The organism is uncultured Sulfitobacter sp. (genome assembly GCF_947502895.1).
In the GTDB taxonomy this organism is placed as follows: Bacteria; Pseudomonadota; Alphaproteobacteria; order Rhodobacterales; family Rhodobacteraceae; genus Sulfitobacter.
The window spans coordinates 1-115,343 of record NZ_CANNBM010000001.1 but is presented as its reverse complement, the minus strand read 5'-3'; the positions used below and the strand labels follow the sequence as shown (position 1 = coordinate 115,343).

104 protein-coding genes and 2 tRNA genes (1 of these 106 running past the window's edge) are annotated in these 115,343 nt (G+C 58.9%); 65 read left to right on the top strand and 41 right to left on the bottom strand.

Annotation, left to right across the window (positions count from 1 at the left end; all coding sequences use genetic code 11):
• Positions 1-774: the 3' portion of a fatty acid desaturase gene (locus tag Q0903_RS00530; RefSeq protein WP_299414438.1), read on the top strand. Its footprint begins 45 nt before the window's first position; only the last 774 of its 819 coding nucleotides appear in the window; its start codon lies off the left edge, out of view; the stop codon is at positions 772-774.
• A gap of 20 nt (positions 775-794) precedes the next feature.
• Complete coding sequence (locus tag Q0903_RS00525; RefSeq protein ID WP_299027618.1) at positions 795-1,700, top strand: EamA family transporter; 906 nt, start codon at positions 795-797, stop codon at positions 1,698-1,700.
• Between the two features lie 2 nt (positions 1,701-1,702).
• Here the strand turns inward: Q0903_RS00525 and Q0903_RS00520 are convergent, their stop codons facing one another.
• Together Q0903_RS00520 and Q0903_RS00515 are read right to left on the bottom strand one after the other, a co-directional pair.
• Positions 1,703-2,410 carry an NUDIX hydrolase gene (locus Q0903_RS00520; RefSeq protein WP_299024040.1) on the bottom strand — a complete coding sequence of 236 codons (708 nt, stop codon included), beginning with the start codon at positions 2,408-2,410 and terminating at the stop codon, positions 1,703-1,705.
• Between the two features lie 29 nt (positions 2,411-2,439).
• Entirely contained in the window at positions 2,440-2,790 is a 351-nt protein-coding gene (locus Q0903_RS00515) for a DUF983 domain-containing protein (protein WP_299027614.1), read from the bottom strand.
• Positions 2,791-3,048: 258 nt separating this feature from the next.
• Between Q0903_RS00515 and Q0903_RS00510 the strand changes: the two genes are divergently transcribed.
• The 4 genes from Q0903_RS00510 (at position 3,049) to Q0903_RS00495 (ending at position 5,022) form a co-directional block, all read left to right on the top strand.
• On the top strand, positions 3,049-3,579 hold the full coding sequence (locus Q0903_RS00510; RefSeq protein WP_299411855.1) for a calcium sensor EFh: 531 nt from the start codon (positions 3,049-3,051) through the stop codon (positions 3,577-3,579).
• 82 nt (positions 3,580-3,661) lie between these two features.
• Entirely contained in the window at positions 3,662-4,234 is a 573-nt protein-coding gene (locus tag Q0903_RS00505) for an RNA polymerase sigma factor (protein WP_299027611.1), read from the top strand.
• Entirely contained in the window at positions 4,221-4,553 is a 333-nt protein-coding gene (locus Q0903_RS00500; protein ID WP_299411853.1) for a hypothetical protein, read from the top strand. The genes Q0903_RS00505 and Q0903_RS00500 overlap by 14 nt, the downstream gene beginning before the upstream one ends.
• 4 nt (positions 4,554-4,557) lie before the next feature.
• The gene (locus tag Q0903_RS00495) at positions 4,558-5,022 is read left to right on the top strand and encodes a periplasmic heavy metal sensor (protein WP_299411850.1); all 465 of its coding nucleotides are present in this window, start codon (positions 4,558-4,560) and stop codon (positions 5,020-5,022) included.
• A gap of 60 nt (positions 5,023-5,082) precedes the next feature.
• Here Q0903_RS00495 and Q0903_RS00490 read toward each other — a convergent pair whose 3' ends face one another.
• Positions 5,083-6,498, bottom strand: coding sequence for a diguanylate cyclase (locus Q0903_RS00490; protein WP_299411848.1), 1,416 nt, complete (start codon positions 6,496-6,498; stop codon positions 5,083-5,085).
• 97 nt (positions 6,499-6,595) lie between these two features.
• Between Q0903_RS00490 and Q0903_RS00485 the strand changes: the two genes are divergently transcribed.
• The 8 genes from Q0903_RS00485 to Q0903_RS00450 all read left to right on the top strand — a co-directional run bounded on the left by Q0903_RS00485 (position 6,596) and on the right by Q0903_RS00450 (position 13,862).
• Positions 6,596-6,880, top strand: coding sequence for a DUF3572 domain-containing protein (locus tag Q0903_RS00485; RefSeq protein WP_299411846.1), 285 nt, complete (start codon positions 6,596-6,598; stop codon positions 6,878-6,880).
• Positions 6,877-7,584, top strand: coding sequence for an HAD family hydrolase (locus tag Q0903_RS00480; RefSeq protein ID WP_299411843.1), 708 nt, complete (start codon positions 6,877-6,879; stop codon positions 7,582-7,584). Before Q0903_RS00485 ends, Q0903_RS00480 begins: the two co-directional genes overlap by 4 nt.
• 102 nt (positions 7,585-7,686) lie before the next feature.
• Positions 7,687-9,246 carry a trimethylamine methyltransferase family protein gene (locus tag Q0903_RS00475; protein WP_299024027.1) on the top strand — a complete coding sequence of 520 codons (1,560 nt, stop codon included), beginning with the start codon at positions 7,687-7,689 and terminating at the stop codon, positions 9,244-9,246.
• Between the two features lie 87 nt (positions 9,247-9,333).
• Positions 9,334-9,918, top strand: a complete 585-nt coding sequence (locus tag Q0903_RS00470) for a heme NO-binding domain-containing protein (protein WP_299027608.1) — start codon at positions 9,334-9,336, stop codon at positions 9,916-9,918.
• Positions 9,915-10,943, top strand: coding sequence for a GGDEF domain-containing protein (locus tag Q0903_RS00465; RefSeq protein ID WP_299024025.1), 1,029 nt, complete (start codon positions 9,915-9,917; stop codon positions 10,941-10,943). Before Q0903_RS00470 ends, Q0903_RS00465 begins: the two co-directional genes overlap by 4 nt.
• Before the next feature lie 83 nt (positions 10,944-11,026).
• Positions 11,027-11,779 carry an NAD(P)-binding domain-containing protein gene (locus tag Q0903_RS00460; protein ID WP_299411839.1) on the top strand — a complete coding sequence of 251 codons (753 nt, stop codon included), beginning with the start codon at positions 11,027-11,029 and terminating at the stop codon, positions 11,777-11,779.
• Positions 11,780-11,883: 104 nt separating this feature from the next.
• Positions 11,884-12,924, top strand: a complete 1,041-nt coding sequence (locus Q0903_RS00455) for a glycosyltransferase family 2 protein (protein ID WP_299411838.1) — start codon at positions 11,884-11,886, stop codon at positions 12,922-12,924.
• Positions 12,921-13,862 carry a glycosyltransferase family 2 protein gene (locus Q0903_RS00450; protein WP_299411836.1) on the top strand — a complete coding sequence of 314 codons (942 nt, stop codon included), beginning with the start codon at positions 12,921-12,923 and terminating at the stop codon, positions 13,860-13,862. Before Q0903_RS00455 ends, Q0903_RS00450 begins: the two co-directional genes overlap by 4 nt.
• Before the next feature lies 1 nt (position 13,863).
• Here Q0903_RS00450 and Q0903_RS00445 read toward each other — a convergent pair whose 3' ends face one another.
• Complete coding sequence (locus Q0903_RS00445; protein WP_299411834.1) at positions 13,864-14,610, bottom strand: WecB/TagA/CpsF family glycosyltransferase; 747 nt, start codon at positions 14,608-14,610, stop codon at positions 13,864-13,866.
• A gap of 201 nt (positions 14,611-14,811) precedes the next feature.
• Between Q0903_RS00445 and Q0903_RS00440 the strand changes: the two genes are divergently transcribed.
• The 8 genes from Q0903_RS00440 (at position 14,812) to Q0903_RS00405 (ending at position 33,481) form a co-directional block, all read left to right on the top strand.
• Positions 14,812-16,269, top strand: coding sequence for a hypothetical protein (locus Q0903_RS00440; protein WP_299411833.1), 1,458 nt, complete (start codon positions 14,812-14,814; stop codon positions 16,267-16,269).
• A 277-nt stretch (positions 16,270-16,546) separates the two neighbouring features.
• Entirely contained in the window at positions 16,547-22,960 is a 6,414-nt protein-coding gene (locus Q0903_RS00435; protein WP_299411830.1) for a type I polyketide synthase, read from the top strand.
• Positions 22,961-22,964: 4 nt separating this feature from the next.
• Complete coding sequence (locus Q0903_RS00430) at positions 22,965-23,939, top strand: glycosyltransferase family 2 protein (RefSeq protein ID WP_299411827.1); 975 nt, start codon at positions 22,965-22,967, stop codon at positions 23,937-23,939.
• Entirely contained in the window at positions 23,936-28,426 is a 4,491-nt protein-coding gene (locus Q0903_RS00425; RefSeq protein WP_299411825.1) for a MupA/Atu3671 family FMN-dependent luciferase-like monooxygenase, read from the top strand. The genes Q0903_RS00430 and Q0903_RS00425 overlap by 4 nt, the downstream gene beginning before the upstream one ends.
• Positions 28,423-29,109 (top strand): 4'-phosphopantetheinyl transferase superfamily protein, encoded by a 687-nt coding sequence (locus tag Q0903_RS00420; RefSeq protein ID WP_299024007.1) that lies wholly within the window; start codon positions 28,423-28,425, stop codon positions 29,107-29,109. The genes Q0903_RS00425 and Q0903_RS00420 overlap by 4 nt, the downstream gene beginning before the upstream one ends.
• A gap of 30 nt (positions 29,110-29,139) precedes the next feature.
• Positions 29,140-30,090 carry a hypothetical protein gene (locus tag Q0903_RS00415; RefSeq protein WP_299411823.1) on the top strand — a complete coding sequence of 317 codons (951 nt, stop codon included), beginning with the start codon at positions 29,140-29,142 and terminating at the stop codon, positions 30,088-30,090.
• A complete protein-coding gene (locus Q0903_RS00410) occupies positions 30,087-32,648 on the top strand; it encodes a hypothetical protein (RefSeq protein ID WP_299411822.1) in 2,562 nt (853 codons plus the stop codon). The genes Q0903_RS00415 and Q0903_RS00410 overlap by 4 nt, the downstream gene beginning before the upstream one ends.
• Positions 32,645-33,481 carry a glycosyltransferase gene (locus tag Q0903_RS00405; RefSeq protein ID WP_299411820.1) on the top strand — a complete coding sequence of 279 codons (837 nt, stop codon included), beginning with the start codon at positions 32,645-32,647 and terminating at the stop codon, positions 33,479-33,481. The genes Q0903_RS00410 and Q0903_RS00405 overlap by 4 nt, the downstream gene beginning before the upstream one ends.
• On the opposite strand, the gene Q0903_RS00400 is transcribed toward Q0903_RS00405, so the two are convergent.
• The gene (locus Q0903_RS00400) at positions 33,478-34,674 is read right to left on the bottom strand and encodes a glycosyltransferase (protein ID WP_299411819.1); all 1,197 of its coding nucleotides are present in this window, start codon (positions 34,672-34,674) and stop codon (positions 33,478-33,480) included. The two genes, Q0903_RS00405 and Q0903_RS00400, sit on opposite strands and share 4 nt — an antisense overlap.
• A gap of 113 nt (positions 34,675-34,787) precedes the next feature.
• On the opposite strand from Q0903_RS00400, the gene Q0903_RS00395 reads away from it, so the two are divergent.
• Positions 34,788-36,134 carry an oligosaccharide flippase family protein gene (locus Q0903_RS00395; RefSeq protein ID WP_299411816.1) on the top strand — a complete coding sequence of 449 codons (1,347 nt, stop codon included), beginning with the start codon at positions 34,788-34,790 and terminating at the stop codon, positions 36,132-36,134.
• On the opposite strand, the gene Q0903_RS00390 is transcribed toward Q0903_RS00395, so the two are convergent.
• The 7 genes from Q0903_RS00390 to Q0903_RS00360 all read right to left on the bottom strand — a co-directional run bounded on the left by Q0903_RS00390 (position 36,135) and on the right by Q0903_RS00360 (position 43,285).
• A complete protein-coding gene (locus Q0903_RS00390; protein ID WP_299411814.1) occupies positions 36,135-37,430 on the bottom strand; it encodes a DUF874 domain-containing protein in 1,296 nt (431 codons plus the stop codon).
• Positions 37,431-37,614: 184 nt separating this feature from the next.
• The gene (locus Q0903_RS00385) at positions 37,615-38,508 is read right to left on the bottom strand and encodes a CpsD/CapB family tyrosine-protein kinase (protein WP_299023990.1); all 894 of its coding nucleotides are present in this window, start codon (positions 38,506-38,508) and stop codon (positions 37,615-37,617) included.
• Positions 38,509-38,586: 78 nt separating this feature from the next.
• On the bottom strand, positions 38,587-39,231 hold the full coding sequence (locus tag Q0903_RS00380) for a sugar transferase (RefSeq protein WP_299414434.1): 645 nt from the start codon (positions 39,229-39,231) through the stop codon (positions 38,587-38,589).
• Positions 39,232-39,700: 469 nt separating this feature from the next.
• Positions 39,701-39,775 (bottom strand) — tRNA-Glu (locus Q0903_RS00375).
• A gap of 80 nt (positions 39,776-39,855) precedes the next feature.
• Positions 39,856-41,616 carry a single-stranded-DNA-specific exonuclease RecJ gene (recJ, locus tag Q0903_RS00370; RefSeq protein WP_299411811.1) on the bottom strand — a complete coding sequence of 587 codons (1,761 nt, stop codon included), beginning with the start codon at positions 41,614-41,616 and terminating at the stop codon, positions 39,856-39,858.
• Entirely contained in the window at positions 41,613-42,899 is a 1,287-nt protein-coding gene (locus Q0903_RS00365; RefSeq protein ID WP_299411808.1) for a homoserine dehydrogenase, read from the bottom strand. Before Q0903_RS00365 ends, recJ begins: the two co-directional genes overlap by 4 nt.
• Positions 42,900-42,988: 89 nt before the next feature.
• The gene (locus tag Q0903_RS00360; protein WP_299411805.1) at positions 42,989-43,285 is read right to left on the bottom strand and encodes a hypothetical protein; all 297 of its coding nucleotides are present in this window, start codon (positions 43,283-43,285) and stop codon (positions 42,989-42,991) included.
• A 102-nt stretch (positions 43,286-43,387) separates the two neighbouring features.
• On the opposite strand from Q0903_RS00360, the gene Q0903_RS00355 reads away from it, so the two are divergent.
• Entirely contained in the window at positions 43,388-43,969 is a 582-nt protein-coding gene (locus Q0903_RS00355) for a TetR/AcrR family transcriptional regulator (protein ID WP_299023984.1), read from the top strand.
• 3 nt (positions 43,970-43,972) lie between these two features.
• On the opposite strand, the gene Q0903_RS00350 is transcribed toward Q0903_RS00355, so the two are convergent.
• Positions 43,973-44,884 carry a pirin family protein gene (locus tag Q0903_RS00350; protein ID WP_299023983.1) on the bottom strand — a complete coding sequence of 304 codons (912 nt, stop codon included), beginning with the start codon at positions 44,882-44,884 and terminating at the stop codon, positions 43,973-43,975.
• Positions 44,885-45,089: 205 nt separating this feature from the next.
• Between Q0903_RS00350 and Q0903_RS00345 the strand changes: the two genes are divergently transcribed.
• Both Q0903_RS00345 and Q0903_RS00340 read left to right on the top strand, forming a co-directional pair.
• Positions 45,090-46,040 carry an NAD(P)-dependent oxidoreductase gene (locus Q0903_RS00345; RefSeq protein ID WP_299023982.1) on the top strand — a complete coding sequence of 317 codons (951 nt, stop codon included), beginning with the start codon at positions 45,090-45,092 and terminating at the stop codon, positions 46,038-46,040.
• A 209-nt stretch (positions 46,041-46,249) separates the two neighbouring features.
• Positions 46,250-46,777: a hypothetical protein gene (locus Q0903_RS00340; RefSeq protein WP_299411801.1), complete on the top strand. Its 528-nt coding sequence runs from the start codon at positions 46,250-46,252 to the stop codon at positions 46,775-46,777.
• An 86-nt stretch (positions 46,778-46,863) separates the two neighbouring features.
• Here the strand turns inward: Q0903_RS00340 and Q0903_RS00335 are convergent, their stop codons facing one another.
• The 4 genes from Q0903_RS00335 to Q0903_RS00320 form a co-directional block, all read right to left on the bottom strand.
• Entirely contained in the window at positions 46,864-47,418 is a 555-nt protein-coding gene (locus Q0903_RS00335; protein WP_299023980.1) for a hypothetical protein, read from the bottom strand.
• Between the two features lie 26 nt (positions 47,419-47,444).
• Complete coding sequence (locus tag Q0903_RS00330; protein WP_299023979.1) at positions 47,445-47,984, bottom strand: pilus assembly protein; 540 nt, start codon at positions 47,982-47,984, stop codon at positions 47,445-47,447.
• Positions 47,981-49,717, bottom strand: a complete 1,737-nt coding sequence (locus tag Q0903_RS00325; RefSeq protein ID WP_299411799.1) for a Tad domain-containing protein — start codon at positions 49,715-49,717, stop codon at positions 47,981-47,983. The genes Q0903_RS00330 and Q0903_RS00325 overlap by 4 nt, the downstream gene beginning before the upstream one ends.
• A 281-nt stretch (positions 49,718-49,998) precedes the next feature.
• Positions 49,999-50,466: a YbaK/EbsC family protein gene (locus tag Q0903_RS00320; protein ID WP_299411796.1), complete on the bottom strand. Its 468-nt coding sequence runs from the start codon at positions 50,464-50,466 to the stop codon at positions 49,999-50,001.
• Between the two features lie 225 nt (positions 50,467-50,691).
• On the opposite strand from Q0903_RS00320, the gene Q0903_RS00315 reads away from it, so the two are divergent.
• The 17 genes from Q0903_RS00315 to ribD all read left to right on the top strand — a co-directional run bounded on the left by Q0903_RS00315 (position 50,692) and on the right by ribD (position 67,456).
• The gene (locus Q0903_RS00315; protein ID WP_299411793.1) at positions 50,692-52,125 is read left to right on the top strand and encodes a Glu/Leu/Phe/Val dehydrogenase; all 1,434 of its coding nucleotides are present in this window, start codon (positions 50,692-50,694) and stop codon (positions 52,123-52,125) included.
• A 1-nt stretch (position 52,126) separates the two neighbouring features.
• A complete protein-coding gene (locus Q0903_RS00310) occupies positions 52,127-52,510 on the top strand; it encodes a hypothetical protein (protein WP_299411792.1) in 384 nt (127 codons plus the stop codon).
• A 30-nt stretch (positions 52,511-52,540) separates the two neighbouring features.
• Entirely contained in the window at positions 52,541-52,942 is a 402-nt protein-coding gene (locus Q0903_RS00305; RefSeq protein ID WP_299411790.1) for an SH3 domain-containing protein, read from the top strand.
• 92 nt (positions 52,943-53,034) lie between these two features.
• Positions 53,035-54,117, top strand: a complete 1,083-nt coding sequence (locus Q0903_RS00300; RefSeq protein WP_299411789.1) for a trifunctional transcriptional activator/DNA repair protein Ada/methylated-DNA--[protein]-cysteine S-methyltransferase — start codon at positions 53,035-53,037, stop codon at positions 54,115-54,117.
• A gap of 158 nt (positions 54,118-54,275) precedes the next feature.
• Positions 54,276-55,529: a sarcosine oxidase subunit beta family protein gene (locus Q0903_RS00295; RefSeq protein ID WP_299411787.1), complete on the top strand. Its 1,254-nt coding sequence runs from the start codon at positions 54,276-54,278 to the stop codon at positions 55,527-55,529.
• A 37-nt stretch (positions 55,530-55,566) separates the two neighbouring features.
• Positions 55,567-56,013, top strand: coding sequence for a hypothetical protein (locus Q0903_RS00290; RefSeq protein WP_299411785.1), 447 nt, complete (start codon positions 55,567-55,569; stop codon positions 56,011-56,013).
• Positions 56,010-56,267, top strand: coding sequence for a sarcosine oxidase subunit delta (locus tag Q0903_RS00285; protein WP_299411783.1), 258 nt, complete (start codon positions 56,010-56,012; stop codon positions 56,265-56,267). Before Q0903_RS00290 ends, Q0903_RS00285 begins: the two co-directional genes overlap by 4 nt.
• A complete protein-coding gene (locus tag Q0903_RS00280) occupies positions 56,264-59,188 on the top strand; it encodes a sarcosine oxidase subunit alpha family protein (RefSeq protein ID WP_299411782.1) in 2,925 nt (974 codons plus the stop codon). The genes Q0903_RS00285 and Q0903_RS00280 overlap by 4 nt, the downstream gene beginning before the upstream one ends.
• Positions 59,181-59,717, top strand: coding sequence for a sarcosine oxidase subunit gamma family protein (locus Q0903_RS00275; RefSeq protein WP_299411780.1), 537 nt, complete (start codon positions 59,181-59,183; stop codon positions 59,715-59,717). The genes Q0903_RS00280 and Q0903_RS00275 overlap by 8 nt, the downstream gene beginning before the upstream one ends.
• Positions 59,718-59,751: 34 nt before the next feature.
• Positions 59,752-60,063 (top strand): hypothetical protein, encoded by a 312-nt coding sequence (locus tag Q0903_RS00270; RefSeq protein WP_299023967.1) that lies wholly within the window; start codon positions 59,752-59,754, stop codon positions 60,061-60,063.
• An 88-nt stretch (positions 60,064-60,151) separates the two neighbouring features.
• Complete coding sequence (gene dnaG, locus Q0903_RS00265) at positions 60,152-62,143, top strand: DNA primase (RefSeq protein ID WP_299411778.1); 1,992 nt, start codon at positions 60,152-60,154, stop codon at positions 62,141-62,143.
• Positions 62,144-62,310: 167 nt separating this feature from the next.
• Entirely contained in the window at positions 62,311-64,302 is a 1,992-nt protein-coding gene (rpoD, locus tag Q0903_RS00260) for an RNA polymerase sigma factor RpoD (RefSeq protein WP_299023965.1), read from the top strand.
• Between the two features lie 235 nt (positions 64,303-64,537).
• Positions 64,538-64,960, top strand: a complete 423-nt coding sequence (locus Q0903_RS00255; protein ID WP_299411776.1) for a hypothetical protein — start codon at positions 64,538-64,540, stop codon at positions 64,958-64,960.
• Between the two features lie 2 nt (positions 64,961-64,962).
• Positions 64,963-65,370, top strand: coding sequence for a hypothetical protein (locus tag Q0903_RS00250; protein ID WP_299411774.1), 408 nt, complete (start codon positions 64,963-64,965; stop codon positions 65,368-65,370).
• Positions 65,367-65,765: a hypothetical protein gene (locus Q0903_RS00245; RefSeq protein ID WP_299411772.1), complete on the top strand. Its 399-nt coding sequence runs from the start codon at positions 65,367-65,369 to the stop codon at positions 65,763-65,765. The genes Q0903_RS00250 and Q0903_RS00245 overlap by 4 nt, the downstream gene beginning before the upstream one ends.
• A gap of 132 nt (positions 65,766-65,897) precedes the next feature.
• Positions 65,898-66,365, top strand: a complete 468-nt coding sequence (gene nrdR / locus Q0903_RS00240; protein WP_260000099.1) for a transcriptional regulator NrdR — start codon at positions 65,898-65,900, stop codon at positions 66,363-66,365.
• A 14-nt stretch (positions 66,366-66,379) separates the two neighbouring features.
• Complete coding sequence (ribD, locus tag Q0903_RS00235; RefSeq protein ID WP_299414432.1) at positions 66,380-67,456, top strand: bifunctional diaminohydroxyphosphoribosylaminopyrimidine deaminase/5-amino-6-(5-phosphoribosylamino)uracil reductase RibD; 1,077 nt, start codon at positions 66,380-66,382, stop codon at positions 67,454-67,456.
• On the opposite strand, the gene Q0903_RS00230 is transcribed toward ribD, so the two are convergent.
• From Q0903_RS00230 to Q0903_RS00220, 3 genes are all read right to left on the bottom strand, one after another.
• Positions 67,453-69,474, bottom strand: coding sequence for a capsular polysaccharide biosynthesis protein (locus tag Q0903_RS00230; RefSeq protein ID WP_299411771.1), 2,022 nt, complete (start codon positions 69,472-69,474; stop codon positions 67,453-67,455). The genes ribD and Q0903_RS00230 overlap by 4 nt on opposite strands.
• A gap of 4 nt (positions 69,475-69,478) precedes the next feature.
• A complete protein-coding gene (locus Q0903_RS00225) occupies positions 69,479-70,609 on the bottom strand; it encodes a polysaccharide biosynthesis/export family protein (RefSeq protein WP_299023960.1) in 1,131 nt (376 codons plus the stop codon).
• A gap of 192 nt (positions 70,610-70,801) precedes the next feature.
• Positions 70,802-72,094, bottom strand: coding sequence for a capsular biosynthesis protein (locus Q0903_RS00220; protein WP_299411769.1), 1,293 nt, complete (start codon positions 72,092-72,094; stop codon positions 70,802-70,804).
• A gap of 119 nt (positions 72,095-72,213) precedes the next feature.
• Here Q0903_RS00220 and Q0903_RS00215 point away from each other — a divergent pair, with 119 nt between their 5' ends.
• From Q0903_RS00215 to Q0903_RS00190, 6 genes are all read left to right on the top strand, one after another.
• A complete protein-coding gene (locus Q0903_RS00215) occupies positions 72,214-72,804 on the top strand; it encodes a riboflavin synthase (protein ID WP_299414429.1) in 591 nt (196 codons plus the stop codon).
• A 153-nt stretch (positions 72,805-72,957) separates the two neighbouring features.
• Positions 72,958-74,082 carry a 3,4-dihydroxy-2-butanone-4-phosphate synthase gene (ribB, locus tag Q0903_RS00210; RefSeq protein WP_299023958.1) on the top strand — a complete coding sequence of 375 codons (1,125 nt, stop codon included), beginning with the start codon at positions 72,958-72,960 and terminating at the stop codon, positions 74,080-74,082.
• Positions 74,083-74,088: 6 nt separating this feature from the next.
• The gene (locus tag Q0903_RS00205; protein ID WP_299023957.1) at positions 74,089-74,613 is read left to right on the top strand and encodes a 6,7-dimethyl-8-ribityllumazine synthase; all 525 of its coding nucleotides are present in this window, start codon (positions 74,089-74,091) and stop codon (positions 74,611-74,613) included.
• A 40-nt stretch (positions 74,614-74,653) separates the two neighbouring features.
• A complete protein-coding gene (gene nusB / locus Q0903_RS00200; RefSeq protein ID WP_299411766.1) occupies positions 74,654-75,139 on the top strand; it encodes a transcription antitermination factor NusB in 486 nt (161 codons plus the stop codon).
• A gap of 674 nt (positions 75,140-75,813) precedes the next feature.
• Positions 75,814-76,041 (top strand): hypothetical protein, encoded by a 228-nt coding sequence (locus Q0903_RS00195; RefSeq protein WP_299023955.1) that lies wholly within the window; start codon positions 75,814-75,816, stop codon positions 76,039-76,041.
• A 333-nt stretch (positions 76,042-76,374) separates the two neighbouring features.
• A complete protein-coding gene (locus tag Q0903_RS00190) occupies positions 76,375-76,827 on the top strand; it encodes an MmcB family DNA repair protein (RefSeq protein WP_299023954.1) in 453 nt (150 codons plus the stop codon).
• A gap of 99 nt (positions 76,828-76,926) precedes the next feature.
• Here the strand turns inward: Q0903_RS00190 and Q0903_RS00185 are convergent, their stop codons facing one another.
• Positions 76,927-77,127, bottom strand: a complete 201-nt coding sequence (locus tag Q0903_RS00185; RefSeq protein ID WP_299023953.1) for a DUF6324 family protein — start codon at positions 77,125-77,127, stop codon at positions 76,927-76,929.
• Between the two features lie 87 nt (positions 77,128-77,214).
• On the opposite strand from Q0903_RS00185, the gene Q0903_RS00180 reads away from it, so the two are divergent.
• Positions 77,215-77,736: a GNAT family N-acetyltransferase gene (locus Q0903_RS00180; RefSeq protein WP_299411764.1), complete on the top strand. Its 522-nt coding sequence runs from the start codon at positions 77,215-77,217 to the stop codon at positions 77,734-77,736.
• 57 nt (positions 77,737-77,793) lie between these two features.
• Positions 77,794-77,870, top strand: a tRNA-His gene (locus tag Q0903_RS00175).
• Between the two features lie 98 nt (positions 77,871-77,968).
• On the opposite strand, the gene Q0903_RS00170 is transcribed toward Q0903_RS00175, so the two are convergent.
• A complete protein-coding gene (locus Q0903_RS00170; protein ID WP_299411763.1) occupies positions 77,969-78,253 on the bottom strand; it encodes a DUF6476 family protein in 285 nt (94 codons plus the stop codon).
• Between Q0903_RS00170 and Q0903_RS00165 the strand changes: the two genes are divergently transcribed.
• The 3 genes from Q0903_RS00165 to Q0903_RS00155 all read left to right on the top strand — a co-directional run bounded on the left by Q0903_RS00165 (position 78,252) and on the right by Q0903_RS00155 (position 80,857).
• Positions 78,252-79,286 carry an RluA family pseudouridine synthase gene (locus tag Q0903_RS00165; protein WP_299411761.1) on the top strand — a complete coding sequence of 345 codons (1,035 nt, stop codon included), beginning with the start codon at positions 78,252-78,254 and terminating at the stop codon, positions 79,284-79,286. The two genes, Q0903_RS00170 and Q0903_RS00165, sit on opposite strands and share 2 nt — an antisense overlap.
• A 187-nt stretch (positions 79,287-79,473) precedes the next feature.
• On the top strand, positions 79,474-80,370 hold the full coding sequence (rpoH, locus tag Q0903_RS00160) for an RNA polymerase sigma factor RpoH (RefSeq protein WP_299023949.1): 897 nt from the start codon (positions 79,474-79,476) through the stop codon (positions 80,368-80,370).
• A gap of 217 nt (positions 80,371-80,587) precedes the next feature.
• On the top strand, positions 80,588-80,857 hold the full coding sequence (locus Q0903_RS00155) for a DksA/TraR family C4-type zinc finger protein (protein ID WP_299023948.1): 270 nt from the start codon (positions 80,588-80,590) through the stop codon (positions 80,855-80,857).
• Positions 80,858-80,861: 4 nt separating this feature from the next.
• Here Q0903_RS00155 and Q0903_RS00150 read toward each other — a convergent pair whose 3' ends face one another.
• From Q0903_RS00150 to Q0903_RS00115, 8 genes are all read right to left on the bottom strand, one after another.
• Positions 80,862-81,320 (bottom strand): hypothetical protein, encoded by a 459-nt coding sequence (locus tag Q0903_RS00150; protein ID WP_299411759.1) that lies wholly within the window; start codon positions 81,318-81,320, stop codon positions 80,862-80,864.
• Between the two features lie 70 nt (positions 81,321-81,390).
• Complete coding sequence (locus tag Q0903_RS00145; RefSeq protein ID WP_299411757.1) at positions 81,391-81,900, bottom strand: GNAT family protein; 510 nt, start codon at positions 81,898-81,900, stop codon at positions 81,391-81,393.
• Complete coding sequence (locus Q0903_RS00140) at positions 81,897-83,738, bottom strand: M3 family oligoendopeptidase (protein WP_299411754.1); 1,842 nt, start codon at positions 83,736-83,738, stop codon at positions 81,897-81,899. Before Q0903_RS00140 ends, Q0903_RS00145 begins: the two co-directional genes overlap by 4 nt.
• 87 nt (positions 83,739-83,825) lie before the next feature.
• Entirely contained in the window at positions 83,826-84,701 is an 876-nt protein-coding gene (locus Q0903_RS00135) for an amidohydrolase family protein (RefSeq protein WP_299411752.1), read from the bottom strand.
• Positions 84,694-86,292, bottom strand: a complete 1,599-nt coding sequence (locus tag Q0903_RS00130) for an ATP-dependent DNA ligase (protein ID WP_299411751.1) — start codon at positions 86,290-86,292, stop codon at positions 84,694-84,696. Before Q0903_RS00130 ends, Q0903_RS00135 begins: the two co-directional genes overlap by 8 nt.
• Positions 86,289-87,314, bottom strand: coding sequence for a ligase-associated DNA damage response exonuclease (locus Q0903_RS00125; protein ID WP_299411748.1), 1,026 nt, complete (start codon positions 87,312-87,314; stop codon positions 86,289-86,291). Before Q0903_RS00125 ends, Q0903_RS00130 begins: the two co-directional genes overlap by 4 nt.
• Positions 87,315-87,368: 54 nt before the next feature.
• Complete coding sequence (locus Q0903_RS00120; RefSeq protein WP_299411745.1) at positions 87,369-88,316, bottom strand: alpha/beta hydrolase; 948 nt, start codon at positions 88,314-88,316, stop codon at positions 87,369-87,371.
• A 12-nt stretch (positions 88,317-88,328) separates the two neighbouring features.
• The gene (locus tag Q0903_RS00115) at positions 88,329-88,619 is read right to left on the bottom strand and encodes an SCP2 sterol-binding domain-containing protein (RefSeq protein ID WP_299023940.1); all 291 of its coding nucleotides are present in this window, start codon (positions 88,617-88,619) and stop codon (positions 88,329-88,331) included.
• 75 nt (positions 88,620-88,694) lie between these two features.
• Here Q0903_RS00115 and Q0903_RS00110 point away from each other — a divergent pair, with 75 nt between their 5' ends.
• The 5 genes from Q0903_RS00110 to Q0903_RS00090 all read left to right on the top strand — a co-directional run bounded on the left by Q0903_RS00110 (position 88,695) and on the right by Q0903_RS00090 (position 93,732).
• Positions 88,695-89,258 carry a tetratricopeptide repeat protein gene (locus Q0903_RS00110; RefSeq protein ID WP_299411743.1) on the top strand — a complete coding sequence of 188 codons (564 nt, stop codon included), beginning with the start codon at positions 88,695-88,697 and terminating at the stop codon, positions 89,256-89,258.
• 19 nt (positions 89,259-89,277) lie between these two features.
• Positions 89,278-92,106 (top strand): helicase-related protein, encoded by a 2,829-nt coding sequence (locus tag Q0903_RS00105; RefSeq protein WP_299411740.1) that lies wholly within the window; start codon positions 89,278-89,280, stop codon positions 92,104-92,106.
• Positions 92,107-92,179: 73 nt separating this feature from the next.
• A complete protein-coding gene (locus tag Q0903_RS00100; RefSeq protein WP_299023937.1) occupies positions 92,180-92,566 on the top strand; it encodes an RNA-binding S4 domain-containing protein in 387 nt (128 codons plus the stop codon).
• A gap of 54 nt (positions 92,567-92,620) precedes the next feature.
• Positions 92,621-92,956 carry a ferredoxin FdxA gene (gene fdxA, locus Q0903_RS00095; protein WP_299023936.1) on the top strand — a complete coding sequence of 112 codons (336 nt, stop codon included), beginning with the start codon at positions 92,621-92,623 and terminating at the stop codon, positions 92,954-92,956.
• Positions 92,957-93,219: 263 nt separating this feature from the next.
• Positions 93,220-93,732: a CarD family transcriptional regulator gene (locus Q0903_RS00090; RefSeq protein WP_299023935.1), complete on the top strand. Its 513-nt coding sequence runs from the start codon at positions 93,220-93,222 to the stop codon at positions 93,730-93,732.
• Positions 93,733-93,786: 54 nt separating this feature from the next.
• Here the strand turns inward: Q0903_RS00090 and cobS are convergent, their stop codons facing one another.
• Positions 93,787-94,539: an adenosylcobinamide-GDP ribazoletransferase gene (gene cobS / locus Q0903_RS00085; protein WP_299411736.1), complete on the bottom strand. Its 753-nt coding sequence runs from the start codon at positions 94,537-94,539 to the stop codon at positions 93,787-93,789.
• A gap of 81 nt (positions 94,540-94,620) precedes the next feature.
• On the opposite strand from cobS, the gene cobT reads away from it, so the two are divergent.
• Positions 94,621-95,631, top strand: coding sequence for a nicotinate-nucleotide--dimethylbenzimidazole phosphoribosyltransferase (gene cobT, locus Q0903_RS00080; RefSeq protein ID WP_299411734.1), 1,011 nt, complete (start codon positions 94,621-94,623; stop codon positions 95,629-95,631).
• Between the two features lie 95 nt (positions 95,632-95,726).
• On the opposite strand, the gene Q0903_RS00075 is transcribed toward cobT, so the two are convergent.
• A complete protein-coding gene (locus Q0903_RS00075; protein ID WP_299411731.1) occupies positions 95,727-97,646 on the bottom strand; it encodes a cation:proton antiporter in 1,920 nt (639 codons plus the stop codon).
• Between the two features lie 30 nt (positions 97,647-97,676).
• Entirely contained in the window at positions 97,677-98,129 is a 453-nt protein-coding gene (locus Q0903_RS00070; RefSeq protein WP_299023931.1) for an Lrp/AsnC family transcriptional regulator, read from the bottom strand.
• Positions 98,130-98,270: 141 nt separating this feature from the next.
• On the opposite strand from Q0903_RS00070, the gene hppD reads away from it, so the two are divergent.
• The gene (gene hppD / locus Q0903_RS00065; protein ID WP_299411728.1) at positions 98,271-99,380 is read left to right on the top strand and encodes a 4-hydroxyphenylpyruvate dioxygenase; all 1,110 of its coding nucleotides are present in this window, start codon (positions 98,271-98,273) and stop codon (positions 99,378-99,380) included.
• 111 nt (positions 99,381-99,491) lie between these two features.
• On the opposite strand, the gene Q0903_RS00060 is transcribed toward hppD, so the two are convergent.
• Together Q0903_RS00060 and Q0903_RS00055 are read right to left on the bottom strand one after the other, a co-directional pair.
• Positions 99,492-102,428 (bottom strand): hypothetical protein, encoded by a 2,937-nt coding sequence (locus Q0903_RS00060; protein WP_299411726.1) that lies wholly within the window; start codon positions 102,426-102,428, stop codon positions 99,492-99,494.
• Positions 102,429-102,576: 148 nt separating this feature from the next.
• On the bottom strand, positions 102,577-103,857 hold the full coding sequence (locus tag Q0903_RS00055; protein WP_299411724.1) for an O-acetylhomoserine aminocarboxypropyltransferase/cysteine synthase family protein: 1,281 nt from the start codon (positions 103,855-103,857) through the stop codon (positions 102,577-102,579).
• 249 nt (positions 103,858-104,106) lie between these two features.
• Between Q0903_RS00055 and Q0903_RS00050 the strand changes: the two genes are divergently transcribed.
• Positions 104,107-104,730: a hypothetical protein gene (locus Q0903_RS00050; protein WP_299411721.1), complete on the top strand. Its 624-nt coding sequence runs from the start codon at positions 104,107-104,109 to the stop codon at positions 104,728-104,730.
• A gap of 3 nt (positions 104,731-104,733) precedes the next feature.
• Here Q0903_RS00050 and Q0903_RS00045 read toward each other — a convergent pair whose 3' ends face one another.
• Entirely contained in the window at positions 104,734-105,741 is a 1,008-nt protein-coding gene (locus Q0903_RS00045) for an HD domain-containing protein (RefSeq protein ID WP_299411718.1), read from the bottom strand.
• 2 nt (positions 105,742-105,743) lie between these two features.
• Positions 105,744-106,748, bottom strand: a complete 1,005-nt coding sequence (locus Q0903_RS00040; RefSeq protein ID WP_299411717.1) for a hypothetical protein — start codon at positions 106,746-106,748, stop codon at positions 105,744-105,746.
• Between the two features lie 111 nt (positions 106,749-106,859).
• Here Q0903_RS00040 and Q0903_RS00035 point away from each other — a divergent pair, with 111 nt between their 5' ends.
• Positions 106,860-107,426: a hypothetical protein gene (locus Q0903_RS00035; protein ID WP_299411714.1), complete on the top strand. Its 567-nt coding sequence runs from the start codon at positions 106,860-106,862 to the stop codon at positions 107,424-107,426.
• A gap of 237 nt (positions 107,427-107,663) precedes the next feature.
• The gene (locus Q0903_RS00030) at positions 107,664-109,805 is read left to right on the top strand and encodes a hypothetical protein (protein WP_299411711.1); all 2,142 of its coding nucleotides are present in this window, start codon (positions 107,664-107,666) and stop codon (positions 109,803-109,805) included.
• Between the two features lie 228 nt (positions 109,806-110,033).
• Here Q0903_RS00030 and Q0903_RS00025 read toward each other — a convergent pair whose 3' ends face one another.
• Positions 110,034-111,104: a pyridoxal phosphate-dependent aminotransferase gene (locus Q0903_RS00025; RefSeq protein ID WP_299411710.1), complete on the bottom strand. Its 1,071-nt coding sequence runs from the start codon at positions 111,102-111,104 to the stop codon at positions 110,034-110,036.
• A gap of 101 nt (positions 111,105-111,205) precedes the next feature.
• Here Q0903_RS00025 and Q0903_RS00020 point away from each other — a divergent pair, with 101 nt between their 5' ends.
• Complete coding sequence (locus Q0903_RS00020) at positions 111,206-111,802, top strand: hypothetical protein (RefSeq protein ID WP_299411708.1); 597 nt, start codon at positions 111,206-111,208, stop codon at positions 111,800-111,802.
• 364 nt (positions 111,803-112,166) lie between these two features.
• Here Q0903_RS00020 and Q0903_RS00015 read toward each other — a convergent pair whose 3' ends face one another.
• The 3 genes from Q0903_RS00015 to Q0903_RS00005 form a co-directional block, all read right to left on the bottom strand.
• Positions 112,167-113,117 (bottom strand): hypothetical protein, encoded by a 951-nt coding sequence (locus tag Q0903_RS00015; protein ID WP_299411706.1) that lies wholly within the window; start codon positions 113,115-113,117, stop codon positions 112,167-112,169.
• Between the two features lie 412 nt (positions 113,118-113,529).
• Complete coding sequence (locus Q0903_RS00010) at positions 113,530-113,877, bottom strand: hypothetical protein (RefSeq protein WP_299411703.1); 348 nt, start codon at positions 113,875-113,877, stop codon at positions 113,530-113,532.
• 94 nt (positions 113,878-113,971) lie between these two features.
• Positions 113,972-115,174 (bottom strand): Fic family protein, encoded by a 1,203-nt coding sequence (locus Q0903_RS00005; RefSeq protein WP_299411701.1) that lies wholly within the window; start codon positions 115,172-115,174, stop codon positions 113,972-113,974.
• Positions 115,175-115,343: the final 169 nt, after the last annotated feature.

Here is a 115,343-nt window from a genome sequence, read left to right as displayed (position 1 = left end):
CTGGCGCTGACGCTGCATAGCTCGCTTGCCCATGAAATCCTGCACGGCCATCCGTTTGGTCATACGCAGGCCGAGACGCTGCTGGGCCTGTGGCAACCGGGACTGTTTGTGCCGTATCTGCGGTTCAAGCGGACCCATTTGGCCCATCACAGGGACGCCAATCTGACCGATCCTTATGATGATCCCGAAAGTAACTATCTGGACCCTGCTGTCTGGAACGGTCTGGCGGGCTGGCAGCGGCAGGTTTTGCAGATCAACAATACGTTGGCGGGGCGGATCGTGATCGGGCCGTTGATCGGGATGTTTATGTTCTGGCGCGGTGATCTGGCTGCGATCCGTCGCGGTGCGCCGCATGTCGCGCGCGACTGGCTGGCGCATCTGCCCGGGGTTGTCTTGACGCTTTGGCTGGTTGGGCTGTCTGACATGTCCGTCTGGCTGTATCTGCTGGCGTGTTATTGCGCATTATCGGTACTGCGCATCCGCACCTTTCTGGAGCATCAGGCCCACGCTCGTGTCTCGGGCCGGACGGTTATCATCGAAGACCGTGGCCTGTTGGCGTTTTTGTTTCTCAACAACAGCTTGCATGTCGTCCATCACATGCATCCCGACGTGCCTTGGTATCGGCTTTGGCCGCTCTACCGTGCGCAGCGCGAACGCTATGTGACGCGCAACGGCGGCTATGTCTATGCGTCTTACGGCGAGGTTTTTCGCCGCTATCTGTGGCGGTGCAAGGATGATGTGCCACATCCGCTCTGGCGGGGCGGCGCGGATTGAGGCACTAGGGGCAAATGGATATGCCCGAACTCTGGATCATTGTTACCTTGCTGGCGGCGGCGTTCCAGACGGTGCGGTTTATGCTGCAAAAGGTGCTTGCCACCGCGACACTGAGCCCGGCGGGAGCGACGTTTTCGCGGTTCATCTATTCCGCCCCCTTCATTGCACTTCTGTTGGTGGCTTATATGCAGGCAACAGGCGCATCGCTACCTGCGCTTGACGCGCGGTTCTGGGGCTTTGGCCTGTTGGGGGGGACTACACAAATCCTTGCCACGGTCTGCGTGGTGGCCCTGTTCAAAGAGCGTAACTTTGCCGTTGGGATTACCTTCAAAAAGACCGAAGTGATCCAGACCGTGCTTGTGGGCGTGCTGCTACTGGGAGAATTGGTGAGCTGGGGCGGTTTTGCCGCTATCACTTTGGGGCTGGTCGGGCTTTTGCTGTTGTCGGGGGGCAAAGAGGCGACTGGTTTTCACCTGTCCGACCTGCGCAACCGCGCGGCACGGCTGGGGATTGCGTCGGGCATATTGTTTGCTTTTTCAGCTGTAAGCTATCGCGGGGCGTCGCTGACGCTGGCCACGGATGATCCGCTGCTGCGCGCAGGCGTGACGCTGATGGCTGTGGTGGCGATGCAGACGGTGATTATGGCAATATGGCTGGCGCTGCGGGAAAGCGGCGAGATGCGTCGCGTCTGGCGTGCGCGCCGTGTAGCGGTATGGATCGGGCTGACCTCTATGGGGGGATCGCTGTGCTGGTTCATCGCATTCACCTTGCAAAACGCGGCCTATGTCAAGGCGCTGGGGCAGGTGGAGCTGATCCTGAGTGTGATCGCCTCGACGCTGTTTTTCCGCGAAAAGATCACCACACGCGAGGCGCTGGGTATGGCCGTACTGGTCGCGTCGATCCTGCTGCTGATCCTTGCGATCTAGGGTCAGGGCTGTTCCTCATACGGGGTCTTATGGCCGCGCAGACGTAAAAACAGGCTCTCTTCGTCGTTATTTTTGAAATAGGGAACAGAAGAGGGGGGCGACAGATCTTTTGCACGGGCCTCGACTTCGGCCAGAACGACCTCGGTGATAAAGGGCATATCGAAACTCCGCGCGCGGGTCAGTGGCACCCATTGCAGATGCGAAAGCTCGTCACTGGCGGCGCCGAAATCATCAGGATCACTGGCTATGGCATCGACATCAACCAAGAAGAAGCGCGCATCGAAACGGCGGGGCCGTCCGGGCGGGGTGAGGGCGCGGAATACGAATTGCAGCGCGCGGGCATCGGGCAAGTGGCCCGTATCTGCAAAGCTCTGCCAATCGGGGTGAACTTCTCCGTTCCACGTGCCCTTGGAGCCCAGAACAAGGCCCGTTTCCTCCCAAAGTTCGCGTATGGCGGCGACAGGAATGGCATGGGCCAGATCGGATGTTACATCATCGCTGATGCGGGCTGCGCATTGGTCGGGCAGTCCGGCAGCCAATGGCACCTGCGCGTCCGCAGGATCAACCGCGCCGCCTGGAAAGACAAATTTGTTGGGCATAAAAGCCGCTTTTGCACCACGCTGGCCCATCAGGATAGAGGGCGCAGTCATACGGTCGCGGATCACGATCACGGTGGCTGCATTTCGGATCGCGGTTTTATCTATGCTCATCTGTTCCTCGTTGGTTGTGGGAGGAACAATCAGCGTTTGCGTGCAAAACCGCCCATTTCCTTGGCCCATTGAAAGCCTACGATCGCCCCTTTGAATCTGGGAAGAAGGTAGAGAGACAATCCGATGCTGCCAACCGAAAAGATGGTAAACAGCACGATCGGTTCGGGTCGGAAATGTACAAAGACAAAATGGAGCATGACGCCCATAAGATGCCCGACGAGCAGAATTGTCAGATAGGCAGGCCCGTCATCGGCGCGATGGTGGTGTAATTCCTGCTCGCAGACGGCGCATTGGTCGTTCACCTTGAGATAGCTGTGCAGCAGGGGGCCTGCGCCACAGTTAGGGCATTTGCCGCGCCAGCCGCGCATCATGGCGGGCATGCGCAAACGCTCGCCCTCGCCGTCTTGGGTGGAGGAAGCTTCGCGGGGTTGGCTTGTGGTATCTGTCATGATTGGTCCTGCTGCGGATAAGACATGGGTTTGCCTAACATATCGGTCGAATAAAAGGTGGCGATTTGTCTCAACATGCCTAAGGCCAAATTATTTGCAGATTTCTGCGACGGAACTCTAGCCGGATTGCGTAAGACATCCAACTGCACGGCGAAACAGACCGATGCAGAGAGCAAAACGGAGAACACCATGTTTAAAGAAACACTAACAGTTGTCGCAATCGTTGCAGGTTTGGTTGCCACCAGCGCGCAGGCCCGTGATGGCGGCGCGAATATGGAAGAGCGGTTTTCGCAGATCGATTCCAACGGAGACGGTCAGGTGACGGCAGATGAATTGCGCGCACAGGCAGCGGCACGGTTTGCAGCGGCTGATGCGAATGGCGATGGGGCATTGACCCAAGAAGAAATGGCAGCCATGGCCCAAGGCAAGCGTAAGGCGCATCTGCTCAAAAAGTATGATGCCGACGGTGACGGCTCTTTGAGCAGTGCAGAGTTGGAAAAAGCTGCGTCGGGCAAGATGGGCAAACGGGCCGCCAAACGGTTTGAGAAGTTGGACGCGGACAACAGCGGCACCCTCACGCTGGCCGAGATGCAAGAGCGCCGCGACCCTGCGCGGATGATCGAAAAGCTGGACAAAGACAGCAGTGGCGGGCTTAGCATGGAAGAGTTTGCTAAGCTGCGCGGCCATGGCAAACATGGCAAAAAGCGCAACGCCGACTAAGCCTTTAATCGCGGTGCACCCGCCCTTTTTGCGAAGGGCGGGTGCAGATGGGAATGACCTGTTGAGAGACACAACCGAGCAGATGGCGGCACGTGAGGCCGATGCAGCTTTGCTGGCGCGTTATGCTGCTGGCGACGAGGCTGCTGCGCGCCTGTTGTCTGCGCGCTTGTCCCCGCGTGCGTTCGCCCATGCCGCCCGTGTACTGGGCGACAGGGCCGAGGCGGAGGATGTGACACAAGAGGCGATGCTGCGTCTTTGGAAACAGGCACCGAACTGGGATGCAGGGCGTGCGCAGGCGGCAACATGGGTCTACCGTGTGGTTGCAAACCTGTGCTCTGACAGGTTGCGGATGCGGCAAACGGACGTGCTGGATGATGTGAATACACCCGCCGATCCGTCACCCAGCGCAGAAGACCGCTTGCAGAACAGTGCGCGCCATGATGCCCTGCAAGCCGCGTTGATGCGCCTGCCCGACAGGCAGCGGCAGGCGGTTGTGCTGCGGCATATCGAAGGGATGGCGAACCCCGAAATCGCCGAAATTCTGGACGTGGGGGTTGAGGCTGTCGAGAGCCTGACTGCCCGCGGAAAACGGGCGCTGAGTGCGGATTTGGCCGCGCAGCGCGATGCATTGGGATATGTAGATGACACAGCGTGATCCTTTCGACCTAGAGGCGGCATTCGACGCAGCCCGCGCGGCCCCTGCGCCGCTGCCGGATGATCTGGCGGCGCGCATTCTGGCAGACGCGCAGGCCCATCAACCGCGCAAGCCCATCTGGCAGCGTATCATCGCGGCGGTGGGCGGCCCTGCGGGTGTAGGCGGCTTGGTCACTGCGACTGCCGCTGGCTTTTGGTTTGGAATAGCGCCGCCCGCAGAAGGGTTTGATCCGCTTGTGCTGGTCGGCGCCGTTGAGCAGGACATTGATGCAGATCTGACGCTGATGTCTGATTTCGGGTGGGGTAATGATGAAGGATAACGAGATGACAGGCCGTAGACGGATCATGCCCATTGTGCTGGCAGTATCATTGGCGGTGAACCTTGCCGTGGTTGCGGCCATGGCGGGGGCTGCGTGGCGCCACAAAGAAGGCGGCAAGGGCGGGCCGCGTGCAGACAGGGGTGCGGCTATCTACATGAAGGCACTGCCGCGTGAGGCACGCACATCGATCCGCGAACAAACCCGTGACCCGCTCAGCACCGCGCGTGTGGACCCGATGCAGATGCTGGCGGTATTGCGTGCTGATCCTTTCGATGCGCAAGCGGCGGCCGATCTGCTGGCTGCACAGCGCAAGGCGGGGTTTGCGCGGATCGAGGCAGTGAATACGGCGTGGCTGAAGGAAGTGTCGCAGATGTCGGTAGCCGAACGCGGTGCCTATGCTGACCGGCTCGAAGAGCTGAGCGAGCGTCGGTCCACGAAATGGAAAGAGCGCAAGAAAAACCGCGACTAATGTGATCGGGAGGGTGTAAGGCGCGGCGGGCTGCATGTCGTTGTGCCCTCAGCCTTTGCCTCAGGCTGCGGGGCGACTGTGGGGTCTGTGGAGTGCAACGCGGTTGCGGCCCTGCATCTTTGCGCCGTACAGCGCCTTGTCCGCGCGGTCTATCAGGCTTTCTACCGTTTCCGGCGCGTGACGGTTCATCTCGTGGCGTGCTGTGCTGGAGGTCAGGCCGATGCTGATGGTGATGGCCACAGGTTCAGCCGCGCCAGGAATGATGAAAGGCACGGCGCTGATTGCATGGCACAAACGGTCAGCGATGCGACGTGCGGTCGTCAGATCTGTTGCTGGCATGGCGATCAGGAACTCCTCTCCGCCGATCCGCGCGATCATATCCGACGGACGCAAAGCGGCATTCAGCCTGCGCGCCGTCTCGATCAGAACAGCATCGCCAGAGGCATGGCCATAGACATCATTGATGCGTTTGAAGTGGTCCATATCTGCAAGGATCACCGCCAACGGGCCATTGGTACTCGCGCTTTGGCGAATGAGTCTGTCCATATAGGGCGTGGCATAGCGTCGGTTATACAGTCCGGTCAGGGGGTCGTGCACGACCTCGCGCAGACCTGTACGCACGCTTTGCAGCATTTGCGCAACCTGACGTTTACGGTGCAGCAAGGCGTTCAGGCGCAGTCCCGCTTCTGCGGCATCAAAACCCGTGATCATCACATCATCGGCCCCCATATCGAGAGCCGAGGTCGCGCGGACGGGATCGGATGTTTTCTGGATCACCAGAAGAGCCGTGTTGCGGGTTTGTGCGCTGGCCCGCAAGGCAGGGATCAGTTGTAGGCAGGCATCGGCCTGTGCAGGCGTGTCAGGCAAGGCGATCACAACCGCATCGGCGGGCGCCCCTGCATGCAAGCCAGCCATCGCATCGCGCAGCAATGCAACGCTATAGCTGGCGCGTAATTGTGGCTGCATCTGGCGGACCCAGGTTTGCAATGGTCCTGCTTCGGTTCCCACCAAAGTGATCGCCCCAGGGCGCAAAAACTCGGCCGGAGCTTCGGCAAGACCCAGCGCACAGGTGGTATCGTCACGGATTTGCCACTCGGCCAGCTTGTGATGGGCGCGCAGCATGTTGCGCACCCGCCCCATCAACAACATCTCGTTTACGGGGCGCTGCATCACGTCAAATGCGCCAGCGCGCAGGGCATCCAGCCGCGTGGTGGTATCTATCGCGCTTCCGATGGCCAATACGGAGGGTTTGGCGGTCTGGCCCGAGGTGCGCAGCGCCTTGCAAAGATGTGCAGCAGTGCCGTCTGGCAGGGTCATCGCAGACAAGATCAAATCAGGTTCTTCCACGGCGACCACATCAAGGGCTTCTTCAATCGTGCCAGCCTGTAAAACTTGATAGAATGCTGCAGATAGCTTGACCTTCAACACAATCCGGTTGGTCGAAATACCGTCAACGATGAGGATTTTACCCTGCACTTTCGATCCTTTCCCGCACGTGTTGTTTGTTGAGCGTTAGTTGTCTAAGCAATTGGTTAACAAAGCGTTGAGATTTTGAGGCAATTGGAGTGTGTCCATGAGTATGACCCAAAGTAATGCAGAGACCGTAGCCCTTCAGGCTTTGGGTTGGTTGGTTGGCAACGAAGACCTTTTGCCAGTGTTTTTAGGGTCTACAGGCGCTTCAGAGGCCGATATGCGCGGCGCGGTGAATGATCCTGCGTTCTTGGGTTCGGTGCTGGATTTCATCATGATGGATGATGCTTGGGTGGTCGGGTGCAGCGACGCAAACCAGCTTCCTTACGAGCGTTTGTCAGAGGCGCGTATGGCGCTGCCCGGTGGTGGTCAGGTGCATTGGACATGAGCAGGAAATCTATTCCAATCAACGGCCTATGCTTTGACAAGGACGGTACATTGTTTGACTTCGCCACCACATGGGAGGCATGGGCCGCGGCGTTCTTGCTCCGTGCTGCCGAGGGTGACACGGCCCATGCTGCACAGGTGGGGCAGGCCATCGGCTTTGACCTCGATAAGCGGAAGTTCGCCACCGAAAGCATTGTAATCGCTGGAACGCCCCAGGAAGTGACGGCTACCATCGCGCCCTTTTTCACACATATGTCCGAGGCAGGCCTTTTGGAGATGCTGAACGAAGAAGCAGCCCTTGCGCCACAAATGCCCGCTGTTCCTTTGGTTCCGTTGCTTACCGGGTTCCGCGCAGCGGGGCTGAAGTTGGGCGTTGCTACCAACGACAGCGAAGCGCCTGCGCGCGCGCATCTGGACGGCGCTGGGGTAACGGGATTGTTCGATTTCATTGCGGGGTATGACAGTGGCCATGGCGGTAAACCTGCGGCGGGACAATTGTTGGCCTTTGCCGCAGCCGTAGATCTGCCGCCCGAGCAAATTGTTATGGTTGGTGACAGCACCCATGATTTGCATGCAGGGCGCACGGCGGGGATGCGCACGGTTGCTGTTTTGACAGGCGGGGCAGTGGCGGACCAATTGGCGCCGTTGGCTGATGTTGTTTTGCGCGATATCGGGGAAATCCCAGCATGGTTGGAAACCCAGTAACGCCGAATGACATGTCGAAAACGACAGAATTTGTCGGTAATAGATAGGCTGCTGTGTGAGGGCTGAGGCCTGTTAAGGGGTACAAGCCCAAGGAGCATGCACATGTCTGATCAGCCCAAACGCAGAACCCGTGGCGGTGGCCGCGCTGGTGCACAAACCCGCCGTGGTACGGCTGTTATTGAACAGATGCCGTGGAGCCCGCCGATCAACATCGATCGCCCGACAGAGCCGCTGAGCCCTGAAGGGGTGGCTGCGGTGCATGACGGTGCAATGCGAATTCTCGAAGAAATAGGTATCGAAATCCTGAACCCCGAAGCGTTGGAAGTTTTGCGCAAGGCGGGCTGCACCATTGATGGTGAAAATGTGCGTATGGGCCGCGATATGGTGATGGAATACGTCGCCATGGCACCCTCCGAGTTTGTAATCACGCCGCGCAATCCTGATCGCAAGATCACGATTGGCGGCAAAAATCTGGTGTTCGGGAACGTGTCGTCGCCGCCCAACTATTGGGACATGGCGCTGAACCGCAAAGTGCCTGGCACACGGGAAATGTGCCGCGATCTGTTGAAATTGACCCAGTATTTCAACTGCATCCACTTTGCCGGTGGCTATCCGGTAGAGCCTGTAGATATCCACGCCTCTGTGCGCCACCTCGATGTTCTGTATGACAAACTGACGCTGACGGATAAGGCGATGCACGCTTATTCGCTTGGCCGCGAACGTGTGGAAGACGTGATGGAAATGGTGCGCATCTCGGGGGGCTGGACGGATGAGGAGTTCGAAGCCAGCCCCAAGATGTACACCAACATCAACTCAACCTCGCCACTGAAACACGACATCCCGATGCTGGATGGCTGGATGCGTATTGCGCGGCGCAATCAGGGCTTGGTGGTGACGCCATTCACGCTGGCAGGGGCAATGGCCCCTGTGACCATGTCAGGGGCCGTGGCGCAGTCACTGGCCGAGGCGCTGATCGCTGTGGTGTTGGCACAGATCATCCGTCCGGGGGCAAGCGTGGCGGTTGGGACGTTCACCTCCAACGTTGATATGAAAACGGGTGCACCTGCCTTTGGCACGCCTGAATACATGCGCGCGACGCAGATGACGGGACAGCTGTGCCGTTTTTACGGGTTGCCGATGCGTTCTTCTGGTGTGTGCGCCGCGAACGTGCCGGACGGGCAGGCCATGTGGGAGACCTCCAACAGCCTGTGGGCTGCGGTGCAGTCAGGCACCAATATGGTCTATCACGCGGCCGGCTGGCTGGAGGGTGGGCTGATCGCCAGCCCAGAAAAGTTCATCATGGATTGCGAGATCCTGCAGCAGATCCAGCGCTATATGCAGCCCGAAATTTGCGCCACCGGCCCTGACGAAATCGCGCTGGACGCGATAAAATCTGTAGGTAATCAAGGCCACTTCTTTGGCATCCAGCATACTCAGGACCGCTATACCACCGCCTTTTACCAGCCGTTTCTGAGCGATTGGACGAACTACGAAGGATGGGAGGTGGCGGGCGGCATCTGGACACAAGAGCGTGCGCATCACATGTTCAAGGAAATTGTCGGCAGCTTTGAAGAGCCACCAATGGATATCGCGATCCGCGACGAGTTGGCGGCCTTTGTGGAACGCCGCAAAGCCGAGGGCGGCGCGCCAACGGATTTTTAACCAAAGTCTGTGAAACCCGGTTACATTTAGCCTCTTGTTAATGAGTGCCAGCGAAAACTGCCAGTGCACTTGGAATATGAGACTTTTATGCACGGGCTTATCAATCGCAGTTTTCAGAATTTTGTCACCGACAGTTACGGCAGTGATGTCTGGCTGGAAGTGGCCGCGCGGGCAGGTGTCTCGCCGCCGGATTTCGAGGCGATGTTGCCCTATGACGACGCGGTAACACCTGCGGTTCTGGATGCCATCGGGCTGGTGTTGCGACGTCCGCGTGGCGAGGTGATGGAGGATATCGGCAGCTACCTTGTCTCGCACCCCAAGACCGAGGCGGTGCGCCGTCTGTTGCGGTTTGGCGGGGTAAATTTTGAGGATTTCCTACATTCGCTGGATGATCTGCCGGACCGTGCCCGTATGGCGGTGGCCGAGCTGCAGTTGCCCGCGATTGAATTGCACGGCCATCCCGACGCGCGCTACAGCCTGATTTGTGACAGCCCGATTGACGGGTTCGGCCATCTGATGATGGGTGTGCTGCGGGTTATGGCGGATGATTACGGCGCATTGGCTTTGCTGGAGCTGGAGAGCAGCGGCACAGGCCGTGAAACGGTGCGTATTCAGTTGGTGCAAAGCGACTATGCCGACGGGCGCGACTTTCAATTGGGGATGAGCGCATGAGCGCGCCTGTTCTGGATCCTGACGTTCTGGATGTTTTATGCCCGCTGCACCTTATGCTGGATGCGCAGGGTGTCATCATACATGCAGGGCCAACCACGCAAAAACTGCGCCCTGATCTGGCATTTTCGGGGATGCCGTTTCTGGATGCCGTGAATGTGGTACGCCCGAGGGGGATTACCACACTGGCGCAGTTGCACGCGGCAAAGCATCTCAAACTGCATCTTGAGATGGCGGGGACGCCACCAGCAAGGCTCAAAGGTGTATTGGTGCCTGTGGGCGGTGGGGCGTCGATTGTGAACATGTCCTTCGGCATCTCTATTCTGGACGGTGTGCGTGATTATGCGCTGACCAATGCCGATTTCGCGGCCACCGATCTCGCTATCGAAATGCTCTATCTGGTCGAGGCCAAGACGGCAGCGATGGAGGCCTCGCGCAAGCTGAACTTGCGCTTGCAGGGTGCAAAGGTCGCCGCAGAGGAGCAAGCCTATACCGATACGCTGACAGGTCTGAAAAACCGCCGTGCACTGGACCAGATGCTGGAGCGGTTGTTGGCCGCGCAAGCGGCTTTTGCGGTGATGCATATTGATCTGGATTACTTCAAGGCTGTTAATGATACGTTGGGCCATGCAGCGGGGGATCATGTTCTTCAGATTGTCGCAGCCGCCATGCTGGAAGAGACCCGTGCATCCGATACTGTTGCGCGGGTGGGGGGAGACGAATTTACCGTTATTTTACCAGAGGTGCGCGATCTGGATGTATTGGAACGTATCGGCCGCCGTATCATCAGCCGGATTGAGGTGCCGATCCCGTTCAACGGTGCACTGTGTGAAATATCGGCCAGTATCGGTACGGTCTGGATACAGGGCGGCAGATCCGCCACCCGCGAGACGGTGCTGGAGGATGCGGACATCGCCCTTTATGCGTCCAAAAAGCAGGGCCGTGCACAGCAGACGTTCTACACGCCCGAGTTGCGCGAAACTGCAAATAGCACCGAACCGCCGAAAGGACGCAGCAGCAAGCCTTAGCGCGGCATACCCGCCCTTGACCCTGATGCGCCGCGTGCGGTCTTATAACAGGATGGACCGTATCAACTAAGGGGCCGGGGCACATGCGGGTTGGATTTGTCGGAACAGGTGTTATCGCAGCCGCAATGGTCGAGGCCTTGTCGGGACGGGGGCATGATTTGCTGGTGTCTTCGCGCAATGCGGCCACGGCTGCGGATTTGGCGCAGCGGTTTGACGATGTGAGGGTTCTCGACAATCCCGATGTCGTGAGCGGGGCCGACGTCGTGTTCCTGTGTTTGATGGCGGATGTTGCCCGTGACGTATTGACGGCTTTGCCGTGGCGGGGGGATCAGTCGGTTATCTCGGTCATGGCTGATCTGCCATTGGTTCAGCTAACGGCGCTGTGCGCACCTGCCAGCGATATTGCACTGACGATCCCGCTCAGCTCCATCACTGCGGGCCGTTCGGTTTTGCCCTGCCATCCTGACAGCGATGCCTTGCGCGCACTGTTTGGCGAAAGTGATACAATCATACCTGTCGCCACCGAGGCTGGGCTGAATGCCCATTTTGTTGCCTCTGCATTGTCCGCACCAATTTTGGCGATGATGCAAACGGGTGCCGGGTGGTTGGCCGAACAAACGGGTGATTCAAAGGCGGCGGAGGCTTATGTCGCGGGAGTTTTTGCTGGCTTCATGCGGCAGATGTCCGTGCAGGGCGCTGATTTTGAAACGCTTTTAGAGGGGCTGGCGACCGAGGGCGGATTGAATGCCACGCTGCTTGCGCAGATCGCTGAAATAGGTGCGCCTGATGCTTTGGTTCAGGGCATGGTGGGGCTACAAGCGCGCCTCGGGATATGAGCGGTAAACGGGGGCGGGGCAAAACCACACACACCGCACAGAATTTCTGTGCTGCCCGCGTCTGGTGGTAGACCGACCCCTGACACTGGCGTAAACAGCACGGTATGAGCGAACGCCCCTCCCTTGTGACCCGCATCCGCAACAGGCTGGCCCAAGCGGCGCGCCGCCGCCGTTTTTCGCGTGCAGTTGCCCACGTGCATGGTGAAAATTTCGTGGTGCCAGAAGGTGCGGTTCTGGCCATCGTACTGGTGCGCGACGGGGCCTATTATCTTGATGATTTTCTGCGCTACTACCGCGCTATGGGCATCTCGCATTTTGCCTTTATCGACAATGGATCAACCGATGACACGATTGCGCGGTTGCGCGGTGAGGCGGGGTGCGTTGTGGACCGCGCCGTTCTTCCGTTGGCGCAATACGAGGATTTGATGCGCGCCTATCCTGCGCAGAAATACGGGCAGAACCGCTGGTGTCTCTATGTCGATATGGATGAACAGTTTGATTTCATCGGGCATGGTGCGCAGGGTCTGCCTGCTCTCGTCCGTTATCTGGAAGCGCGCGGCGACACGGCGCTGATGGCGCAGATGCTGGAGATGTTCCCAAAGGCGCCGTTGGCGCAGGTGAGTGATCTGGACTACACCGCAGCACTCGAAGCGTTTACATATTACGACATTTCTACCGTGGACAGCTATGATTACCGCAGCGATCAGATTGCCTTTGGCGCCTTGCTGCGCGAAAACCGTGTGCCGTCTGATGCGCTGAAGTTCAAATTCGGTGGTGTGCGCGGTAAAGTGTTTGGCGAAGCCTGTTGTCTGACCAAACATCCGCTGATCTTTAACGGGGCAGGGGTCATCCCTGCGCCACACCCGCATCTTTCACAAAATGTGCAGGTGTCTGATTTTTCCGCTCTGATCCGTCACTACAAGTTTGCAGGCAATGTCGCCGCGCGCGATGCGGCCACCGCGGCCAGCGGTGATCTGGCCCATGGGGAAGATGCTGCTCGCCTTGAGGTGTTGCGTGCGCAAGAGGCACTGACGCTTTATTCACAAGATGCGCAGAGCTGGCGGGGGATCGAGCCGCTGTACGAAGCGGGGTTCTTGACAGATTCTGCCGCCTACCGCCGCTTTCTGCGGGAGCAGTCCGCGTGAGTGTTGCGGCCATTGTGATCGGGCGAAACGAGGGCGCGCGGTTGATTGCCTGCCTTGACGCGCTGCAAGGTGTCTCGCCGTTGATCTATGTGGATAGCGGGTCAACCGACGGCTCAGTTGCGGCGGCGCAGGCGCGGGGGGCACAGGTGGTCGCACTGGATATGAGCCAGCCCTTCACCGCGGCCCGTGCCCGCAACGCCGGGCTGGCAGTGTTGCCTGTTAAGACGCAGCTGGTGCAGTTTCTGGACGGGGATTGCGTGGTGCAGGAAGGATGGCTTGTGCAGGCGCAGGCGTTTTTAGGCGCACATCCGGATGTGGCTGTCGTCTGTGGACGCAGGCGTGAAGTCAATCCGGAGGCGTCGGTTTATAACAGTTTGATTGATGATGAATGGAACACACCGGTAGGTGAAGCGCGGGCTTGCGGTGGTGACGCGCTGATGCGGGTGGATGCGCTGCGCGCTGTCGGGGGCTACCGCGATGATTTGATCGCGGGGGAAGAACCGGAGATGTGCGTGCGCTTACGGCAGGCGGGCTGGCGCATCTGGCGGCTGGATGCCGAGATGACAGCCCACGATGCGCAGATCACACGCTTTGGTCAGTGGTGGCAGCGTACAAAACGTGCGGGCCACGCCTATGCAGAAGGGGCAGCATTGCATGGCGCCCCGCCCGAGCGTCATTGGGTGGCCGAGAAACGCCGCGCAGTTTTATGGGGTGCTTTGGGCCCACTGGCGATTATTGTGCTGGTGTTGATGTTTGGCGTTTTCGGATTGCTCGCAGCATTTGTCTATCTGCTACAGGTCGCGCGCCTTGCGCGGCGGGGCGGGCTAACATGGGCCTTCTTTAGTGTGATCGGCAAATTTGCCGAGGCGCGTGGCGTGCTTGGTTATTATTGGCGGCGCATCAGTGGCGGGCAAAAGCGGCTGATTGAATACAAGTAAATTAACGTTGTCGCCACGCGCCCGTTGTCAGCGCGGGTAGAATGGCAAAGCACTTGGCATAGCGTGGCACCATCCGCCGCGGGCTTTGCAATGCGCGCCAGAGCCATTCCAGTGCCAGCATACGCATGATTTTGGGTGCGCGTACCTGATTTCCCGACAGAAAATCCAATCCAGCCCCGATAGAGGCAAACCCCACCGCTGGACAGCGGGTGTGGGCAAACGCAGCAAATACCTCCTGTTTCGGCGCGCCGAGCGCGATGAAGCACAGCCGCGCCCCGGATTTATTCAGTTTCTCGCAAATTTCTGCCGCTTCCGCGCCCTGAGGATCAAACCCGTAGGGTGGTGCGTAATTCATCACGATATCCAGTTCTTGAATACACGCTTCCAGCACCTCTTTTGCGCCATTCAGCGATGCGTCCGAGCTGCCTACGAGCGCCACAGGCATACCCATTTCTGCGGCAGTCCTGCTCAGCGGGATCACCAGATCAGAGCCCGGCATCAGCTCCAGCGGCTTACCTGCAAGCTGTGCCAGCCAGACGACAGGACGCCCGTCTGCAACCACCAGATCATGCGCGTGATAGGCCTGTGCAAAGACGGTATCGGTTGGCAGTTTTGTCAGGTGATCAAGGTTGAGCGTGGCCAGCGCGAATCCGTCACCTGCCGCAAATTTATTTTTTACGGCCTGAAACAATGCGCTTTTGGTGGCGATATTGACCTCGATCGCCGCATCCCCTGTGCCATATTTCATATGTCACCTGTGCAACGGTGCCACAGAAATAAGGTGGGGAAGGGTGTGTATAACATGAAATTATATAACCAATTCATAGGGGTGGGCAGGTCTTTTGTTGTGAGTAACACTTGGGCGCACAAACTACCGTGATGACATGCGCCTGCCTAGAGTGTATTTGGGTGGACCAGATAGACCGCTGCACAACCGCACAGGAGCAAGATGCCGAACCCGATTGCATATCTCATGCTTTTGAGCTGGCCATTTGTTTGCCTTGTGTTGTTTCGCACCCAATCGGTGGAGCGGGCAATCGTGTGGTCGATCCTTGGAGGCTATCTGCTGTTGCCCCCGCTGGCAGAGTTCAACTTGCCGCTGGTCCCGTCAATGGACAAGGTATCGATACCCAACGTTAGCGTGCTGGCCATTCTGATCTTTGCGACGGCGCACAAAGTCCGCCTGTGGCCTGAGGGGCGTATCGCGCGGGTTCTGGTGGTGTTGCTGGTCTTTAGTGCGATCCCGACTGTGCTGACCAACCGCGAGCCCATCCTGTTCGAGGTGCTGCGCGATGCCGATCCGATCCTTTTCTTGGTGGACGCGCTGCCGGGGCAATCCATTCGGGACATCGGCTCGGTTCTGATCGGGCAGATGTTGACGGTGGTTCCTTTCCTGATAGCGCGCCAGTTTCTCAGCAGCGAGACTGGGCTGCGCGAAATGCTGCTGGCATTGATGGCAGGGGCAATCGCCTATTCCATCCCGTCACTGATCGAGATCAGGTTTTCGCCGCAGATGAACGTGTGGGTCTACGGATTTTTCCAACATAGTTTTGAGCAAACCATGCGCGCGGGGGGCTATCGCCCGATCGTGTTCTTGCCGCATGGCCTGTGGTTGGCGCTGTTTGTCTGCACTGCTGCTATGGCGGCTGCGGCGCTGGCGCGGGTCACCTCAAGGCTTGATCGATGGAAGGCAGTGCTCTGGACGCTGTATCTCGTGGCCTTCTTGCTGGCGTGCAAAAGCGCTGCATCTATCGCGTATGGCCTGCTGCTGGTGCCGATTGTGTATTTTGCGCCGCGCCGCTGGATGGTGCTGTTGGCGACACTGTTTGCTTTGGTGGCCGTGACCTATCCGATGCTGCGCAATCTTGATCTGGTCCCAACAGATGCGATTGTGGCCAAGGTGGCCGAGGTGAACCCCCACCGTGCGCAATCGCTTGGATACCGTTTTAACAACGAAGCACAGCTGCTGGACCGCGCCGCCGAGAAGCCAGCCTTTGGCTGGAGCGGATGGGGCCGCAGCCTTGTACGAGATGCCGAGGACGGAGAGATTTTGACCATCCCTGACGGCCGCTGGATCATTGTATTCGGTAGCTTTGGATGGCTGGGGTATATTGCCGAATTTGGTCTGCTGGCCCTGCCGTTGCTGCTGCTGGGGGCATATGTAATCCGCAACCGCAAGGCAGAGCTGTCGCCCTATATCGGTGCCGTTGCCCTGATCCTCGGAATCACGCTGATGGATATGCTGCTTAACGCGACGCTGACGCCCTTCACGTGGCTGACCGCAGGTGCTGTTCTGGGCTACGTTGAGCGATTGAACCCCCGAGCTGCGCCTGCACCGCGCCATGCATTGCGTAAACCGCCTATAATGGGTCGGGGCGTGCCCGCATCGCGGCGCAGCATTTTATAATCGCTATGCTTTGATGTCCCTGCGGTGAGGCGGGCATTTTCCGCTCAAGCACTCTGATTGTTTCCAAATCCGATATAATCAGCATTTTTACGCGGGGATTTACTGTGATACTGTCCCCCTGTGGTGGGCTTGAAAAAACAGCATAACGCCATGAAATAGACACTATCGGCAGGTACTTCTGTGTTTGGGCGATTGGGTTCGTCTGCGTAAATGGTCCGCTTTTTATTCAATTTTGGTGGGGTAACTCCTGACACGGCGGGCTGAAGGGTGAGACTATATGACTGAGCAGAACGCAAAGGCCGTGGCCCGAGGCGAAGACATTGCTATTGTTGGTATGGCTGTGAATGTACCGGGTGCGCAGACTGTTTCTGCGTTCTGGGATAATCTGCGCGGGGGCGTGTCCTCCATCCGCAAATTGACAGAAGAAGAGCTGTTGGCCGCTGGCGAGACCCCACAAAATATCGCACGCAAAAACTATGTGCGTGCGGCGGCTGATTTGCAGGGGTATGAGACATTTGACGCCGATTTCTTCGGCTTTTCACCCAAAGACGCCGCCATTCTGGACCCCCAGCACCGCAAGTTTCTCGAGGTTGCCTGGGAGGCGATGGAGCAGGCAGGCCATGTGCCCGAAAATGTAGACGGCCCCATTGGCGTTTATGCGGGCTGCGGCATGGGCAGCTATTTCTATTTCAACATCTGTTCGAACGCCGATCTGGTGGACGATGTGGGTATGTTTCTGTTGCGCCATACGGGCAACGACAAAGACTTCCTCTCGACCCGGGTAAGCCATGTGTTTGACCTCAAAGGCCCTTCAATCAATTTGCAAACGGCCTGCTCTACCTCGCTGGTGGCGATCCATTATGCCGCTGCCGCGTTGCGCGCGGGTGAGGTGGATATGGCGCTGGCGGGTGGTGTCACAATAGAGCTGCCGCAGGGGCGGGGATACATCTTTAAGGAAAATGAAATTCTGTCCCCTGACGGCGAGTGTCATGCGTTTGACCACCGCGCACAGGGGACCGTTTTTGGCTCTGGCGCGGGGTGTGTGGCGCTCAAGCGTCTGTCAGATGCGCAAGCGGACGGAGACCACATCTGGGCCGTGATCAAAGGCTCGGCCATCAACAATGACGGTGCTGCCAAAGCAGGGTATCTCGCCCCCTCGGTTGACGGGCAGGCGGATGCGATCGGCAAGGCTTTGGCCGCGTCGGGCGTAACGGCAGACCAGATTGAGCTGGTTGAATGTCACGGCACAGGCACCTATTTGGGCGATCCGATCGAGGTCGCCGCCCTGACCGACGCTTACCGCGCCCAGACAGACAAGGTGGATTATGCGCGCATCGGATCGGTGAAAACAAACATCGGACATCTTGATACGGCTGCGGGCGTGGCGGGGCTGGTCAAAGCATCGCTTGCGCTACACCACGGGGCGATGCCGCCCTCGTTGGGGTACGAGGCGCCGAACCCCGCGATCGGGTTTGAGGGCAGTCCGTTTGCCGTCAATGCCGCGCTGACGCCGTGGCCACGCACAGACATGCCCCGCCATGCGGCGATAAATGCGCTGGGTGTGGGGGGGACGAATGCCCATGCGGTGCTGTCTGAGGCGCCTGTCAGGCCTGCATCAGAAGAAAGCGATTTTCCGTTTCATATCTTGTGCTTGTCAGGTCGATCTAAAGCGGCACTTGAAGCGAATACGTCGGCCTTGGCATCCCATCTGCGCGCCCGTGCCGATCAGGAGCTTGCTGATGTCTCCTATACGCTGAAAAACGGGCGGCGCGGGTTTGAACGCCGCCGCGTTGTTGTGTCTGAAACCCACGCCGAGGCGGCCGACCTGCTGGAGGCGGGTGACACGCACCGCGTCTTTACCCACGAAGTTCTGGGGCCAGACGCGCAGGTTGCGTTCATGTTCCCCGGTGGTGGCGCGCAATACCCTGCCATGGCCCGCGATCTTTATGAGACAGAGCCAGCCTTTGCCGAAGCGATGGACCGTGGTCTTGATCATTTGGCACCGCAGCTGGCGTATGACATCCGCGCGCTTTGGCTGCCCGAAGCGGGGGCCGAGGCCGCCGCCGCCGAGACGCTCAAGAAGCCGTCAGTCCAGTTGCCGTTGATCGCCATCACCGAATATGCGCTGGCGCAGCTGTGGATCAGCTGGGGCGTCAAGCCTGCCGCGATGGTGGGCCATTCGATGGGCGAAAACGTGGCCGCCTGTCTGGCAGGCGTGATGAGCTTTGAGAGTTTGATTGATCTGGTGCTGCTGCGCGGCCGCCTGTTTGATACTGTACCAGCGGGCGGGATGCTGAGCGTGCCGCTATCGCGCACGGCGATTACGCCCTACATGACAGATGATCTGGATATCGCGTCGTTGAACGGGCCAGACCTGACTGCAATATCCGGTCCTGATGCTGCACTGAAAGAGCTTGCTGCGCGACTGTTCAAGGACGAGATAGAGAGCCAGCGCATTGCCATCGACATCGCCGCGCACAGCCGCATGCTGGAGCCGATTTTGGCTGATTACCGCGCGTTTCTGTCCCGGCTTGATCTGCAAGCGCCAAAGATGCCCTTTATGTCAAACCGGACGGGCAATGCGATCACGGCGGCGCAGGCGACTGACCCCGATTATTGGGTGGATCAGCTGCGCAACACCGTGCATTTCGCCGATTGTATCGAGACACTGAGCGCGGAGCGTGACTACGTTTATCTAGAGGTCGGACCGGGCAAGGCGTTGTCCTCGCTGGCGCAAATGTGCGCATCGGTAAAGCCTGCCCAAGTGCTCAGCTCTCTGCGCCATCCCGATCAGCAGATCGCGGATGATATCTATTTCTTTGGCATCATCGGCCGCTTGTGGGCGTGCGGCATCGAGGCCGACTGGGACCAGATTTGGGGCGAGGCGCGGCGCAATCGGGTGCTCTTGCCTACCTATCAATTCCAGCGCAGCGCGTACTTCATTGCGCCCGCCACGCAGACAGCCGCGCAGGCCGAGCCCGAGATTGCGCGGCTTGACGATATTGCTGATTGGGGCGCGGTGCCAAGCTGGCGTGCGCAATATGCGGATGTGGATGAAGACCTTGATGCGGCCCTTGCGCAGGGCGCGCAGCAGGATTGGCTGATTTTTGCAGATGCTGGCGGGGTGGGAGATGCCGTTGCCGCACGCTTGAAGGACGCTGGCGCTGATGTGGTTGTTGTACATGTAAGCGATAGCTTTGCCGATCTGGGGGATGGGCAGTTTGCGCTGGCCCCCGAGCAAGGGCGCGTTGGATATGACGCATTGTTTGCCGCGTTGGCCGCGCGTGATTTCGCCCCAAGCCGCATCGCGCATTTCTGGGGTCTGACCCAAGACGAAAGCCACCGCGCAGGCAGCAGTTTTTATGACCGTATGCTGGAGCAGGGATTCTACAGCCTGCTGTGGTTGGGCCAGACACTGGCCGAGCGCGAAGATGCCGCACCGACCCACCTGACCGTCTTTACCAATGGTGCGGCGCAAGTCGCGTCCGAGGCGCTGCCATACCCCGAAAAGGCGATGATCAGCGGCCCTGCGGGTGTGATGCCGCACGAGATTGCGGATTTGACTGTCTCAACAGTGGACATCGAGCTGTCAAAGCCTGAAGCGCCCAAGGGTCTCTTTGCCAAGCGGGCCGAGGTAACAAGGGCGGTTGATCCGGTCGGTTTGCGCCGTGTGTTGGACGATATGCTGGCCACGCCCGCAAATGCGATTTGCGCGCGTCGCGGCGAGCGGCGCTATGTACAGGGCTACCGCCCCCAGCGCCTCGCGCAGGCCGCAACGCCGGCTATCAAGAAGGGTGGAACCTATTTGATAACGGGTGGCTTTGGCGGCATTGGTCAAACAATCGCGGCTGATTTGCTGGCATCGCACAGCGCGCATGTTGTCCTGCTCAGCCGGACGGCATTGCCAGAACGGACGGCGTGGAAGCGTGTTTTACAAACCACCCATGCGGGTGATGCCGTTGCGCGGCGTATCCGTGCGGTACAGCGGTTGGAGGCCTTGGGCGGTACCGTTGAAGTGGCGGTTGCCGATGTAATGAACGTAGCGCAGATGCGCAAAGTGATCGAAGGACTGCGCGCGCGCGGGCCGATCGACGGTGTGATCCATGCCGCAGGTACGCTGGATGATGCGCCGCTGCTGGGCAAAACCCAAGCGCAGGTTGATGCCGTGCTGGCGCCCAAGGTGCATGGCTTGCGGGTGCTGGACCAGCTTTTGCCGGATGGTAGTATTGATTTGATGGTGCTCTTCGCCTCAACCTCGACTGCCACGCGGGCAGCGGGGCAGGTCGATTATGTGGCTGCAAACGACTATCTCAACGCTTTCGCGAAATCTCGCCGTGGCGGGCAGACCCGTGTTTTGGCGCTGAATTGGGGCGTCTGGGCAGATGTCGGGATGGCCGCCGAGGCTGTTGGCCAGACAGAGGTTGCAGCCTTGCCCCCCCGCGCGATGGATGTGCCATTGTTAGACAGTGCGCATGTGCTGGCAGGCGAGACGCGGTTCGAGGCTGCGTTTGCGGCAAAGGATGACTGGGTGCTGGACCAGCACCGCATGGCCGATGGCAGCGCGGTCATGCCCGGCACAGGTATGGTCGAGGCTATGGCGCAATCGGCTAATGCCGCTGGCCGGAACCTGCCCTTTGCCTTGCGCGATTTGTATTTCCTGCGCGCGTTTGACGCCCCCGACGGGGCCGCGCGCCAGATGCGGGTGACGGTAGAAACGGGTGGCGGTCATTCGGCCACGCTGCAGAGCGATTTCACGTTGGACGGACGCACAGGTTGGCAAACCCACGCGGAAGCGCTGATCTCTGATGAGATATCAACCCCGCAACCAGTCGACTTGCAAGAAATCTCAAACCGTCTGAGTGCGGTTGAGGACGCGGGTGGCGCCCATATGCCGACGCCACAGGAGGCGCATCTGCGCTTTGGTCCTCAGTGGCATGTTCTGCGCGCGCGACAGTTGGGCGAGGGCGAAGGACTTGCGCGTCTGATGCTGGACGAGGCACTGGACCCCGCACAAATCCTGCATCCGGGTTTAATGGATCTGGCAACGGGTTGGGCTGTGGAACTGGCGGCAGGGTACGATAACGCCGATCTTTGGGTTCCCATGTCCTACGGTGAAATTGCCATTCACGCGCCGTTGCCGCGCGAGATTTATAGTTGGATGCGCCTGACCGCATCGGGTGCGGATGATGCACGGTTTGATGTCACTTTGTGCGATTCTTCAGGCGCGGTGCTGGTCGAGGTGCGTGATTTCGCGATGTCCCGCCTCAAAGGCGGATTTGCGGCGCAGACATCCCCCTTATCGCCTGCCGAGCTTGCCTATGACGAGGATGACGCGACCGATGTGCGGCCGCAATCTGCCGCAGAGGAGCGGCTGGCCTATATGGTATCGCAGGGGATCACCGCTGCCGAAGGGCCGCAGGCCTTTGCCCGTGCGCTCGCGCTGGATGTCCCGCAGGTCTATGTCTCTTCGCTGCCTTTGCAGGCGCTCATCGCTGCTGCCGATCAGCCACCGCGCGAGATGCCCAAGGGGCAGAGTTTTGAGCGGACCGATCTGGAGGGGTTTGTTGCCCCCGAAGGTGTGGTGCAGGAAACGCTGGCCGATATGTGGTCCACGCTGCTGGGTGTTTCGCCCGTGGGGGCGGATGACAGCTTTTTTGATCTGGGGGGGCATTCGCTGATCGCTGTGCGCTTGTTCGCTTCGGTCAAGCGTGAGTTTGGTGTGGAATTTCCGATCTCGGTCCTCTTTGAGGCGCCGACAATCGCCCAGATTGCGGCGCGCATCACAGCCCAGACAGGTGATGTGGCGCGCGAGGATACCAAAAGCGAGACCGCGACAAGCACAGGCTTCGCGCATCTTGTACCGCTCAACGGGGTTGCACCAGCCCGTGCAGCGCCATTGTTCGTTGTGGCGGGCATGTTTGGCAATGTGTTGAACCTACGCCACCTTGCGCTGCAGTTCAGCGACACGCGTGCTGTCTATGGCCTGCAAGCGCGCGGGCTGATCGGGGATAGCGCACCCCATGAAACGATTGAGGAAGCAGCCGCCGACTATATTGCGGAAATCCGTCAGGTACAGGCGCATGGCCCCTACCTGTTGTCGGGCTTTTCCGGTGGCGGGATCACGGCCTACGAGATGGCGCGGCAGTTGACTGCCGCAGGTGAAGAAGTGGCTGTGCTTGCCCTGCTGGATACGCCGCTGCCTGTCCGTCCGAGCCTGAGCAGGCCAGACAAGGCGCTGATCAAGCTCGCAGAGCTGCGCGAGAAGGGGCCAAGCTATCTGGTGGAATGGGCGCAAAACCGCATCGCATGGGAAAAGACCAAACGCCAAGGAAAATCCGAGCAGACGGGTGCTGCGCAATTTAACAACACCAAAATCGAAGCGGCTTTTTTGCGCTCTGTCGGGCGGTATCGCACCCCTGATTGGGACGGCCCGCTGACCCTGCTGCGTCCTGCGCTAGACTGCCGCTATAAAGTCAGCGGCGGAAACTGGGTGAGCTCAGAGCGTGAATACGTCTTCGCGGATAATGATTGGACGCGCTATGCCCCGCATGTGCAGGTGATCGAAGTGCCAGGGGATCATGACAGCATGGTGCTGTCGCCCAATGTTGTCGTCATGGCCTCCGAGCTGGGTGAGGTGATCCGCGAGGCGCTGCACAAGCCGGCCCCGCAGCGCGCCACGGCGGCGGAGTAACCCTATGACTGCGCCAACTGTTCTGTGCATACTGCTTAACTACCGCACCCCCGCCATGACCCTGCGCGCGGCAGAGGCGGCATTGGCTGACCTGCACAGCGTGGGTGGTGAACTGGTGATCGTTGATAATGCCTCGGGCGATGGGTCATACGAGATGATTGCAGCGGAAGTCGCAGCGCGCGGCTGGGCGGTGGATGATCTGGTGCGCATTGTGGCATCGCCGGTGAATGGCGGCTTTGGTGCGGGCAACAACATCGGCCTGCGCATGCGGCTGAGGGACGGGCGGGTGCCTGATTACTATTATATCCTGAATTCCGATGCCTTCCCCGATGCTGGCTGCACTGCCGCCCTGATGGCCCACCTTGAGGCACACCCCGAGGCTGGCATCGCGTGTAGCCACGTGCGTGGGGAAGACAACGTGGTGCATACCACCGCCTTCCGCTTTCCCTCTATCGCGGGAGAGTTTGTGGGGGCGGCGCGCTTGCGCGTGTTCGAGCGGATGATGCCGCATGCCCCTGTGCCTATGCCCCAGCCCAGCGCCACCTGTCAGGTAGATTGGAGCGCGGGTGCCTCGATGATGATGCGTGCCAGCATGCTGGAGGCCATCGGCCTGTTTGACGAGACGTTCTTCTTGTATTTTGAAGAGACGGACCTTTGCCTGCGGGCCGCAAGGGCAGGGTGGACCTGCTGGTATGTGCCTGACAGCCGCGTCGTTCACATCGGTTCTGTCTCGACGGGGATGAAGACCAAACGCCGCATGCCGTCCTATTGGTACGACTCGCGCCGCCATTACTTTATCAAAAATCATGGCCGCATCTATGCGGTGACTGCCCTTTTGGCCCATCTGGTGGGCGGTGTTCTGCACCGCCTGCGTGCTGGTATCGCAGGGCGCAAGCCACAAGACCCCAACTGGTTTTTGGCTGATCTGATTGCCCATTCCACCACGCCTTACCGTCTGTCCCCGGAGGACCGCTCATGACTGCCCCGTTCAATTCCGCCGCTTTTTCCTGTGTGATCCTCGGGGATCAATCGCTGACGATTGCCTGTGCAGATATGATCGTGGCAGGGGGACACAGCATTGCAGCGGTGGTGAGCACGGATACCGATGTGCGCGCATGGGCCGAGGCACAGGGGATTGCGACCTTTGCCAAGCCTGCCGATTTGACTGGCGCAGACTTTGCCCCTTTTGACTGGCTGCTGAGCATTGCCAACCTGCGTATCATTCCAGAACCCGTGCTGGCGTTGCCGCGCAAAGGGGCGGTGAATTTTCACGATGGCCCATTGCCGCGATACGCAGGCCTGAACACCCCTGCATGGGCGATCATCAACGGCGAGACGCAGCATGGTGTCAGCTGGCATATGATCGAGGGTGGCGTGGACGAGGGTGATCTGCTTGCGCAGGAGTTTGTGGAAATTGCTGAAAACGACACGGCCTTCAGTCTCAATTCCAAATGCTACGCCGCAGGGATGGAAAGTTTCGCCCGCGTGATGGCGCAACTGGAAAGCGGCGCGCCCGCCCGCACGCCACAAGACCTGAGCCAACGCAGCTATTTTTTGCGCGATCAGCGGCCAGCAGTGATGGGCCTGATTGATTTCTCGCAAACCACGGCGCAGGTCACAGCCTTGCTGCGCGGGCTGGATTTCGGCGAATATTGGAACCCGCTTGGTACGGCCAAAATTGCGGCAGACGGCGTCGTATACCGTGTGCGCACTGCAGAGGTCGCGGATGCCAGTGGTGCGACAGGCGAAGTGATCGGGGCAGAGGGTGGCGATGCGCTGGTGGTTGCTACGGCAGACGGCGCGGTACGTCTGTCCGGTGTTGCAGCACTGGGCGCTGACGCAAACCTTCCAGCTGTTGGGACCGTGTTGGACCACGCGGATGACACGCTGGCACAGGTGCAAAAAGACATGCTCGCGGACGAGCCATACTGGCGTACTGCCTTGCAGTGTTTGACACCGCTTGCGGTGCCGTTGGCGCGGGGAGTGGCATCTGGCGAATATATTGCGCAGCGCATTGCAGTGCCGCAAGGCCTTGACCGCGCGCAGGTGATTACGGCTCTCTTGGCTGCAATGCGTTTGGGCGCAGGCGCGCAGTCAGGCGACATCGGCCATGCGATCACACCCAAAGCCTCGGGCCATATTCTGCCTTGGCTGCCCCTGCGCGGCGACAATGCCATCACGCCCCAGTTGGAGCGCATCGACAATACAGCAGGGATCGCCGCTGATCTGGTGATCCGTGATCCTGAAATAGAGGTGCTGATGCCGGCTGTCATGGTGGCTGTGGCACCCGTGCAAGGTGCTACTTTGACAGTGGTTCTTGAGGGCCGCGAAATAGTGCTGCATGGCGATAGTGGTCTGCTTGATGAGGCGTCATTCAGCCTTATCGCGCAGCGGGTGGCCCATTGCCTGCACGGCGGCGAAGGCCTGCCAGAGGCAGAGCGCAGCACGCTGTTGGAGGCCTGGAATCAGACGGATACCGCCTACACCGCCACGCCCATTCATACAGCCTTTCAGGCGCAAGTCGCGCGCACACCCGATGCCACAGCTTTGGTGTATGAGGATCAATCCCTCAGCTACAGCGCGCTGAATACAGCGGCGAACAAGCTGGCGCATCGCCTGACAGAGATGGGTATCGGCGTCGGTACGCCTGTCGGGCTGGCGACGACGCGCGGGCCTGATTTGCTGATTGGCGCACTTGGGATACTCAAGGCAGGGGGGGCTTATGTGCCGCTTGATCCCGCCTACCCAGAAGAGCGGATCGCGCATTACATTGCCGACAGCGGCGCACCTGTGATTGTGACGCAATCTGCGTTGGCCGACAGCCTGCCGCGTGGCTCTGCCGCGCTGCTGGTTATGGATACGGACACCGGCCTTGAGGGTGCGCCCGAAGTTAATCCCGAGGCGGGGGCAGGAGCCGATACGCTGGCCTATCTGATCTATACCTCGGGCTCGACCGGCACGCCCAAGGGCGTGATGGTGGCCCACGGCAATGTGGCCAACTTTTTTGCCGGCATGGACGAACGTATCACGCGGCAGGACGGCGACACATGGCTGGCTGTGACCAGCCTGTCCTTCGACATTTCGGTGTTGGAGCTGTTCTGGACCCTGTCGCGGGGCTTTAAGCTGGTGCTGGCGGGCGATGACAGCCGCACAGAGTTGTCGCGTGGACCCATTGCAGTGTCTGACCGCAAGATTGACTTTAACCTGTTTTATTGGGGCAACGACGATGGCATCGGGCGCGAGAAGTACCGTCTGTTGCTGGAGGGCGCGAAATTCGCTGACGCTCATGGTTTTAACGCTGTCTGGACGCCCGAGCGGCATTTCCATGCCTTTGGCGGGCCGTATCCCAACCCGTCGGTGACAGGGGCCGCAGTGGCGGCAGTGACACAAAATCTGGCTGTCCGCGCAGGCTCTTGCGTGGCACCCTTGCACCATCCCGCGCGCATTGCCGAGGAATGGGCCGTGATCGACAATCTGACCAACGGGCGCGTCGGACTGGCCATTGCCAGCGGCTGGCAGCCCGATGACTTTGTGTTGCGCCCTGAAAACACACCGCCCGATAACAAGCCTGCGATGTATACCGCGATCGAGCAGTTGCGCCGCCTGTGGCGCGGCGAGACGGTGAATTTCCCCACCCGCGATGGCAAGGGGTTTGACGTACTTACCCAGCCGCGTCCTGTGTCCAAGGAATTGCCTGTCTGGGTCACGACGGCGGGCAATCCTGATACATGGCGCGAAGCGGGGCAGATCGGAGCCAATGTACTGACGCATCTGTTGGGCCAATCGGTTGACGAGGTCGCAGGCAAGATCAAAATCTATCATGAGGCCCTGCGCGAAGCGGGCCATGATCCGGCGGATTTCAAAGTCACGCTGATGCTGCATACCTATCTGGCCGACACACGGGCGGAGGCCGAGGAAATCGCGCGCGGTCCGATGAAGGACTATCTGCGCTCGGCGGCGGGTCTGATCAAGCAATACGCTTGGGCTTTTCCCGCGTTCAAACGGCCCAAAGGTGTCACCAACCCATTCGAGGTGGATTTGGGCGGGCTGGACGACGAGGCGATGGATGCGATCCTTGAATTCGCCTTCCAACGCTATTTCAATGACAGCGGCATGTTCGGCACCATCGACGATGCCGTTGCCCGCACAGAAGAGTTAAAGCGCATTGGCGTGGATGAAATGGCCTGCCTGATCGACTATGGCATATCCGTAGACCGTGTGATGGAAGGGCTGGTGCCGCTGGCCGAAGTGCTGCGGCGTGCCAACGCAGGCGCGGCGCTGGAGCCGGACGATTTCTCGCTTGCGGCGCAGATGGTGCGGCACAAGGTCAGCCATATGCAATGTACGCCCTCAATGGCGCAAATGCTGGTGATGAATGACGAGACCCGCCATGCCCTATCGGGGGTGCGCGAATTGATGGTGGGCGGCGAGGCCTTGCCAGGTGCTTTGACGACAGAGCTTTTGGCGGCCTGCAACGGGCGGGTACAGAACATGTACGGCCCGACCGAGACAACAATCTGGTCCACGACCCAGACTGTGACCGCCCCCGAAACCACAGCCGCAATCGGCACGCCTATCGCCAATACTCGGGTCTATGTGCTGGATGACGCGCTTGCCCCCTGTGCGGCTGGCGTCGCGGGTGAGCTTTATATCGCTGGCGATGGTGTGACCAAAGGCTACCACAACCGTGCCGAGATGACGGCAGAGCGGTTTGTGAATGACCCGTTTGGCGGCGGCAAGATGTACCGCACAGGTGATCTGGCTGCGTGGCGTGGTGATGGCACGATGGGCTTTATGGGGCGCGCGGACGATCAGGTGAAAATCCGTGGTCACAGGATCGAGCTGGGCGAGATCGAAAGCGTGCTGGCCGCGCAATCGGGCGTCACCCAAGCGGTAGTTATCGCACGCGAGGCGGCAGGTGGGGCGCAATTGGTTGGCTATGTCACAGGCAGCGATGTGGACGAAGACCGTCTGCGTACGGCCCTGTTGGCGCGCTTGCCTGATATCATGGTGCCTGCGCGCATCGTGGAAATCGCCAAGATGCCGCTGACGCCCAACAAAAAGATCAACCGCAAAGCACTGCCGGAGCCTGTCAGCAAATCCGCGGCGGAATCTGTGGTCGGCGCCGCTGAGCAGACCAGCACCCAAGCTGCGATTGCGCGGGTCTGGGGTGCTATTCTGGGTGTCTCCAACGTCCGCCCGTCGGATAATTTCTTTGCGCTGGGCGGTCATTCACTGCTGGCGGTGCAAGCGCACCGCGATATCAAAGCAGCACTTGGCACAGACAAGTTGGGTATCACGGACATCTTCCGCTTCCCGACGCTGGAAGGGTTGGCAGGACATCTGGACAAAGGTAGTGCGGCACCCGCTCCGCAGCCGGAAGTCGCTGTAGATGCGCCTGCCAAGGCCGAAACGATGTCAAAACGCCGTGCGATGCGTGCAGGCCGGGCGAAGGCCGATACGTGAGCACCGATCCCGCTTTGGTTGCGGCGCTCGCGGCTTCGGTCCTTCCTGTAGAGATCGCAGTGGCGGCCCGTGATCCGCGGTTGATGCCGGATGCAATTGATGCTGACGAAGGCGGGGCTGTTGCAAACGCAGTGCCTGCACGGGTGGCTGAATATCACGCGGGGCGCGCGGCGGCCCGTGCTGCCATGGTATCGCTGGGTTTGCCGCCACGCCCTATTCCAATGGGGCAGGACCGTGCCCCGATCTGGCCGGACAACGTGGTGGGTAGCATATCACATTCCAAGAATGCGTGTGTCGGGGCAATTGGGCTGCGCGCTGATTGGGCGGGGATCGGCGTTGATCTGGAGGAAGCGACACCGCTGGACCCTTTGTTGGTCGCCGAGGTTTGTACCCGCAACGAGCGTGTCTGGCTGGGGCAACAGCCCGCAACCGAACGCGGCCTGATGGCCAAGCTGATCTTTTCCGCCAAAGAAGCCGCGTATAAAGCGCAATACCCGCTCAGCGGTGCCCTGTTCGGCTTTGAGGTGCTGGAGCTGGTGATCGACCGCAGTAAAAGCCGGTTCACGGCCAGTTTTTTGCAATCGCAAGGGCCATTCGCGGCAGGGGCGATTCTTGCCGGTTCTTACGCACATGCTGCGGGATTGCTTGTCACAGGCGTGGCGGTTGGGCAGTCTGACTGCTAGTATTTCATAAACGGATGAGGGGCATAGCGGATGATATCGCGTAGGACCGCGCTCAGGCTTGGGGCAGCAGGGCTGATCGGCGCAGGCGGTGGCCTTGCGCTGACCAGTGGCATGCGCATGCTTCGCCTGTCTGCGGCGGATGATCTGTATCTGGGCGGCCTCGCCGCGCCCGAAGGTCAGCTGAATGTGTTTCATCTGGGCCATTCGCTGGTCGGGCGGGATATGCCCGCGATGCTGGCGCAAATGGCGGGGGCGGGCCATGACTATGCCAGCCAGTTGGGCTGGGGCACACCGCTGCGTGCGCACTGGTATCCAGACGTGGCAGTGAACGGATTTGAGACCGAGAACGCGCACCCTAAGTTCCGCCCCGCCCGCGAAGCGCTGGAGGAGGGCGGCTTTGACGCTGTGGTTCTGACCGAGATGGTTGAGCTGACCGATGCGATCAAATATCACGACAGCCCCGAATATCTGGCGAATTGGGCAACTCTTGCGCGCAGGGCGCGGCCTGATGCGCGGCTCTATCTGTACGAGACATGGCACAACACCGACGATCCCGCAGGATGGTTGGCGCGGATGGATACAGATTTTGATGCGCTCTGGCTGAACCGTCTGGCCCTCCCTGCCGCAGTGCAAAGCGGTGCGCCTATTCATATTATTCCCGGTGGTCAGGTTCTGGCCGCCGTTGTACGCGCGGCCGAGGGGCAGGGCGGCATAGGCAATCTGACCAGCCGTGATGCGCTGCTGGCCCGCACGCCCGAGGGCGCTGTGGACACGATCCATCTGGGCGATTTGGGTGCGTATCTGATCGCGCTGACCCATTATGCCACGCTCTATCACCGCAGCCCTGTAGGGCTGCCATTGGCGTTGCAGCGCGCGGATGGTACAGCGGCGGATGCCCCCGATGCAGCGGCGGGGGCTTTAATGCAGGAAATTGTCTGGGACGTGGTGCGTGCCACCCCCTATAGCGGAGTACCCCGATGAGTGATCTGGCCAGCACCGCCTTTGCAGTTGTTATGGTGGGCCACAGTCTGTTTGGCACCACAGGCCCCGATATGTTGGATGCCGCGCTGGAGGCAACCAGCGAAAGCGTTTCTGTGCAGGCACAGATCATCAATGGCGCGCCGCTGAAATACAACTGGGAACGCTCGAACGAGGCGCAGGGCATTGATGCGCGTATGGTACTGCCACAGGGCGGCACAACCGATCTGATCCTGACCGAGGCAATCCCGCTGGCAAACCATCTGAAATGGAGCGAAACCGAAGTATACGCGCAGGCTTTTGCCGGTCTGGCGCTGAGTGGCAATCCGGATGCGCAGGTGTTTGTGCAGGAAACATGGCACAGCCTGAAAAGCGGATCAGGCGAAGCCGTGGAGTATGACGATGGGGCCGTAACCCCGTGGCGGGTAAGGCTGCAAGAGGATCTGGCTGATTGGGAAGGCATCGTAGCGCTTTTGCGCGCGGGCACGCCAGGGGCCGAAGACCGTGTGCATCTGATCCCCGCAGGTCAGGCACTGGCGCGACTGGATGATGCGATTGCAGCAGGCGAAGTGCCGGGGCTAAGTGCGATTGCGCAGGTCTTTGATGATGACATTCACCTGAATGCGCGTGGGCATTACTTTGTCTCGATGGTGCAATATGCCGTTCTGACAGGGGCCAGTCCCGAAGGATTGCCACATGCTGTCTCGGACCGTTTTGGCCAGCGCATCAGCGGGCTGGACGGCCCGATGGCGGCCGCGATGCAGCAGATTGCCCGCGCTTCGGTCGAGGCATACCGTGGCGGTGAAGTGGCAGCAGCCCCTGCGCAGGTCGCGGTTGCCGAGCCTGTTGCACCAGCACAAGTTGCTGCGCCAGCGCCGCAAGTCGCAGCAGCAGCGCCTACAACGCCAGAAAAAGACCCTGAGCCACCCGCGACGGCATCAGCCCCTGCGCCACCTGCAGGTGCGATTGCCGTTGGGTTGGCCCCTGTTACGGATTGGGGTGCGCAGCAGCCGTTTCTGGACGTAATGAAAACCGCGCGGCCTTGGCTGGGTCATCTGGCTGGGCAATTCGGCGGGATCGAATATGGAGAACTGGTCGAGGGCGGGCATATTGATGCGGCAGGCTGGGTGCGTAGCCTACCGCGCAAGGCAGGCTCTGTCGGGACGATGATTTTGACCGATCTGCCCGAGGCCGCGGCCCCGTCGGTACAGGGCCGCTATGTGCTGCGCTTTGAGGGTGCGGGCGTGGTCGAGCCAGCGGGCCGCGCCACCAACATACGCTACGGGCGCGGTGAGGTGCGGTTTGACTATACCCCAGGTCCGGGCAGTGTCGAAATCCGCATCCAGCGGACAAACACCGCCAATCCCGTGCGCAATATCACCGTTGTGCGCGAAGACCGTCTGGCTCTTTGGGAGAGCGGTGCGCTCTTTAACCCCGACTGGACCGCGCGCATGGCGCCCTTTGACACGCTGCGATTTATGGACTGGATGGAGACCAACAACTCGACCCAAGGGCGTTGGAATGCACGCCCGCTGGCCACCGATGCCAGCTGGGCGCATCATGGTGTGCCGCTGGAGGTTATGTTGGCGCTGGCCAATGATCTGGGTAAAAATATCTGGGTCAACATGCCCCATCTGGCCGATGATGCCTATGTGCGCGCCTTTGCCCAGACAGTGCGGGGGGGCCTCGACCCTGCGCTGACTGTCTATGTGGAATACTCCAACGAGGTTTGGAATTTCCAGTTTGCGCAGACCCGTTGGGCTGATGCGCAGGCGCAAGCGCGTTGGGGTAAAGCCGATGTCGGCACGCAGTTCTATGCCATGCGCGCGGCCGAAGTGGCGCGTATCTGGTCGCAGACCTTTGCGGATGATCCCGCGCGGCTGGTGAATGTCATCTCGACCCAAACAGGCTGGCTGGGCCTTGAAGAGAACATCCTGAGCGCACCTTTGGTGGTTGCCGAAGGCGGGACTGCCCCTGCTAACGCCTTTGATGCTTATGCCATTACAGGCTATTTCGGCGGAATACTCGGCCTAGAGGCGCGCAAAGAGCAGGTGACAGGCTGGCTGGACGAAAGCCTTGCACGGGCGGCAGATACGGCCAAAGCTCAAGGTCTGTCGGGCCAAGCACGGCAAGATGCCATCAATGCGGCGCAATATGACTATGCCACAGCACTGGCCGCGCAAGAGCTGACGGATGGATCTGTCTCGGGGCAGAATGTGGATACCGTGAGTGATCTGAGCACCCGTGTCTGGCCTTACCACGCGCGGGTCGCGCAAGAGGCGGGGTTGGACCTGATCATGTATGAGGGGGGCACGCATATCGTTGGCATTGGTGCGCAGGTTGACGATGCGCGGCTGACGGCTTTCTTCCAGCATTTTAACTATTCGCCCGAAATGGGTGCGCTTTACACCGCGCTGCTGGAAGGCTGGGCCGAGGTTGGGGGGCGCTTGTTCAATGCATATGCTGATGTTTATGTGCCGACAAAATGGGGCAGCTGGGGCGCGCTGCGCCACCTGAACGATGCAAACCCGCGCTGGGACGCACTGGTGGCGGGGCAATGAGCGTGGCGTGCAGCATCCTGATCCCCGCCCATAACGAGGTGGGCTATATCGAGCAGTGTCTTGAGGCGCTTCTGGCGTCGGACCCATGCAGCAAGGGCATCGAAGTGATCGTAATGGCGAACGGCTGCACGGATGCCACCGCAGGTGTGGCGCGCGGTTATGCGTCACGGTTCGCCGGTAAAGGCTGGCCGCTGACGGTGTTGGATCTGGCGCAGGGCGGCAAAATGGGCGCGCTGAATGCAGGCGACAGGATCGCACGACACGGCGCGCGGATATATGTGGATGCTGATGTTACCGTCTCGCCATCGCTGGTGGCAGAACTGGCCGCGCTGCTGGACACGGAAGAGCCGCGTTATGCGAGCGGTGCGCCGATTGTGGCTGCTGCAGGCAGCGCGTTTACCCGCGTCTATGCGCGTTTCTGGGCCAAACTGCCTTTCTGTACCCATGGGGTGCCAGGCTTTGGCGTATTCGCCGTGAACGCGGCAGGGCGTAAACGCTGGGGAGATTTCCCCGATATCATCTCCGATGATACCTTCGTGAGGTTGAGTTTCACTCCTGACGAGCGACACCGTGCCAAAGCCACCTATCAATGGCCGATGATCGAGGGGATGGCGCCACTGGTCCGCGTCCGCCGCCGTCAGGATATTGGCGTGGACGAAGTGAAGGCGCAGTATCCCCATCTGTGGAAAAACCACGACCCCGTACCACAAGATGCCCCCCCCTTGTGGCAGCGCGCGCTGCGCGATCCGGCAGGATTTGCCGCTTATGCACTTGTTGCGCTGGCCGTGCGGTTGCCGCATAGCACTCAGGACCGCTGGGCGCGGGGCCGTTAGCCCTGCATGAAGCTGGCCAGCTTGGCTGCCTGATTTGTCACATCGTGACGCGCCATGACGCGGGCATGTGCTGCATTTGCCATATCCGAGCGCGCTTGTGGGTCTGCAAGTGCCAGGTCACGCATGGCTTGGGCCAAAGCATCTGCATCCCCCGCTGGGACCAGCCAGCCCGTTTTATTCGGGATCACCAGTTCGGGGATGCCTGCGATATAGGTGGCGATCACCAGACGACCTGCGGCCATCGCTTCCATAATCACCATGGGTAGCCCTTCGGCAAAGCTGGGCATGAGCAGGGCGTGGGCGGATTGAAGCTCGGCTAGTATACGCGCCTCGTCCACCCAACCCGTTAGGGTAATGTTCTCGCCAAGGCCCAAAGCCTCTATGCGCGCCTCGATCTGCGGGCGCATCTCACCGTCGCCGATCAAAGTCAGGTGGGCGTCTGGATGGCTCTGTGTCAGCTTGGCCAGCGCGTCCAGCGCCAAAAGCTGGCCCTTTTGCTCCACAAATCTGCCAATCGCGACAAATCGCATGGGGCCGTCGGGCAGGGGTGTGGGGGCAGGGAAATGCGCAGGCTCGATCCCGCAATGCACGACCTTGATCTTGTCCCAGTGATCGGGGCCGGCCCAACGGGCCAACTGGCTGCGGCCATAGCTGGTGATGCCTACGGTAAATTTTGACCGCGCGACTTTGGTGCCAAGAGATAATGCGCGGGGGGCGTCGTATTCCTCGGGGCCATGCACGGTAAAGCTGTACTGCGGCCCGCCGAGGGCATGGGTCAGCATGGCAACGGTGGCTGCGTTGGTTCCGAAATGCGCATGGGCATGGGTTACGCCTGCCGCCGCACAGACGCGCGTGGCATAGGCCGCTTCCACGAGATAGATCAGGTGCTTGACCACCCCCACCTCGGACCGCCGCCCGCAGGAAACAGCGAGTGACATCGCCGCAAGAAAGCGGCTGGGGGCCGCTGCGAAAACAGCAAGCGTTGCACGCAGCAAGGCCAGCGCGCCCGCCTTGAGGACATATTGCGTGGCGGCTGCTTCCTCTACATCCTGCGCGTCGACCAAGGGTGCATCGCCTGCACGCATGGCAAGGCGGGTTACGCTGTGGCCTTGTGCCTCCAGCGCGCGAATTTCGCGGCGGATAAAACTGTGGCTGGGCTGCGGATAACTGTTGAGGATATAGGCGATGTTCAAGAGGCTGCGTCCTTCGTGTCTCACTTTAGGCTACCCGCGCTCTTGGCACTGGCACAAGGGGCGGGGCCGCGTTACCAATGGTCTAACAGCCAAAGCGGGGATGATTGAGGCAAATGGGTGGTCTTTTGCAGCAGTTGCGCGGCGGACGTCTGATGGCGCGGGTGCTGCGCAGTACCTCTTGGATATTGTTGGGCTATGGCGGCAGTCAAGCCTTGCGGCTGGCCTCAAACCTGATCCTGACGCGGCTATTGTTCCCCGAAGCGTTCGGTCTGATGGCCCTTATCTCGCTGGTGACAGTGGGGCTGATGTTGTTTTCGGACGTAGGGATCGCACCTTCGATTGCGCAGAGCAAACGGGGCGATGATCCTGATTTTCTAAACACCGCATGGAGCATTCAGGTGATCCGTGGTGTGGTGCTTTGGGCGATTGCAACAACTCTGGCTGCCCCCTTTGCGGCGTTTTATGACGCGCCGGAGCTGGCATTTTATCTGCCTATTGCCGCACTTTCGCTATTGGTAACAGGGTTTAACCCCACGCGGATCGAAACGGCGCACCGTCATTTGCTGATGGGGCGCTTGACGGTGCTGGATCTGACAAGCCAGATTATCGGTCTGGTGGTGATGGTGGTGCTGGCATGGTGGCTGCAATCGGTGCTGGCGCTGGTGGTGGGCGGAGTCGTAGGGCCATTGGTCAAACTCGCGCTGACATGGGCGTTTCTACCCGGTCCGGCCAACCGCTTTCGTTGGGAACCGGCGGCGGTGCGCGAGCTGGTCACATTCGGCAAATGGATATTTCTCAGCACTGCGTTCTGGTTCTTTGCCAGCCAAGGCGACCGCGCCGTGCTGGGCAAATTCCTGAGCCTTGAGAGCCTCGGCATTTATAATATCGCCTTTTTCCTTGCCAGTTTTGCGATGCAGCTTGGTACGGCGGTGTCGGGGCGGGTGATGATCCCCGTCTACCGTGATGCAAAACACGAGGTCGCCAAGATCGCCAAACTGCGCGCAGGGCTGAGTGGCGTGACGCTGACACTGCTGCTGGGTATGGCGCTCGCGGGGCCGTGGCTGGTCGGGGTCTTGTATGATGCGCGCTATGCCCAAGGCGGGGCGATTGTCACACTGCTGGCGGTTGCGCAGATCGCCCAGGTTATCGGGATGAGCTATGATCAGGCCGCACTGGCGGCGGGCGACTCGCGGCGTTTTTTCGTGGTCTCGGCCAGCCGTGCGGTGTTGCAGATCACGCTACTGATCACCGGTGTTACGGTGTTCGGGCTGGTCGGGGCGATTATAGGGATGGGGCTGGCGCATATCCTGACACATCCTGTGATGATCTGGCTGGCACGCGCGCATGACGCGTGGGACGCGCGCCATGATCTGATTTGTATTGTGCTTGCAGGGTCCATCGGCGCCGCTGCTGTCTGGCTGCATTGGGATGCGATTGTGGCGCTTTCGGCGCTGAATTGATCAGGAATGCCGTGCCAGCCGCGCTGCACGCCCCGCTTGGCCCGCTGCACGCCGTTTCTCACGCATCGCACGCCACTTGGAGCTTTTGTACTTTGGCGCCAGCTCGGGGATGGACACAACGGGCAAAACGCCTGTTTCACGCTCCATCTGGCGGGCCGAGCGGATGACAGGGCGGCGTAACTCCAACAGCCACGCGATGATAAAGGCAAGACCGGTAGAGGCCACAGCGCCCATGATCGCGCGCTTTTTCTTGCTCATCGTGATAGGATAATCAGGCACCTGTGCTTCTTCGATGGTGGTCAGACGCTCGCCTTTAGAGCCTGCTTCGAGGTTGAACCCCACCTGCGCCTCGTTGCGGCGCGCGGCGATGGCTTCCAGCTGGCTGCGCAACTGCTCCATCCGGCGGTCGAAATCGGTCAATGTGCGTTGAATTTCGGGCGAGCTCTGGATCGTTTCGCGCAGTGCGGTGCGGCGCTGGTCCAGCAGGCTGCGCTGCTCTGTCAGGGTTTGCAGTTGTATGTCCAGCGCACGTTCTTCGCGCTCTACCGTTGAGGCGCGGGCCGAACGGTCAATCTGGGTGCGGGCCAGCTGGGCGGTGATGATATCGCGGTCCAGCCCGAGGATCGCCTCGTTCAGCTGTGCCACTTCGGACAAGCGAAACTCGACCCCGCCTTCGACAGTCAGATCATTGTCGGTGCGGTATGTTTCCAGCTCGGCCTCTAGGGCGGCGATCTGGTCCAACACGACTTCTTCCTGACTCTGAAAAAAGGCGAGGGTCTGGGCCGTCTGTTCGCGCCGCTGTGCTGCCATCAGGCTGCGGGTTTGCTCGGCAAATTCATGCGCCACATCGCGGGCCAGCTGTGCCTCTTCCATCTGCGCGGTAATCGTGAGGACCGAAATTGTGCCATCGTCGGCAAAGCCTTCGCGCGCGGCGGCGACACCATTTATCGACACTGCCTGACGCAGCAGGTTGACCTTTTCGCTGGGCTTTAGTGCCTCTAGATTGCTGTATATCCCGAATTTTTCGATGATCTGTTCGAGGCTGGTGCGTGCCATCAATTGCTGCTGGATCAGCTGCAAGCGCCGCGCTGACGACCCCTCAACAGTCGAGCGGGCAAGCTCGTCGTTGATGGTGGGTTGTTCAACCTGAATCACTTCGGAAGACGTATAGAGATGCACATGGCTCATCGCCCAGTAGAGCGATGCAATGCAGCCTGCGATGATCACAAACAGGATCACGGCCAGCCTGCGCCGTGTCATGTCGAGGAAATCTTGTACTGTATAGATCGGACCCATATCCGCCTCGCTCAACTCAACCAACTCGCTGCCAACGCAGACGTGCCGCACCCATGGCGGGGACGGCGTTTCTATCTCATTAAACGTAAATTCTGTCTATTATGTGACGTTGGCATTCGAGCGCAGTCTACAGGCCTTGGGACGTTGCGCAAAGCGCCATATTGCCGCCGATACGCTGGGCCTGTCAGAACCGTTCGATGCTTGAGGCGCGCGCGCGGTTCAGGATAACGCCCAACAATGGCACTTGGCCATCAAGGACACGCTCACATTCGGCGATATGCTTTGCCATGGTCTGCGTACCGTCAGACACCAGCAAAACCCCGTCCAACTGGGGCAGGAACGCCGACGTATCGTCGTAGGACAGAAGCGGTGGCATGTCGTAGATTACGATATCTGGCTTTAGTGATGCGCGCATCTCGGCAAGGCTGGCCGCTGTTGCGGGGTCTTGCATGATTTCGGCGGCATCTACCTGCGGGCCCGCCGCAAGGCCCACTGCCAGCGTATCGCTGGCGCGCATGATATAGTCGCTGATCGCAACATCACCTGCCAGAAAGTCACGCAGATCGCCTGTCTGGCTTGAATCCATGTCCAGCATTTCTGCCAAACCCGGATTGCGCATGTTGAAATCCATCAGCACCGTGCGCGAAGAAGGCACCCGTGCAAGGCTTGCCGCGAGGTTGGCGGCGGTGAACGTATTGCCACAACCCGCAGTAGGAGAAGCGACAGCGATATTAACCCAGCCGTGCTGCTTGACGGTCTGGCGCAAACGGGTGCGCAGCAGATCAAAAGCGCGCGACACATCGGTTTCGCGGAAATCATCGGCGGCTTGGCTTCCTGGCAGGATATGTTGATCCTTGCCTGGCAATTGTTCGTGCAGCAAACCCCAAAGATCACGTGGAGAGCTGTCTTCGACCTCATAGGCGACGGGCAGGGGGGCGCCTGTCTCGTCCACAAACAGATCGGCTTCAACCGTCGGTGTAAAACGGCGCGGGCGGGTAAAACTACCCTGCGCAGGAACCATCAGATCGCCGCGCGTTTGCGCGCCATCGTTGGCGGAGGATGCATATGTATCCTTCATTGGATCAGGCTTTCCGGGTCTGAGCATAGGGTTAATATAACCCTGCTTGCATCAATTTCAAAGGTGGGCGCAGGTGGCTTAGCACCCTGTCCTGCGCAGCATAACGCCGACAGTCTTGAAGATAATGGCAATGTCGCCCCACAGCGAAAGTGTCTCGTTGTATGTGGCGTCCACCTCGTTGCGGAACGAAAAGCGGTTCTCGTTGCGGGCAGAGATTTGCCAAAGCCCCGTGATACCGGGACGCAGGGCGAAATACTGCGACGGGTTGCCGTACATTGGCAGCTGTTCGGGCATCATGGGACGCGGACCAATCAGGCTCATGTCACCTGTCAGAACGTTCCAAAGCTGTGGCAGCTCGTCCAGCGAGGTAGAGCGGAGTGCCGCACCGATGCGTGTGACGCGGGGGTCGTTGATCAGCTTTTGCTTTTCATCCCACTCGCGCCGCATCTCGGGATCGCTGGCGAGGTACTCTTCCAGCACGGCATCAGCGTCCCGTACCATCGTGCGCAGCTTGAGAATGGAGAAGCGTTTGCCGTTCCGGCCCAACCGTACCTGACGGTAGAACGGATTGCCGCCCTCGGCCCAGAGGGCCGCAATGCAGATCGCCATGATAGGCAGAAAGAAGGGCAAGCTGAGAATGATGAGAACAGTCTCCAGCGCGCGCTTGCCACCATTGCGGTACGGCGCACGCGGCGCAGGCGCGGTCTCGGTGCCGAACAGCATGGCAGAAGCGCGGGCCATTGCGATATGGGCATCCACATCACCGCTGGCCGCCGCAAGCTGTGCCAAGCCGTATCCTGGCTGATCCGCATCAAATTTCTTCATAGTCCAAACCCCCCCAGGGTCATTTGGTCGTGTCGTGTGGTGCCCCGATCCATTCGGAGCATCCGTTTGTGTCGGCAAGTTGCGTATCCTCTGGTACGTGCATCGCTATGGCAGCAGCGGGCCGTTCCGTCGTCTTCGTTCCTTGCATCAAAAGCATTCGGAGCTTTTGACAGTGTTCAATTCAAACGACTGTTTGCCGTCTGTTTGCCTGACGCTGCGGAATGCCGCGTCTGACCGTTGACACTTAGATAACAGATTCTCGCCACATTTGAGGGGGAATTTTCGAAACAATCTGTTTCGTCAAAGCGGCAGCAAATCCACAATGGGTATTCGGTGTACTTGTTCACTCAACTCGTAAAGGAAAAAGTGGCAGCCCGTAGGGGAGTCGAACCCCTCTTTTCAGGTTGAAAACCTGACGTCCTAACCGATAGACGAACGGGCCACTGTTTGTGAGCGTGTCTCTAAGCAATTGCTCGGATTGGCGCAAGTCGAATTTTTGCGCAAATGATGTTTTTTAGCGTTTTATGCACGGGCTGCGTCCTCCAGCCGCAGCTGGACCGTTTGGCGGCCTTGCCACGTGTTCACGTCCAGACGTCCCGCCAAATGAAAATGCGCACCGCCATGCGCTTCAAGCGCGGGTCCAAGGGGCGAATCGTATGCGCCAAAGCAGATCGCATCCAATCGCGTGCCCAATCCGTCGCCAAAGCTGACTTTGAGATGGCTTTCGCCTACACGCCGCGCCGAAAAAATACGCATATCGGCAAAGACGTACCGCGGGGCGGGCGCGCCTGCACCAAATGGACCGGCTGATTCGACGGCTTCGGTCAGCTCCACACTGGCAGCGCCGGGCATCAACATCCCGTCGAGCCGCAGATCGGACGGGCCGCGCAAGTGTGCGCCTTGTTTTTCCAGCAGGGCGGTCAGGGCTGCCATTGCCTCGTCCAGCTTATCCGCCTCTACGGTCAGGCCTGCGGCCATTTTGTGCCCGCCGCCCTTTTGCAGCACACCTTGTATCGCAAGTTTTTGAATGCAGGCCCCCAGATCGACACCAGTAACCGATCGGCCCGACCCTTTGCCGATGCCATTATCGAGCCCGATGACGACGGCAGGCCGGCCTGTCGCCTCTTTCAGGCGCGAGGCGACGATGCCGACCACGCCCGGGTGCCAGCCATCACCTGCTGCCCAGACCAGCGCGCCATCGGTGCCGCGTTCTTCTGCTTGGGCAAGGGCTTGTGCGCGCACGGCATTTTCGACTTCGCGGCGCTCGGTGTTGAGGGTGTCCAGACGCTCGGACAGGGCGGCCGCCTCGTGCGGGTCATCGGTGGCAAGCAATCGCGCGCCCAGATCGGCCTTGCCCACGCGCCCGCCGGCATTGATGCGCGGACCCAGCATGAACCCGAGGTGATAGGCGGCGGGGGCAGTATCCATCCGCGCGACATCAGACAGGGCAGAAATACCAACGCGCGCACGGCGGCCCATGACCTTGAGCCCTTGGCGCACAAAGGCACGGTTCACACCGATAAGCGGGGCCACATCGGCAACAGTCGCGAGCGCGACCAGATCCAGCATCGACATCAGATCGGGGCCTTTGACACCGTCCTCGCGCAGCTGGCGGCCCGCTTCTACCAGCATCAGGAACACCACAGCAGCGGCACACAGATGGGCCAGCGCGCCGTCTTCGTCCTGACGGTTGGGGTTCACCACGGCGTGGCACTCGGGCAGGGTTTCGCCGCCCAAGTGGTGGTCAAGCACGATCACATCCGCGCCTTTGGCAGCGGCGATTGGGCCGTGCGATAGGGTGCCACAGTCGACACAAATGATCAGATCGTGACGGCGGGCCAGATCGGCCATCGCCTCGTCATTGGGGCCATAACCCTCGTCTATGCGGTCGGGCACATATAGCGTGGCCTCGCGGCCCATCTCGCGCAGCCAAACCAGCAGCAGGGCGGCAGAGCTGCCACCATCCACGTCATAGTCGGCAAAAACGGCAATCCGCTGGCGCATTTTGACCGCTGCGAGGAAACGCGCAGCGGCTTTTTCCATATCACGCAAACTGCGGGGATCTGGCAGCAGATCGCGCAGGGCAGGGGCAAGGAAGGCCTCGGCCTGTGCGGCCTCCACGCTACGCCGTGCGAGAACCTGACAGACGGCCATCGGCAGACCTGTTTGCTGGTGCAACGCCTCGGAGGCGCGCACGGTGTCCGATCCGGGACCGATCCAGCGCCGCCCCGTGACCGATGCTTCAACCCCTAGAAACGTAGGGACAGGGGGCGTCGTACTCACACTTCCTCGATCCGCAGGGCCACTGGATCAGAGGCCACAACCGAGGTGGCGCCGAAAGCGGCCAAGGCATGGTCGATATCAGCGCGGGTGGTTTTATGGGTCACAATCAGCACAGGGGCCGCATCATCAACGTGGCCGTATTGGCGCATGCGGTCGATGCTGACGCCTGCTTCGCCCAGGACTGCTGCAACTTTGGCAAGCGCCCCCGGTTTGTCCTTGAGCGCCATGCGCAAGTAGTAGGCCGCCGGTCGCTGGCTGAGTGCGGGGGTGGCGGCGGTCAGGCCAGTGGCAGGCTGGCCAAAGACGGGGCTGCGGTAGCCGCGTGCAATGTCACAAATATCCGACAGCACCGCGCTGGCGGTTGGACCTGCACCTGCACCTGCGCCGCGCAGGACGATCTGGCCTACGGCATCGCCTTCCAGCACGATCATATTGGTGCCGCCTTGAAGCTGCCCCAGTGGCGAAGTTTCTGGGACCAGACAGGGCTGCATGCGCTGCTCCAGCCCGCGGCCTGTCATCTGTGCTACGCCCAGCAGTTTGATTTTATAGCCCATGTCGGCTGCCGCGCGGATATCCTCGATGGAGACACGCTCGATCCCTTCAAGCTCGATCCCTGCGAAGTTTACCTGTGTGCCAAAGGCCAGCGAAGACAGGATTGCCAGTTTATGTGCTGCATCAATGCCGCCTACGTCCAGCTGCGGATCAGCCTCAAGGTACCCCAGCCCATCGGCTTCGGCAAAGACATCGGCATAGGGAAGGCCTGCATCTTCCATCCGTGTCAGAATGTAGTTGCACGAGCCGTTCATCACACCCATTACGCGGGTAATCTCGTTTCCTGCCAGGCCTTCGCCCAATGCCTTGACGACGGGAATACCGCCTGCCACGGCAGCCTCGTATTTGATGACGCAGCCCTGCGCTTCGGCGCTCAGAGCGAGGGACTGACCGTGCATCGCCAGCATTGCCTTGTTGGCGGTGATCACATCTTTGCCCAAGGCGAGGGCCGCTTGAGTAGCCTCAAGTGCGGGGCCGTCTTCGCCGCCCATCAGCTCTACGAATACATCGACATCGTCGCGTTTGGCCAAGGCGACAGGATCGTCTTCCCATGCATATGAGGTCAGGTTCACTCCGCGATCTTTGGTGCGGCTGCGTGCCGATATGGCAGAGATGGACAGCGCACGGCCTGTGCGCGCCTCAAGCAAAGCGGTCTGTTTGCGCAGGATCTGCACCACACCTGCCCCGACAGTTCCCAATCCGGCAATCCCGAGGCGAAGAGGCTGTGACATGTTGGAGATTCCTTTGGTTGGGGCGATACGGTTTTACGTGCGCTGGATGTAGCCCGAACGCAGGCCCCGTGCAACGCCGCGCGTGCGACTTAGCGCAGGCCTTGTGCAAGCCGCTGCCGCTCGCGTCCGCTGAGAACCGAGCCGCGCAAACGGGCGGCGCGCGTACGCAGGGCGGCAACACGCGCGTCGATTGCCGCAGTAGCCTGCTCAGGCTCAACCCATGATGTCTGCGCGCGGGCCAAGACGGGGCCCAGAGGAACCAGCGCGGGATAATCGGCATTGCTGAGATCATCGGTTATTGTCCGGTCCAGCGCGGGGAACTGTGTGCAGGCCCCTGTCAGGGCCAGCGTGGCCGCAAAGGCCGCGATGATGTGAATGCGTTCCATAGTCTTTGTGTGTACCAGCAGGCCGCCTCCGCGCAAGCGATTTGGCAGAATATGCACCGATAGGGGTTACTTTTTGAACGGCTGTTCAGATATAAGGAAACTATGGCTCGCACCGCTGGATCACACTCGGACATTACAGGCCCGCGCGTGCGCGATGCCGCGCTGCGGCTGTTTGCGCGGGGCGGTTACGCAGCCGTTTCCATGCGCGCGATTGCGGCTGAGGTGGGTGTGCAAGCAGGCGCGCTTTATAACTATACCCCTGACAAACAAACGCTTTTGTTCGATCTGATGGAAGGGCATATGACCGAGCTGCTGGCAGCAGCGCGCGATGACCCTGCGTTGGATGCGCGGGAACGTCTGCACAGGTTCGTCGCCTTCCACATCAGATTTCACCATGCGCGCCCCGATGCGGTGTTCATCGCCTATATGGAGTTGCGTAATCTGACGCCGGAAAACTTTGCCCGTATCGAGGCCCTGCGTGGTGCCTATGAGGACGGGCTGGAGCAGATATTGCGCGATGGTGTGGCAGCGGAAGCGTTCCGTGTTGAGGATACAAAGATTGCCACTCTGGCGATCATTGCCATGCTGACGGGTGTGAACACGTGGTTTCGCACTGGCGGGCGATTGTCGCTGGAGGAAGTCACCGCGCAGTATTGGGAGATGGTGCGCCGCGCGGTGATGTGAGCCCTAGTGGGCGGGCTTGATGAACGTGCCGTTGTTAAGGTCTTGCATTGCCTGCATTAATTCCGCGCGGGTGTTCATCACGATCGGGCCGTGCCACGCTACAGGCTCGTCGATGGGCGCGCCTGAGATCAGCAGGAAGCGCAGACCGTCGGGGCCTGCTTGCACAGTCACCTCGTCGCCTGTTCCAAAGCGCACAAGGGTGCGGTCGCCGGACATGTCGCGGATGTTCAGCTCCTCGCCAGCCACTTCCTTTTCCAGCAGAACACCCGATGGACGGCTGGCATCAACGAAGGCGCCAGCACCCTGAAAAATGTAGGCAAATGCGCGGCGGTAGGTATCAATTTTGAAGGTTTTGCGCACACCTGCGGGCACTGTCACATCAAGGTATTGCGGATCGGCGGCGATACCATCTACAGGGCCGCGCTTGCCCCAGAACTCACCCGTGATGACACGAACCATCGTACCGTCATCGTCAGTGACTTCGGGGATCGCGTCTGATGTGACGTCCTGATAGCGTGGGGCGGTCATTTTCTGCGCGGAAGGCAGATTGCCCCAAAGCTGGAAGCCATGCATCTGGCCACGTGCATTGCCGTGGGGCATTTCCTGATGGAGAATGCCGCTGCCTGCTGTCATCCACTGTACGTCACCCGCACCAAGCGTCCCGTTGTTGCCAAGGCTGTCGGAGTGTTCGACTGTGCCTTCGAGAACGTAGGTGATCGTCTCGATCCCGCGGTGGGGGTGCCACGGAAAACCTTTTTCAAAATCAATGGGATGCTCGTTTCGGAAATCATCGAACAGCAAGAATGGATCAAGCTCGGACGGGTCCTGAAACCCGAAAGCACGGTGCAGTTTTACGCCTGCGCCCTCCATTGTGGGCTGGGCTGCGCGGGTTTCTAGTGTGGGTCTAAGGGACATTTCACGGCTCCTTTTTATCAGGTCTGCCGTGGAGGTAGTGCGCCGTGCGCCCTGCCACAAGCAGTGGGGGCGCAGAGCATCTGTGCAGATATGCGCAATGCGGGCTGGCAGGGTTTAGGCCCCGCAAAAGAGCGGATGTCGGTTTTGGACTGGACGGACACCACCGCAGCGACAAGGCTGCGGCAAACATTAAGGAAGTCTGAATATGAAAATCGGTTTTATCGGTCTGGGCAATGTCGGTGGCAAGCTGTCGGGGAGCCTGTTGCGCAATGGTGTTGATTTAAGCGTACACGATCTGGATGAAGATTTGGTGAATGTGAAGGTTGCGCAAGGGGCAACGGCGGGGGGCAGCCCCGCCCAACTGATGGCAAATTGTGATGCCGTGATTACCTGCCTGCCCAGCCCTGCGGCCAGTGCTGCGGTGGTAGAGCAGATGTTGCCAGAGGTACGAGAGGGTAAAATCTGGATCGAAATGTCGACCACCGATTCTAACGAGATAAAGCGGCTTGCAACACTTGTTCAGGCCAAAGGCGGTCAGGCGGTAGATTGCCCTGTCTCGGGCGGATGCCACCGTGCGGATACGGGTAATATCAGCATCTATGCGGGCTGTGATCGCGCGACGTTTGATCGGGTTCTGCCTGTGCTGACCCATATGGGGCGGCGGATTTTGCATGTAGGTGATTTGGGAAATGCGAGTATTCTCAAGGTGATGACGAACTATCTGGCCACGGCAAACTTGCTGACGCTTTGCGAGGCGCTGACGGTGATGAAGGCGCAGGGCATGGATATGGCGATGACGTATGAGGCGATTGCAATATCCTCGGGCAACAGTTTTGTGCATGAGACAGAAAGCCAGCTGATCCTGTCCGGATCGCGCGATGTGAATTTTACGATGGACCTGATCCAGAAGGATATCGGGTTGTTTCAATCGCTTGGGGATGCGGCTGGCGTGCCGCTGGAGATTTCGCCAATGATGATCCAGATGATGCGCGATGGGCAGGCCCGCTTTGGTGAGCGCGCCCAGTCAGACCGTATGATCGAGCGGCTGGAAGAGGCCACGGGCCTGCAAGTCCTTGCGGATGGATTTCCGCAAGAACTTGTCGATGACGAGCCCGAAGAGCGTGGATATGAGGTACGCCCGAAAAGGTTGCTGTGAGAGCTTGAGTTATTGATTTAACTGTCTGATGAGTAATGATAAATAGTTCGGCTCACCATCCGCATTTTATTGGGGGTGCCCTGTGTGCACCCCCTGTACACCGTCCGTACACCCCCCATACGCCGTCCATGCAGAGCCTGCTGCCGCGCTGAGCGAAGGCTTGCCCGCCGCTGCATCTGCGTCTAGGGGTCAAAAAAAGGAGTGCCGCCATGACCGATACGCCAGATGATCCGACGCCTCAGCCCGCTTTTGACCCTGATGAGGTTCTTGCGGTTGCACGCTCTAGCGCAGGCCGGCGGTTGTTGGGGTTGGGATCGCTGGGCCTGTTGGGGATATTGCTGATCTATATTGCGATTGTGGAATCGCCCTCCCTGATTTTTCGGCTGGTGTTGTTGATCATGGGGGTAGGTGCGCTGTTGCTGGTAGACAAGATGCGCCGTGCTACCGCCTCGACCATCGAGCTGACGCCGACCGCGTTGCGCGACAGTGACGGGACCGTCATTGCATTGATTGAAGATGTGGACGGGCTGGACCGCGGGTTCTTTGCCTTTAAACCGTCCAACGGTTTTTTATTGCGCACGGTCAACAAGGGGCCGAATGAATGGCGCCCCGGTATGTGGTGGCGTGTGGGGCGGCGGATCGGTGTGGGGGGAATGACCCCTGCGCATCACTCCAAACAGATGTCGGAGATTTTGGCGATCATGATGGCACAGCGGGATTTGACCAAAGGCAAATAGGCTGCACCGTTTGTAGTTATACAAAGAAAAACCCCCGAGCGGCTGATGCCTCTCGGGGGTTTTTTGTTTGTGCTGGATGGCGCAGCTTAGGAGCCTGCGAAATCCGGTTCGAGATCCTGCCACAACACTTGCGGGGCATAACGCGGCCGCGTGAAGATGAAGTTCTCGATCTGCTTGTTGCCCAAGCCGACATCGAAAGGCGGCTTATACAGGGCTGATGTTTCGACCACGATCATCCGCTCGTTGTGGACCATGCTGGCGGGCAAGCGATCGGTCCAGCCACTTACGTCCTGATTGGAGACGGGCGTGGCGTAACCTTCGGTCTTTGACCAGTCCAGTTTAAAGATATCGCGCTCGGCGTCGTAGCGCACGATCGACAGGCGAACGGTGCTGGTCTGCGGGTTGCGTGTCAGTGTATCCAGCAGCGCCTTGGTGCCAGCGAGATAGTCCGCGTCAATCGGCAGTGTCTCACGGGAGACCATATCGCTGATGGTGTAGGCCGCCTTTTGGTGCATACCGTGCAAGCGGGTGTAGTCGATCAGCGTCACGAAAGTGAGGATGCACAAGAACATCGCGGGGACCATGATGACGGCTTCGATAGATGCGGAGCCCTTCTCCTCACGTGCGAAACGTGAGCTCATGAGGGATTTGATACCTTGGTAAAACATTATCTTGGCTCCTGTACGAATGCACTCATTGCGACCATGCTGCCTTTGCCGTTTTCACCGTTGCCGATCAACTTGCCGAGGCCGAAACCGGACATGAAGGGCTCGTATTGGTAGCAGGCACGCATGAGCATCAACTCGTGTTGCTGGCCGAGCGACCAACCGCGGACCGGTGTGACCGGTAGGGGCGAGTTGGTGCAATCGGGTGATGCGGGCAGACTGGCAAACTCACGCGGGTTAGTCGGCATCATCTCGAGGCGCATGTTGTCCTCGCAGTTGTCGAGGCCGCCAGCGTTGTCGCAAATGGACTGCTTGAGGTCTGCGTGGGTCAGGTTCTGCCCTGTGTTAAGGCGGATGATCCGTGTTGTGACCTCCAGACCACGCTCCAACTGGAACTGTCGGTTGGCATGTGTGGTCAGCTCGACCCCGTAGATAAGGGTCATGCACAAGACGGGCATCATGACGGCGAATTCGAGGGTGTAGACGCCACCCTCTTCTTCGGAGCGGAAACGCTTCAGGCGGTTTTTGAGACGGGTAATCATTGTGTGAGCCTCAGCTGGTTGATCTGGCGCGCAATCGCTTTGAACGCCTCTTTGATTTCGACACCCTCAACCCGGAAGAAGTGGCTGGGAGAGGAAGCGCAGTCGCGCATAACATTCGCGCCGTGGTCCGATACTTCGAAGCCGATGGACCAGATGACGATGTTCTTCTCTTTGGCTGCGTCGCAGACGTTGCTCAGAAGGCTGTCGCCATAGTCGGGCCAGTACTTCAGGTACTTGAACTGGTTGTGCTGCCAGCTGTTGACGTAACGGCTGAGGTACCAGTTCAGGTTATACCGGTTCCAGTGGGCCGCGTGGCTGTAGTTGGCGTAGTAGTTATCGTTGATACGGTAGGAATAGTGGTTCTGACCGTCCGTCATCAGGACAACGGTTTTCAACGTTTCGTAGTCGTCATAGGCTGCCGGACGTGCTGCGAAGGCAGGGTCGGCGGCACCGTTGTTGATCAGCGCGGTGTTGATCGTATTGAAATCGGGATCAAGCAGACCTGCGGCCCATTTCATACCCGCAAAGATCGAGGTACTGCCGCGCGGCACCAGTTGGCCGATTTTGTATTTGAGCGCGCTCACGTCCTGGCTGAAGGCTACCACGTCTTCGTGGGTCCCAATCGGGCAGACAGGGGTGCTGCGGTCGTTGTTGCGGCCGTTATAGCCCCATTGGAAGTGCTGGACCTGATCATACTGTTTGTCACGGCGCAGGCGCGCTGTGTCGAAGTCGGATTCGGAGAACTCGATACAGTGGCTGTAGGGGTTGTTCACATCTACATTCAGCTCGTTCATGATGTCCGGACCGGCACTGACGTGTTCGGAGTAGGGGACAACAGAGATCGACACGAGGTCTTGCGTGCTTTCATTGATAACGGCGTCCACAAAGGTACGGGCCGCATCACGCAGGTTGGACATCTTGTTGCCCTCGCCCATCGAACCCGAGATATCGAGAACCATGGAGATTTCCACGTTGTTCACCCGCTCTTCGGCTTCGGCCATGGCGCGCAGCTTGACAAAGTTGGTCTTCTCGATTGCTTCGGCCATCACTTCGGCTTTGACCATTTCGAAGAGTTCGTCGTAGGTCAAACCGTTGTATTTCATGAACTCGGAGGTGTCGGTGCCGTTTTCGGTTGCTTCCCACCACTCGTCGTTGATCTCGGCGATCCGTTCATTGGTGAGGTTGGTCGCATGGATCAGCTGGGCATTTTCCAGCTCCTGATCGCGGATTTCATCGTCTGTCATCCCCTCATCCGAAGGCCGCTCCTCAGCGATGCGGTCTTCTGCGCTTTTCAGGGCGTCAGTAAGGGCACGACCACCCATGTAGGCGTTTGTCTTAACGTCGCCATTGATGCTGTTCACATCAACGATCGCATCCGCCAGCACCGAGACTGTGCGGAAGTTCAGACCTTCGCTAATATTCACTGTCGAGACCAGATCGGGGTAGCCGACTTTTTCGAAGTAGTCTTTCACAACGACCTCGGGGTCCATTGTCTGGTCCAGATCGGCTGCGGCCAGAACGGCGCGGTCGGCTGTACCCTGGATTTTCACCCGGTGGTATTCGTGGCTGTTCACATCCCATGAGATGCCAGCGAGCATCATCAAGACCGCAATAAAGAACAGCGACATCACTGTTACATTGCCGTCTTCACCCTGCACAAACTGGCGGAAGAACGGGGATTTTTTGTATCCCGTTTCCGTCGGGATGCAAGTTGTCGAAAATAGTTTTTTCATCATCGTCACCTTTCAAGCCCGGACCTGTCGGAGTGATATGGTCTATGGCTAAATTCGACGATCTGTATGACTGATGAACGTGGCTAAATTGGGGCAGGTTCATGCAGAATAGTCATATTTTAAAGGGTTTTAGGATATAGTAACGCCGAATTCGAGCTAGTGTTTCCGACCCGTGAACAGTGCGCCACATTTCAGATAACGTAGATGATTTCACGTAAAGTGAGTCGTGGTTAACAGGGGGCTATTTTCGATGTGAGTCGTGCTTAATTTCTGCATACCTCTTAAATATTGGTAAACAGTTTCGCATCCGTAGCTTTGAGCAGGTTTCGGGGGGTGATCTGGAACACCGTCTCGGGGGCGCCGCCCGCAGCCCAGACGGTGTCGTACTGCATGAGCGCGTCATCCATAAAGGTGGGCATCGGGCACAGGTGGCCGATGGGCGCCACGCCGCCGATGGCAAAGCCTGTGTCGCTGCGCACGCGTTTGGGATCGGCACGGCCCAAAGACTCGCCAAACTGTTGTTCGGCGCGTGTCAGGTTCAATTCATGCGCCCCGCTGACAAGTATGAGTTTGAGCGCGCCTGTGTTGGCCCCTTCAAACAAGAGCGATTTGGCGATCTGGCCCACGGTGCAGTTCAGGCCCTCGGCTGCTGCGGCGGCTGTGCGCGCGCTGGTGGGCAGGGTAATGATCTCGATCTCCAGCCCTGCATCGCGGGCGGCAGTTGCAACGCGTGTGGTGCTTTTGCCCATCTGCTGTTCATCCTTTTATATGCACTATGGTTAATGGGCCAAAGGCGGACGCAAAGGTCAAGGCGGTCGTTCGGGCGGCGCTTGGGCAAATATCTACTTAGGATTGTTCGTAAACCGACTAAAAAAGTGGCACTAGGCCCGATGCGGGCCTAGGGTGGGGTGAGCGTGCGGGATTCTCCGCGCCTGACACATGTTTCCAATCTGACCCACAAAAAGGCCTTCCTCATGAACCAATCCTCCAACGAGCCGAGCTTTCGTGAAAGTGTAGATATGATGTTCAACCGCGCGGTTGATCTAATGGATCTCAAGCCCGGGCTGGTCGAGAAGATACGGGTGTGCAACGCCACCTATACTGTCAGGTTCGGGGTACGCTTGCGCGGGGATATCAAGACATTCACGGGCTACCGCAGTGTCCACTCCGAGCATATGGAGCCTGTAAAGGGCGGTATCCGGTTTTCGATGGGGGTCAATCAGGACGAGGTTGAGGCGCTGGCTGCATTGATGACGTTTAAATGCGCGCTGGTGGAGGCGCCGTTCGGGGGATCGAAAGGCGGGCTGTGTGTGGATCCCAAGGAATGGGACGAGCATGAGATGGAGTTGATCACGCGGCGTTTCGCCTACGAGCTGATCAAGCGCGACATGATCAACCCTGCGCAAAACGTGCCCGCGCCGGATATGGGCACGGGCGAGCGGGAGATGGCGTGGATCGCGGACCAATACAAGCGCATGCATACGACAGATATCAACGGGGCGGCCTGTGTGACAGGCAAGCCGATCAACGCAGGCGGCATTCAGGGCCGGACCGAGGCCACGGGGCGCGGTGTGCAATACGCCCTGCGCGCGTTCTTCCGCGACAGCGAAGGTGTGAAGAAGGCAGGGATGAGCGGCAGCCTTGATGGCAAGCGGGTTATCGTGCAGGGCTTGGGCAATGTGGGCTATCACGCGGCCAAGTTCCTGAGCGAGGAAGACGGCGCGCCTGTGATCGGGGTGATCGAGTATAACGGCGCTGTCTATAACAAGGACGGTCTGGATATCGAGGCGCTCAAGCAGCACATCGCGGCGGAGGGGTCGCCCAAGGGCTTTGCGGGCGGTGCGTTCAGCGAAGACGGGGCGGCCATGCTGGAAGAGGAGTGCGATATCCTGATCCCCGCCGCACTGGAAGGTGTGATCAACCTGCGCAATGCCCGCAATATCAAGGCGTCGTTGATCATCGAGGCGGCGAATGGTCCTGTAACTGCCGGTGCGGACGATATCCTGCGCGAGATGGGCACAGTGATTATTCCCGACATGTATGCAAACGCGGGTGGCGTGACGGTCAGCTATTTTGAGTGGGTCAAGAACCTGTCCCACATCCGCTTTGGCCGCATGGGGCGGCGTCAGGAAGAGAGCCGCCACCAGCTGATTGTAGACGAGCTGGAGCGGATCAGCAGCGATGGCTCTATCAACTGGACGCTAAGCCCTGATTTCAAAACGAAGTATCTGCGCGGCGCGGGCGAGCTGGAGCTGGTCCGCTCGGGCCTCGATGACACAATGCGGATCGCCTATGACGCGATGGCGGAGGTTTGGCACAGCCGCGATGATGTGAGTGATCTGCGCACGGCTGCCTATCTTGTAAGCATTGGCAAAGTCGCGGCAAGCTATCACGCAAAAGGGCTGTAGTATGAGATATGCACTGGTGGTGGCGGCGGCATTGGCTGCTGCGCCAGCATCTGCCGAGCGTGCCACCTATGGCGACGTCTACCTGAACGGTCTGCTGCGCGATCAGCCCACACGGCAGGGCCGCCACGCGGCGATGGTGTGTAACGTCAACGGGCCTGACGGGTATCTGAGCATCCGCAGTGGGCCAGGCAGCGATTTCAAGGCGGTGCGCAAGCTCAAGCGGTTGGCGGTTGTGGCGGTGGACGCGGGCGAGCGGCGGGGCAGGTGGATACGTGTTCTGGGCGCGCACCGCGATACCACGCCAGAGGGCCGCGCGCGCAACTATAGGGATTTGCCTGTACAGGGCTGGGCGCATGACGGATATTTGTGCGATTTCATTCACTAGGATAGATGGCAGGCGATAGGAGACAGGATTATGATCGCAAAACTTGCTTTGGCTGCAATGGTGCTGCTGGTCAGCGTGCCGCCTGTTCTGGCCGAGACGCAGTTTTACAATAATGTCTATCTCAAAGGGTTGGCGCGCGACTATTGGACAAAACAGCCCGAGGCGGAGCGGTGGCGCGCGATGGTGTGCAATGTGAACGGACCAGACGGGTTTCTGAGCGTACGGTCAGGGCCGGGGACGGATTTCAAAGTGGTACGTAGCTTCAAGCGGTTGGCGGTGATAAATCTGGACCTGACCGAACGGCGGGGCCGTTGGGTGCGGGTGACAGGTGCTTACCGCCACATGAGCCCCGAGGGCCGCCGTGTCACGCGGCGCGAATTGCCTGTGCAGGGGTGGGTGCATGACGGGTATCTGTGCGCCTATGTTGCCTAGGATTGGGGTGCGGCGCGATTTTATGTACCTAAATTGAATAGACGCCTGATTGGCGGCGGACAGGGGATGCTGTGCCGCGCTAGGGTGTCTTTATGATGTTTGATTTACCAGATGATGAGACGCTGTATGCCGCGCTGATTGCACGCGATGCCGCGTGGGAGGGGCGCGCGTGGGTTGGCGTGGCCTCTACAGGCGTGTTTTGCCGCCTGACATGCCCGGCGCGCAAACCCAAGCGCGAGAACTGCACATTCTATGACAGCATTGGCGGCGCGATAGAGGCGGGATTTCGGGCCTGCAAACGGTGCCATCCGGTGGCGACAGCAGCGCAATCCGATCCTGCGGTGGCCGATCTGCTGGCCGCGCTGGAGCGTGCGCCCGCGCGGCGCTGGGCAGAGGGCGATATCACGGCACGCGGGCATGACCTGTCTACCGTGCGGCGGGCGTTCAAGCGGCACTTTGGCATGACTTTTCTGGAAATGGCGCGTCTGGCCCGTTTGCGGGCGGGGGCGGCCGAACTGGTGGGCGGTGCATCGGTGATCGAGGCGCAGATGGAAGCGGGATATGGCTCTGCCTCGGCCTTTCGGGCGGCCTTTGCGGGCTGGACGGGGCTGCCGCCGGGTGCATTTGTGCCAAACGCTGTGCTGCGGGCGGATTGGATCGAGACACCGCTGGGGGCGATGGTGGCTGTATCGTCAGCCCATGCGCTGCATTTATTGGAATTTACCGAGCGCAAGGCGCTGCCCCGCGAGCTAGCGGCGTTGCGCAAGGATGCCAAGGGATCGCTGGGGTTCGGCCGATATGCGCCCACTGACCGGATCGAGCGGGAGATGGACGCGTTTATGGCGGGTCGGTGTGCGCGGTTTGACACGCCATTGCAGCCTTTGGGCAGCACGTTCACGCGGCAGGTCTGGGATGCGCTGCGCGAGATACCTGCGGGGCAAACCCGCAGCTATAGCCAGCTGGCCCGTGATATGGGCCGCCCTGATGCGACCCGTGCTGTGGCGCGGGCCAATGGGGCAAACCCGATTGCGATCGTGATTCCCTGCCACCGCGTGCTGGGGGCTGATGGAAGCCTGACCGGCTACGGCGGGGGGCTGTGGCGCAAACAGAAGCTGATTGCGCTGGAGCGGGCCTATGCCACCGTGGGGTCGCACCGCGAACGCAGCGCGGAGTAAGCGCAAGGCTGCAAATGCTGCACCTGCCGGACAAGCTGCGGCTGATGCGGCGTCGTTGGCGGGCAAGGCAATGGCGTAAACGGGGTATTGCGGCCATTTGGCGATTGATAGGCTGCACCTTGTTTGGCACATTGTAACGGTGTGCAGTGGGGGGCCTTATGCGATTTTCAGGATGGCGCGTTCTGCGCGAGGGGCTGAGCGGCAATAAAGGCTGGCAGCCCCATTGGCGCGATGCAGAGCCCAAGGCGGAATATGATGCGATCATCATCGGCGGTGGCGGGCATGGCCTGTCCACGGCCTATTACCTCGCCAAAGAGCACGGCATGACAAATATCGCCGTTATCGAGAAGGGTTATCTGGGCGGCGGCAACGTGGGGCGCAACACAACTATCGTGCGGGCCAATTACTTTCTCGATGGCAACTCGCAGTTTTATTCGCACAGTCTGAAGCTGTGGGAGACCCTTGAGCAGGATCTGAACTATAATGTGATGCTGTCGCAGCGCGGCCAGTTGATGCTGTGCCACTCGGATGGCCAGCGCGACGCGTATGTCCGGCGGGGCAACAGCATTGTCGGGCAGGGTGATGATGCAGAGCTGTTGGATGTTGAAGGTGTGCGCAAGATTGCCCCGTATCTCGATTTCGAGAACACGCGTTTTCCGATCTATGGCGGATTGCTGAGCCGCCGTTCGGGCACTGCGCGGCATGATGCGGTGGCGTGGGGATATGCGCGTGGTGCGTCCGAGCGGGGCGTCGATTTGATCCAGCAGTGCGAAGTCACCGGCATTGATATAGAGAACGGTGTCGTACGCGGCGTGCAGACCACGCGCGGGGCAATCCGTGCCAAAAAGGTGGGGATCGTGGTTGCGGGGCGCTCGTCTCAGGTGGCGGCGATGGCGGGGATGCGCCTGCCCATTGAGAGCCATGTGTTGCAGGCTTTTGTAACCGAGGGATTGAAGCCTGTGATCGACAATGTGATCAGTTTTGGCATGGGGCATTTCTATATCAGTCAGTCGGACAAGGGCGGATTGGTCTTTGGGGGTGATCTGGATTTCTACAGCTCCTATGCGTCCCGCGGGAACCTGCCGATGGTCGAGCATGTGATGGAAGCGGGGATGACGCTGGTGCCGATGATTGGCAAGGCCAAAGTCTTGCGCAGTTGGGGGGGCATTATGGATATGACCCCCGACGGATCGCCTATCATTGACAAGACAGACACCGAGGGTTTGTTCCTCAATTGCGGCTGGTGCTATGGCGGGTTCAAGGCGATCCCTGGATCGGGCAATTCGTTTGCGCATCTGATGGCCACGGGAAACCATCATGCCCCTGCCGAGAAGTTCCGTCTGGACCGCTTTCGCACAGGGCGCGGGTTGATGGATGAGGAGGGCACTGGTGCGCAGCATAATCTTCACTAGAGAGGTCGAACATATGGCAAGGGACGGGATTGAGTTTATGGGAAAAATAAAGAAGCAAGGGCGCGTTGTACTTGCGGGTGTAGCCCTGCTGGCGCTGGCGGCATGTGATCCGGTACCAGTGGGGGATACGTCGTGCCCCAGTCCAGCTGTGTGCGAGATTGTGGCGCTGACAGCCTCGGATGTGCGCAGCGACATTGGTAAGAACTATGGTGGGGGTGTGGTTTTGCGCAATGCACGCGCGCTGGGACCGGCGCTGGTGATTGACGTGTCTTTGCCATTGTCGGCGGAAGCGTTCAAGACACCTGTTGGCCAGCGGATCATCCGTGATTTTGGCAAGAACCTTGCGGGCGGGTTTTGCGGTGCGGGGGCGACTTCGGACGACTTTTTCAAGATGGGGGCAACATTGCGCGCGCGGGGCTTCTCGAAGGATAGCGTGATCGTCGCGGATCAGGTGATCCGTTCGTGCGGAGGGCGGCGTCGGTGAGGATACCTTGCCCGTTGTGCGGTGCGCGCGACCGGCGCGAGTTTTACTATAAGGGAGCAGCCCTTGCGCGTCCTGATCCGGATGCGGGTGCGCTGGCATGGGATGAGTATGTGCATTTGCGCGAGAACCCTGCCGGTGCCACGCGGGATTTGTGGCACCATGAGGCGGGCTGCGGCGCGTGGTTGGTTGTGTCGCGTGACACGGTGACCCACGAGGTATTCAGCGCCGTTTTGGCGCGGGAGGCGGGACTGTGAGGGTTTCGACGAAATCGCTGGGCGAAACTGTGCGCTTTCGGTTTGACGGTGTGGGCTACGCGGCGCGGGTGGGTGATACGGTTGCCTCGGCGCTGCTGGCCAACGGCGTGCGGTTGGTGGGGCGGTCGTTCAAGTATCACCGTCCGCGCGGTGTGTTGTCTGCGGGCAGCGAAGAGCCGAATGCGCTGATCACTGTGGGGCGCGGAGCGCGGGCAGAGCCTAATGTGCGCGCCACGGTGCAGGAAGTATACGACGGACTGGAGGTGTTTTCGCAATCGGCGTGGCCTTCGCTGAGGTTTGACGCGATGGCGGTGAATGATCTGGCGGCGCCGTTTCTGGGGGCAGGGTTTTATTACAAGACGTTCATGTGGCCCCGCGCGTTTTGGGAAAAGCTCTATGAGCCTGTGATCCGCCGTGCGGCAGGGCTGGGCAGTCTGAGCGGCAAGCACAATCCCGACACCTATGACCGCGCATTTGCGTTTTGTGATCTGCTGGTTGTCGGGGCGGGGCCGACGGGGCTGATGGCAGCGCGGGTTGCGGCCGAGGCGGGGTTGGATGTGATCCTGTGCGATGAGGATTTCGAGTACGGTGGGCGTTTGCTGGCCGAAGTGGATGATCTGGGTGATGTATCTGCGCAGGAGTGGATAGCCGAGCAGGTCTGTACCTTGGTTGCGATGCCCAATGTGCGCCTGATGCGGCGGACCACGGTGACGGGTGCGTATGATGGCGGCGTTTTCGGCGCGTTGGAGCGGGTGACGCATCATGTTGCGCGCAGTGGTGCACCGCTGGAGTGTTTTTGGCGGATCACGGCGGCGCGCACGATTTTGGCGGCAGGTGCGTTGGAGCGGCCGATTGCCTTCGAGAACAATGACCGACCCGGGATTATGATGGCGGGGGCCGTGCGGGCTTATGTGAACCGCTGGGGCGTGGCGCCTGCCAAAACCGCCGTGGTTTTTGGAAATAATGATGACGCGCACCGCACCGCGCATGATCTGCATTACGCGGGTGTGCAAGTCGCAGCCTTGGTTGATTGTCGTGCGGATGCAGACGTTGGCGATGTGCCGTATCCCGTCTACTTGGGCGCGCAAGTGTGCGGCACAAAGGGGCGTATGGCGGTTTCGAGTGTTAAAATCCGTATGGCCAGCGGTCAGGTCAAAACCGTCGCGGCGGACCTTTTGGCCATGTCCGGTGGCTGGAATCCTACGGTCCATCTGACATGTCATATGAATGGGCGGCCTGCGTGGCGTGAGGATATTGCGGCGTTTGTGCCGACACCTGATGCGGTGCCGATGCTGGAGGCGGCGGGGGCGTGCAATGGTGCATTCTCGACTGCGGCGTGTTTGGCCGAAGGGGCTGCGGCAGCGGCGCGTGTTGTGGAAGCTTTAGGGTTTGAGGTTCCTGAAGTTGCTTTGCCTGAGGCGGAAGATGCACCTTACACGATTGCGCCGCTTTGGGCGGTTGCGGGCAAGGGGCGCGCGTGGCTGGATTTCCAGAATGATGTGAGTGTGAAGGATGTGAAACAGGCGGTGGTCGAAAACTTCCGCTCGGTCGAGCATATGAAGCGGTACACCACGCAAGGGATGGCGACGGATCAGGGCAAAAACTCCAACGTGGGCGCGTTGGCTGTATTGGCGGATGCGACCGGTCGGGGGATACCCGAGACAGGGACGACAACATTCAGGCCGCCCTATTCGCCTGTCGCGATTGCTGCCTTGGGCGGGCCTGCGCAGGGCAAGGGCTTTGCGCCCGAACGGTTTACAACGTCGCACAAGCAGTCAGTAGAGATGGGTGCGCCGATGATCGAGGCAGGGCTGTGGTACAGGCCCAGCTATTTTCCCACAGAGGGCGAGACGACTTGGCGTCAGTCATGCGACCGTGAAGTAGGCTATGTGCGCCGCACAGTAGGTGTGTGCGATGTCAGCACATTGGGCAAGATTGATATTCAGGGTCCGGATGCGGCCAAGCTGCTGGATTTTGTCTATACTGGCATGTTTTCGACCCTCAAAGAGGGCCGCGTGCGGTACGGTCTTATGCTGCGCGAGGACGGGACGGTGATGGATGACGGCACCTGTGCGCGCATGGGGCCAGAGCATTACGTGATGACCACCACCACTGCGGCGGCGGGCGATGTGATGCGGCATCTGGAATATGTGACGCAGGCCCTGCATCCCGAATGGGCGGTGGCGTTTACCTCTGTGACCGAACAATGGGCGCAGTTTGCAGTGGCGGGGCCGCAATCACGCGCGCTGCTGGGGGATGTGCTGGACAGCCCCGTTAATAATGACAGCTGGCCCTTCATGGCCTGTGGCGAGATCGGTGTGATGGGCGTTGCGGGGCGGCTGTTCCGCATATCGTTTTCGGGTGAGCATGCCTATGAGGTAGCGGTGCCAGCACGCTACGGGGCCGCGCTGTTTGCCGAGCTGGTGCGCCGTGCCGAGGCGATGGGTGGTGGTGCCTACGGGATGGAGGCGCTGAATGTGCTGCGTATCGAAAAGGGGCATATCACCCATGCGGAAATTCACGGGCGGGTCACGGCCTATGATGTGGGCATGGCGCGGATGATCTCGGACAAGAAAGACTGCGTTGGCAAGGTGCTGGCCGCGCGGGAGGGGCTGGTTGACCCCATGCGCCCGCGTATGGTCGGGCTGCGCCCTGTAGGGGCCGTCAAACAGCTGAGCGCGGGAGCGCATATTTTTGACCGAGGGGCGGCGCATGTACATGCGAATGACCAGGGGTATGTGACTTCGGTTTGCTATTCGCCTGATCTGGGTATGATGATCGGGCTGGGGTTTATAGCGCGCGGCCCCGAGCGGCTGGGCGAGCGGATGATCGTGCGCGACCATATGCGCGATCTGACCACCGAGGTCGAAATTTGCGATCCTGTGTTCATTGATCCGACAGGAGGACGCCTGCGTGGGTAAGTTGCAAGCTGTGAGCCCCTGTGCGGGCCTGTTGCCGTTGCGTATCGGGGCATTGGCAGTGGAGGAAATAGACGCAGGGCCGATTACATCTGTAACGCCGTTCGAGGGGGCCTCGAAGGCAGCGCTGGAGCGCGCGCTGGGCATGGCCTTTCCCGCGCCGTTGCATACCAGCCAAAACGGTGCCGTGCGCTGTGTCTGGGCAGCACAGGGCGAGGCGCTGCTGATGGGGGCGGTTCCTGATGCAGGTCTGGGTGCCTATGCGGCTGTGGTCGATCAATCGGATGCTTGGGCCGTGGTGCGGCTGCTGGGGGCGGACGGGGCAGAAGCTTTGGCGCGGTTGGTGCCTGTCGATATGCGGCTGCATGTGTTCCCTGTCGGGGCCACCGTCCGCAGCCAGTTGGGACATATGAATGCCAGCATCACGCGGACGGGTGAGGAGGAAATCATGATCGCGGTTTTCCGCTCAATGGCTGCAACGCTTGTTCACGATTTGAAGAGCGCACTGGAAGCGGTGGCGGCGCGGCGTTAGGGTGCGCGCAAATTTGAAGGTTGTGGAGTGTGTTATGACCCCTGTGTTGCGTCTTGTTGTGTGTGCTGCTTTGGCTGCGTCTGTATCTGCGATCCCCGCGCTGGCGAACACGACCAAAGCGAAGGACTGCGGCTACCAGAGCGATGTGGTTGCTGCTGTGCAGGCGGCGCGTGTCGCGCGGGTGGGAGAGCGTAAGGTTCCTGCGCATCTGAAAGATGCCGAGTGGCCCGAAAAATACAATGCGGTGATCCCGCTGGTGACGCCATGGGTGTACGGCATGAAGATGTCCGAAGTGAAATCGGCCGATCTGGCGGGCGCGTGGAAAGAGCTGTGCCTGTCGCAGTAGGCTGCGCTGTACGGGACCGTTGAAAATTAGGCGCTGAGATTGCGCCGGGGCTTATGGACTCTGCCAGCGTGGCCCCCATATTAGAAGTATGAGCTTGCCGCCCGGATTCCTTGATGAACTGCGTACACGCGCCAGCCTGTCACAGGTTGTGGGCCGCAAGGTCATGTGGGATGCGCGCAAGTCTAATCAGGGCAAGGGCGACATGTGGGCGCCATGCCCGTTCCATCAGGAAAAATCCGCCAGTTTTCACGTGGATGACCGCAAGGGATTTTATTACTGCTTTGGCTGCCATGCCAAAGGCGACGCGATCAGTTTCGTGCGCGAGACCGAGAACGTGAGCTTTATGGAAGCGGTCGAAATTCTGGCGGGTGAGGCGGGGATGCCCATGCCCGAGCGGGACCCGCGTGCCGCCGAGAAGGCCGATGCGCGCAAGGATCTGGCCGATGTGATGGAGCTCGCGGTCAAATGGTTCCGCTTGCAGCTGCGCACAGGTGCGGCCAGCGCCGCGCGGGAGTATCTGGAGCGGCGTGGCCTGAATGGCGAGGTGTGTGACCGCTGGGAGATCGGGTTTGCGCCCGACAGCTGGCAGGGCCTGTGGGACGCGCTGAAGGGCAAGGACATCGCCGATGAATTGATCATTGGCGCGGGTCTGGCCAAGCCCAGCACCAAGGGCGGCAAGCCCTATGATACGTTCCGTGGCCGCATCATGTACCCGATCCGCGATGCGCGGGGGCGTGCGATTGCATTCGGGGGCCGCGCGATGGACCCTGACGACAAGGCGAAATACCTCAACTCTCCCGAGACCGAGTTGTTTGACAAGGGGCGCAGCCTGTACAACGTCAAAGCGGCGCGGGTGGCAGCAGGCAAGGGGCAGCCTTTGCTGGTGGCCGAAGGATATATGGATGTCATCGCGCTGAGCGAGGCGGGGTTCCAAGCGGCTGTTGCGCCGCTTGGCACGGCTGTTACCGAGAACCAACTGGCGATGTTGTGGCGCATCAGTGATGAGCCGATCATTACGCTGGACGGCGACACGGCAGGCCAGCGCGCGGCGCTGCGCCTGATTGATCTGGCCCTGCCGCTGCTTGAGGCGGGGCGCAGTCTGCGCTTTGCCATGATGCCAGAAGGGCAGGACCCCGACGATCTGCTCAAATCCAGTGGCCCTGCCGCCGTGCAAGGCCTGTTGGATGCGGCCCAGCCGATGGTGCAGTTGCTGTGGAGCCGTGAGGTAGAGGGCAAGAACTTTGACAGCCCCGAGCGTAAGGCGGCGCTGGATAAGTCGCTGCGCGACAAGATCATGCTGATCAAGGATCCGAGTATCCGCAGCCACTACGGGCAGGCGATCAAGGACATGCGCTGGCAATTGTTTCGCGCAGGGTCGGGGACAGGTGGCGGCGGCGGGGCTGGCGGGCAACGGTCGGCCAAGCCGTGGGGGCAGCCATGGGGCGCACGGCCTGCTCTTGGGCCTTCGGCAGGGGCGAAATCATCCGCGCTGGCCAATGCGGCCGATACCCATGTGACAGAACATCTGCGAGAGTCGGTGATCCTTGCTGCCTGTATCAGCTGCCCCGATGTGGTTGAGCCATTCGAGAGCGGGTTGGAGAGCATGGCCTGTCGCAACAACGATCACCGCGTGCTGCGCGATCTGGTGCTGCGCCATGCCCCTGATGGTGCTGCTATGCTGCGCGACCAGATAGAGCGGGCCTTGGGGCCGGATGCCCTTGAAAACCTGTTGTCGCAGCGCCATGTGGCAATTACGCCCTGCATCCGCAAACCCGGTGATACCGAGACGACCAGCATGACCATCGCCGAAGAGTTGGCGAAACTGGCGGCTGTGCGGGGGTTGGTGGACGAGGTCAGTGATGCCGTGGATGACCTGAGCGGCGAGGCTGACGAGGGGGTGACATGGCGTTTGGCAGAAGCCGCGCGTGCGGCAGACCGAGCACAACGCATTGGTCAGGAAGACAAAACGGAATATGTCATAGCCGATAACGGTGCGCGGCTGGACCGTGACGAGATGGCGCGACGCCAGAGCATGTACGACCAGATAGATTTTTCCAAGGGCGGCAAGAAGGGCCCCTGAGGGTCAAGTCGGATGACGCAAGGGCAGTTTTGTTGCCTGTGGGTGACCAATTGTCCGCAATTAGCGGAAAATCAAGGATGCGGGTTTAAGAATCACCACAAACCCCGCATGATTCGAAAAACCGAATCACTGCCAGGTGATTCGCATAGGGATTAGGGGAGCTGTCGATGGCTGCTAAAGACACCAACGAAGACGCCAAGAGAGACGACGCCGACAGCGGCCATTCGCTGGACATGTCACAGGCGGCTGTCAAAAAGATGATCGGTGAGGCCCGCGAAAAGGGCTATATCACCTATGACCAGCTGAACACTGTTTTGCCGCCAGATCAGGTGTCTTCGGAACAGATCGAGGACGTGATGTCGATGCTGTCCGAAATGGGCATCAACATCATCGAGGATGAAGAGGCCGAGGAAGAAGAGAAGGGTGGCACCGATATCGCCACCACTGACGGACCCAAAGAGATTACGCTGGGCTCTGGCACCTCCGAAAAGCTGGACCGCACGGACGATCCTGTGCGGATGTATCTGCGTGAGATGGGCAGTGTCGAGCTGTTGAGCCGTGAAGGCGAGATCGCGATTGCCAAGCGCATCGAGGCAGGCCGTAACACGATGATCGCGGGCCTGTGCGAAAGCCCGCTGACCTTTCAGGCGATCACCATCTGGCGCGACGAATTGCTGTCAGAGGATATCTTGCTGCGCGATGTAATCGACCTTGAGGCGACATTCGGCACCCAGATGGGTGAAGAAGAAGAAACAACGCCTGTTGTTGCCCCTGTGGTGCCGGGTGCGGCTGTGGCTGCAACCAAGGCAGACGGTTCGCCCGAGCTGGACGCAGACGGCAATCCGATTGCCGATGATGACGATGATGACGACGAGGACGAGCAGGCGAACATGTCGCTTGCTGCCATGGAGGCTGCGCTGAAGCCGCAGGTTCTGGAGGCGCTGGATATCATCGCGGACGACTACATCAAGCTGAGCGAGATGCAGGACAGCCGGATTTCAGCGACGCTGAACGAGGATGGCTCGTTCAGTAAAAAGAACGAGGCTGCCTATCAAAAGCTGCGCTCGGAGATTGTGGCGCTGGTGAATGATCTGCACCTGCACAACAACCGTATCGAGGCGTTGATTGACCAGCTGTACGGCATCAACCGCCGTATCATGCAGATCGACTCTGCTATGGTAAAGCTGGCGGACCAAGCGCGTATCAACCGAAAAGAGTTTGTTGATGCGTACCGTGGTCACGAGCTTGACCCTAACTGGATGGAGCGGATGGGCGAGAAGGCTGGCCGTGGCTGGCAGATGTTTATCGAACGCTCGGCAGACAAAGTGATCGAACTGCGCACGGACATGGCGCAGGTCGGCCAGTATGTTGGTCTGGATATCTCTGAATTCCGCCGCATCGTGCAGCAGGTCCAGAAGGGCGAGAAAGAAGCTCGTCAGGCGAAAAAGGAAATGGTCGAAGCCAACCTGCGTCTGGTGATCTCGATTGCGAAGAAATACACGAACCGCGGTTTGCAATTCCTTGACCTTATTCAGGAAGGCAACATTGGTTTGATGAAGGCCGTGGACAAGTTCGAATATCGCCGTGGCTATAAGTTCTCGACCTATGCGACGTGGTGGATCCGTCAGGCGATCACCCGCTCTATCGCGGATCAGGCGCGGACCATTCGTATTCCGGTGCATATGATCGAGACGATCAACAAGCTGGTGCGCACGGGCCGCCAGATGCTGCACGAGATTGGCCGAGAGCCGACACCAGAAGAACTGGCCGAAAAGCTGCAAATGCCGCTGGAGAAGGTGCGCAAGGTGATGAAAATCGCCAAGGAGCCGATCAGCCTCGAGACGCCGATTGGCGACGAGGAAGACAGCCAGCTGGGTGATTTCATCGAGGACAAGAATGCCGTGCTGCCGCTGGACAGTGCTATTCAGGAAAACCTCAAGGAAACCACGACGCGGGTTCTGGCCAGCCTCACACCACGCGAGGAACGTGTGTTGCGGATGCGTTTCGGCATCGGGATGAACACCGACCACACGCTGGAGGAAGTGGGCCAGCAATTTAGTGTGACGCGTGAGCGTATTCGCCAGATTGAAGCCAAGGCACTCCGTAAGCTCAAGCACCCCAGCCGTTCACGAAAATTGCGCAGCTTCCTCGACCAGTAAGCTACGGTAAAAAGATTGGCCCGCCTGAAACATTTTCAGGCGGGCTTTTTGATGCGCGGGGTTTCGCGGCGGGTGCGGGCTTTTTGAGGAACGGGCCGGAATTTCCTAAATGTCCGATCGAGGCACCACGGCCCAAGTTCCCGATCTACGGCGCTCTATTGCCGTTCACGGGCCTTTGATTTTGACCTATCGCGTCCGATGCCTATCTCTACTGTATGTTGATAGGAGAATTGCCATGCGTGCTGCGATATTTGCCTTCGTTGCGCTGACGACTTTGCCCGCTATCGCGAGCGCACAGAGCTTTCGTGCTGTGAATGACCTGAGTGTTGTGCCGCTACCCGGCGCCACCTTTGAAGTGATCGAGGCGCGCGGGGAGGGTCCGCGCGGTATCTGGTGCGCTGCCGCGGAATACGCAGAGCGGCGTCTGGGCGCGCGGGACCGTATCTATGTAGCCGCAGCGCGAGGCCCTGCGCGCAGTGTGGCTGGGCGTAAATCGGTTGTATTTACCACGGACGCCAGCAGGTTGTCGCAGGGGCCGTTCCAGTCAACATCTCTTGGCACGGGTCAGGTCGGTGTAGGGCTGCCAGTGGCCCATGCGATCCAGTTCTGTCGCCGTGATGATTTTGAAACGACTGACCGCATTTTGCGAAGGAATTGAGTATGCGTTTGATTGTACAGTGTGCTGCATTTGCGGCTGTCATGGCGGGCCCCGCGCAGGCGGCGACGTTCAAGGCGGAAAACGGCGTGCGGGTTGTGCCTGTGTCGGGTGGCTTTTCTGTCACTGGTGACGCGGGGCTGGGTGCGCGTGGCATGTGGTGTGCGGCGGCTGATTATGCGCGGAGCCGAGCAGGGGCAGGAAATGCCCAGCGGCTTTATATTGCGCAGGGGCGTACACCTGGCATTGGCCAACGGGGGGCTATTGTCTTTACGCTGAATGCTGCGGGGCTGACGCCCAGCTCGGTCACAATCCTTGGGGCGTCTTTGAAGAAGGCGGGTGCGAACCTGAGTGTCGGACATGCCTATGGATTTTGTGCTGATAGCAAGCTGGTGACGGATGGTGACCGATGAGGGCGGCGGCGGTTGTGCTGGCCGTTTTTGCGTCGCAAGCAGGTGCTGCGACCACGGGCGAGGAAAAGCGCTTTGTCATCAATCCGCTGGGGGGACCTGATTTTGAGGTGATCCGTTTGCAACAGATGGGCCCGTCCGAGTTGTGGTGCGCTGCGGCGAGCTATGTCGAAGCGCGGCGTGGCCTGTCAGAAACCACATTGATTTATGTGCGCAGCCCTCTTGGGCCCGCGCGCACGGCGCAGGGGCGCCAAGGCGTAGTCTTCTCGTTGAGCAAAAAGGGTCTGCCAGCGGTGGGTGCGCGCAATACGGTTACCGTCAAACAGCGCGGCGCTGTCCTGAAGTCTGCCACGGCGCGGCGTTTTTGCCGTGATGCCTTTACCCGCTCTACCAAATAGCGGCTGCGTTCCGCCCCCTTATATTGTGGTTAAAATCTGGGCTACCCAAACCCGTAGGGGTGGCGTATACCTGTGGATAAGTGGGGCGGTGATCCCACAATAGAGGCGGATCAAGAATAAGGGGACTGGCCAATGCGCTGCCCGTTTTGCGGAAATATCGACACTCAAGTAAAAGACAGCCGACCGGCAGAGGATCACGTATCCATCCGGCGACGCAGATTTTGTCCCGCCTGTGGCGGGCGGTTTACCACCTATGAGCGCGTGCAGTTGCGTGATCTGGTGGTCATCAAGACATCCGGCAAGCGCGAGGACTTTGATCGCGACAAGCTGGAACGCTCCATCCGCATCTCCATGCAGAAGCGCCCGATTGAGCCTGAGCGGATTGACCAGATGATCAGTGGCATTGTGCGCCGTCTGGAAAGCATGGGCGAGACGGACATCGGCTCAAAGCAGATAGGCGAGATCGTGATGGAGGCGTTGGCGCGGATCGACACTGTTGCATATGTGCGTTTTGCCAGCGTTTACAAAAATTTCCAAGCGGCGGATGACTTTGACAAGTTTGTCCAAGAGCTGCGGCCAGACACGCCACCAGAGGGGTGAGCGACACCCGATACATGGCGCTTGCCCTGTCGCTGGGGCGGCGGGGCATGGGCAATACATGGCCCAACCCTGCGGTGGGCTGCGTTGTCGTGCAAGCGGGTCGCATTGTCGGCCGTGGCTGGACCGCGCTGGGCGGACGGCCCCATGCGGAGACGCAAGCCTTGGCACAGGCGGGTGCAGCGGCGCGGGGTGCGGATGTGTTTGTGACGCTAGAGCCTTGTGCGCATCACGGACAAACGCCGCCCTGTGCACAGGCGTTAATTGATGCGGGTGTGGCGCGGGTTGTGATGGCTTTGGGCGACAGTGACGACCGTGTTGCCGGACGCGGGATTGCGATGTTGCAAGCGGCTGGCGTCGAGGTGGTTACAGGCGTGATGGAGGCCGAAGCCCGAGCCGATCACATCGGGTTTCTGATGCGTGTTGAGCAGGGGCGGCCGATGCTGACCCTTAAGCTGGCCAATTCATTTGACGGGCGCATCGCCACAGCAACCGGCGAGAGCCAGTGGATCACCGATGCGCCTGCGCGGCGGATTGTCCATGCGCTGCGCGCGCGCCATGATGCGGTGATGGTGGGCGGTGGCACTGCGCGGGCCGATGATCCGAGTTTGACCGTGCGCGATATGGGCGACGTACCGCAGCCTGCGCGCATTGTCGTGTCGCGGCGGCTGGATATCCCGCTGGGCAGCAAGCTGGCCCAGACTGCGCGCGATGTGCCGTTGCTGTTGTGTCATGGGGCAGAAGCGCCCGAAGGGCTGGTGGCTGCATGGCAAGGCATGGGGGCGGAGCTGCTTCTGTGTCGCGTCTCTGGCGGACAGATGGATATGTGCGATGTGATGGCACAGCTAGGCAAACGCGGGCTGACGCGGGTGTTTTGTGAAGGGGGCGGCGCGTTGGCCGCCAGTGTGTTGCAGGCCGATCTGGTGGATCATCTGATAGGCTTTAACGCAGGCGTTGTAATCGGGGCCGAGGGGTTGCCCGGCATTGGGGCGATGGGTGTGGCCCGTCTGGGCAACGCGCCCCGCTTTGATCTGGTCTCCACGCAGGCCGTGGGGCCTGATGTGATGCACAGCTGGGTGCGCCGCAACCCTTAGCGCCGCCACAGATGCGATTGACTGGCGAAGATGCCCTGAAGTTTTGACAAAATGCGATTTCGGCGTGCAGGGACAGGGATGTCGCCCGCGGCCAGCCGTGAGACGGCCACTTCGACAGGGCAGGGCAGCCCTGTTTTGGGATCGAGATAGCGTGGATAGTCAATCAGGGCGGCGTGGGCTAGCCCTTCGACTGTGGGTGTGGCGCGGCGGCGCGGTGGCACATCGCTTCGATCAGTGGTCAGGCCCCAGCCTGCATAAAACGGAGCGCCATAGGTGGTGACGGCGACACCGCGCAAGAGCGCCTCGAACCCCATCAGCGATGTCATGGTGTGGACCTCCTGCACCTGCGCCAGCAGCGCAGCGGGATCGGTGTCGGTCACGATATGGTCAGCATTGGCACTATTGGTGAGCGCGCCACTACGCAAGCCAGCCTCTACATCAGGGTGCGGTTTGAACAACACGACGGCATCGGGACGGGCGGCACGCACTGCGTCCAGTAAGGCTTGATTTGTGGCGATTTCGCTGGTGCCTGTACGGATAGAGGCATCATCTTCGACCTGCCCGCAGACCAGTATGCGGTGTCCGTCGGGCAAGGTTTCGGGGGCGGTGCCGGTGTTGTATTTGCTCAGGCCCTCGTGGATCAACGTGCGGATCAATCGCGCGGCGCGCAATTCCTGATCGGGACGCAGGGTGGCACGTGCCTCGATCAGCCGCTCAAGCCGCGAGGGGCAGGCGGGGTCGTAGTAGATGCCCAGATCATCCGTGACGAGCGACAGCGGTGGTGTGAGGGCCGCGCCCAGACCGCGCGAGCGTAAAAAACCGTCTTCGGTGCGCGTGATCGTGGTGGTGCTGTCAGCTTTGCTGGCCCAGATCATTTGCGGGCGGTCCGATATGTCTAGGGGCGTGTCAGAGAAGGTAAGCGGCGTGTGCTGGCCATAGAACTGTTGCAGATGGGGGCGTTTCCACAGGCTCATGCCCGCAGCGTTCCAGCCATTGCGGTCCTCGCGCCAGCTGCGGGCCTGTGCTTCGAGCGTGTCGATGACTTTCTCTAGCGTGCATAGCGCGTCATTGTAGGGGTCATACCAGCGTGGATAGAGGATCATCGCGGCGGCAAAAAGCTGGGCGCGCGTGAGGCTGCGCTGGCGGCGCTGAACCTCGAATGCATCTGACGTGAGACCCCAGCCTGCATAGAACGGCTGGCCGAACACGCGCGGTTTATGACCTGCGAAGATCGCCTCGAACCCCAAACCTGATGAAACGGTGTAGACGCCTAATGCCCCCTCAAACAAGGCATAGGGGCTGATGGGGTCGGTGAGGAACTCAATCCGGTCGTTCAGGTCTTCTTCGCGGAAATAGCCTTTGCGGTGGCCTGCGACGGTTTCGGGGTGGGTTTTGATAAGGATGCGCGCCCCGGGGTGTTCTTCTTGGGCGTAGTAGAGCATTTCGAGGAAACGCGCGCGGTCCGCGCCTGACGCCGTGACCGAGGCGTCGCCATCGGTTTGGTCGATGACGACCACATAGCCTGCCTCGGGGGCTGGAGTATCCAGCGGAATCGCGGCGTATTTGCTCAGGTGCGCCTCTTGCAGCCTTGCGATGCAGGCGCGGGCGCGGTTGAGCAGGGCGGTATTATCCAGCGGGTGCGTTGCCAGCAGCACCTCAAGGTCGGAGGGTTTGGAGGGGTCGAAATGCACGGCACGGTGGTCGATAACAAGGCCCAAGGGCGCTTCGCCCTCGCGGCCCGGAAAGAGGGAGCGCAGGAGCGCATCCTCTACCCGTACAATAGGGGCATCGCGGGCCTCTGCCACACCTTCGCCACGGTGGGCGGTGGGGGAGTTGCCCCAGACGGCCACGGCGTCACCCTCCTGCGTGGGCAGCCCTACGTGGATTGAATAGCCCGACAGTTGCAGAATGCGGCGGATGCGCCCCTGGGTCAGAAAACCGCCGTTGTAGACAAAAAGCCGCCGGTCCTTTTCAGGGCCGGCGGCAGAGCTGTTATATGTTTCAGGACCAAGGCCCATGGCCTTAGCCGCCAGACAGGGCTGTGATGCTACCCGCAGAGCTGGCTGTGCCAGTGATCGCGGTGAGGATTTTGGTCCACTGGGTGAACGGGGCCTCGGTGACATAGAGCGTGTCGCCATCGCGGATCACAAAGTCACGCGCCATGAACATGCCGTTCGGCTCTGTCAGGTTGAGGACATAGACCAGACGCTGGGTGCCCTCCAGATCGTTGCGGCCCAAGACTTGCTCGGCGACCTCTTCAGGCTCGTTGCGCAGCACGAACACGCCTGTCGGATCAGCGGAGGCGGCAAGAAGGCCGCCCACTTGGGCGATTGCCTCGATGGCACTGAGGTTTTGCGTCTCGAAAGGCACGCGGGCTTGGGAGCCTGTGGCACCAAGGGCTGTGAAAGCGCGCGTGTCTTGCTCTACCAGAATTTTGTCACCACCGCGCAGGGCGATATCGAGTTCGGGGTGCTTGTAGAGATCTTCGAACCAGATTTTCCCGCGTTGTTTGCCACGGATTACGGTGATCTGCGCGATCTCGGGGGAAATGGTGATGCCGCCGGAGCGGGCCAGCATTGTGGCGAGCGAGCGGGTAGGCCGTTCAATCGGGTAGACACCTTGGCCGCCTACAGCGCCGACAAGCGATACGGTTGAGCCGTCACCCGCTGCGCGGCGTACTTCGACCTGCGGGTCGGGCGTTTGATCGGCCAGTTTGTTGGTAATAATACGGCGGATCGCCTCCGGGGAGTTGCCAGCCGCTTTGATGCGCCCTGCATAGGGGATAAAGATGAAGCCTGCGCCGTCGACCTGCACTTCTTCCAGTGTGGCGGGGGCACCTTCAGTGCCGAGCAGGCTGTCGTCTACGTTTTCATAGACGGTGATGCCCAGCACGTCGCCTGCGCGGATCGTATCGGAGCCCAGCGTGCTTGCGTTTTTGAACGCCGACGAAAAGCCCAGTGCAGGCACCACAGCGGTGGCGCGGGTGACACGGTCATTCACAGCGACGATAAAGGCATCGCCTTCGCGTTGCACAGAGCCTGCAAAGATTTGACGTTTATTGGGGCCTACCTGCGGCAGACCGCAGGATGCCAGCACGGAACAAGCCGCAACGACTGCGATGGGGTGCGCCCACCGGATGTTCAGGGTTTTCACTGCCCGGTCTCCTCGACCTATTTACTGCCTCAAAATCGCCGATTGTTTCGACGTATTAGCGCTGAGCGTAGCGGAGTTGTGCGGCAAAATCTACCAAGGGGTGATTTGAATATGGGGCGAGGGGGCAAATGTGTGGCTTTGCTGCCGCGATTTCAGCGCAGGATTGCTTGTGACCACAAGGGGTTGTGGCGCTTAGTTCACCAGACGCAATTGCTGGCGCGGTGGTGCGGTGCCAGAAGACAGTGCCTGATAGGGGTCTTCAGGGCCAAGCATCATATCAACGACCTGACGCATGAGCTGTCGGCGGCCCCTTGCCGAATAGTAGCCACCCGGTAGCTGGCTGGTTTCCAGCAGGTAGCGGCGGAAGTCTTTGTAGGCGCGATTGTCAGGGCGCGCGGCAGTCTGGAAGAAATCGGGCAGCGGTTGATCCGAGACAAATTCGGGTTTGGCATAGACAGCACGGCCAAACACCTTGAGCGGTATACCCCGCCATAGCACCTGTTGGCCTGCGGTGGAGTTTACAGTAACGGCGGTGCGCGCATCGTTCAGCAGCTGCGCAAGTTTGCCGCCGCGCACGAAATGCACGCGTTTGGACACGCCGTGGATTTTGGCAAGGCGTCTGATTTCGCGGCGCACGGGCACGCGGCCATCCTCCAGCGGGTGCGCCTTGACGACCAGATGGTGGTGCTGTGGCGCGCCCTTGGCGAAGCCGTCGATGACCAGCTCCAGAAAATCGCTCATTGTGTCGAAGGGGGAGTGTTGCTGGAACGAGCTGTCATGTTCGAGCTGCAACAACGCAAGATGATAGGGCCAACCGCTGAGCCTGATGCGCAGGGTTGCCAATCGCCGCTCGATCCCCTGCCACGGCATCAGGAACAGACGCTTCAGGTAGAGTTGGAGTTCCTTTGACACAGGCAGATCGCGGTGGGGGCGGAAATTGCGGTAGTCGCCGTTTCGGAACATGACAAACCAGTGATAGAGCGCGCCGTAGAACACGTGTTGGCGCATATCGCCCCAGTGGCCGGGGGGCAGGGGCGCTTCCATGTCGGATTTCTCCAGCGCGGTTTGCATATCTGCAATGCTCATATCCATCAGGCGGGAATTGCCGTTGGTGCCGCCGCGCTCATAGGTGATCCAGTAGGGGCGCATGTAGCCTTCTTCAAACACATGCACTGTCAGGCCACGGGCGCGTGCCTCGGCGACGGCGCTGGCATGAATGGGGCGGGTATCGCCATAGAGCACGATATCGGTGACGGATTTCTCGTCGAGCAGGGTCTTGAATGTGTCACACCACGCATCCGCGGTGCCGCGGTAGGGGATATAGGTGCTGGGATGGAACCAAAAAGCACGGTCGCCCGCGTTAAAGCCCACGCGCCACACGTCTGCTCCTGCCGCGCGCAGCATCTTGCCCAAGCGGTTGAAGAAGGGTCCATGTGGCCCTTGCAGGAACAAAAATACCCGATTGTCGGGGCTGTGCGGTGCCATCTGGGGCTTTCTTTGGTTGTGTGATGTCTTATGTAGTCTCAAAACCTTGTCCATAGTAAGGCACGGGACAGAATATGGCGTGACGCATGTCCGCTCAACGTAAATCGAAAGGGACTGTGATGTTCACGGGGATTATCACCGATATCGGCACCATAACCGAGTTGACACAAGAGGGCGATCTGCGGGCGCGCATTACCACAGGGTATGACACAGGCACTATTGATATGGGGGCGTCTATCGCCAGCGAGGGCGTGTGCCTGACGGTCGTTGATCTGGGGCCGGACTGGTACGAGGTACAGGTGAGCCGCGAGACGGTAGACATGACCAATCTGGGCGACTGGAAAGTGGGCCGCCGCGTGAACCTAGAGCGCGCTTTGAAGGTGGGGGACGAACTGGGCGGTCATATCGTGTCGGGCCACGTGGACGGCGTGGCCGAGGTGATTGCCATGCGCGACGAAGGCGACAGCACCCGCGTCACCCTGCGTGCGCCCGAGGCTTTGGCGAAATTCATCGCGCCCAAGGGATCTGTCGCGCTGAACGGCACATCGCTGACAGTGAACGAGGTGGATCATTGCGATTTCGGGATCAATTTCATTCCCCATACCAAAGTTGCAACCACATGGGGTGATGTTGCTGTGGGCGATCGTGTGAATTTGGAAATCGACACACTGGCGCGCTATGTGGCGCGGCTGGCCGATATGCAGCGGTGACGCTGTCAGGCCCTAGGGGCCGTGACGGCCGAAGAGCGAAGGAGCAATGGCTCTGGGGATCATTGCGGGAAGATGACTGTGACGCAGCGCTTTCTCTGGTCATGGGGCCTTTGTTGGGCTAGTCCCGAAGCGTAGAAAAAGGGAGCACCGCCCATGAGCTTTGAAACCCCCGGTCCTGTCGAGGCGGAACTGGCGAATGCCATTTCACCCATAGAAGACGTGATCGCCGCCTGCCGCGCGGGCGAGATGTATATCTTGGTCGATCACGAAGATCGCGAGAACGAGGGTGATTTCATCATCGCGGCAGAACATGCGGATGCCACCGCCATAAACTTTATGGCGACCCACGGGCGGGGGTTGATCTGTTTGCCCATGACGCAAGCGCGGGTGGATACGCTGGAGCTGCCGATGATGGCGACGAACAACTCCTCGCGCCACGAGACGGCCTTTACGGTCAGCATCGAGGCGCGTGAGGGTGTTACCACCGGTATTTCCGCAGCCGATCGTGCGCTGACCGTTGCTGTGGCGATTGACGAAGACAACGGAGCGGCGGATATCGCCACACCGGGCCATGTGTTTCCGCTGCGCGCGCGCAATGGCGGCGTGTTGGTGCGTGCTGGTCATACGGAGGCCTCTGTAGATATCAGCCGTCTTGCAGGCAAAGCACCTGCTGCTGTGATCTGCGAGATTATGAATGCGGATGGCACGATGGCGCGTTTGCCCGAGCTTGTGACCATTGCTGCCGAACACGGGATGAAAATCGGGACGATCAGCGATCTGATCGCCTACCGCAACAAACACGATAACATGCTGATGCAGCGTGACGACCGCACGGTAAATTCTGCCTACGGCGGGGAATGGCGGATGCGGGTGTTCGAAGACCAGATCAGCGGGACAGACCACGTTGTGCTGAGCAAGGGTGATATCGGCGACGGCGCGCCTGTGCTGACGCGGACCCATGCGCTGAACGCGTTGGAAGACGTGCTGGGCCTTGGCACAAGCGCACCAGACGAGCTGCCACGCGCCATGCAGATCATCGCAGAGCAGGGACGGGGGGCTGTTTTATTGTTTCGTGAGCCGAACCCGCGCTTGCGGCTGGACAATGATGATGACGACGCGCCGCGCACCATCAAACGCACAGGGCTGGGCGCGCAAATTCTTGCATCGCTTGGTGTGCATGAATTGATTTTGCTGACAGACAACCCGCAAACGAAATATACAGGGCTTGAGGCCTATAACCTCAAGATCGTGGGCGCGCAGCCCATCACAAAAAGGTAGAGCATCATGGCCGCATCCGAAAACCACACTGTTTTGCCGGCACCCGAGTTTGATAAACCTGTAAAAGTGCTGATCGTCGTGTCGCCCTATTATAGCGACATCGCCGCAGGATTGTTGAGCGGGGCGAAGGCTGCATTGGACGGGGCAGGTGCTACGTATGACGTGGTCGAGATGCCTGGTGCGTTAGAGATCCCGACTGCAATCGGGATCAGTGACAGGCGCAGCAACTTTGACGGCTATGTCGCGCTGGGCTGTGTGATCCGAGGGGAGACGACCCATTACGAGACAGTGTGCAATGACAGCAGCCGCGCATTGCAACTGTTGGGATTGCAGGGCCTATGCATCGGAAACGGCATACTGACGGTTGAAAACAAAGCGCAGGCGGATGTGCGCGCGGACCCTGAGGGGCAGAACAAAGGCGGCGGCGCTGCATTGGCGGCCTTGCATCTGATCGCGCTCGCCCGTAGGTGGTCGTCCACACCGTCGGGCATCGGGTTCAAGCCGAAAGGCGAAGACACGCTGATGGCCTGAACGATTGCCGACCCTCTGAACGATATGGAAACGCCACCGAATGACTGCCTCACGCTCTGACAATATGACTGGTAACATGAAGCGCAAGATGCGTTCTGCTTCGCGGCTTTATGCAGTGCAGGCCCTGTTCCAGATGGAGCATTCGAATCTGACGCTGGACAAAGTGCGGCTGGAGTTTCTGGATCATCGTTTCGGAGAGTTTCTGGATGGCGAAGAGATGCTGGAAGGTGATGAGGCGCATTTCACCCGCGTTCTGGAAGATGCTGTGAACCATCAGGCCGCCATTGACCAGATGACAGACCGCGCACTGGTGGCGAAATGGCCGATCGGGCGCATTGACCCCACTTTGCGTGGCTTGTTCCGTGCTGCGGGTGCAGAACTGCGTGATACCGGCACGCCGCCAAAGGTTGTAATTGCTGAATATCTTGATTTGGCTGCTGCGTTTTTCCCAGACGGTAAGGAAGCACGGTTTGTGAACGCGGTGCTGGATCACATGGCGCGCGAAGCACGGCCCGACGCCTTTTAGGCAGTGCCGACAGGCAGCTATGCCGCTGCTGGAAATACATCAAAGCTGAATGCCCAGGCTGCGTTAGAAAGAGCGCAGCCTTTGCTGTGTTCGGTGACTGATGCTCACGTCGTTAATACCTTGGTAATAACTTCTGTGCAAATTTGCACATAACGTGAATATTTCCAGTATATCCAGCTGCTGTTTCAAGACACTTAGCCGGGAAAATTTGCCTGAAAGTTAGGCAGATGTAGGGAAGCCGCTTTGTGCGTCTGTGAATAATCTGGCGGAATCACATCATGGACTTACGCAATTATCCCATAACGTAAAGCACTTCCCCGTAAATTCGCCTCAAATACACTTATAAGTAGAAACAAGAAGTGGTGCAAATTGACAACATGTGAAACCAAGTTAACCCAACGTAATCAATTTCACACTTCTCTGGTGTTGCTGTGCATTTTTGTGAAACGGGATTCGTTAACCTATTGATAATTAATATGTGTATTGTCTCGTTGGAAAAAACAGTGGCTCTGTGCTTTTGCATACTGTTTCGATTTTGCGTGCGCGGGCTGGCTGGACTGTAAATCTTAAATTCTCGGATGAGGTGAAAAATCGTTGAAGTGGCTCCGCGAGGCCCTACTACTTTGAGTTGTTCGGTGAGGCCATGCCTCTGCCGCAAGAAGAGGTACGGTGGTTTGTTTCTTGTACGAGTGATTTTGTTTATGATGTCGCGGCGGGCAGAGGATGGCATTCCGTCTACTGTGCCCAAGCTGGAAATGCAGCCGCAAGCAAACCGCCGTACTTCACCGCGCCATGAAACGATCGAGCCCACGAAGATGTTGCCGATGGCAGATCATGACAGTGAGCCTGTTACCCGTGAAGAGATGCAAAAACTGTTTGGCCGTGCGCTGCGCGTACGCTGAAATAGTTTCGGGTTGTCAGGCAGTTAGGTGTGACGGGACCGCCGTTGCCGATCAGTTTTATTCCCGAGGACCTGTATATACAGGTGGGCGCCAGGTAACTTAACCAGGGCTAAGACAGAGCCAGCTCCCTCGGATTTGCTTAAGGCCACTGGAATGTCAACTTGCAGTCAAGCAGGGCAGAACCCGTCACTCCTGATAGGTAGGGGGCGCAGGTGGCTAGGACAAGGGCCATTTGCGGTGATGGTCAATAAAGCGCTGTATTGACGTTCCTAGATACGCCGCGGGCGCAAATTTGAGATTGCATTTGTTCATGTTTCGTTCATAATTTGGCGAATGAATGAAACATGCCTTCTCCAACCGGGTCAACTTTTACAGCGCGGCGTATCGCGCCATCTGGCGGAGCACGGTTTTGCCTGTGTGGAGGAGTTGGTGCCCGCGCGTGGTTTGCGGGTAGATGTCATGGCGTTGGGCCCGAAAGGCGAGATTTGGGTGGTTGAGTGTAAGTCCAGTCGCGCGGATTTCACTACAGATTCCAAATGGCAGGGCTATCTTGAGTGGGCCGACAGGTTTTTCTTTGCTGTGGACGAGCATTTCCCCACCGAGCTGTTGCCCGACGATCATGGGTTGATCATTGCCGACGCCTATACAGCCGAAATTTTGCGCATGGCCCCCGAGGCCAAGCTGGCGCCTGCGCGGCGTAAAGTGATGGTTCAGAAATTTGCAACCACCGCCGCACGTCGCCTGCAGCTTTTGCGTGATCCCGATATGCATCCGACTTGGGGATAGGCTGGCCTTTCGGCCTGTGTGTGGCGCGACGCGCTCTGGTAGGCAGTCAGGGGGCGGATGCAGCGCATTTTTGCATCTGCGTCTGACAAGCTTTCTGATCTAGCGGCGCTTTTTGCCGCCTGATTGACGCGCGCGGGTGGCGGCGGCCATGATCTCTTCTGCGATTTCATGGGCTTCGTCAGGTGTGAAATCCATCGGAATTTCGATTCCGTCGCCCTCAATGAACAAACGGACCATCCCCAGCTCGGTAGGGCCGATTTGGAGGTTGGCTTCGATATCGCGTTCGTCGTTGATGCCCATGGCGTGTTCCTTTGGCGCAGTGAAGACGCGCTATCGCTACCGCTGTGGTGGTTGAAAGGCAAGCGATTGTCGGGCAGGCTGCTGTGCATGGAAAAGACTGAAATTCGCCTATTTACGCTAGCCGACCGCGATTGGCTCATTGATGTGCATCAGGAAACCTACACTCGCGAAGAGGGGTTTGATGATACCTTTGGACCGCTGGTGGCACAGATCGTTGATGATTTTATCGCAGATCATAATCCAGTGGACGAGCGGGGCTGGATCGCTTGGCAAGGCGATGTTCGGCTGGGATCAATCTTTTGCGTGCGGCTGGACGAGGAGCGCGCAAAGTTGCGGCTGTTTCAGTTGGTTCCTGCGGCGCGTGGTTTGGGCCTCGGGCGGCAATTGCTTGAGGCATGCACGGGATTCGCACAGCAGCAAGGGTATGACGGCATGCAGCTGTGGACGCATAAAAGCCACGAGGCGGCCTGCGCGCTCTACTTGCGCAACGGCTGGCGGATTGTGGAGGAGAAGCCTGTCGTGTCGTTTGGCGTGCCATTGATAGAGCAGACCCTGACCTTGTCGTGGGAAGACTTGCCTGTGGGCAGCGGCCAATACGGAAAGCTGTAAAAACCGCGAGGATAGGAGTTGACGCCACCGCCTATGGTCTCTAATCAACAGCCCAGTGCCGGGGTAGCTCAATTGGTTAGAGCGCGTGGTTGTGGTCCACGAGGCAGTTGGTTCGAAACCATCCCCCGGTACCACTTTTCTTGAGACAACCCAGTTCGCTTTCGCAAGATCGGAAAGCTGGAAGTTCTCGAAGAAAAGACGCTTTTCCGTTCCCTGAAGGTTTTCGAGTTGTTTACTCTACCGCCACGGTTTGTCGTAGCGCACCCGTCATTCTGTCAAAGATCAAAATCTGGTTCTGGTCTGTCACCACTGCATACCAGTCAGCCGCTTGGGTGAAGGCAACGGGGCTGGCGCCGTCTGGCAGTTCAATAAGCTCGGGTAAAACGGGCGTATCGCGCGTGAGACGCGTGACAAGCAGGCCGATAACGACTACCACGCCCGCAATCATCACGCCCGTCAGAACCGTGACCATGCGCCTCAGGAAGCGCAGGTTGGTTGGCTCAGAAAGATCATCCATGTCGCACCGCCGTATTACATTCATTCTGGGGGACATGCCCCCGCCGCGCCTTGATAAGGCGCTTGCCCGCGATGTGCCAGAGGATGCGAACCTGTCGCGTACACGGATTATGAAGTTGATTGAGCAGGGAATGGTGCTGGTGAGTGGTGAAGTGCAGCGCGATCCGCGTGCTGTGGTCGCGGCGGGCACCAAAATCGACATTGATGTAGAAGAGGCACAAGAGAGCCATATTCTGCCCGAAGATATCCCGCTGGACGTCATCTTTGAAGATGACGATCTGATCGTTGTGAACAAGCCCGCGGGTATGGTGGTGCATCCTGCCCCCGGCTCGCCTTCGGGGACGTTGGTGAATGCATTGCTGGCGCATTGTGGCGACGATTTGTCAGGTGTGGGGGGCATGAAGCGCCCCGGGATTGTGCACCGGATTGATAAAGAGACCTCTGGTCTGCTGGTTGTTGCCAAATCCGACGCAGCCCATCACGGGCTGGCCAAGCAGTTTGAGGCCCATACGGTCGAGCGGTATTACCGCTGTCTGGTCTACGGTGTACCTGACGCCAATGATCCGCGTCTGCGAGGTGTAAAGGGGGCGAATTTCGAAAGTGGCAATATCCTGAAGCTGACCACCCATTTGGCGCGCCACAAGACGGATCGCCAGCGGCAGGCGGTTCTGTTTCATGGCGGGCGGCATGCCGTGACGCGGGCGCGCACGGTGGCGCGGTTCGGGGCCCCACCCGTGTTGGCGCTGATGGAGTGTTGGCTGGAGACAGGGCGGACACATCAGATCAGGGTGCATATGGCCCATGCGGGTCACGGTCTGGTTGGTGATCCGACATATGGCGGCAAACGCAAGATTGCGCGCGCTGCTTTGGCGGAGACGCTGGCCGAGGCGGTGAAATCCTTTCCGCGCCAAGCGCTCCATGCGGCGGTGTTGGGGTTTACGCATCCTGTCAGCGGAGCGGCTTTGCGGTTTGAAGCGCCATTGCCTGACGATATGGCTGATTTGCTGGCCCTTTTGGACCCTACGCGCGCCTGAGCGCTGACACATACTGCACAAGGCGGTGAGGGGTCTGGTGAGCTTACGCCTGATTAACTATTGTTGGGTAAAGGTAAACAAAACCGGACATTCGGCCCTTGTAAGGGAATGTTTGCGTCCCCATATCTAATGTTAAGCCCCGTTACATTTCATGTAAAAGCAGGGCGCCAGGGAAAGGACGAATACCATGGCCAATTATGCAAATCTGCCAGCCCCTACGCCAGAGGGCGGCCTGAACCGCTATATGCAGGAGATTCGCAAGTTTCCCCTGCTTGAGCCAGAAGAAGAATACATGCTTGCGAAAGCATGGGTTGAGAAAGAGGATACGGCTGCTGCGCACCGCATGGTGACATCACACCTGCGACTGGCGGCCAAGATCGCGATGGGCTATCGCGGCTATGGCTTGCCGCAGGCCGAGGTAATCTCGGAGGCGAATGTGGGGCTGATGCAGGCGGTCAAGCGTTTTGACCCCGAGAAGGGCTTTCGCCTTGCGACCTATGCGATGTGGTGGATCAGGGCCAGCATTCAGGAGTATATCCTGCGCTCGTGGTCTTTGGTCAAACTGGGTACAACCTCGGGTCAGAAAAAGCTGTTTTTCAATCTGCGCAAGGCCAAGAACAAGATTGGCGCGTTGGAAGAAGGCGATTTGCGCCCCGAGAATGTGAAAACCATTGCCACGCAACTGGGTGTGACCGAGGCCGAAGTGATCTCGATGAACCGGCGAATGTCGGGCGGGGATGCTTCGTTGAATGCGACTGTCGGCTCCGAGGGCGAGGGGACGATGCAGTGGCAGGACTGGCTGGAGGACGACAACGCCGATCAGGCGGGCGACTATGAAGCGCGTGACGAGCTTGAGACGCGCCGCGAGATGTTGGCCGCTGCGATGGATGTTCTCAATGACCGTGAGAAGGATATTCTGGTGCAGCGCCGTTTGTCGGACGAAACGGTGACCTTGGAAGACCTGAGCGGCCAATATGATGTAAGCCGTGAGCGGATCCGCCAGATCGAGGTGCGTGCGTTTGAAAAGCTGCAAAAACGTATGCGTGAACTGGCGCAGGAAAAAGGGATGGTTTCTGCGGAGTGATCCATTGAAATGCAACGAGGAAGGCCGCTCCGTCTGACGGGGCGGCTTTTTTTATTTGATGTTGGTGGGGCTCTGCCCCGTCTTTGGCCTTTGGCCAAAGCCCCCCGGAGGATTTAAGGCCAAGAAAAATAGACACGGCTAAGGGCGTGCTTTATTTTGGGGTCTTGGTTTGTTGGCCGGGCGGGGTAAGCTTGCTTTTGAAGCAAAGGAGATGGCTATGGCTGGTGGTTGGGCACGAGACGGCGCGGTGTCGGAGCAGATCGAGGCGTCGATCAATGACGAGTTGGCGCGGTTGAAGGCGCGCCGCGCGCCTGTTGGCGAGAGCGCTGAGTTTTGCGCCGAATGCGAAGAGCCTATCGCGCAGGCGCGTCGGGAAGCGATTCCCGGTGTGAAGCTGTGTATCGAATGTGTACGCGCGCGCGACGCAAGGTTTCAGGCGCGCGGTGGCATCAATCGCCGCGGCAGCAAGGACAGTCAGCTTAAGTAAACCGTTAGCGTTTTATGCATTTGCCACGGATGCGGCCACTGACCATGCGGAATTCGCGTGCCGAGATGAATTTGATCTTTGTCCGGCTGCCGTTTTTGGGACCGGCCATCCGCTGGGGCAGGGTGCGTGCCATCTGGCGTCCGATTGGGGTGCGTGAGATGTCTTTACTGTTTGCTTGCAGGCTGCGCATGCGGACGGTTGTGATGTCCTCGACCAATGTGCTGCCACTGGTTGTCCATTTGCCGCGCAGCGCCACGGAGGCGTCGATGCGGCCGCGCCTGTCGCCCACCGCCATGTTGGCGAGGTGATAGAACGAGCCGTTGGCGCGGTATTCCTGCAAGGTTCGGATCGCGGTGCCCCGCCCTTCGCGCCCCTCACAATCCCATTTTCCCACCAGTGACTGCGCGCTGGCCTGGGTGCTGCCGATGGCCAGAAGGGCGATAACGAGAACTGTGCGGATCATAACGGGTAGGCCTTTCAATACGATGATGACCTCCAATGTGGTCGCGCTTGTCATGGCTGTCAAAGTATTTTCAGGCAAGACCCGTATCAGACGGGATCAGTTCGGTTACACTCATTAGCGCCATGCGCATGACATGCTGCGGTCCTGCGATGCCGCGCTCCCAGACTTCGCCTGTATCTGAAAAGCCACCTGCACGGTAACACCGGATTGCCGCCGGATTGGACATGTTGACAGTGAGGTAAAGCGCGGGCGCGTCGTAGTGGCCCGCCAGATAATCGGGCAAACGGGCGACAGCCCGCGTGGCGATACCGCGCCCCTGTTGGTCCAGATCGATCATAAAGCCGCGCAGCCCCAAACTGCCATCGGATGCAAATGGATAGCTTTGCGAATATGTCGTGTCGATCTTGAAAAAGCCGACAGGGTGGCCGCTTTCCACAATTGCGTGGAAATCAACACCCTGTTCGGCGGTCTCGAATGCCTCGGCCACAGTGCCTGAAAACGTAACCTGCTCGGGCGCCACAGTAATGTGGGCGACCGAAGCGAGATCATCTGGAGCAACAGGGGCGAGGTGGAGGATCACTCCTCCATCGCTTCCAGTTCGTCGATCATGCCCGAGATCATCGACAGGCCCTTGTCCCAGAATGCGGGGTCGGAGGCGTCGAGGCCGAAGGGGGCCAACAGCTCTTTGTGGTGCTTGGAGCCACCTGCCTTGAGCATCTCGAAGTATTTATCCTCAAACCCTTCGGCCCCTTCTTCTGCGTAGACCGCATAGAGCGCGTTTACGAGGCCGTCGCCAAAGGCGTAGGCATAGACGTAGAAGGGCGAGTGGATAAAGTGGGGGATGTAGGCCCAGAAGGTCTCGTATCCATCCATGAACTCGAATTCCGGCCCCAAGCTTTCGGCTTGAACGCTCATCCACAGGGCGTTGATGTCGTCTGGGGTCAATTCTCCGCCGCGGCGGGCGGCGTGAAGTTTACATTCGAAATCATAGAATGCGATCTGGCGGACGACCGTGTTGATCATATCCTCGACCTTGCCGGCCAGCAGGACCTTACGCTCGGATTTGGTTTTGGCATTTTCCAGCATTTTGCGGAAGGTCAGCATTTCCCCAAAGACAGATGCTGTTTCGGCCAGCGTGAGGGGGGTAGAGGAGAGCATCTCTCCCTGACCCGCGGCGAGGACCTGATGTACGCCGTGCCCCAACTCATGCGCCAATGTCATCACGTCACGCGGTTTGCCCAGATAGTTGAGCATGACGTAGGGGTGTACATCGGTGACGGTGGGATGGGCGAAGGCGCCGGGGGCTTTGCCGGGCTTGACGGCGGCGTCGATCCAGCCGTCGGTAAAGAAGGGTTTGGCCAATTCGCCCATGCGCGGATCAAAGGCGGAATAGGCGTCCATCACCATTTTCTCGGCGGTGGGCCAGTCGACGATTTTGGGGTCTTCCATAGGCAGGGGTGCGTTGCGATCCCAGACCTGCATCGTGTCGAGGCCCAGCCATTTCTTTTTCAACGCGTAATAGCGGTGCGACAGTTTGGGGTAGGCGGCGACAACGGCGTTGCGCAGCGCCTCTACCACTTCAGGTTCGACTTGATTGGACAGGTGGCGGCCTGTTTGCGGGGTCTCCATACCACGCCAGCGGTCCATGATTTCCTTTTCCTTGGCTTGGGTGTTGTGGACCCGCGCAAAGGTTTTCACATTTTCGCCAAAGACATCGGCCAATTCCCGCGCGCCTGCTTCGCGCTTGGCGCGGTCGGGGTCTGTCAGCAGGTTCAGGGTACCCTCGATGCCCAGTGTTTCCCCGTCCACGTCGAATTTCAGACCTGCGATGGTTTCGTCGAACAAGCGCTCCCACGCGTCGCCCACAACGCCCATATCGTGCAGGAATTTCTCCATCTCGTCGCTCAGCTGGTAAGGCTTCATTGCGCGGATGCGGTCAAAGATGGGTTTGTAGCGGGCCAGATCAGCGTTTTTGGCCAGCAGGGTGTCGAGGTGATCGTCCTCCAGCGTGTTCAGCTCCAGTGTGAAGAAGACCAGCGGGGTGGTGAAATTGGTAATTTTCTCCTGCACGTCGGACATGAATTTGGCACGGTCGGAATCGGTGGTCAGCTGATAGTAGCGCAGACCGGCGTAAGACATGATGCGGCCCGCGATCTGGTTGATCTTTTCATTGCGCAGTACGCAATCGAGCAATCCTGCGGCATCCAGCGTTTCCAACTTGCCTTCGTAATCGGTGGCGAAACTGGCGCAGGCCTGTTCCAGCCAGTCCAGATCACGCTTTAGCTCGGCCGCGTCCTCACCTGTGTAAAGGTCATCGAGGTTCCATTCGGGCAGGTCACTAAAGGGATTTTCGCCGCCTGCCGCATTGGCGTCGCGCAGCGGGGTGGGAACAGTCTGGAAGGGCGGCAGATGAAACATGGGTAAATCCTTTGAACGTTTGAGCCATAGGTAGGCATGGCACTGCCAAGGGGCAAGCCGTTGGAGCCGTTTGTGGCAAGGCTTGCGTTAAAAACGGTATAACTTGAGTGGATTGTCGCACAAGATCTGCTGGCGCAGCGCATCAGATGGCACCACACGATCGAACGCGTCTAAAAGGGCAGCACCTTCGGGCATGCCTGCGCCATTGAGCATGATATGCGGCCAGTCAGTGCCCCACAGGCATGCCTGCGGGTTGGCGGCGATCAGCTTGGCCACCAGCGCATCGGCATCGGTGTAGGGCGCATCGCACAGACGGTAGAGGCCCGATAGCTTGACGAAGGCGCGTCCTTCGGCGAGCAGAGCGCAAAGCGTGTCTATGCCTGCGCCGTTCGGATCAAGGCCCGCGCTGGGCCATGCGACATGGTCGAACACAACAGGGCAGGGCAGAGTGCGAATGTCATCTGCGATGTCTTCCATGTGCTGATCCGCGTGGCAGAGCATCTGAATGTGCATGCCGCGCACAGCCAATGCGGGGGCCATCGCGCGCGCGCCGTCCCACGTAAGGACCCCGCCGTGCACATAGTTAAGGCGCACAGCGTCCATGCCCATGCCGGCAAAGGCATCAATCTGCTCCTCTGACGCGCCATCTGGCAGCAGGCCCACGCCGCGCACGCGCGGGCTCATGCGGCGCAGAGCCTCGGCGGTGACGCTATTGTCGGTGCCGTAGAAGATTGAGTGAACCAGCACACAGCGGGCGATGCCGAGGGCGTCCATCTGTTCTTCCAGCAGGGCAATCCAGCCGTCCAACGTGGGGCCAGCGGCGGGGTTTTCCACACGCCCGTCCCAAAGAGGAAATTCATCAACACCGGCCAGCATATGCACATGCGTATCAACAGCGCCTTGCGGTGCGCGGCGCAGAGGCGCGCGAGGTTCCGGCGGCATCGGGGCTTCGGGTTTATCCATAAATGCGCAACATCTCGTTCAGGTCATCCAGTGTATTGGCCTCGGCCATCGGTTTGTCTTGTCGCCAGCGTAGCATACGCGGAAACCGCAATGCCACGCCGGATTTGTGGCGGGTCGAAGCCTGGATACCTTCAAAGGCGATTTCGAACACATGATGCGGCGTGACTTGGCGGACAGGGCCAAAGCGTTGCAGCGTATTCTTGCGCACCCAAGCGGTGATTTCGCGAAATTCCTTGTCGGTCAGGCCCGAGTAGGCCTTGGTGAACGGGACCAGATCATCGCCGTTGCGCACGGCAAAGGTGAAGTCGGTGAACAGGTTGGCGCGCCGCCCCGAACCTGATTGCGCATAGATCATCACTGCGTCGATGGTGAGCGGGGCCAGCTTCCACTTCCACCAATCGCCTTTCTTGCGGCCCGCCAGATAGGGGCTGTCGGCGCGTTTGAGCATCAGCCCTTCTGCCTGAGCCTCCCGTGCGGCATCGCGAAAGGCGTGCAGATCGCTGAATTGGGTAAACGGCAGCTGCGGAGAGAGTTTGACCGGTGCGTCCGCCGGTAAATCTGCGCAGGCCGCCTCCAGCAGCGCACGACGGTCTTTGAAGGGCGTTGCGCGGATATCCTCGCCCTGCCACTCCAGCAGATCGTAGGCGTGTAGGACCACAGGAGCCTCCGCCAGCAGCTTTTTCGGGACGGTTTTGCGGCCAATGCGCGGTTGCAGCGTGTTAAAGCTGGCAGGATGCGCGTCGCCAGTGCGCCAAACCAGTAGTTCGCCATCCAGAACAGTGCCGTCAGGCAGATAATCTACCGCGCGGGCGAGTTCGGGAAAGCGGTCTGTCATCAGCTCTTCGCCGCGCGACCAGACGTAATGCGCGCCGCCGCGCAGGATCAGCTGGCCCCGGATGCCGTCCCATTTCCACTCTGCGCGCCAGTTGTCAGAATCCTCCAGTGCCTCGGGCCCGTTTTCCAACGCGTGGGCGAGGTAGAATGGATAGGGGCGCGAGGCATCGGCGGTTGCGTCCTCGGCTTCAATCAGCGCATGCCATGTGGTGTCATCAGGGTGCCAGTTGCCCATTAGGCGGTGGGCAAGCTCGGCCTCCTCACGGTCGGTGGCACGGGCGAGGGCGCGGGTCATCGGTTTTTGGCTGACACCCACCCGCATGCCGCCTGTGATCAGCTTGTTAAAGACAAACCGTTCCGTTCCGCCAAGGCGCGCCCATGCATCCAGCACAAAGGCCTTCTTGGCGTCCTCATCGGCTTTGTAGACTTCGCGAAGATCATTGATCCACTGCGACAGCGGGCGATTGTCGGTTGTGTCATTGGGGGGCAGGACCAGTGCAATCGTCTCGGCCAGATCGCCGACGATGGGGTAGCACTCCTCAAACAGCCACAGGGGGATGCCCGCCACCTCTGCGCCCCATTCGCGCAGTCTGGTTGTCGTAACAGCGCGTTTGGGACGGCGGCCCGAAAACAGCGCGATGGTCCAGATCTTGTCCACGTCATCGGCCTGCTTGAAATACGCGGCCAAGGCGTTGACCTTGACGGTGGTTTTTGTGCTTTGGTCAATCGCCTCGAACAGCGTGGCAAAGGCTCTCATGCGGCCTCTCCGGCGTCGTCTTTTGCATCAAGATTTTCGCCCTCGAACTGAGTGGGGACAACTTGCGCGTTCCAGCCATTCTCGTTCAAGTATCGGCTGAAGATGTCCGTGTAACCATGCGTCACATATATATTTTCAGCCTCTGTTTGTTTGATGGCCCAAAGGAGCCCTGACCAGTCGGCGTGATCGGAAATGATAAACCCGCGATCGCCCGCACGGCGGCGGCGCACCCCGCGCATCGCCATCCAGCCCGAGGCAAAGCCGCTTTCTTGGGCGCCGAATTTTTTGGACCATGCAGAGCCGAGCGCGGAGGGCGGTGCAATGACCATGGCGCGGGCGTGTGTCTTGGCCGTGACGTCTTTGTTGGCCAGCACTGTGTCGGGCAGTGTAATGCCTTGAGCACGCATCACCGCGTTGGTGTTCTCGACTGCGGTGTGGCACAAGATGGGGCCGATGGAGGGGTCCAGCATGGACATCAGGCGCTGGGCCTTGCCCAATGAATACGCCCCCAGCAGGGCCGTTTTGCCTGCCTCGGCGCAAGCGCGCCACCAGTCGTTCAGCTGGCGGGCCACGACATCCTGTGGATCCCACCGAAACACGGGAAGCCCAAAGGTGCTTTCGGTGATGAAATGGTGGCAGCGGACAGGCTCGAACGGGGTAGAAAGGCCATCGTCGATGACCTTGTAATCGCCAGAGGCTACCCAGATCTCGCCGCCCACCTCGACGCGTATCTGGGCAGAACCGGGAACATGCCCTGCGGGGTGGAATGATACAGTTGCCCCGCCGATCACGCGCCGCTCACCATAAGCGATACCGTCGGCTGTGATTTCGCCCAAGCGGTGGCGCATGACGGGCAGGGCATCGTGAGTGGCAAGATATCGGCCCATGCCCCAGCGCGCGTGATCGGAGTGGCCATGGGTGATCAGGGCGCGCTCTACTCGGCGCCACGGATCGATATAGAAGTCGCCAGCGGGGCAATAGATGCCCTCGGGCGTAAAGGTGAGAACTGGGTTTTTGGTCATACCGATGCAAACTAGCTGGTGGAGCGCACAAAGCCAGCTTTGCCTAAGGTGGCCCTAACCTGTGGTCGTGTTGAGAAACAGGTTTGCAATCTCGTCAAGGATTGCGGTGCGCATGGCTTCGGCCTCCAGCAGCACTTCGTGCTCGCCGCCCTCAATCACGCGCAACTGTCCGCCTTTCCAGCTGTCCATGCGGGCATGGATGCGGGGGATATCGACGATACGTTCGTTCCCGCCCAAAAAGCTGATACAGGGCAGGTTGGGGGCCGCACGCTCTGACAGGTGTTTCGTCTCGGCCAATGCTTCGCGCAGCCATACATAGCTGGGGCCGCCCAGCTGCAATTCGGGGTGGGCGATAAGCTGGTCGCGCATCATGTCGTACATCTGCGCATCGGTCGTCAGCATGTTATCGTCAAACGGTGCTGTCAGCACATAAGGCTCACGCGTGGTGCCATAGGGCAGGCGGTGGCCCTGATTGAATTTGGGCATAAAGGTGCTGAGAAGCTGCGCGGGCAGGCGCATATGCGGCGCGATATGAATGCCCCACATGGGGCCGGTAAAGGCGGCGGCCTGAACGGCCATCCCTTCCATCACGGCACGCAGACCTATGCAGCCGCCCATGGAGTGCGCCACAAGAAAATAAGGGCGTGGAAGGTTGAGCGTCCGTGCTGCGCGCATCAAGGCAGCTACGTCTTTCTGGTAGTCTGGAAAATGCTCGACATGGCCTGTCAGCGGATCGTCCAGCATTCTGTCGGCCAGACCTTGACCGCGCCAGTCAATCGCCACTGTGGCAAGGCCGCGCGCGCCAAATTCGGTCGCAGTCGGGCCATATTTTTCGATGTATTCCGTCCGTCCTGGAAAGATCAGAACAGTGCCGCGAGCGCCCCGCGCCTCCCAGACACCCAGCCGGATTTGCTTGCCATCAGAGGTATTGACCCAATAGGCCGCGCCACCGTCTGGTCCGGGATGGATATCTGTATAGAGAGGTGCGGGGGTCAGAGGCATTACCGTTTCAGATCACGCCAGTGCTGAGGCCAGCTTCATCGCCATGCCCATATCACCGTCAACCTTGAGTTTGCCTGTCATGAAAGCGGAAGTGGGGTTTGTCTCGCCTTCCATCATGCCCTCGAATGTCTCTTTGTCAGCGGTCAAAGTCACATCGGCCTCGTCGTCGCCTGCGCGTACGCCATTGTCATCTACCATGACACAGCCTTCGTCCTCGATTTCGAACTTTACGGTGCCGCCGATGTCCACGCCTGACATCTTTTCCGTAAGTACAACCACCGCCTGATTGATCACATCGCTCATTTTTAGCCCTTTTTTGGCAAATGGTGACAGACCTCTCTGGAATTCGGCCCCCCACCTGTTACATTCAGTGTTGTTATGCTTATGAACCCCGTCAACCTCAAACATACCGTTGCGGCACTTGGAGTGCTTGTGTTGCTTTGTGGCCCCTTGGGCGCACAAGAAAGCGACCGTGCTCAACAATTGTTAGAAACGCTCCGCACGGCACCGCCCGAGCAAGCGCAAACCGCCAAGCGTGATCTTGAGCGGGAGTGGTCGCGCTCTGGCTCGGCAGCGATGGATCTGTTGCTCAAACGCGGGCGCGCGGCGCTGGCAGAAGGTGATTTTCGCGTGGCAATTGAACATTTGACCGCGCTGACGGACCATGCGCCAGATTTCGCCGAAGGATTTCATGCGCGTGCCACCGCTTACTACCGCGCCGAGCTTTATGGCCCCGCGCTGGATGATCTGGAGACGGCGCTGGCGCTGAACCCTGACAACTACAATGCGATCTTTGGTCTTGGTGTGTTGTTTGAGGAGTTGGGTGACAGCCGCCGCGCAGCAGAGCTATACCGCCGCGTTTTGGCGTTGAACCCGCATCACGAGAACGCCGAGAAGGCGCTTGAGCAGCTGAAATCCGAAGGCATCGGGCGTACGCTCTAATTCAGGTTAGGAATTTGCGGTGAACACGCAAGGCAGGGTCGTGGCCGTATTGGGCCCGACGAATACGGGCAAGACCACATATGCAATCGAGCGGATGTTGGGCCACCGCACCGGCATCATCGGCTTGCCTTTGCGGCTGCTGGCGCGCGAGGTCTATGACCGTATCGTCGCAGTGCGCGGCCCGTCTGTGGTGGCACTGGTCACGGGCGAGGAGCGGATCGTGCCGCCGCGCACGCAATATTGGGTCTGCACCGTCGAGGCGATGCCCGAGGGGATGGGCGCGGATTTTGTCGCGATTGACGAGATACAGCTGTGCGCCGATCCAGAGCGCGGGCATGTGTTTACGGATCGTCTGATGCGTTCGCGCGGGTTGCACGAGACGTTGTTTATGGGCGCCGATACCATGCGCGGCACCATTGCCGCGCTGGTTCCGCAGGCCGATTTTGTGCACCGCGAGCGGATGTCGCAATTGACCTACGCAGGTCAGAAAAAGATAAGTCGCATGCGCCCGCGCAGTGCGATTGTGGGTTTTTCGGTTGAGAATGTATATGCTATCGCTGAGCTGATCCGCCGCCAGAAAGGCGGTGCAGCCGTGGTGATGGGCGCGCTCAGCCCGCGCACGCGCAACGCGCAGGTCGATATGTATCAGAATGGTGAAGTGGATTATTTGGTAGCCACAGATGCCATCGGGATGGGCCTGAACCTTGATGTGGATCACGTCGCGTTTAGCAGCCTGAGCAAGTTTGATGGGCGGCGGATGCGCCCGCTTGCGCCTAACGAGCTAGCCCAGATTGCAGGCCGTGCCGGGCGGGGGATGAAGAACGGCACATTCGGTGTCACAGGCGATGTGCGCCCGCTGGACGAAGGGGTGGCGCGGGCGATTATGGATCATCAGTTCACCCCGCAGAACAAGATCAACTGGCGGAACCCACATTTGCAGTTCGGAACCATATCCTCGCTTGTCCGCACGCTGGAGGAAGGGCCGGATCACGAACGTCTGGTCAAAGCGCGCGAGGCAGATGATCTGCGCGCCCTCAAAACCCTGGGTGATGATGCGGAGATTGCGGCGCGGTGTACCGACGGGCAATCGGTAAAGCTGCTGTGGGATGTTTGCCGCATCCCCGACTTTCGCGGGATCAGCAACGCGGAACACGCCAGCCTGCTGGAGATCATTTTCAACCACCTTCACCAGCGTGGCGGCTTGCCTAACGACTGGCTCGCGCGGCAGATCAAACGCATTGATCGCACCGATGGTGACATTGATGCGCTGTCCAAACGGCTCGCCTTTATCCGTACCTGGACCTACGTAACCCAGCGCAAAGGCTGGACAGATGACGAAACCCATTGGCGCGGGGAGGCTCGTGTCGTAGAAGACAGACTGTCGGATGCGTTACACGAGCGTTTGACCCAAAGATTTGTAGATCGGCGTACCTCTGTATTGTTGCGCCGGCTAGGACAGAAGGAAGCCATGGTGGCCGAAGTAAACGAGACCGGTGAAGTAACCGTTGAAGGCGAATTTGTAGGCAAGCTGGACGGTTTCCGTTTCCGCGCTGACAAAGGGTCTGGCACGGCTGAAACGAAAACGATCAAGACTGCGGCGTTGCAGGCGCTTGCCCCGCAGTTCCACCTGCGCGCAGATCGTTTCTATAACGCACCTGACACCGAGATTGATTTCACCGAGCAGGGGGGCCTGATGTGGGGCGCCTCGGCTGTGGGCAAACTGGTGGCAGGGTCTGACGGGTTAAAGCCTCAGGTCGAGGTATTTGTGGATGATGTCGCCGGGCCGGAGGTTGCACAAAAAGTACAGCGCCGCTTGCAGCACTTCATCGACCGCAAGGTGGCGAGCTTGTTCGAGCCGCTTTTGGCGCTCAAGAATGACGAGGCGTTGACGGGGCTGGCGCGGGGCTTTGCCTTCCGCATGGTCGAGAGCTTTGGTGTGCTGCCCCGTGCCGACATTGCGGAGGAAGTAAAATCGCTGGATCAGGATGCACGCGGCGCGCTGCGCAAGCATGGCATCCGGTTTGGCCAGTTCACGATCTTTATGCCGCTGCTGCTCAAGCCTGCGCCGACGCGCTTGCGGTTGGTGCTGTGGTCGCTGACCAAAGGTCTGTCCGAATTTCCCGAATCGCCCCCACCCGGATTGGTGACAATTCCGGTAGAAGCTGGCGCACCTGCGGGGGCCGACACCATGTCGGGCTACCGCAATGCAGGCAATCGCGCGATCCGGATTGATATGCTGGAGCGTCTTGCCGATATGCTGCGCGGCGAGGATTCGCGCAGCGGTTTTGAGGCCAAGGCCGATATGCTGTCGATTTCGGGCACCACGCTGGAGCAATTCGCCGACCTGATGCAGGGTCTTGGCTATAAAGCCGAAGCGGGCGAGCGTCCAAAGGTGAAAGCCGTCACCGAGGTGGTGCCGGGGGCTGAAGCGCCTGCTGCTGATACTCCGGTGATGGATGTGGCGGAAACGCCCGCTGAGGGCGCTGTGACGGAGGAGGGAGCCTCGGCGACCGAGGACGCCACCGAAGCTGCGCCTGTACCCGAAATGTCGGAAACAGAGACGCCAGTCGGCGAGGCGGCGGATGCAGCCGTGGCCGATGTAGAGATGGAGACATTCTATACCTTCACGTGGGCGCGCAGCCCGCGCCGCGCTCCAGCTGGCGGGGATCGCGCCAAAGGTAAGGGCAAGCCCAACCCACGTGGCAAAAAGGGTCAACGGGACGGGGCAAGAGACAGCAAGGCTGCAAAGAGCCAGAACTTCTCGGCGCGCCCCCCCAAGAAGGAAAAGCAGATCGATCCTGACAACCCGTTCGCTGCGGCCCTCATGGGCCTCAAGAACGACAAGTGATCGCGGCAACTGAAAAGCCGCATGGCGCTATCATGCGCCATGCGGCACTAGATCATCGGCGGCTTGCATTCTCATGACCGAGGCGGGCGACAAACTCCGTCTCGACAAATGGCTGTGGTACGCGCGGTTTTTCAAAACACGGTCTTTGGCGGCCAGTATTGTCGCTGGTGGAGCGGTACGGATCAACGGCACCCCTGCGTCCAAACGCAGCACCACAATCACCTCGGGCGATGTGCTGACCTTTGCAAAAGACGATCATATTCGCGTGATCCGCGTCGAGGCTTGTGGCACGCGGCGTGGCCCTGCGCCCGAAGCACAAGCACTTTACACTGATTTGGCCCCGCCAGAGCGCACCCCAAAGGACAAGGTGCCGCATAATCCTGCGTTTGAAGGAAAAGGTCGCCCGACCAAGCGGGATCGCCGTCAGCTTGATCTTTCTAAGGCGCGCCATCTTGATTGATCGGCGCGGCTGATTTAGCTACGTGTCAAGCCAACCTGACAGAGACATTCCCCCATGACCTATATCGTGAACGACGCCTGCATCGCCTGCAAATACACCGACTGTGTCGAAGTCTGTCCGGTGGATTGCTTTTACGAGGGGGAGAACATGCTGGTGATCCATCCTGATGAATGTATCGACTGCGGTGTGTGCGAGCCTGAATGCCCTGCCGACGCGATCCGCCCTGATACAGAGCCGGACATGGAAAAGTGGGTTGAGTTCAATCGCAAATACTCGGTGCTGTGGCCTGTTATTATCACCAAGAAAGATCCCCTTCCCAGCGCAGAGGAAATGGACGGCAAACCCGGCAAGCTGGATATGTTCTCCGAGGCCCCTGGCGAGGGGGGCTAGGCGCCCTTTCGCTGATTCGCAGCATTAGGTGTGAACAGCGTAATCGTGTTGCTATGTTGACCAACAGGCACCCTTTTAGTGAGGGGCTTTTTGTGCTATGATGCCCGCAATGACATCAACGAAACATCACATGGCTGCCGCTCTGCCACGGCACCTCTAATCACAGTATTTTCAATGCGGGATGCACGGGCTATGGCCTGCTGCGTTTTTGCGTTTTCTTGCGTTGCGTGTGCGGGCAGCGCCGTAACAGGAGTTCGAACAGTATGACCAAATCCAAAAAGCTTGATTTTCGCCCTAACGAATTCGTCGTCTACCCCGCCCACGGCGTCGGCCAGATCGTCACCGTCGAGGAGCAGGAAGTCGCGGGGATCACGCTTGAGTTGTTTGTGATCTCATTCGAGAAGGACAAAATGACACTGCGTGTGCCGACCCACAAAGCAACAGAGATCGGGATGCGCGCGCTCAGTTCGCCAGACGTGATTGCCCATGCGATGAAAACACTCAAAGGCAAAGCCAAAGTCAAGCGGGCGATGTGGTCGCGCCGCGCACAGGAATACGAGCAAAAGATCAACTCGGGCGACCTGATCGCTATTGCCGAAGTCGTGCGTGATTTGCACCGCACGGACGACCAGCGCGAGCAGTCCTATTCGGAGCGCCAGTTGTATGAAGCCGCCCTTGAGCGTCTGACACGTGAAGTTGCAGCTGTGTCAGGCGGCGATGAGCTGGCGGCGGCTAAGCAAGTGGGCGATGTGCTAGACAGCCGTATTGCAGCCTAAGTCTGTCTAAGAGAGTATAAGTGCCGCGTTTGATGAAAGTCAGGCGCGGTTTTTCTATGCGAAGAGGGCAGTCAGCGTGAGCAGAAATGCAGCCTCGGCCAGTTGCTGTGTCGCGCCCAGTACATCGCCTGTCTGGCCGCCAATCTTGTGTTTGGCCAGGCGGATCATGGCCAATGACACGCCTAGTGCCATAACAAACGCAACAACCCCTTCTTTACCCAGACCGATCCACACCGCACTTGCGGCAATCCCGCAGGCCAGTATCACCCGCGAGAATTGCGGTTTTCCGACGCTCTGCGACAGTCCGTCGCTGCGCGCATGGGGTAGCGCATACATGCATAGCGGCATCATCGCGCGCGAGGCGACTGCCCCCAGCATCACAGCCCAACCTGATGCGCCTAGTAACGCGGCAACTGCCACAATCCGCAACAGCGTCACTAGTCCAAGGGCCAGCACGCCGTAGGTTCCGATTTGGCTGTCGCGCATGATTTCCAACCGCCGCTCTGACGCAAACCCGCCCCAAAATCCGTCAAACACATCCGCCAGACCGTCCTCATGCATGGCACCTGTGATCAGCATCATCATCCCAAGAGCCAGCGTGGCCGCCCCGTATGCGGGTATCCCGAGGAATAGTGCTGTTTGGCCAATCGCCGCTCCGGACCCCCCTACCAGTATTCCGATCAGCGGATAGGCCCAGACCGCCCGCGCGCCATCGGCAAACGCCTCGGACGGCAAATGGGGAAGGGGCAGGCGCGTCAATAGTGTCGCTGCAACCCACAGCTGCGTGACCCAGTCGTTTTTATCCATCCCAATGCCCCTTTCAACGCTTGTGAGCAGCGCCCCATTGGGTAAACAGACGGTGCACATCTGGCAATGAGGGTTTTGACTATGGCCGAGTTTTCCGATCTCGACGGCTTTCGCAGGCTGCTGGCAGAGCTGCCGGGTATCGACACGGCTGCGCACGATGGCGCGGTTGCGCGCAATGCCCAACTCACAAAACCGCCTGGTGCTTTGGGGCGTCTGGAGGATGTCGCCACTTGGTACGCGGGCTGGCGTGGCAATCCCCGCCCCACTGTCACTGCGCCGCAAATCATTGTCTTTGCAGGTAATCATGGTGTGGCAGCGCAGGGCGTCTCGGCTTTTCCGCCCGAAGTGACGGAACAGATGGTGCTGAATTTCCAGCATGGTGGCGCCGCGATAAACCAGTTGGCGCGGGCAGCGGGGGCGCAGCTGGATGTTTTGCCGTTGATGCTTGAAACCCCCACAGTGGATTTTACGCAGGCACCGGCGCTGAGTAATGATGATCTCGTCGTGGCGCTGTCTGCGGGTTGGTCAGCGGTGCGTGCGGACACCGACCTTTTGGTCGTGGGGGAGATGGGTATCGGCAACACAACTCCCGCCGCTGCGATCGCCGCTGCTCTGACAGGTGGCACCGCAGAAGAGTGGACGGGACGCGGCACCGGTGTTGATGATGCGGGGCTTGCCCAGAAAACCCGTGTTGTGGCCGAGGGGCTTGTGCTGCACAGAGGACAGGGTGACGGGTTGGAGACTCTGCGTCGGTTGGGAGGGCGCGAACTGGCGGCCATGGCAGGGGCGATTGCCCGCGCGCGCAGCTTGCGTATTCCTGTAATTCTTGACGGCTTCATTTGTACCGCTGCCGCTGCTTGTCTGGCGCATACCGCAGAGGGTGCATTGGATCATTGTATTGCTGGCCACCTGAGTGCTGAGGGGGCCCATGCAAGTCTGCTGAATGACCTGAAGAAAGAGCCGCTTTTGAAGCTGGGGCTGCGCCTTGGTGAAGCATCAGGCGCAGCGTTGGCAATTCATATCGTCAAAGCGGCACTTGAATGCCATAGCGGTATGGCAACATTTGCCGAAGCAGGGGTATCTGGCGCCTGAGGGCTGATTGCCTATCTCTCTTGGCCAAAAATCCTCCAGGGGGCTTTGCCATTGGCAAAGACGGGGCAGAGCCCCTCCGAGCGTGCCAACCGCGCTCAGGCCTGCTTTTTCTCTTCTTCGTCTGCGCGATTCAAAAACGCAGTTTCCAGATCTTTTTCCAGCTCTTTTGCACGCGCCACATAGGCCTTGTTATCTGCGGGTGCCACATCGGGCCGCCACAGCTGTGCCAGCTCACGGACCGACATGCGGTCGTGGTGATAGAATATGCGCTGGGCTTCAGCGGCCTCGAATTCGGTCAGCCCAAGGTTTTCAAGCACATAGCGCCCTGCGCGTAGGGAACTGTCAAACATCTCGCGCACGATGTCATCGGCACCGGCCTGATACATGTGGTAGACATCTGTGCGGTCATGGGCGCGTGCCACGATGTGCAGATCCGGGCGTTGCGCGCGGGCATATGTGACCAGCGCGCGGGCGGCCTTGCGATCATCCAGCGCCACTACCAGCACCCGTGCATCGGCCAATCCCGCCTTGCGCAGAATGTCGGGGCGGGTGGGATCACCCAGAAACGCCTTGAATCCAAAACGGCGCATGACGGCGATGGTATCGGGGCTGTGGTCAAGCACGACAGTTTCAAACCCCGAAGCTTGCACGAGACGATTTACGATCTGCCCAAAGCGGCCCACACCCGCAATAATAACTGGCCCTTCCATATCAATCTCGTCATCGGGTGGGCGCACGGTCGCATCGTTGCTGCGCTTGGAGATGACATCGAAGAGGATGAACAGCAGCGGGGTGATGAGCATGGTCAGCGCGACGACCAGCAACAGCGTCTCGGCCACATTATCGGGCATTACGCCTGTCGTGACGGAAAAGCTGACGAGCACAAAACCGAATTCGCCCGCTTGCGCCAGCCCCAGCGCGAACAACCATTGATCGCGTCCGCGCAATTTGAACATTCGCCCAAGCGCAAACAGAATGATCCCTTTGACCAGTATCACGACCAGCGCCATGCCAAAGATGATCACAAAATCCGATGCCAAAAGCTCAAAATTAATGCCCGCTCCAACAGTGATAAAGAACAGGCCCAGCAGCAGGCCCTTAAAGGGCTCAAGGTCGGTCTCAAGCTCGTGGCGAAACTCTGAACTGGCCAGCACCACACCAGCAAGGAATGCACCGAGCGCGGGTGACAGACCCACGAGCATCATGGTGAAGGAAATCCCTACAACGATAAGCAGGGCGAGCGCTGTATACATTTCGCGCAGTTTGGCAGAGTGGATGAAGCGAAACACCGGACGGGTAAAGAACACGCCCATGATGATGATCCCTGCGATGGCTCCGATTGTCACAAGCGTCACGCCCCAAGCGGGCAGGCTGTCGATAAACGTAAAGGCGGCATCAGCGGGCGAGTTGCCATGCCCGTCACCATGGCCTGAGCCATGGCCGGCATCGGCACCGTTATCCACCGTGATAGACCCGTCAGGCGATACCATCGCCACCGGCAGCGTGACAGCCAGCAAGGGCAGGAATGCAAGCATCGGGATAACTGCAATATCCTGTGCAAGCAGCACAGAAAACACGGATCGGCCTCCTGCGGTCTGCATCAGACCTTTTTCCGACAGGGTTTGCAGCACGATTGCGGTCGAGCTGAGAGAGAGTGTCAGACCGATAGCCAGCGCCACGCCCCAAGGTTGGTCATACAGCATCGCGATACCCATCAATGCGAGCGTACTGACGCCAACCTGCAGCCCGCCAAGCCCGAGAAGTTTGTGCCGCATGTCCCATAGCGCGCGGGGTTCCAGCTCTAGCCCGATGAGAAACAACATCATTACCACGCCGAATTCGGCAAAGTGCTGGAGATCCTTTGTTTCGGCCCCTACCAGCCCCAGAACGGGGCCAATCAGAATACCGGCAGCAAGATAGCCCAGTACCGATCCCAGCCCGAGGCGGGCGGCGATTGGCACCGCGATGACCGCGGCGGCAAGATAGATTGTGGCCTGAAACAGAAAACCTTCCATGGGGATCCTTCAAATGTGCCGATGGCGGGGCTAGGTGGGTAGGGGACCATCACGTTTTAACTGGTCCATAACGATTTGGCTGTGCACACGCGCAACAGCCTTATGGGGCAGCAACACTTCGTGAATCAGCCTGTTAAGGGCGGGTAAGTCACTACAGTAGACCCGCAGCAAATAATCTGCATCCCCTGTCATGGTCCACGCGCTCACTATCTCGCGGCTGGTGGCGATAAGGCGCGCAAAACTGGCAGAATGTTCTGGCCCGTGGGTTCCCAAATGCACCTGAACGAAGCCTTGCACAGCAAGGCCGAGCTTGGGCGGGGCAAGGCGGGCGGTATAGCCTTCGATCACGCCAGTGGCCTCCAGCCGTTGCCGCCGCCGACCTGCCTGCGAGGCAGACATATTCAGTGCCTCACCCAGCTCATGAGCTGTTAGGTGTGCGTTTTGCTGCAATGCGGTTAACAGCCGTTTATCGGTTTCATCCAAAACTGTGCGGACCTTTCGCGCTACTTTCTATTATTGTGCGATGTTTGCGCGCGAATTACCATATGGGTGCTTTAGATTGCGTAAATTTCGCACAGGCATGCGCGTATCTTGGACTTAACCAGACTGCACAGGAGTTTTGCTATGGGTCCGTTTCCGCACGATGCACCGAAAAGCACCATCACCCCCGATAATCCCGCAGGGACGGACGGATTTGAATTTGTCGAGTTTGCGTCACCTGATCCAGAAGAGCTGCGCGCCGTTTTCCGCAAGATGGGCTATGCCCATGTGGCCAACCACAAGTCCAAGGCAATCGAGCTTTGGCAACAGGGCGATATCACCTATGTTCTGAATTATGACCCCGACAGCTTTGCCGCGAAGTTTGTGGAGTTGCATGGCCCTTGTGCGCCCTCAATGGGCTGGCGTGTTGTGGATGCGCAAAAGGCTCTGGCCCACGCGGTGGCACAAGGCGCGGAGGAATACACAGGTGACGGCAAGGTGCTGGATGTACCTGCGATCATGGGGATTGGCGGGTCGCTGCTGTATTTTGTGGATCAGTATTATGACACTTCGCCTTATAACTGGGAGTACGACTGGATTGCGCAGTCCAAGCCCGAAGGCGTCGGGTTTTACTATTTGGACCACCTCACACATAACGTCTTCAAAGGTAATATGGACAAGTGGTTCAGGTTCTACGGGGATCTGTTCAATTTTCGCGAAATCCGTTTCTTTGACATCGAGGGTAAATTTACAGGGCTGTTCAGCCGCGCGTTGACCTCACCTTGCGGGCGTATCCGGATACCGTTGAATGAGGATCGGGGTGAGACGGGGCAGATCGTGGCTTATCTCAAGAAGTACAACGGGGAGGGGATCCAGCACATCGCCGTCGGTGCGCGCAACGTCTATGATGCGACAGATGCCATCGCGCAAAACGGGTTGAAATTCATGCCGCCGCCGCCCGCCACCTATTATGAATTAAGCAAGACCCGCGTTGTGGGCCATGAAGAACCGCTGGAGCGGATGCGCAAGCATGGCATCCTGATCGACGGCGAAGGGGTTGTGGAAGTAGACGGTAAAGAAGGCAGAGAGACCCGTATTCTATTGCAAATCTTCTCGAAGACGGTGATCGGGCCGATCTTTTTCGAATTCATCGAGCGCAAGGGCGATGACGGTTTCGGCGAGGGCAATTTCAAAGCATTGTTCGAGAGTATCGAGCAAGAACAGATCGACAGTGGCGAATTGACTGCGAGCTAAAACCGTCCCGCTTTGATCTGGATGTGCGCGGGACCTTGTCCCGTGCATTTCTTTTTTTGGGTTGTCATCAACCGATATGTTGATCCGCCGGAAGCTGCCTCGTTTTATGCCTCAGGGCATCTTGAGGACCACGTTGCGGCCCCCTTTTGCATAACGCAGTTCGGAGTTGCTGATGGCCGAGACGCGGCCGCCATCTATGCGGTCGCCCACACGCACTTTTTGGTAACGGCCATTGGACAGGCGTACCAAAGCGCGGCGGCTGGAGGGTTTCCCATAAACGCCGATCAGGTTGACTTTGCGCAGGTTGATTGCGTTTTTCACAGTTGCACTGCGCGCGACCGATGCTTTTGACGGCAGTTTCGGCGAAACGGTGCGCGGTGCAACAGTTGCTGCTGCTGCCACACGGGTTTCTTTGGGTGCCGCACGCTCTGCCCGTTTGACGATACGCGCGAAATTGCGCGGACGGGTATCGGGGCGGATGGATTTCGCCGTTGCAAAGCGGGTTGCGTTCTGGATTGCGACAGGGGTTTCTGTGACAGTTGGTTGCGGAATGGCAAGCGCTGCTGCGGCGGCGGCGGTTGCCGCTTGGGCTGCCGCTGCTGCCCGCGCCTCTTGCGTTTCTTGTTCCTGCGCGGCTTTGTTCTTGGCTTCATCCTCAGCGGCGCGGGCGCGCTCCTGAATTGAGCGTGGGCGCAATGCGGGGCGATAGGCGGCCAGTTCGCTGCGCGAAACACCACCAAGCTGCGCACGCTCCGACCGTTCAGCCAGACCGATAGGGCGATTTTTCGGACGGAACCCAAGCAGCGGAGAAGTTGGCACTGGCGGGGCAGTGACTTGGGGGGCTGTGAAGCGGGCCAGCGTAGCAGCCGGTGGCTTCAACGGTGGGCTACCCGCAAAAACGGTAAAGCCGCTGGCGGTCACAACACCGTTTTCAGTTGGTACAATCAACCCGTTTTCATCAATATCTGTGCGCTGGCCGAACGGAGGGGGTGACGCAACTGCAGCAAGACGGGTATCGGTTTCAAACCCGCGTGGCGCAGGCAAGGCAATCGCGTCAGTAGATGTTCCGATGGTGTCAATGCCGCTGAAATATACAGGATCGGAGGTCACCGCCCCTTCGGTCAGGGGCGTATCGGGGGCAAGCGGCCAAATGCCTGTCACGGCATAGCGTGCCGCAGCTTCCTGTTCGGTGATGACAGGGCGCTCAGGCTCGGGGCGTGTATCTTGCAGAGCATCGAGGACTGCGGTGTCTTCTGCGGACAAGACAGGATCAAGCGCAGCAACCTGAACCGCTTCATCCGTTTCTTCCTGTGCTGTCTCGACACCGTCCGGTGTGCGGATGATCTCTGGATCGATCTGGTTTTCCGGTGCAGAGGCGGTTGCGCGGCTTTCGTCTTTTTTCATCAGGCCAGCGATGCCTTCATCGAGAAAGACAGCAGCCCACGCAGCCACGCCGGCGAGGAACACCAGCAAGATTACAGTCATGATCAGGCCGAGGAAGCGTGGTTTGCCGCCAATGGTATCGGCGCGTGCGCCAAAAACGGTCATACGCTCTGCTTCGCTACCTGCTGCGGCCACTTGGGCTACGGGGGCGGGCATCGGAGCGGCAGCGCCGGTACGCGGTTTGCGGCGGCTTAGAAAGCCGGTTTTTGCAGGTGCTGGCGTATCGGCCACGGCTGCGGGCTGATCAAGCGAGCTGCTGTCGGGGGTGAGCGGTGCAACCACAGGGCCGCGCGCTGCCCCTCCAAGAGGTTTGGCGGGGGCGGGTGCGGCCGCACGGCGGCTGGCGAAACCCGAGGGTGGTACAGACTTCTCGCTGGCCGAGGTGTCAACAACTGGCGCTTGGGGGGCAGGCTGCGGGGGTTTTTGCGATGTGGTGAACATCGTTTTTGCGGGTTCTACCACTGCCGCAGCAGCGGCTAGCGCGCGGGCGCGTGCGGGGTTTGGTATATCTTCTGTAGGCGGTGCTGCCGGTGTATCTGGCGCTGCCTTAGGTGTATCGGTGGCCGTGGCCGCGCTGAGAGGCTCGTCAGCGGGGCGGCTTTCAGCGGCTGGAATGACGGTAGTCGCCTCATCATTTAGGGGCGGCTCCGCTATGGGAGGTGCTGGTGCGGCTTCGGCTATTTTTGGCGCGTCAGTGGCGGGTGCTGTTACAGGCTTAGCTGGGGGCGCGCTTAAATGTACAGACTCGGCTGCGGGTGTCGGATCGATTTGCAAATCGAATGGCAGTTGAGCGTCTTGTGGCTCGCCCTGTGTCACGTCGGCTGGCTTCGGCTCGGCAGCGGGTTCAGGCTTTGGCTCGTCCGGATGCTCCACAGGTGCGGTGGCGACTGGTTCCGCTTTGGGGGCGGGCTGTTGCTCGAACTCTGGCTCGGGTTCAACAACGACTGCTTCTGAAATTGTGTCTTCAACAGGGGGGAGTGCTTCTTCTTCTTCCGCCTCTACAGCAATCTCGGGCTCGGGTTGGGGTTCGTACTCGGGCTGTGACTGTGGCGCAGGTATTGCGCCAACGATGACGACAGCGATGCCGTCAGGCTCTACGACCTCTTCAGGTTCAAGCAGGTCTGCCGCACCTTGGGTCGGGCCAAAGAATGGTTCTCCCAAATAGGGTGCATCATCAGGAACCGCGACAAAGCTGACGGGATGAAAACGGTGCTCGGTTGCGAATGCCTCGGCCTCGGCCAATGTCTCGCGCGCGACGGCGGCGACATGGGTGCGGGGGCCATCAAGGCTTATGTCATAGGCAAGCTCGTGCACCTCGTAGGGGGTCGCATCATGCAGCGCCTCTTCAGCGGCCTTACGGCAGGCCGCCTCGGACAGGCCGATTGTGTCGATGGTCAGGTATTTGATCTGGCTGGAGGGAATCAGCAGTTTGGTGCGCACACCGCCAGGCTCAAGACTGCTGGCGGTCTTGCGCAAAACGGCAAGCTCCCCGCCAAGGTCATCAGAAGTAACAGCAACTTCGCCAACTTCACGCCAGCCGCCCGCAGCGCGGTGCAACAGCTTGATGCCGTCGAAAGAGAGAGAAAGGGCAAAATTAGGCTTCATGCGCTGCCTTTATCACGGGTCCGGTTAACCAACAACTTCGTATCGTTGGAGAATACCGCACAGTTGCCCCTGTGAAAAGGTCCGCAAGCGGATTTCAGCGAAGGTAGCTTGTCCTCCGCGCAGCGGGATACCGCGCGGAGGAAGGAATTTAGGCAGTTGCTTGGGTCAATGCCTGATCCAGATCAGCGATCAGATCGTCCGCATCTTCGGTTCCGATGGACACGCGGACTACGTTGGGGCCAGCGCCTGCGGCTTCTTGCTGCTCTGGCGTCAGCTGGCGGTGGGTGGTGGAGGCCGAATGGATGATGAGCGAGCGCGTATCGCCCAGATTGGCCACATGGCTGAACACTTCAAGGGCATTGACCAGTTTGACGCAAGCATCATAGCCGCCCTTGACGGCGAAGGTGAACAAGCCGCCTGCGCCTTTCGGGCAGACCTTCTTTACCCGCTCGTAATAGGGGGATGATTCGAGACCTGCGTAGGTGACGTAATCAATGCGGTCATCCGCCTCTAGCCATTTGGCGATCTTCTCGGCGTTGGCCACGTGGCGGTCCATGCGCAGGCTCAGTGTTTCTGTGCCCATCAGCGTATAATGTGCTGCCTGTGGGTTCAGGGTCATTCCCAGATCGCGCAGGCCGATGGCGATGCCATGGAAGGTAAAGGCGAGATTGCCGAATGTCTCATGAAACTTGAGGCCGTGATACGCAGGCTCTGGCGCGCTCAGCGACGGGAATTTATCGGTGGCGGACCAGTCAAAATTGCCCGAATCCACAACGCAGCCGCCTGTCACTGTTCCGTTGCCTGTGAGGTATTTCGTGGTGGAATGGACCACCAGTGTCGCACCATGCTCGATCGGGCGGCACAGATATGGCGTGGCAGTGGTGTTATCGATGATCAGCGGTACCTGAGCGGCATCCGCGATGTCGGCAATCGCGCGCACATCCATGATGTAGCCGCCGGGATTGGCGATGGCTTCGCCGAACACCGCGCGGGTGTTGTCATCAATAGCGGCTTTCACAGCGTCAAGATCGTCGAAATCGACAAATTTAACTTCCCAGCCGAAGCGTTTGATTGTGTGAGAGAATTGAGTGACCGTGCCGCCATAAAGACGCGTGGAGGCGACGACATTCATGCCAGGCATCATCAGCGGGAACAGGGCCATGATCTGGGCTGCGTGACCCGAAGAGCAGCACACGGCGCCCACGCCACCCTCCAGCGTTGCGATGCGTTCCTGCAATACGGCGACGGTGGGGTTGGTCAAGCGCGAGTAGATAAACCCGACCTCTTGCAGGTTGAACAATGCGGCGGCGTGATCGGCATCGCGGAAGACATAGGCCGTGGTCTGATGGATCGGTGTCTGGCGTGCACCAGTGGACGGATCGGGGCGGGCGCCCGCGTGAATTTGCAGTGTATCAAAGCCGTGTGACATCGGTCTCTCCTTGTAAATGTTGGCGTAGCGATACGGGATCGCGTGAACACAAACAAGTGAACGGGCGCGGATAGGAAAATGCTTCTGCTCAAATCGGGCGTGCAGAACAGCGGTTTTGCTTTGGCCGTAATTTTAGAACATCCGCCGCGCAGGGGTGTGGGAACTTGCTGCTAACATACATGTAATCTATGTTGACGAGTGTGTGATACCAACATAGATCATGTGTATGTGATTTGGCAGGAACCAAAAATGGCAAAGATCGAAAAAGGCCTCAAAGCGAAAACGGCAAAAGCTGCAAAGGCAGATGGTGAAGTGAAGAAAACCGGCGGGCGTGCGCGTCGTCTGGAAAAGATCGGCAAAGCCTCCACAGTGACATTCACACTGGAAAGGGCCGTGCGTAAATATATGGATGCGCAGGCCAAGGCGGCAGGAATGAACCTGACCCACTATATGCAAAAACTGGTGGAAAATCATGTGATTGACGCAGCTGGCAGCGAGAGCCCCTTGGCCCGCCGCCTTGGTGCTAAACGGGAGGTCATTGATCGTACGGTTGCTTTGGCCGCAAAACTGGATGCCGAGGGTAAATTCGATGAAAATTTCATCCTCACAGTCGTGCGTGAAGCGGATAAAGACCCCGATTTTATGACGCACTATGAGGCCGCACTTGAGATGAACGAGGATGATACTGCAGCTACGGTAAAACGGGCGCGTGTATCGTTGAACCAGCAGATCGGGCGTGTGATCAAAAAATCTGTCGGCGCTCGGAGCAAACGTAACGAGCTGGGCCATATCGCCCGTGGCCAGGTAAGTGATACATTTATTGCCACCTACACGCTGCTGCAAAAGCCGTCGGCGCCAGCGGCGGTTGCCTAAAGCTCAATCTGGAAGGGGCGGCGGGATTGCCTTCCAATGGCGACCCGTCGCCAATGCCTCCTCCTCCAACATTTGATGCAAGGCCCTGCGCGGGGTCAGCCGCGCCATGATTTTGGCGGCGTTATTCAAATAGGCGCGTGTGCCTTCGATAGGCCAATTCGGTGGATCGATGCGCATTTCGCGTGTTGTCACGACAAGGGTTGCCGCTTCGATCAGTGCTGCTGCGTCACTTTTTGACGGCGCAGCGGCGTATTGTGCCTGCATTGATGGCTGACCGTCGGGATCGTGGGTATAGGTCAATTCGCGCACCAGTGCTGCAACACGACCCCCGAATTGCACCTCCAGTTCTGTGGCATCTCTGTCTGTTCGCGCGTGTGTGCCGTGTAGCCAAGCGGCAGCTAAAATACTCGGATCCAGTTCGATTTTTTTCACAATATCAACGTTCTGTTTCAGGTAGTTGAAGTATGGGTTTTGTGTGCCGCGCCATAGAGTCTGCCCCTGATGGGCTGCTTTGGCGTATTGGGCTGCGCGGTTGATGAGGCTTGTTTCACCTACTGGATGGGCTGCTGCGGGATGGTAAGGGTCTGTCTGGAAAGAGCCCCAAGGGCCCTCAGCTACGACAGGTTTGATCTTTGTAGGCCACTCGTCCCGAACCGCTTGGTGAACGCGCTCCATAAATTCCAGTGCGTCGTCTTTTGTATCGAACGTGACTGCAAAGTTATCGCCAAGGGTCTCCCATTTTCGTACAGAATAAACCGCATAGGGGCGTAGGTTTACCAAAACGCCACTAGAGATCACGCTATGGGTCCAGCTTCGCGATATCCGGTGCAACCCTGCCACCCGCAGGTTCATGCCACCCATGCCCCAGAACGGCTCTCCCAGATAGACTTTGGTGCCGCCCGAGAATTTGCGGGTGCCTTGGTAAAAGCGCCCCTTTTCGCGGCCGCTGCGCAGATGATCAGAGATGTTGGCGCAGATGACCCAGCCCAGCCGCTTTGCATCATGCGTCATTGCTACCGCATCCAATAGCCATTTGATTTGAGGCGATTGCGAATGGCTTGTTCCTTGCGGGGCAGGTTTTCACGATCAAAAAGCGCACGCGCCTTGGCGCCGCGCCCCTGATAGATCATCCGCTTGATCGGGTCATAGGTCTTGAGTACTTTTTTGATCTTGTTGGGCATGGCGATGTGGTCCAGCACCGCCACCGCATGATCACTTTCGCGGGCATAGAGCAGGGGCAGCAAACGATAGTGGCAGCTTACAGCACCGTCCAGCAGACCATCAGGCAATGTATCGCGCCCGCCGCCCAAACTGTGGATCACCAGTGGTAGGGCGACCTGATCCAGCCAAGGATCAAAGCTCTGGGCGCACAGCTCCACCGGGGGGGCGTTACGAATGGCCAGCGCATAATCAAGAAAGCGCGCGCCGAATTCATGTGGGCATTTGTAAAAGAAATAGCCTGCGTTAAAGTACAGATAGCGCCGCCAGTATTCGTCAGGCTGGCTCTGGTCCAGCGAGGATTCAAAATCCAGTCCGAACTTGTCATAGAGCGATTTCCACAGCCCCGTATAACCAGGACCATAGAGTTGTGGCTGGGGCCAAGTGCCTTCGCGGCGCAGGGACGCACTGGGGCGGTCGAAATCAAACGGTACAGCGGCCAGATCACCTGTGATCAACGTATCGGTGTCAAAAAAGACAAACGGCTCGCCCTTGGGCAGTGCTTGCAGCATTTCGATCTTGTTGCCGTAGGGATAGGTCTCGCCGAAGTGTTGGGTGTGAAACGGGATGATCTCTGCGCCCATTTCGGTCAGCGCATCGCGGACAGCCTGATTGCGGATACTGGGGTCTTTGCTCCAGCGTGGTCCGGGTTGTGGCTCGGCGATCAGGATGCGACCTGTGAAATCGGGGCTCATCGCGCGCAGGGAGGCTACAAAAAGCAACGCCTCATAGGCCAAACGGCCTTGTTGCCCCACAACGACCACGTTGAATGATTGTTTTGCTGCACTTTTGCGTGCCATAAATACCCTCGATTACGCCTGCGTGCGGTTGGTCCGCTTTTTCGGGTCAGTATACGGCGCAAGTGGCGTTTTGAAAGAACACATTTTTGTCGTCCCCTTTAGGAAGTTACCATGATTGATTTTATTTTTGCGATGATAGCAGTAGCAGCCGCACATTCCCCATCCGATCAGGTCAGCGCCGCGCCCAGCGTCATCATCGGGGAGGGGGTGCAGATTGGCAGCAATACTGTGATCGGTGATCCTGTCACCGCCGCGCCTGACGGTCTTGCTTTTGATCTTTCTGTTTTGCCCGATGGGCTGATGCCTGAGCCGCAGATACCACTAGGCAAATTCACCACCGCGACCGAGGTTAAACCCATTCTGACAGCGACCAAGGCCAATTGGGTGGCGCTGCGCGATTATGGCGGCAACGATCTGGTCTATGTCACGCATTTATGGAGTTGGCGTTGCGGGCTGAGTGCGATGGCGCTGGCAATAAACGATGGCCCTATGCAAAATCTGGATATGCCCGAGTGTCATATGGAATACGCGACCCCGAACGCTGTTTTGGAGCAGGATGGATTGCCCTATTTGACGTATCCGCAGGGCAGTGTGACGCGGTTAACGGTCCAGATCGTATATGATGACCTCACCACGGATATCGCGACATTCGAGGCCGATCAGATCCGTATACCCTAGGGTCAAATGGTGATTCGGAAATAAAGGCAGCGGGAAATTCGAGCAAAAACAATTGCTAACGGATGTTGTGATTGTTGCGCATTGCGAAACACAATCGCAGTGAAAATGCGCCCAATGGGGCGAAATTATGGCGATTGTGTCCTGTGAGTGGCCCTTTTGTGAATTCCCCTCGGCAGATATCTGTCGGTGTGCTTAGACGTCGTTCATATCTATTTAACGATTGGGAAGAACACTGCCATGAGCTCCAATAACTCGATTTCCGTTACACTTGGCTGCGATCCGCAAGCCATTGTCACAATTTCCGAAACTGACACAGGTACGTTGTTTATCATCGTAGCTTCTGCCGATCCGACAATGCCGGTCGACCTTGACGGGGTATTCTTTAACCTGTCGGATGACAGCACGCTGGACGCGCTGAACTTCTTCCCAGAAGCCAACACAGGCTCGATCTTTTCACCTGTCACAGGTGTTCAGGCAGCCGCGAACAGCGTTGATACGCTGTCCAATGGCGCACAGGTTGCAGACGGCTATGACGTTGGCATCCAGTTTGGCACAGACCCCAGCAGCACGGGCGGTCAGGTCACGCAGGCGAACTTTACCCTCTTTTCCGACAATGGCCCGCTGAGCATTTCCGATCTGGATGTTTCCAGCTTCACCACTGTTGTGGACAGCGATGGCGGCAACGGTCAGGTCCTGACCTCGGGCGATACGCCTGATGCGGCACCTGTTCTGGTCTCCAAAGAAGTGCTGTTCGACAACTTCAACGACATTCACGAGGCCGAGGATTCGGCAATCGTCGAGGGCCATACCAACTGGGATGCCAATTGGGGAAAACTGGTCACAAACAGCCACAACGAAGGTGTGCTGGAGCTGAAAACAGTCAGCACCGACGGTCCCGTCACGCTGAACTTTGACGCCAACGTGCACAACACCCATCTGTTCGAAAACTCCGGCTGGGCCGCAGACAGCCTGCGCGTCGAAGTGAGCATTGATGGCGGCGGTTGGGTCCTGCTGGATGAATTCCAGGTCAACGACCATGGCACGGCGATTGTCGGCTCCGAGACAGGCCAGACATTTGGTAACTCCGCCAGCAACATCACCTATGAGGGTGGTATTCTGGATACAGCCGAAGACACAGTGCAGTTCCGCTTTGTCTCTGATGTCACAGCGTCTGATGAGTGGATCAAACTCGACAATGTTTCGGTGTCGGCCTCTGAAGAAGTCGATGGTTCCTCCGTCGAGAAGGTTCTTCTGTCCGAGAGCTTTGACGACATCCATGACCCCGACGACAGTGCCGCTATCGGGTATGATGGCCGTTGGGACGTGCGCGGTGACGAATTGGTGACAGATGGTAACAACGACGGTTGCCTCAAAACCGAAGCCGTGGCCGCCGATGGTGACGTCACGCTGAGCTTTGACGTCAGTGTTGATGACGCAAGCAAGTTCGAAGCCTCAGGTCACTACGCCGATAAACTGGTGCTGCAAGTACGCACGGAGGACGGCGACTGGGAGACGTTGGACAAATTTGTCGTCAACGACGCAGGCACAGCCCTTGTCGGCAACAAAACCGGTAACGAGATCACGGAAGAGGGCAGCACGCTTTCATACTCTGGTGGCGCGCTGGATGATGTGAACGGCAATGTCGAATTCCGCATCATCTCGGATATCTCGGCGGGGGACGAAGTGGTCCGCTTTGACAATCTGACTGTTACGGAAACCTCCGAAGGCTCCGCCACTGCAGGCGAAGCTGTGACGATTGACTTTGAGGGTCTGTCCTCGGGCGATGTGATTGCAGACCAGTTCGACGGGGTAAGCATTTCAGCCCAGCGTGACGGCGATGCAGCCAACAGCGAAAACGACGCGATGATCTTTGACACCAACAGCCCAACGGGTGGTGACCACGATCTGGAATACAACGGTGTTGGCAATGCTTTCATCATCTCCGAGGACAACGACAGTTCGGATGCCGATGACAATGCCCACGGCGGCACAATGACATTTAACTTTGACGCACCTTCCGAAGTGGTCAGCATCAACATGCTGGACATCGAAGAAACAGGCGGTACAGTTGATTTGTTTGATGCGGATGGCGGATTGATCAATTCTGTCGATATCCCTGCCGCTGGTGACAACAGCCAGCAAGAGTTGATTATCAACGCTGACAATGTCTCGTCCATGAACATCAATCTGGTAGGGTCGGGCGCTGTGGATGATGTAACATACATCCCGCCGGCCGGTGAGTTTGAGGATGACGGCAAAGGCGACCAGTATGACGTACAGTACATCGCCGGTATCCCCGTTCTTCAGCCAGTTGATGAAGACCAGCTGAAAGCCGAGATCAACGTATTGGACGCAGAAGATGATGATCTGATCATCTAAGCAGATATTGCGCTAAGAACTAAGCCTCTGCCCTTGAACAAAGGGTGGGGGCTTTTTTTCTTCTGGACGGATTCAATGCAAGCGACGGGCGAAGGCCGTAGAGGCGCACTGGATAGGTACCCGAATTATTTTGTTGGTGGCGACGCGTTTTCGGGCGAGGCAACCGACAGGTGGCTTGTGCAACCGCTGCTCAGATTCAAGATGCCTAAATGCAGGTTAGCAATTGCTTCAACTGGCTTTGTTTTTCATGACGTGCGCTTCTAGCGCTGCCAATCCTTCATCAAGGCCAAGCCTGCCAAACCCTAACCTGAACCGATCCGTCGGTGTTGCCCCAAGATCCGAGCGATAGATGGTACTTGGCAGTAAAAGCACGCCACTGTCTTCGACCGCAGATTGGCAAAACGCTTCAACGCCTTCTGGCCCCTTGTAGCGTGGGAAAGCCATACACGAGCCATCAGGGCGACGCCATTCAAACAGATCGGTATGGCGTTCAAAAAAGGCATCCCATTTCGGCAGGTTTTCATCCACGATTGCGCAATTGCGACCCAATAGATGCGCGCGATTGTTCAGTGCGATCTTGGCAAGGCGTTCGCTTGGCCCTGAATTGCAGATGGACAGATAGTGTTTCATCCGCTCCATCGCGGAAAGGATCGCGGCGTCCTGACACGCGATCCACCCGATGCGCAATCCGGGAAGGCCAAAGGATTTTGACATCACATTCAAAGACAAGCCACGTTCGTAAATATCAGCAATAAAGGGCAGATGTTGGGTTCCTGTTGGGCCCAGACCATTAAAAATCTCGTCATGGAGAATGTAGATGCCGTGGGTGCGGCACAACTCGACCAAGGCCAAATAACGTTCCAGCGGAAGGATCGCACCTGTGGGGTTGTGAGGGAAGTTAATTGTAACCAGCTTTGTATTTGGCCTGATCGCATCGCGCACGCGGTCAATGTCCAAGGACCATCCATCGTGGGGATCAAGCGGAACGCCTGTGGCCTCGCAGATTGCTACGGGCAGTGTTTCATGGCTCTGATAATTCGGGGTGACTACAATGGCGTGACTGTCTTTGTTCAGGATCACGTTATTGGCGGCAAAAATACCTTCGCTTGCGCCTGCAAAACACAAAATGTCCGTTGCAGTCTGGCGTTGATAGGTTGTGGCAATCGTCTCCCGCAGGTCGGGCGCACCAAATGTCTCGGTATAGCCCAATGACATCCCTTCAAACTCTTCGCGCTCTTCGGGCGTTGCCATCGCCAGTAAAGCGCGCAGCGAAATACTCTCGGCATCTGATGCGGTCATGTGGTATCTCGCTTTGAACTCCCATTTTGAAAAGTGGGTCTCAAGCCGGAAGTCGGGCAGTGTTGGCATTGTTTTGATCGCTTACAGGGATTTATCACGCCATGGTTATCTTGGATCGTACCCAAATCGAAGAACTAATTGACCTCAAAGTTGCAGGTGCAGCGATCGAGGCGGCCTATATCTCTGCCAGCCGCGGCGCGGTGACGTTGCCGCCCGTGGGGCATATCATGTTTCCAGAGGCGTCGGCGGATTGCCACATCAAATTCGGGCATGTCAAAGGGGATCCAAGCTTTACGGTTCTTCCGAACCCGCTACGGCTTGCGTCAAGGTTGGAAAACTTTCTTGTGAAAGTGGTGGGCGACCCTGGAATCGAACCAGGCGTGCGTCTCCGCGAGGGAGTTACAGTCCTTACGAAACATAGATATTTCAAGAGGATATTTGTTTTTGGTCCCAAGAATATTGAGTATATGCACAATGCGTTTGGGACCAGTCTTTATGGAGCACTTGCAGTGCGGCACGAGGGTAAATACCGACACGAAGGGCGGACACCGGACCTTCGCTGCAAACTGCGCCGAGGTCTGCTTTGCGGGATAAAGTGTGAATTCGCCACGTCTGCACCGATGTCGGCTTTAGATAGACAATCAAGAATTTCAGCTACTCTTAATCTACAAATATTGGGACTGAAAAGGTGGATGTAGTCTCGCGAATTAGCTGAACACAGCCACCAGGGCGGGACGGAGTTCACGCTAATAAAATACCCGCAAAAGCGGCTTTTGAAAGGTCAGGAGCGTTTGCGGTGAAAGCTGTTGCGGTTGATAAGTTTGCAGGGAACTGTTGCATTAGTCGAAGCGTTTGGCGAGCCATCGACAGAGCCTGATCCCGAGGACACAGGGGCTTGGGATATCGATCTCGACAAGAATGCCCTGACGGGTAAGACCGATGTATTCATAGGGATCGATGCCAAGGAGGTTGCGCAATGCGGCTACGAGAGCGTCCGCCCGACACTTTTATCTGCGTTGCATGGACAACACCACGACCGCATTATTGGTGACCTTAGCCTGATCAATAGCATATCCGCTGAACCCAGGTCGCCACTTTGGGTGGGCAGAGTTCATCAAGAGGTGGCTCGTGGATTTCATACTGTCCGGCCTTGATCATCCATCCGAGAACGGCGGCTGGATTTATATCCATCCTAAGCAGATAGTTGGTGATGTCCATGTAGACGGCATCGCTGAGAGGGGTCTCGCCGGAGCTATTGTAAACCCGGTGGAAGCCGAGATGGGGACCGGGCCCCATCCAGATCGTACGTTTCACCCCGCCCATGAAGACGAGAGGGCAGGCCGAGAAGCATGGGCCGTGAAGCGTGGTGTCGAGGCCGCGATCTCTGATCTCAACTCCGGCCAATAGCGCATCATAGACACTGCCGCCGGCGCTTCCCAATGCCACCTGAACAACATTCGGGTGGGATTCCAATGCGTCACGGAAACGGTCGGAAAACCCACTGTCGATATCGCCATATACTACCAGGGTGTTGCCGTTGATCGAGAAATCCCCTTTCAGTTCGGGATCATCAATACCGGCAGTGCGCGGGATGCCGTGTTTGCCCACGCATTCCAGATTCCAAAGGCTCTTCTTTTGGTTCTCGGTCAATTCGATCGCCCGGCGGGCTGCCGCCACCCAGGCGTCCAGCGTCACCGCGTGGATCATGATCTCCATCGGGTCGACATCTGGCGAGAGGGGAGGCTCATCGAGTGTCTCGGCCTCCAGGATTTCATTTCGAAACCCCAGCATGCGACCTGTGATGGCGCAGATATGTCGGTCGTGGCCATAGCCCTGCAGCGCTGATCCTGGGTGACCGGAACCTATATCGATAGCATAGGAGTAGAGTTTGTCCGATTTTTCCTGGACAGCTTCGATGGCGCTGGTCCAGGAGGTTTCTGCTCGGACAGGATCGGCAGGCAGGATTCCAAGACCTACCGCGAAGGCGCAGATGAAGCGTTTTGTGGGGTGCAAAATGTGTCCAATATAGCTTTGGTAAAACGGTTAGGGTCGGGCGAAGTCAGGGTACATCCTGAACACGGGGATGCAAGAGATGAACCCGACAATGACCTATCTGGTCTATCCACCATATCAAACAAATCGGGTTCCTCGCCTGAATTTCCGAAAGTCGCCAAACATATTAAGAGAAAAATCCAACAACTATATGCTGCCGGACTCTGCTGAGAGCCTATAAACCAAGGGGAGCGTCAAACACTCACAATAAAATTGAGAAGACCAAAGGTGACGCATTCTTACTGATAGGACACAGATGGCACCGGCTAAGAAGAGTCGGAAGCTTTTCCGAGTTGTAGGACGCGGGGCCAAAAAACTGCCGCCCGCTTTCAATTTCAGATCGGACATCTCCCGGCAGGATAGGGCGGTCGGGCTACAGGAAGGAGTGGACGAGCGCCTCGAACTTGTTGCGTTGCTTCTGATGGCGCAGCCAAGTCTTTTTGACGTCGGCGGGGCGAGGCGGCCGCTCGGTGTGCGTCCGGTCGGCCGCAGCGCAGAGATGAGCGTAGCGCATCAGACCTTCCGTGCGGGCCTTGACGGCCGCGGCTTTTCGTGTGGCCTTGCTCAGCGACTTCGGAGCTGGAGGCTGCGGAGCGGGCTCGGAGCCCGCCTTGCCCGGACTTTTCGTGATGTGGGAGTCGCGGACTTCCTGGGGATCATAGGACGACCATTGTCCGCCAATAATCGTAGTGCCGCCGCCGAGATACGAGTTCCGACCCATCGCGATGTCTGCCTCACTGTCCTGCGAGTAGATGATTACACTTGGGCACCTGGTTGCGCAACCTTCAGCCGATAATCATGGCGCGGCTCGCCGCCTATGCTTCGATAAATAGGCGGGGGAATAAGAGGTCGTGTTCGTTTGGCGGGAACCGCAAAGAAAGTACCCCGCGTGCAGTGGCCGAACCAATGATCCCGTCTTTCAGCATTTCACTCATGATCACGCGCGATAGCCTTGGGGAAGTACCCAGTATCCCTGCAACATCTCCACGAGGAACTTCGCCGTTTACAAGTATGTGCCGTAGCAATTTGGGCGCGGTGTCGTGCAAGTCCTTGAGTTTGGCATAACGCTCGAGGCGTACATTTAAGGTATCAAAATCATAGAGAGCACCCATGAAATCAATCTGATCAATCATGATTTGAAGAAACCATTCCGTGAAAGCAATCAGCGCAGAATTACTTCTCACCCCACGACCATCGGTTGCGCTGCTTCGTCTTGCATCCGCCCGTTTTAAGTGCTCCTTGTATTGGGCCTGACCGACTACACCTCCTAAGCCCCGCGCAAGGCCGCGTGAGATTGACCATAGCCCCCCTGCGCCGATGCCAGCGCGAAGGCACATAGCGTGGCTCATCAGCCGTGCCACGCGACCATTTCCGTCCGGATAAGGGTGGATGAAAAGAAATCGGTGATGTGCTGCCGGTATCGCCAGAACCTTTGCGATTGATCCCATTTTTTGGCGACCGTAGCGAAGATTGAAGTAGTCCAAGAGTTGTTGGATGTCCTCGTGCGGAGGAGCTACGTGCTCACCAACTGCGACTTCTGTTTTGCGGAACTCGCCTGGGACCATTTTGAATTGCTTGTTGCCGTTTGCATCCCTGATCCACAAGAATTCCTCCGGAAGATCTTTGCAAAACTCTTTGTGTAGACGAAGTATGAAGTCGGGTGTTGTTGGGTCCTCCAGCTCCCCTTTGCGCGCAGATTGGTCAATCTCTCGCTGTAGATGGACGTGTGCTACGGCTTCTTCTTGAAGGGCTCGTTTCTCGTCGTCGTCCGAAAAGTCGCCTGAGAGGGCTTCCTTGATTTCGTGTGGCCTTGTGTTGTGCCCTTCTATCAAATTTGAATAATACGCATTCATGATTTGGGTGACATCTGTAAGCTGTTCGAGGGCCACAGGATGCAGTTTCCCGGCCAAATTCTCAGACTTTTGAATGACTTCGTGGGCGAGCTCGGTCAAACGCTCTGGGATCATTTCTTCGATCCTTGCGGGCTCGATCACATTTCCTAATAACATATCCTTCATTGATTGACCTTTTTTGCCACTATGATCGATGTGTATATTGCTGTTGATAAAGTATAATTTCAGATTTATCAATCTTTAGTGCCACTGTTGCCTGCCACTGTTGCCTGCCACTGTTGCCTGCCACTGTTGCCTGCCACTGTTGCCTGCCACTGTTGCCTGCCACTGTTGC

Bases quoted from the DNA above. Each gene is read 5' to 3' on its own strand.
- Q0903_RS00525 (WP_299027618.1), top strand. From the start codon at position 795: ATGCCCGAACTCTGGATCATTGTTACCTTGCTGGCGGCGGCGTTCCAG.
- Q0903_RS00520 (WP_299024040.1), bottom strand. From the start codon at position 2,410: ATGAGCATAGATAAAACCGCGATCCGAAATGCAGCCACCGTGATCGTG.
- Q0903_RS00515 (WP_299027614.1), bottom strand. From the start codon at position 2,790: ATGCCCGCCATGATGCGCGGCTGGCGCGGCAAATGCCCTAACTGTGGC.
- Q0903_RS00510 (WP_299411855.1), top strand. From the start codon at position 3,049: ATGTTTAAAGAAACACTAACAGTTGTCGCAATCGTTGCAGGTTTGGTT.
- Q0903_RS00505 (WP_299027611.1), top strand. From the start codon at position 3,662: ATGGCGGCACGTGAGGCCGATGCAGCTTTGCTGGCGCGTTATGCTGCT.
- Q0903_RS00500 (WP_299411853.1), top strand. From the start codon at position 4,221: ATGACACAGCGTGATCCTTTCGACCTAGAGGCGGCATTCGACGCAGCC.
- Q0903_RS00495 (WP_299411850.1), top strand. From the start codon at position 4,558: ATGACAGGCCGTAGACGGATCATGCCCATTGTGCTGGCAGTATCATTG.
- Q0903_RS00485 (WP_299411846.1), top strand. From the start codon at position 6,596: ATGAGTATGACCCAAAGTAATGCAGAGACCGTAGCCCTTCAGGCTTTG.
- Q0903_RS00480 (WP_299411843.1), top strand. From the start codon at position 6,877: ATGAGCAGGAAATCTATTCCAATCAACGGCCTATGCTTTGACAAGGAC.
- Q0903_RS00475 (WP_299024027.1), top strand. From the start codon at position 7,687: ATGTCTGATCAGCCCAAACGCAGAACCCGTGGCGGTGGCCGCGCTGGT.
- Q0903_RS00470 (WP_299027608.1), top strand. From the start codon at position 9,334: ATGCACGGGCTTATCAATCGCAGTTTTCAGAATTTTGTCACCGACAGT.
- Q0903_RS00465 (WP_299024025.1), top strand. From the start codon at position 9,915: ATGAGCGCGCCTGTTCTGGATCCTGACGTTCTGGATGTTTTATGCCCG.
- Q0903_RS00460 (WP_299411839.1), top strand. From the start codon at position 11,027: ATGCGGGTTGGATTTGTCGGAACAGGTGTTATCGCAGCCGCAATGGTC.
- Q0903_RS00455 (WP_299411838.1), top strand. From the start codon at position 11,884: ATGAGCGAACGCCCCTCCCTTGTGACCCGCATCCGCAACAGGCTGGCC.
- Q0903_RS00445 (WP_299411834.1), bottom strand. From the start codon at position 14,610: ATGAAATATGGCACAGGGGATGCGGCGATCGAGGTCAATATCGCCACC.
- Q0903_RS00440 (WP_299411833.1), top strand. From the start codon at position 14,812: ATGCCGAACCCGATTGCATATCTCATGCTTTTGAGCTGGCCATTTGTT.
- Q0903_RS00435 (WP_299411830.1), top strand. From the start codon at position 16,547: ATGACTGAGCAGAACGCAAAGGCCGTGGCCCGAGGCGAAGACATTGCT.
- Q0903_RS00430 (WP_299411827.1), top strand. From the start codon at position 22,965: ATGACTGCGCCAACTGTTCTGTGCATACTGCTTAACTACCGCACCCCC.
- Q0903_RS00425 (WP_299411825.1), top strand. From the start codon at position 23,936: ATGACTGCCCCGTTCAATTCCGCCGCTTTTTCCTGTGTGATCCTCGGG.
- Q0903_RS00415 (WP_299411823.1), top strand. From the start codon at position 29,140: ATGATATCGCGTAGGACCGCGCTCAGGCTTGGGGCAGCAGGGCTGATC.
- Q0903_RS00410 (WP_299411822.1), top strand. From the start codon at position 30,087: ATGAGTGATCTGGCCAGCACCGCCTTTGCAGTTGTTATGGTGGGCCAC.
- Q0903_RS00405 (WP_299411820.1), top strand. From the start codon at position 32,645: ATGAGCGTGGCGTGCAGCATCCTGATCCCCGCCCATAACGAGGTGGGC.
- Q0903_RS00395 (WP_299411816.1), top strand. From the start codon at position 34,788: ATGGGTGGTCTTTTGCAGCAGTTGCGCGGCGGACGTCTGATGGCGCGG.
- Q0903_RS00390 (WP_299411814.1), bottom strand. From the start codon at position 37,430: ATGGGTCCGATCTATACAGTACAAGATTTCCTCGACATGACACGGCGC.
- Q0903_RS00385 (WP_299023990.1), bottom strand. From the start codon at position 38,508: ATGAAGGATACATATGCATCCTCCGCCAACGATGGCGCGCAAACGCGC.
- Q0903_RS00380 (WP_299414434.1), bottom strand. From the start codon at position 39,231: ATGCTGTTCGGCACCGAGACCGCGCCTGCGCCGCGTGCGCCGTACCGC.
- Q0903_RS00365 (WP_299411808.1), bottom strand. From the start codon at position 42,899: ATGTCACAGCCTCTTCGCCTCGGGATTGCCGGATTGGGAACTGTCGGG.
- Q0903_RS00360 (WP_299411805.1), bottom strand. From the start codon at position 43,285: ATGGAACGCATTCACATCATCGCGGCCTTTGCGGCCACGCTGGCCCTG.
- Q0903_RS00355 (WP_299023984.1), top strand. From the start codon at position 43,388: ATGGCTCGCACCGCTGGATCACACTCGGACATTACAGGCCCGCGCGTG.
- Q0903_RS00350 (WP_299023983.1), bottom strand. From the start codon at position 44,884: ATGTCCCTTAGACCCACACTAGAAACCCGCGCAGCCCAGCCCACAATG.
- Q0903_RS00345 (WP_299023982.1), top strand. From the start codon at position 45,090: ATGAAAATCGGTTTTATCGGTCTGGGCAATGTCGGTGGCAAGCTGTCG.
- Q0903_RS00340 (WP_299411801.1), top strand. From the start codon at position 46,250: ATGACCGATACGCCAGATGATCCGACGCCTCAGCCCGCTTTTGACCCT.
- Q0903_RS00335 (WP_299023980.1), bottom strand. From the start codon at position 47,418: ATGAGCTCACGTTTCGCACGTGAGGAGAAGGGCTCCGCATCTATCGAA.
- Q0903_RS00330 (WP_299023979.1), bottom strand. From the start codon at position 47,984: ATGATTACCCGTCTCAAAAACCGCCTGAAGCGTTTCCGCTCCGAAGAA.
- Q0903_RS00325 (WP_299411799.1), bottom strand. From the start codon at position 49,717: ATGAAAAAACTATTTTCGACAACTTGCATCCCGACGGAAACGGGATAC.
- Q0903_RS00320 (WP_299411796.1), bottom strand. From the start codon at position 50,466: ATGGGCAAAAGCACCACACGCGTTGCAACTGCCGCCCGCGATGCAGGG.
- Q0903_RS00315 (WP_299411793.1), top strand. From the start codon at position 50,692: ATGAACCAATCCTCCAACGAGCCGAGCTTTCGTGAAAGTGTAGATATG.
- Q0903_RS00310 (WP_299411792.1), top strand. From the start codon at position 52,127: ATGAGATATGCACTGGTGGTGGCGGCGGCATTGGCTGCTGCGCCAGCA.
- Q0903_RS00305 (WP_299411790.1), top strand. From the start codon at position 52,541: ATGATCGCAAAACTTGCTTTGGCTGCAATGGTGCTGCTGGTCAGCGTG.
- Q0903_RS00300 (WP_299411789.1), top strand. From the start codon at position 53,035: ATGATGTTTGATTTACCAGATGATGAGACGCTGTATGCCGCGCTGATT.
- Q0903_RS00295 (WP_299411787.1), top strand. From the start codon at position 54,276: ATGCGATTTTCAGGATGGCGCGTTCTGCGCGAGGGGCTGAGCGGCAAT.
- Q0903_RS00290 (WP_299411785.1), top strand. From the start codon at position 55,567: ATGGGAAAAATAAAGAAGCAAGGGCGCGTTGTACTTGCGGGTGTAGCC.
- Q0903_RS00270 (WP_299023967.1), top strand. From the start codon at position 59,752: ATGACCCCTGTGTTGCGTCTTGTTGTGTGTGCTGCTTTGGCTGCGTCT.
- dnaG (WP_299411778.1), top strand. From the start codon at position 60,152: ATGAGCTTGCCGCCCGGATTCCTTGATGAACTGCGTACACGCGCCAGC.
- rpoD (WP_299023965.1), top strand. From the start codon at position 62,311: ATGGCTGCTAAAGACACCAACGAAGACGCCAAGAGAGACGACGCCGAC.
- Q0903_RS00255 (WP_299411776.1), top strand. From the start codon at position 64,538: ATGCGTGCTGCGATATTTGCCTTCGTTGCGCTGACGACTTTGCCCGCT.
- Q0903_RS00250 (WP_299411774.1), top strand. From the start codon at position 64,963: ATGCGTTTGATTGTACAGTGTGCTGCATTTGCGGCTGTCATGGCGGGC.
- Q0903_RS00245 (WP_299411772.1), top strand. From the start codon at position 65,367: ATGAGGGCGGCGGCGGTTGTGCTGGCCGTTTTTGCGTCGCAAGCAGGT.
- nrdR (WP_260000099.1), top strand. From the start codon at position 65,898: ATGCGCTGCCCGTTTTGCGGAAATATCGACACTCAAGTAAAAGACAGC.
- ribD (WP_299414432.1), top strand. From the start codon at position 66,380: ATGGCGCTTGCCCTGTCGCTGGGGCGGCGGGGCATGGGCAATACATGG.
- Q0903_RS00230 (WP_299411771.1), bottom strand. From the start codon at position 69,474: ATGGGCCTTGGTCCTGAAACATATAACAGCTCTGCCGCCGGCCCTGAA.
- Q0903_RS00220 (WP_299411769.1), bottom strand. From the start codon at position 72,094: ATGGCACCGCACAGCCCCGACAATCGGGTATTTTTGTTCCTGCAAGGG.
- Q0903_RS00215 (WP_299414429.1), top strand. From the start codon at position 72,214: ATGTTCACGGGGATTATCACCGATATCGGCACCATAACCGAGTTGACA.
- ribB (WP_299023958.1), top strand. From the start codon at position 72,958: ATGAGCTTTGAAACCCCCGGTCCTGTCGAGGCGGAACTGGCGAATGCC.
- Q0903_RS00205 (WP_299023957.1), top strand. From the start codon at position 74,089: ATGGCCGCATCCGAAAACCACACTGTTTTGCCGGCACCCGAGTTTGAT.
- nusB (WP_299411766.1), top strand. From the start codon at position 74,654: ATGACTGCCTCACGCTCTGACAATATGACTGGTAACATGAAGCGCAAG.
- Q0903_RS00190 (WP_299023954.1), top strand. From the start codon at position 76,375: ATGAATGAAACATGCCTTCTCCAACCGGGTCAACTTTTACAGCGCGGC.
- Q0903_RS00185 (WP_299023953.1), bottom strand. From the start codon at position 77,127: ATGGGCATCAACGACGAACGCGATATCGAAGCCAACCTCCAAATCGGC.
- Q0903_RS00180 (WP_299411764.1), top strand. From the start codon at position 77,215: ATGGAAAAGACTGAAATTCGCCTATTTACGCTAGCCGACCGCGATTGG.
- Q0903_RS00165 (WP_299411761.1), top strand. From the start codon at position 78,252: ATGTCGCACCGCCGTATTACATTCATTCTGGGGGACATGCCCCCGCCG.
- Q0903_RS00170 (WP_299411763.1), bottom strand. From the start codon at position 78,253: ATGGATGATCTTTCTGAGCCAACCAACCTGCGCTTCCTGAGGCGCATG.
- rpoH (WP_299023949.1), top strand. From the start codon at position 79,474: ATGGCCAATTATGCAAATCTGCCAGCCCCTACGCCAGAGGGCGGCCTG.
- Q0903_RS00155 (WP_299023948.1), top strand. From the start codon at position 80,588: ATGGCTGGTGGTTGGGCACGAGACGGCGCGGTGTCGGAGCAGATCGAG.
- Q0903_RS00150 (WP_299411759.1), bottom strand. From the start codon at position 81,320: ATGATCCGCACAGTTCTCGTTATCGCCCTTCTGGCCATCGGCAGCACC.
- Q0903_RS00140 (WP_299411754.1), bottom strand. From the start codon at position 83,738: ATGTTTCATCTGCCGCCCTTCCAGACTGTTCCCACCCCGCTGCGCGAC.
- Q0903_RS00135 (WP_299411752.1), bottom strand. From the start codon at position 84,701: ATGGATAAACCCGAAGCCCCGATGCCGCCGGAACCTCGCGCGCCTCTG.
- Q0903_RS00130 (WP_299411751.1), bottom strand. From the start codon at position 86,292: ATGAGAGCCTTTGCCACGCTGTTCGAGGCGATTGACCAAAGCACAAAA.
- Q0903_RS00125 (WP_299411748.1), bottom strand. From the start codon at position 87,314: ATGACCAAAAACCCAGTTCTCACCTTTACGCCCGAGGGCATCTATTGC.
- Q0903_RS00120 (WP_299411745.1), bottom strand. From the start codon at position 88,316: ATGCCTCTGACCCCCGCACCTCTCTATACAGATATCCATCCCGGACCA.
- Q0903_RS00115 (WP_299023940.1), bottom strand. From the start codon at position 88,619: ATGAGCGATGTGATCAATCAGGCGGTGGTTGTACTTACGGAAAAGATG.
- Q0903_RS00110 (WP_299411743.1), top strand. From the start codon at position 88,695: ATGCTTATGAACCCCGTCAACCTCAAACATACCGTTGCGGCACTTGGA.
- Q0903_RS00100 (WP_299023937.1), top strand. From the start codon at position 92,180: ATGACCGAGGCGGGCGACAAACTCCGTCTCGACAAATGGCTGTGGTAC.
- fdxA (WP_299023936.1), top strand. From the start codon at position 92,621: ATGACCTATATCGTGAACGACGCCTGCATCGCCTGCAAATACACCGAC.
- Q0903_RS00090 (WP_299023935.1), top strand. From the start codon at position 93,220: ATGACCAAATCCAAAAAGCTTGATTTTCGCCCTAACGAATTCGTCGTC.
- cobS (WP_299411736.1), bottom strand. From the start codon at position 94,539: ATGGATAAAAACGACTGGGTCACGCAGCTGTGGGTTGCAGCGACACTA.
- cobT (WP_299411734.1), top strand. From the start codon at position 94,621: ATGGCCGAGTTTTCCGATCTCGACGGCTTTCGCAGGCTGCTGGCAGAG.
- Q0903_RS00075 (WP_299411731.1), bottom strand. From the start codon at position 97,646: ATGGAAGGTTTTCTGTTTCAGGCCACAATCTATCTTGCCGCCGCGGTC.
- hppD (WP_299411728.1), top strand. From the start codon at position 98,271: ATGGGTCCGTTTCCGCACGATGCACCGAAAAGCACCATCACCCCCGAT.
- Q0903_RS00060 (WP_299411726.1), bottom strand. From the start codon at position 102,428: ATGAAGCCTAATTTTGCCCTTTCTCTCTCTTTCGACGGCATCAAGCTG.
- Q0903_RS00055 (WP_299411724.1), bottom strand. From the start codon at position 103,857: ATGTCACACGGCTTTGATACACTGCAAATTCACGCGGGCGCCCGCCCC.
- Q0903_RS00050 (WP_299411721.1), top strand. From the start codon at position 104,107: ATGGCAAAGATCGAAAAAGGCCTCAAAGCGAAAACGGCAAAAGCTGCA.
- Q0903_RS00045 (WP_299411718.1), bottom strand. From the start codon at position 105,741: ATGACGCATGATGCAAAGCGGCTGGGCTGGGTCATCTGCGCCAACATC.
- Q0903_RS00040 (WP_299411717.1), bottom strand. From the start codon at position 106,748: ATGGCACGCAAAAGTGCAGCAAAACAATCATTCAACGTGGTCGTTGTG.
- Q0903_RS00035 (WP_299411714.1), top strand. From the start codon at position 106,860: ATGATTGATTTTATTTTTGCGATGATAGCAGTAGCAGCCGCACATTCC.
- Q0903_RS00030 (WP_299411711.1), top strand. From the start codon at position 107,664: ATGAGCTCCAATAACTCGATTTCCGTTACACTTGGCTGCGATCCGCAA.
- Q0903_RS00025 (WP_299411710.1), bottom strand. From the start codon at position 111,104: ATGACCGCATCAGATGCCGAGAGTATTTCGCTGCGCGCTTTACTGGCG.
- Q0903_RS00020 (WP_299411708.1), top strand. From the start codon at position 111,206: ATGGTTATCTTGGATCGTACCCAAATCGAAGAACTAATTGACCTCAAA.
- Q0903_RS00010 (WP_299411703.1), bottom strand. From the start codon at position 113,877: ATGGGTCGGAACTCGTATCTCGGCGGCGGCACTACGATTATTGGCGGA.
- Q0903_RS00005 (WP_299411701.1), bottom strand. From the start codon at position 115,174: ATGAAGGATATGTTATTAGGAAATGTGATCGAGCCCGCAAGGATCGAA.